The 115,343-nt window shown below is 64.4% G+C and carries 97 protein-coding genes, 6 tRNA genes and 2 pseudogenes (2 of these 105 cut by a window edge); 35 read left to right on the top strand and 70 right to left on the bottom strand.

Annotated elements, in window-relative coordinates; translation table 11 throughout:
• Positions 1 to 599, bottom strand: partial view of a DMT family transporter gene (locus tag QFZ91_RS22000; protein WP_429568409.1) — the 5' portion only. The gene continues 451 nt to the left of window position 1, outside the view; 599 of the gene's 1,050 nt are visible here — the first part of the coding sequence; it begins with the start codon at positions 597 to 599; its stop codon lies off the left edge, out of view.
• 374 nt (positions 600 to 973) lie between these two features.
• On the opposite strand from QFZ91_RS22000, the pseudogene dapC reads away from it, so the two are divergent.
• The 6 genes and pseudogenes from dapC to cls all read left to right on the top strand — a co-directional run bounded on the left by dapC (position 974) and on the right by cls (position 7,386).
• A pseudogene (gene dapC / locus QFZ91_RS21995) lies at positions 974 to 2,195 on the top strand (succinyldiaminopimelate transaminase).
• 62 nt (positions 2,196 to 2,257) lie between these two features.
• The gene (gene dapD / locus QFZ91_RS21990) at positions 2,258 to 3,085 is read left to right on the top strand and encodes a 2,3,4,5-tetrahydropyridine-2,6-dicarboxylate N-succinyltransferase (protein WP_008923562.1); all 828 of its coding nucleotides are present in this window, start codon (positions 2,258 to 2,260) and stop codon (positions 3,083 to 3,085) included.
• Positions 3,085 to 3,450, top strand: coding sequence for an ArsC family reductase (locus QFZ91_RS21985; protein ID WP_176124961.1), 366 nt, complete (start codon positions 3,085 to 3,087; stop codon positions 3,448 to 3,450). The genes dapD and QFZ91_RS21985 overlap by 1 nt, the downstream gene beginning before the upstream one ends.
• A 128-nt stretch (positions 3,451 to 3,578) precedes the next feature.
• A complete protein-coding gene (dapE, locus tag QFZ91_RS21980) occupies positions 3,579 to 4,718 on the top strand; it encodes a succinyl-diaminopimelate desuccinylase (RefSeq protein ID WP_176379207.1) in 1,140 nt (379 codons plus the stop codon).
• A gap of 14 nt (positions 4,719 to 4,732) precedes the next feature.
• Positions 4,733 to 5,617 (top strand): 50S ribosomal protein L3 N(5)-glutamine methyltransferase, encoded by an 885-nt coding sequence (prmB, locus tag QFZ91_RS21975; RefSeq protein WP_368592676.1) that lies wholly within the window; start codon positions 4,733 to 4,735, stop codon positions 5,615 to 5,617.
• A 281-nt stretch (positions 5,618 to 5,898) separates the two neighbouring features.
• Positions 5,899 to 7,386: a cardiolipin synthase gene (cls, locus tag QFZ91_RS21970; RefSeq protein ID WP_429568408.1), complete on the top strand. Its 1,488-nt coding sequence runs from the start codon at positions 5,899 to 5,901 to the stop codon at positions 7,384 to 7,386.
• 11 nt (positions 7,387 to 7,397) lie between these two features.
• Here cls and QFZ91_RS21965 read toward each other — a convergent pair whose 3' ends face one another.
• Positions 7,398 to 7,877, bottom strand: coding sequence for a glutathione peroxidase (locus QFZ91_RS21965; protein ID WP_013089718.1), 480 nt, complete (start codon positions 7,875 to 7,877; stop codon positions 7,398 to 7,400).
• A gap of 166 nt (positions 7,878 to 8,043) precedes the next feature.
• On the opposite strand from QFZ91_RS21965, the gene QFZ91_RS21960 reads away from it, so the two are divergent.
• The gene (locus tag QFZ91_RS21960) at positions 8,044 to 9,999 is read left to right on the top strand and encodes an ATP-binding cassette domain-containing protein (protein WP_429568407.1); all 1,956 of its coding nucleotides are present in this window, start codon (positions 8,044 to 8,046) and stop codon (positions 9,997 to 9,999) included.
• 124 nt (positions 10,000 to 10,123) lie between these two features.
• The gene (locus tag QFZ91_RS21955) at positions 10,124 to 11,179 is read left to right on the top strand and encodes a CaiB/BaiF CoA transferase family protein (RefSeq protein WP_429568406.1); all 1,056 of its coding nucleotides are present in this window, start codon (positions 10,124 to 10,126) and stop codon (positions 11,177 to 11,179) included.
• 10 nt (positions 11,180 to 11,189) lie between these two features.
• On the opposite strand, the gene QFZ91_RS21950 is transcribed toward QFZ91_RS21955, so the two are convergent.
• The 3 genes from QFZ91_RS21950 to alr form a co-directional block, all read right to left on the bottom strand.
• The gene (locus QFZ91_RS21950; protein WP_176108271.1) at positions 11,190 to 11,468 is read right to left on the bottom strand and encodes a DUF2866 domain-containing protein; all 279 of its coding nucleotides are present in this window, start codon (positions 11,466 to 11,468) and stop codon (positions 11,190 to 11,192) included.
• A gap of 152 nt (positions 11,469 to 11,620) precedes the next feature.
• Positions 11,621 to 12,997 (bottom strand): DNA repair protein RadA, encoded by a 1,377-nt coding sequence (gene radA, locus QFZ91_RS21945; protein WP_429568405.1) that lies wholly within the window; start codon positions 12,995 to 12,997, stop codon positions 11,621 to 11,623.
• Positions 12,998 to 13,000: 3 nt separating this feature from the next.
• The gene (gene alr / locus QFZ91_RS21940) at positions 13,001 to 14,071 is read right to left on the bottom strand and encodes an alanine racemase (protein ID WP_429568404.1); all 1,071 of its coding nucleotides are present in this window, start codon (positions 14,069 to 14,071) and stop codon (positions 13,001 to 13,003) included.
• A 218-nt stretch (positions 14,072 to 14,289) separates the two neighbouring features.
• Between alr and lplT (QFZ91_RS21935) the strand changes: the two genes are divergently transcribed.
• Both lplT (QFZ91_RS21935) and thiD read left to right on the top strand, forming a co-directional pair.
• Positions 14,290 to 15,597: a lysophospholipid transporter LplT gene (lplT, locus tag QFZ91_RS21935; RefSeq protein ID WP_176108269.1), complete on the top strand. Its 1,308-nt coding sequence runs from the start codon at positions 14,290 to 14,292 to the stop codon at positions 15,595 to 15,597.
• Positions 15,598 to 15,658: 61 nt separating this feature from the next.
• Positions 15,659 to 16,465, top strand: a complete 807-nt coding sequence (gene thiD, locus QFZ91_RS21930) for a bifunctional hydroxymethylpyrimidine kinase/phosphomethylpyrimidine kinase (protein WP_429568403.1) — start codon at positions 15,659 to 15,661, stop codon at positions 16,463 to 16,465.
• Positions 16,466 to 16,471: 6 nt separating this feature from the next.
• Here the strand turns inward: thiD and QFZ91_RS21925 are convergent, their stop codons facing one another.
• The 4 genes from QFZ91_RS21925 to tsaB are packed head-to-tail and all read right to left on the bottom strand — an operon-like array spanning position 16,472 to position 19,800.
• Positions 16,472 to 17,503: a DUF1853 family protein gene (locus QFZ91_RS21925; protein WP_429568402.1), complete on the bottom strand. Its 1,032-nt coding sequence runs from the start codon at positions 17,501 to 17,503 to the stop codon at positions 16,472 to 16,474.
• Entirely contained in the window at positions 17,500 to 18,486 is a 987-nt protein-coding gene (locus tag QFZ91_RS21920; RefSeq protein WP_429568401.1) for a uracil-DNA glycosylase family protein, read from the bottom strand. Before QFZ91_RS21920 ends, QFZ91_RS21925 begins: the two co-directional genes overlap by 4 nt.
• Positions 18,473 to 18,967 (bottom strand): ribosomal protein S18-alanine N-acetyltransferase, encoded by a 495-nt coding sequence (gene rimI, locus QFZ91_RS21915; protein WP_176368941.1) that lies wholly within the window; start codon positions 18,965 to 18,967, stop codon positions 18,473 to 18,475. Before rimI ends, QFZ91_RS21920 begins: the two co-directional genes overlap by 14 nt.
• On the bottom strand, positions 18,964 to 19,800 hold the full coding sequence (gene tsaB / locus QFZ91_RS21910; protein ID WP_429568400.1) for a tRNA (adenosine(37)-N6)-threonylcarbamoyltransferase complex dimerization subunit type 1 TsaB: 837 nt from the start codon (positions 19,798 to 19,800) through the stop codon (positions 18,964 to 18,966). Before tsaB ends, rimI begins: the two co-directional genes overlap by 4 nt.
• A 166-nt stretch (positions 19,801 to 19,966) precedes the next feature.
• Between tsaB and QFZ91_RS21905 the strand changes: the two genes are divergently transcribed.
• The 3 genes from QFZ91_RS21905 (at position 19,967) to aceA (ending at position 23,984) form a co-directional block, all read left to right on the top strand.
• Positions 19,967 to 20,236, top strand: a complete 270-nt coding sequence (locus tag QFZ91_RS21905; RefSeq protein WP_152851132.1) for an acyl-CoA-binding protein — start codon at positions 19,967 to 19,969, stop codon at positions 20,234 to 20,236.
• A gap of 426 nt (positions 20,237 to 20,662) precedes the next feature.
• The gene (locus tag QFZ91_RS21900) at positions 20,663 to 22,279 is read left to right on the top strand and encodes a DEAD/DEAH box helicase (RefSeq protein WP_429568399.1); all 1,617 of its coding nucleotides are present in this window, start codon (positions 20,663 to 20,665) and stop codon (positions 22,277 to 22,279) included.
• Between the two features lie 400 nt (positions 22,280 to 22,679).
• Positions 22,680 to 23,984, top strand: a complete 1,305-nt coding sequence (aceA, locus tag QFZ91_RS21895; RefSeq protein ID WP_026228698.1) for an isocitrate lyase — start codon at positions 22,680 to 22,682, stop codon at positions 23,982 to 23,984.
• Positions 23,985 to 24,254: 270 nt separating this feature from the next.
• On the opposite strand, the gene QFZ91_RS21890 is transcribed toward aceA, so the two are convergent.
• Entirely contained in the window at positions 24,255 to 24,689 is a 435-nt protein-coding gene (locus QFZ91_RS21890) for a universal stress protein (protein WP_018435495.1), read from the bottom strand.
• Positions 24,690 to 24,816: 127 nt separating this feature from the next.
• Positions 24,817 to 25,719 (bottom strand): LysR family transcriptional regulator, encoded by a 903-nt coding sequence (locus tag QFZ91_RS21885; RefSeq protein WP_429568398.1) that lies wholly within the window; start codon positions 25,717 to 25,719, stop codon positions 24,817 to 24,819.
• A 162-nt stretch (positions 25,720 to 25,881) separates the two neighbouring features.
• Between QFZ91_RS21885 and QFZ91_RS21880 the strand changes: the two genes are divergently transcribed.
• Positions 25,882 to 26,700: a haloacid dehalogenase type II gene (locus tag QFZ91_RS21880; protein ID WP_429568397.1), complete on the top strand. Its 819-nt coding sequence runs from the start codon at positions 25,882 to 25,884 to the stop codon at positions 26,698 to 26,700.
• A 77-nt stretch (positions 26,701 to 26,777) separates the two neighbouring features.
• Positions 26,778 to 28,371 (top strand): annotated as a pseudogene (gene aceB, locus QFZ91_RS21875) (malate synthase A).
• 131 nt (positions 28,372 to 28,502) lie between these two features.
• Here aceB and QFZ91_RS21870 read toward each other — a convergent pair.
• Positions 28,503 to 28,904, bottom strand: coding sequence for a gamma-glutamylcyclotransferase family protein (locus QFZ91_RS21870; RefSeq protein ID WP_429568396.1), 402 nt, complete (start codon positions 28,902 to 28,904; stop codon positions 28,503 to 28,505).
• Between the two features lie 183 nt (positions 28,905 to 29,087).
• Between QFZ91_RS21870 and QFZ91_RS21865 the strand changes: the two genes are divergently transcribed.
• Entirely contained in the window at positions 29,088 to 29,990 is a 903-nt protein-coding gene (locus tag QFZ91_RS21865) for an AraC family transcriptional regulator (RefSeq protein WP_429568395.1), read from the top strand.
• Positions 29,991 to 30,037: 47 nt separating this feature from the next.
• Here the strand turns inward: QFZ91_RS21865 and QFZ91_RS21860 are convergent, their stop codons facing one another.
• The 7 genes from QFZ91_RS21860 to gltX all read right to left on the bottom strand — a co-directional run bounded on the left by QFZ91_RS21860 (position 30,038) and on the right by gltX (position 32,983).
• Positions 30,038 to 30,502 (bottom strand): GNAT family N-acetyltransferase, encoded by a 465-nt coding sequence (locus tag QFZ91_RS21860; protein ID WP_176108257.1) that lies wholly within the window; start codon positions 30,500 to 30,502, stop codon positions 30,038 to 30,040.
• A 150-nt stretch (positions 30,503 to 30,652) separates the two neighbouring features.
• Positions 30,653 to 30,729, bottom strand: a tRNA-Asp gene (locus QFZ91_RS21855).
• Positions 30,730 to 30,809: 80 nt separating this feature from the next.
• Positions 30,810 to 30,885, bottom strand: a tRNA-Glu gene (locus tag QFZ91_RS21850).
• Between the two features lie 61 nt (positions 30,886 to 30,946).
• Positions 30,947 to 31,023, bottom strand: a tRNA-Asp gene (locus QFZ91_RS21845).
• A gap of 90 nt (positions 31,024 to 31,113) precedes the next feature.
• Positions 31,114 to 31,189 (bottom strand) — tRNA-Glu (locus QFZ91_RS21840).
• A 189-nt stretch (positions 31,190 to 31,378) separates the two neighbouring features.
• Positions 31,379 to 31,454: transfer RNA gene (locus QFZ91_RS21835), tRNA-Ala, on the bottom strand.
• 119 nt (positions 31,455 to 31,573) lie between these two features.
• Positions 31,574 to 32,983: a glutamate--tRNA ligase gene (gene gltX, locus QFZ91_RS21830; RefSeq protein WP_429568394.1), complete on the bottom strand. Its 1,410-nt coding sequence runs from the start codon at positions 32,981 to 32,983 to the stop codon at positions 31,574 to 31,576.
• Positions 32,984 to 33,472: 489 nt separating this feature from the next.
• Between gltX and QFZ91_RS21825 the strand changes: the two genes are divergently transcribed.
• The gene (locus QFZ91_RS21825; RefSeq protein WP_429568393.1) at positions 33,473 to 34,417 is read left to right on the top strand and encodes a patatin-like phospholipase family protein; all 945 of its coding nucleotides are present in this window, start codon (positions 33,473 to 33,475) and stop codon (positions 34,415 to 34,417) included.
• A 112-nt stretch (positions 34,418 to 34,529) separates the two neighbouring features.
• Here QFZ91_RS21825 and QFZ91_RS21820 read toward each other — a convergent pair whose 3' ends face one another.
• The 6 genes from QFZ91_RS21820 to QFZ91_RS21795 all read right to left on the bottom strand — a co-directional run bounded on the left by QFZ91_RS21820 (position 34,530) and on the right by QFZ91_RS21795 (position 41,598).
• The gene (locus QFZ91_RS21820; RefSeq protein ID WP_429568392.1) at positions 34,530 to 35,195 is read right to left on the bottom strand and encodes a C40 family peptidase; all 666 of its coding nucleotides are present in this window, start codon (positions 35,193 to 35,195) and stop codon (positions 34,530 to 34,532) included.
• A 135-nt stretch (positions 35,196 to 35,330) separates the two neighbouring features.
• Positions 35,331 to 36,962, bottom strand: coding sequence for an ABC transporter ATP-binding protein (locus QFZ91_RS21815; protein ID WP_429568391.1), 1,632 nt, complete (start codon positions 36,960 to 36,962; stop codon positions 35,331 to 35,333).
• Positions 36,959 to 38,065, bottom strand: a complete 1,107-nt coding sequence (locus QFZ91_RS21810; RefSeq protein ID WP_368592691.1) for an ABC transporter permease — start codon at positions 38,063 to 38,065, stop codon at positions 36,959 to 36,961. Before QFZ91_RS21810 ends, QFZ91_RS21815 begins: the two co-directional genes overlap by 4 nt.
• A complete protein-coding gene (locus QFZ91_RS21805; RefSeq protein WP_176126412.1) occupies positions 38,065 to 39,102 on the bottom strand; it encodes a microcin C ABC transporter permease YejB in 1,038 nt (345 codons plus the stop codon). Before QFZ91_RS21805 ends, QFZ91_RS21810 begins: the two co-directional genes overlap by 1 nt.
• A gap of 49 nt (positions 39,103 to 39,151) precedes the next feature.
• Positions 39,152 to 41,068 (bottom strand): extracellular solute-binding protein, encoded by a 1,917-nt coding sequence (locus tag QFZ91_RS21800; protein ID WP_429568390.1) that lies wholly within the window; start codon positions 41,066 to 41,068, stop codon positions 39,152 to 39,154.
• Positions 41,069 to 41,250: 182 nt separating this feature from the next.
• Positions 41,251 to 41,598 (bottom strand): hypothetical protein, encoded by a 348-nt coding sequence (locus QFZ91_RS21795; RefSeq protein ID WP_176379925.1) that lies wholly within the window; start codon positions 41,596 to 41,598, stop codon positions 41,251 to 41,253.
• 460 nt (positions 41,599 to 42,058) lie between these two features.
• Between QFZ91_RS21795 and QFZ91_RS21790 the strand changes: the two genes are divergently transcribed.
• The 3 genes from QFZ91_RS21790 to QFZ91_RS21780 all read left to right on the top strand — a co-directional run bounded on the left by QFZ91_RS21790 (position 42,059) and on the right by QFZ91_RS21780 (position 47,081).
• A complete protein-coding gene (locus QFZ91_RS21790; protein ID WP_429568389.1) occupies positions 42,059 to 43,345 on the top strand; it encodes an MFS transporter in 1,287 nt (428 codons plus the stop codon).
• 18 nt (positions 43,346 to 43,363) lie between these two features.
• The gene (locus QFZ91_RS21785; RefSeq protein ID WP_429568388.1) at positions 43,364 to 45,799 is read left to right on the top strand and encodes a TIM-barrel domain-containing protein; all 2,436 of its coding nucleotides are present in this window, start codon (positions 43,364 to 43,366) and stop codon (positions 45,797 to 45,799) included.
• A 97-nt stretch (positions 45,800 to 45,896) separates the two neighbouring features.
• Entirely contained in the window at positions 45,897 to 47,081 is a 1,185-nt protein-coding gene (locus tag QFZ91_RS21780; protein WP_429568387.1) for a porin, read from the top strand.
• A gap of 133 nt (positions 47,082 to 47,214) precedes the next feature.
• On the opposite strand, the gene QFZ91_RS21775 is transcribed toward QFZ91_RS21780, so the two are convergent.
• From QFZ91_RS21775 to cysS, 6 genes are all read right to left on the bottom strand, one after another.
• A tRNA-Ser gene (locus QFZ91_RS21775) sits at positions 47,215 to 47,308 on the bottom strand.
• A gap of 180 nt (positions 47,309 to 47,488) precedes the next feature.
• Complete coding sequence (locus QFZ91_RS21770) at positions 47,489 to 48,739, bottom strand: aspartate kinase (RefSeq protein ID WP_429568386.1); 1,251 nt, start codon at positions 48,737 to 48,739, stop codon at positions 47,489 to 47,491.
• Positions 48,740 to 49,154: 415 nt separating this feature from the next.
• Entirely contained in the window at positions 49,155 to 50,627 is a 1,473-nt protein-coding gene (tilS, locus tag QFZ91_RS21765) for a tRNA lysidine(34) synthetase TilS (protein ID WP_429568385.1), read from the bottom strand.
• Between the two features lie 53 nt (positions 50,628 to 50,680).
• Entirely contained in the window at positions 50,681 to 51,652 is a 972-nt protein-coding gene (locus QFZ91_RS21760; protein WP_090800690.1) for an acetyl-CoA carboxylase carboxyltransferase subunit alpha, read from the bottom strand.
• 128 nt (positions 51,653 to 51,780) lie between these two features.
• A complete protein-coding gene (locus QFZ91_RS21755) occupies positions 51,781 to 52,884 on the bottom strand; it encodes a DNA-3-methyladenine glycosylase family protein (RefSeq protein WP_429568384.1) in 1,104 nt (367 codons plus the stop codon).
• Positions 52,885 to 52,931: 47 nt separating this feature from the next.
• Positions 52,932 to 54,329, bottom strand: coding sequence for a cysteine--tRNA ligase (gene cysS / locus QFZ91_RS21750; protein WP_429568383.1), 1,398 nt, complete (start codon positions 54,327 to 54,329; stop codon positions 52,932 to 52,934).
• 250 nt (positions 54,330 to 54,579) lie between these two features.
• On the opposite strand from cysS, the gene QFZ91_RS21745 reads away from it, so the two are divergent.
• From QFZ91_RS21745 to QFZ91_RS21730, 4 genes are all read left to right on the top strand, one after another.
• Complete coding sequence (locus tag QFZ91_RS21745) at positions 54,580 to 55,371, top strand: tetratricopeptide repeat protein (protein WP_176125686.1); 792 nt, start codon at positions 54,580 to 54,582, stop codon at positions 55,369 to 55,371.
• A gap of 50 nt (positions 55,372 to 55,421) precedes the next feature.
• Positions 55,422 to 56,003: a peptidylprolyl isomerase gene (locus tag QFZ91_RS21740; protein WP_176379932.1), complete on the top strand. Its 582-nt coding sequence runs from the start codon at positions 55,422 to 55,424 to the stop codon at positions 56,001 to 56,003.
• Positions 56,004 to 56,141: 138 nt separating this feature from the next.
• On the top strand, positions 56,142 to 56,636 hold the full coding sequence (locus tag QFZ91_RS21735; protein ID WP_013089755.1) for a peptidylprolyl isomerase: 495 nt from the start codon (positions 56,142 to 56,144) through the stop codon (positions 56,634 to 56,636).
• Between the two features lie 63 nt (positions 56,637 to 56,699).
• Positions 56,700 to 57,497 carry a UDP-2,3-diacylglucosamine diphosphatase gene (locus QFZ91_RS21730; RefSeq protein ID WP_429568382.1) on the top strand — a complete coding sequence of 266 codons (798 nt, stop codon included), beginning with the start codon at positions 56,700 to 56,702 and terminating at the stop codon, positions 57,495 to 57,497.
• 45 nt (positions 57,498 to 57,542) lie between these two features.
• On the opposite strand, the gene cysE is transcribed toward QFZ91_RS21730, so the two are convergent.
• Together cysE and QFZ91_RS21720 are read right to left on the bottom strand one after the other, a co-directional pair.
• On the bottom strand, positions 57,543 to 58,385 hold the full coding sequence (gene cysE, locus QFZ91_RS21725) for a serine O-acetyltransferase (protein WP_429568381.1): 843 nt from the start codon (positions 58,383 to 58,385) through the stop codon (positions 57,543 to 57,545).
• 261 nt (positions 58,386 to 58,646) lie between these two features.
• On the bottom strand, positions 58,647 to 59,477 hold the full coding sequence (locus tag QFZ91_RS21720; protein WP_176379935.1) for an RNA methyltransferase: 831 nt from the start codon (positions 59,475 to 59,477) through the stop codon (positions 58,647 to 58,649).
• 335 nt (positions 59,478 to 59,812) lie between these two features.
• Here QFZ91_RS21720 and QFZ91_RS21715 point away from each other — a divergent pair, with 335 nt between their 5' ends.
• From QFZ91_RS21715 to QFZ91_RS21700, 4 genes are all read left to right on the top strand, one after another.
• On the top strand, positions 59,813 to 60,616 hold the full coding sequence (locus tag QFZ91_RS21715; RefSeq protein WP_429568380.1) for an inositol monophosphatase family protein: 804 nt from the start codon (positions 59,813 to 59,815) through the stop codon (positions 60,614 to 60,616).
• A gap of 212 nt (positions 60,617 to 60,828) precedes the next feature.
• The gene (gene lplT, locus QFZ91_RS21710; RefSeq protein ID WP_368716091.1) at positions 60,829 to 62,127 is read left to right on the top strand and encodes a lysophospholipid transporter LplT; all 1,299 of its coding nucleotides are present in this window, start codon (positions 60,829 to 60,831) and stop codon (positions 62,125 to 62,127) included.
• A gap of 107 nt (positions 62,128 to 62,234) precedes the next feature.
• Positions 62,235 to 64,922 carry a DNA mismatch repair protein MutS gene (gene mutS / locus QFZ91_RS21705; protein WP_429568379.1) on the top strand — a complete coding sequence of 896 codons (2,688 nt, stop codon included), beginning with the start codon at positions 62,235 to 62,237 and terminating at the stop codon, positions 64,920 to 64,922.
• Entirely contained in the window at positions 64,888 to 66,324 is a 1,437-nt protein-coding gene (locus QFZ91_RS21700) for a hypothetical protein (RefSeq protein ID WP_429568378.1), read from the top strand. Before mutS ends, QFZ91_RS21700 begins: the two co-directional genes overlap by 35 nt.
• Here the strand turns inward: QFZ91_RS21700 and QFZ91_RS21695 are convergent.
• Positions 66,304 to 66,846, bottom strand: coding sequence for an FKBP-type peptidyl-prolyl cis-trans isomerase (locus QFZ91_RS21695; protein ID WP_129959440.1), 543 nt, complete (start codon positions 66,844 to 66,846; stop codon positions 66,304 to 66,306). The genes QFZ91_RS21700 and QFZ91_RS21695 overlap by 21 nt on opposite strands.
• 32 nt (positions 66,847 to 66,878) lie before the next feature.
• Between QFZ91_RS21695 and QFZ91_RS21690 the strand changes: the two genes are divergently transcribed.
• Both QFZ91_RS21690 and QFZ91_RS21685 read left to right on the top strand, forming a co-directional pair.
• Complete coding sequence (locus tag QFZ91_RS21690; RefSeq protein ID WP_429568377.1) at positions 66,879 to 68,132, top strand: JmjC domain-containing protein; 1,254 nt, start codon at positions 66,879 to 66,881, stop codon at positions 68,130 to 68,132.
• Between the two features lie 231 nt (positions 68,133 to 68,363).
• Positions 68,364 to 68,612, top strand: coding sequence for a hypothetical protein (locus tag QFZ91_RS21685; RefSeq protein ID WP_035491217.1), 249 nt, complete (start codon positions 68,364 to 68,366; stop codon positions 68,610 to 68,612).
• A 201-nt stretch (positions 68,613 to 68,813) separates the two neighbouring features.
• Here the strand turns inward: QFZ91_RS21685 and QFZ91_RS21680 are convergent, their stop codons facing one another.
• The 3 genes from QFZ91_RS21680 to QFZ91_RS21670 all read right to left on the bottom strand — a co-directional run bounded on the left by QFZ91_RS21680 (position 68,814) and on the right by QFZ91_RS21670 (position 72,511).
• Complete coding sequence (locus tag QFZ91_RS21680; protein WP_176108234.1) at positions 68,814 to 71,066, bottom strand: ATP-dependent DNA helicase; 2,253 nt, start codon at positions 71,064 to 71,066, stop codon at positions 68,814 to 68,816.
• Positions 71,067 to 71,130: 64 nt separating this feature from the next.
• Complete coding sequence (locus QFZ91_RS21675) at positions 71,131 to 71,349, bottom strand: DUF465 domain-containing protein (RefSeq protein WP_013089766.1); 219 nt, start codon at positions 71,347 to 71,349, stop codon at positions 71,131 to 71,133.
• Positions 71,350 to 71,497: 148 nt separating this feature from the next.
• Positions 71,498 to 72,511 carry a hypothetical protein gene (locus tag QFZ91_RS21670; protein WP_429568670.1) on the bottom strand — a complete coding sequence of 338 codons (1,014 nt, stop codon included), beginning with the start codon at positions 72,509 to 72,511 and terminating at the stop codon, positions 71,498 to 71,500.
• A gap of 265 nt (positions 72,512 to 72,776) precedes the next feature.
• Here QFZ91_RS21670 and QFZ91_RS21665 point away from each other — a divergent pair, with 265 nt between their 5' ends.
• A complete protein-coding gene (locus QFZ91_RS21665; RefSeq protein ID WP_176379941.1) occupies positions 72,777 to 75,128 on the top strand; it encodes a Tex family protein in 2,352 nt (783 codons plus the stop codon).
• Between the two features lie 153 nt (positions 75,129 to 75,281).
• Here the strand turns inward: QFZ91_RS21665 and QFZ91_RS21660 are convergent, their stop codons facing one another.
• The 17 genes from QFZ91_RS21660 to ndk all read right to left on the bottom strand — a co-directional run bounded on the left by QFZ91_RS21660 (position 75,282) and on the right by ndk (position 94,828).
• Positions 75,282 to 77,168: a potassium transporter Kup gene (locus QFZ91_RS21660; protein ID WP_176379942.1), complete on the bottom strand. Its 1,887-nt coding sequence runs from the start codon at positions 77,166 to 77,168 to the stop codon at positions 75,282 to 75,284.
• Between the two features lie 234 nt (positions 77,169 to 77,402).
• Positions 77,403 to 77,975, bottom strand: coding sequence for a phosphoribosyltransferase (locus QFZ91_RS21655; RefSeq protein ID WP_013089770.1), 573 nt, complete (start codon positions 77,973 to 77,975; stop codon positions 77,403 to 77,405).
• An 18-nt stretch (positions 77,976 to 77,993) separates the two neighbouring features.
• Complete coding sequence (locus QFZ91_RS21650; protein ID WP_429568376.1) at positions 77,994 to 79,340, bottom strand: adenylosuccinate synthase; 1,347 nt, start codon at positions 79,338 to 79,340, stop codon at positions 77,994 to 77,996.
• A gap of 220 nt (positions 79,341 to 79,560) precedes the next feature.
• Positions 79,561 to 80,712 carry an ATP phosphoribosyltransferase regulatory subunit gene (locus QFZ91_RS21645; RefSeq protein ID WP_429568375.1) on the bottom strand — a complete coding sequence of 384 codons (1,152 nt, stop codon included), beginning with the start codon at positions 80,710 to 80,712 and terminating at the stop codon, positions 79,561 to 79,563.
• A 218-nt stretch (positions 80,713 to 80,930) separates the two neighbouring features.
• Positions 80,931 to 81,122 (bottom strand): DUF2065 domain-containing protein, encoded by a 192-nt coding sequence (locus QFZ91_RS21640; RefSeq protein ID WP_176108229.1) that lies wholly within the window; start codon positions 81,120 to 81,122, stop codon positions 80,931 to 80,933.
• A 43-nt stretch (positions 81,123 to 81,165) separates the two neighbouring features.
• The gene (gene hflC, locus QFZ91_RS21635) at positions 81,166 to 82,071 is read right to left on the bottom strand and encodes a protease modulator HflC (protein ID WP_176108228.1); all 906 of its coding nucleotides are present in this window, start codon (positions 82,069 to 82,071) and stop codon (positions 81,166 to 81,168) included.
• 15 nt (positions 82,072 to 82,086) lie between these two features.
• Entirely contained in the window at positions 82,087 to 83,496 is a 1,410-nt protein-coding gene (gene hflK / locus QFZ91_RS21630; RefSeq protein ID WP_429568374.1) for an FtsH protease activity modulator HflK, read from the bottom strand.
• A gap of 49 nt (positions 83,497 to 83,545) precedes the next feature.
• The gene (gene hflX, locus QFZ91_RS21625; RefSeq protein ID WP_429568373.1) at positions 83,546 to 84,718 is read right to left on the bottom strand and encodes a GTPase HflX; all 1,173 of its coding nucleotides are present in this window, start codon (positions 84,716 to 84,718) and stop codon (positions 83,546 to 83,548) included.
• A gap of 75 nt (positions 84,719 to 84,793) precedes the next feature.
• A complete protein-coding gene (hfq, locus tag QFZ91_RS21620) occupies positions 84,794 to 85,030 on the bottom strand; it encodes an RNA chaperone Hfq (protein WP_006051315.1) in 237 nt (78 codons plus the stop codon).
• Positions 85,031 to 85,205: 175 nt separating this feature from the next.
• Positions 85,206 to 86,543, bottom strand: coding sequence for a ribosome biogenesis GTPase Der (gene der / locus QFZ91_RS21615; protein WP_429568372.1), 1,338 nt, complete (start codon positions 86,541 to 86,543; stop codon positions 85,206 to 85,208).
• A gap of 467 nt (positions 86,544 to 87,010) precedes the next feature.
• Positions 87,011 to 88,156 (bottom strand): outer membrane protein assembly factor BamB, encoded by a 1,146-nt coding sequence (gene bamB / locus QFZ91_RS21610; RefSeq protein ID WP_429568371.1) that lies wholly within the window; start codon positions 88,154 to 88,156, stop codon positions 87,011 to 87,013.
• A 78-nt stretch (positions 88,157 to 88,234) separates the two neighbouring features.
• Entirely contained in the window at positions 88,235 to 88,864 is a 630-nt protein-coding gene (locus tag QFZ91_RS21605; protein ID WP_429568370.1) for a YfgM family protein, read from the bottom strand.
• A gap of 66 nt (positions 88,865 to 88,930) precedes the next feature.
• Positions 88,931 to 90,271, bottom strand: coding sequence for a histidine--tRNA ligase (hisS, locus tag QFZ91_RS21600; RefSeq protein WP_429568369.1), 1,341 nt, complete (start codon positions 90,269 to 90,271; stop codon positions 88,931 to 88,933).
• 21 nt (positions 90,272 to 90,292) lie between these two features.
• Positions 90,293 to 91,609, bottom strand: a complete 1,317-nt coding sequence (ispG, locus tag QFZ91_RS21595; RefSeq protein WP_176108222.1) for a flavodoxin-dependent (E)-4-hydroxy-3-methylbut-2-enyl-diphosphate synthase — start codon at positions 91,607 to 91,609, stop codon at positions 90,293 to 90,295.
• A gap of 85 nt (positions 91,610 to 91,694) precedes the next feature.
• On the bottom strand, positions 91,695 to 92,819 hold the full coding sequence (locus tag QFZ91_RS21590) for a helix-turn-helix domain-containing protein (protein ID WP_429568368.1): 1,125 nt from the start codon (positions 92,817 to 92,819) through the stop codon (positions 91,695 to 91,697).
• Between the two features lie 213 nt (positions 92,820 to 93,032).
• The gene (gene rlmN, locus QFZ91_RS21585; RefSeq protein ID WP_429568367.1) at positions 93,033 to 94,184 is read right to left on the bottom strand and encodes a 23S rRNA (adenine(2503)-C(2))-methyltransferase RlmN; all 1,152 of its coding nucleotides are present in this window, start codon (positions 94,182 to 94,184) and stop codon (positions 93,033 to 93,035) included.
• A gap of 218 nt (positions 94,185 to 94,402) precedes the next feature.
• The gene (gene ndk, locus QFZ91_RS21580; RefSeq protein WP_008923116.1) at positions 94,403 to 94,828 is read right to left on the bottom strand and encodes a nucleoside-diphosphate kinase; all 426 of its coding nucleotides are present in this window, start codon (positions 94,826 to 94,828) and stop codon (positions 94,403 to 94,405) included.
• A 269-nt stretch (positions 94,829 to 95,097) separates the two neighbouring features.
• Between ndk and QFZ91_RS21575 the strand changes: the two genes are divergently transcribed.
• A complete protein-coding gene (locus QFZ91_RS21575) occupies positions 95,098 to 95,796 on the top strand; it encodes a Bax inhibitor-1/YccA family protein (protein ID WP_018417558.1) in 699 nt (232 codons plus the stop codon).
• A gap of 145 nt (positions 95,797 to 95,941) precedes the next feature.
• Here QFZ91_RS21575 and QFZ91_RS21570 read toward each other — a convergent pair whose 3' ends face one another.
• The 10 genes from QFZ91_RS21570 to QFZ91_RS21525 form a co-directional block, all read right to left on the bottom strand.
• The gene (locus tag QFZ91_RS21570; protein WP_429568366.1) at positions 95,942 to 96,715 is read right to left on the bottom strand and encodes an MBL fold metallo-hydrolase; all 774 of its coding nucleotides are present in this window, start codon (positions 96,713 to 96,715) and stop codon (positions 95,942 to 95,944) included.
• 7 nt (positions 96,716 to 96,722) lie between these two features.
• Complete coding sequence (gene bamC, locus QFZ91_RS21565) at positions 96,723 to 97,862, bottom strand: outer membrane protein assembly factor BamC (RefSeq protein ID WP_176125664.1); 1,140 nt, start codon at positions 97,860 to 97,862, stop codon at positions 96,723 to 96,725.
• 123 nt (positions 97,863 to 97,985) lie between these two features.
• Positions 97,986 to 98,903, bottom strand: a complete 918-nt coding sequence (dapA, locus tag QFZ91_RS21560; protein WP_176379951.1) for a 4-hydroxy-tetrahydrodipicolinate synthase — start codon at positions 98,901 to 98,903, stop codon at positions 97,986 to 97,988.
• A gap of 43 nt (positions 98,904 to 98,946) precedes the next feature.
• Positions 98,947 to 99,522 carry a class I SAM-dependent methyltransferase gene (locus QFZ91_RS21555; protein WP_429568365.1) on the bottom strand — a complete coding sequence of 192 codons (576 nt, stop codon included), beginning with the start codon at positions 99,520 to 99,522 and terminating at the stop codon, positions 98,947 to 98,949.
• A 56-nt stretch (positions 99,523 to 99,578) separates the two neighbouring features.
• Positions 99,579 to 100,781, bottom strand: coding sequence for a tryptophan--tRNA ligase (locus tag QFZ91_RS21550; protein WP_176108215.1), 1,203 nt, complete (start codon positions 100,779 to 100,781; stop codon positions 99,579 to 99,581).
• Between the two features lie 6 nt (positions 100,782 to 100,787).
• Positions 100,788 to 101,450, bottom strand: coding sequence for a site-2 protease family protein (locus tag QFZ91_RS21545; protein WP_429568364.1), 663 nt, complete (start codon positions 101,448 to 101,450; stop codon positions 100,788 to 100,790).
• A gap of 56 nt (positions 101,451 to 101,506) precedes the next feature.
• Positions 101,507 to 102,142: an L-threonylcarbamoyladenylate synthase gene (locus tag QFZ91_RS21540; protein ID WP_429568363.1), complete on the bottom strand. Its 636-nt coding sequence runs from the start codon at positions 102,140 to 102,142 to the stop codon at positions 101,507 to 101,509.
• 113 nt (positions 102,143 to 102,255) lie between these two features.
• On the bottom strand, positions 102,256 to 103,086 hold the full coding sequence (locus tag QFZ91_RS21535) for a 3',5'-nucleoside bisphosphate phosphatase (RefSeq protein ID WP_368610673.1): 831 nt from the start codon (positions 103,084 to 103,086) through the stop codon (positions 102,256 to 102,258).
• A gap of 175 nt (positions 103,087 to 103,261) precedes the next feature.
• Complete coding sequence (locus QFZ91_RS21530) at positions 103,262 to 104,146, bottom strand: alpha/beta fold hydrolase (RefSeq protein ID WP_429568362.1); 885 nt, start codon at positions 104,144 to 104,146, stop codon at positions 103,262 to 103,264.
• 72 nt (positions 104,147 to 104,218) lie between these two features.
• Positions 104,219 to 105,121 (bottom strand): ferritin-like domain-containing protein, encoded by a 903-nt coding sequence (locus tag QFZ91_RS21525; protein WP_429568361.1) that lies wholly within the window; start codon positions 105,119 to 105,121, stop codon positions 104,219 to 104,221.
• A gap of 273 nt (positions 105,122 to 105,394) precedes the next feature.
• On the opposite strand from QFZ91_RS21525, the gene QFZ91_RS21520 reads away from it, so the two are divergent.
• The 3 genes from QFZ91_RS21520 (at position 105,395) to QFZ91_RS21510 (ending at position 107,501) form a co-directional block, all read left to right on the top strand.
• On the top strand, positions 105,395 to 105,919 hold the full coding sequence (locus QFZ91_RS21520) for a gamma carbonic anhydrase family protein (RefSeq protein WP_176379956.1): 525 nt from the start codon (positions 105,395 to 105,397) through the stop codon (positions 105,917 to 105,919).
• A gap of 63 nt (positions 105,920 to 105,982) precedes the next feature.
• Positions 105,983 to 106,933: an Hsp33 family molecular chaperone HslO gene (hslO, locus tag QFZ91_RS21515; protein ID WP_176108210.1), complete on the top strand. Its 951-nt coding sequence runs from the start codon at positions 105,983 to 105,985 to the stop codon at positions 106,931 to 106,933.
• 205 nt (positions 106,934 to 107,138) lie between these two features.
• Positions 107,139 to 107,501, top strand: coding sequence for a hypothetical protein (locus QFZ91_RS21510; protein WP_429568360.1), 363 nt, complete (start codon positions 107,139 to 107,141; stop codon positions 107,499 to 107,501).
• A 95-nt stretch (positions 107,502 to 107,596) separates the two neighbouring features.
• Here QFZ91_RS21510 and ftsB read toward each other — a convergent pair whose 3' ends face one another.
• The 6 genes from ftsB to QFZ91_RS21480 form a co-directional block, all read right to left on the bottom strand.
• Entirely contained in the window at positions 107,597 to 108,034 is a 438-nt protein-coding gene (ftsB, locus tag QFZ91_RS21505) for a cell division protein FtsB (protein ID WP_429568359.1), read from the bottom strand.
• A gap of 113 nt (positions 108,035 to 108,147) precedes the next feature.
• Entirely contained in the window at positions 108,148 to 109,431 is a 1,284-nt protein-coding gene (eno, locus tag QFZ91_RS21500) for a phosphopyruvate hydratase (protein ID WP_176379959.1), read from the bottom strand.
• Positions 109,432 to 109,646: 215 nt separating this feature from the next.
• Complete coding sequence (gene kdsA, locus QFZ91_RS21495) at positions 109,647 to 110,501, bottom strand: 3-deoxy-8-phosphooctulonate synthase (protein WP_368591762.1); 855 nt, start codon at positions 110,499 to 110,501, stop codon at positions 109,647 to 109,649.
• Positions 110,498 to 112,159: a CTP synthase gene (locus tag QFZ91_RS21490; protein WP_176108205.1), complete on the bottom strand. Its 1,662-nt coding sequence runs from the start codon at positions 112,157 to 112,159 to the stop codon at positions 110,498 to 110,500. Before QFZ91_RS21490 ends, kdsA begins: the two co-directional genes overlap by 4 nt.
• Positions 112,160 to 112,302: 143 nt before the next feature.
• Positions 112,303 to 113,106 carry an alpha/beta fold hydrolase gene (locus QFZ91_RS21485; RefSeq protein ID WP_176108204.1) on the bottom strand — a complete coding sequence of 268 codons (804 nt, stop codon included), beginning with the start codon at positions 113,104 to 113,106 and terminating at the stop codon, positions 112,303 to 112,305.
• A 117-nt stretch (positions 113,107 to 113,223) separates the two neighbouring features.
• Positions 113,224 to 115,343: the 3' portion of a DNA internalization-related competence protein ComEC/Rec2 gene (locus QFZ91_RS21480; RefSeq protein ID WP_429568358.1), read on the bottom strand. The gene runs 511 nt beyond the window's last position; 2,120 of the gene's 2,631 nt are visible here — the last part of the coding sequence; its start codon lies off the right edge, out of view; it ends in the stop codon at positions 113,224 to 113,226.

Raw genomic sequence — 115,343 nt, 5'->3', positions numbered from 1 at the left:
GCGAGCGCGCCGAACAGCGCCGCGCCGCCGAAGACCACCGCGGTGCGCATTTCGGGCTTCATGTCCGGCAGCACGCGGCTCGTCTTCAGGATCAGCACATTGCTCATCGCGAAGCCCATGCCGCCGGCGAGCCCGGCGCATTCGGCGGGACTGCCGGGCACCGGAATGCCGAGCCGCGGCGACCACAGCATCGTCATCGCGCCCGCGAGCGACAGCGTGGCCAGCGCCGCGCCCGACCACGTGAGCCTCTCATGCAGGATGAAATGTGCGAACAGCGCGGTCCACGCGGGCGTCAGATAGAACAGCAGCAGCACGCGCATCACCTGACCGTGGATCGCGCCCCACACGAAGCCGAGATTCGTGACGCCCGCGGCCAGCGCAAGCGCCGGCAGCAGCCAGTGCCATCGCACGGTCTTCAGCGCGCGATGCCGCACGAGCAGCACGAACAGGCAGCCGGTGCCGCTCGTCAGCGCGCTCGCTGCGGTGCCGGTCACGCCGAGCGCGGCGAGCATGCGCAGCGGGTACCAGACCATCCCCCAGACCGACGCGCCCAGCATGATCGCGAGCGTCGGCCAGCCGTTGCGAAGCCAGTTGGTCATGGGGCCGGACTCCGACGGGCGCCGTGGGCGGGTCGGATGAGGGTCCAGCCGGGTGTCTGCTGTTCTGCTGCGTACATTGCTGCTCCTGCAAAATTCTTTTACGCGAACCGTAGGGGATTCGCGCCGTTCCCGCCGCGGCGCGCCGGTGCGCCGCCTCGCGGATTGCTGCCGCGCCGCGCGGCAACCTCCCGCTTGGCCCGCGGCGCGCCACGCTATAATCGTCAGTTCGCCGCCGCTGGTGGCCGGCTCGCCGCCGGCCAGTCCATCGCGCGCAGGGACGCCGATTCATGTTTGATGCACCGACGCCCGCCGGCGCGCGTGCCCGGTCGTCCCGACTTTCATCCGCGTCCATTCCGATCAGGCCAACTCGTTCCGTGAATCCGCTACTCGACTCCCTTCAGCCCTATCCGTTCGAAAAGCCTGCGCCTGCTTTTCAAGGACATCACGCCGCCGGCCGGCCTCGCGCATATCAGCTTCGGCATCGGCGAGCCGAAACATCCGACGCCGCCGCTGATCCGCGACGCCGTCATCGCTTCGCTCGGCGGCCTCGCCGCCTATCCGGCCACGCTCGGCTCGGCGCCGCTGCGTCAGTCGATCGCGAAGTGGGTCACGCAACGCTACAACCTGCCGCCGCTCGATCCGCTGACCGATGTGCTGCCGGTGTCCGGTTCGCGCGAGGCGCTGTTCGCGCTCGCGCAGACGGTGCTGAACCCGCGCCGCAATGCCGACGGAGAGCCTGCGATCGTACTCTGTCCGAACCCGTTCTACCAAATCTACGAAGGCGCGGCGCTGCTCGGCGGCGCCCAGCCGTACTTCGTCAACAGCGACCCGGCGCGCAACTTCGCGTGCGACTACTCGGCGGTGCCCGCCGACGTCTGGGCGCGCACGCAACTGCTGTACGTCTGCTCGCCGGGCAACCCGACCGGCGCCGTGCTCACGCTCGACGACTGGCGCGAACTGTTCGCGCTGTCGGACCGCTACGGCTTCGTGATCGCGTCGGACGAGTGCTACTCGGAAATCTATTTCGACGAGTCGAAGCCGCCGCTCGGCGGTCTCGAAGCGGCCCACCAGCTCGGCCGCGGCTTCGAGCGCCTCGTGATGCTATCGAGCCTGTCGAAGCGCTCGAACGTGCCGGGCATGCGCTCGGGCTTCGTCGCCGGCGACGCGTCGATCCTGAAGTCGTTCCTGCTGTACCGCACGTACCACGGCGCGGCGCTCTCCACCGTGTACCAGAGCGCGAGCGTGGTCGCGTGGAGCGACGAGACCCACGTGCGCGAGAACCGCGCGAAGTACCTGCAGAAGTTCACCACCGTCACGCCGATGCTCGCCGACGTGCTCGACGTGCGCCTGCCCGACGCCGCGTTCTACCTGTGGGCCAATGTCGAGCGCACCGGCCTCACGGACACCGAGTTCGCCCAGCGCCTCTACGCCGACTATAATGTGACGGTTCTGCCGGGCTCGTTCCTCGCGCGCACCGCGCACGGCGTGAACCCCGGCCGCAATTTCGTGCGCCTCGCGCTCGTCGCCGATGTCGACGAATGCACGGCAGGCGCGCAGCGGATCGTCGAATTCTGCCGATCTCTCGCTGCGGCTTGAGCCGCATCCGAGCCGCACCGCATCCCCGTCTCCAGACTTCAACCCTTCATAAAATCACGCATATGTCGCAACAACTTCAGAGCATCATCGATACCGCCTGGGACAACCGCGCCGAGCTGTCGCCGAAAGCCGCGCCGGCCGAAGTGCGCGAAGCCGTCGCCCACGCGATCGAGCAACTCGATAAGGGCGCGCTGCGCGTCGCCGAAAAGAAGGACGGCGACTGGGTCGTCAACCAGTGGCTGAAGAAGGCCGTGCTGCTGTCGTTCCGTCTGGAAGACAACGCGCCGATGCCGGCCGGCGGCTACAGCCAGTTCTACGACAAGGTGCCGTCGAAGTTCGCCAACTACACCGCTGAAGACTTCGCCGCCGGCGGCTTCCGCGTGGTGCCGCCCGCGATCGCGCGCCGCGGCTCGTTCATCGCGAAGAATGTCGTGCTGATGCCGTCGTACACCAACATCGGCGCATACGTCGACGAAGGCACGATGGTCGACACGTGGGCCACCGTCGGCTCGTGCGCGCAGATCGGCAAGAACGTGCACCTGTCGGGCGGCGTCGGCATCGGCGGCGTGCTGGAGCCGCTGCAGGCGAACCCCGTCATCATCGAAGACAACTGCTTCATCGGCGCGCGCTCGGAAGTCGTCGAAGGCGTGATCGTCGAGGAAAACTCGGTGATCTCGATGGGCGTCTACCTCGGGCAGAGCACCAAGATTTACGACCGCGAAACCGGCGAAGTCACGTACGGCCGCATTCCGGCGGGCTCGGTCGTGGTGGCGGGCAACCTGCCGTCGAAGGACGGCACGCACAGCCTGTACTGCGCGGTCATCGTCAAGAAGGTCGACGCGAAAACGCGCGCAAAGGTCGGCCTGAACGAGTTGCTGCGAGGCGACTGATGGCGCGCGGCACCAAAACCGTCGTCTATGGCATTCCGAACTGCGACACCGTGAAGAAGGCACGTGTGTGGCTCGAAGAGCACGGCGTCGAGTTCGAGTTTCACGACTTCAAGAAGGCCGGCGTGACCGAGCCGCTCGTGCAGGACTGGCTCAAGGACGTCAAGCTCGACGCGCTGCTGAACCGCCGCGGCACGACGTGGCGCGCGCTGTCCGACGACATGAAGGCGGCCGCTGAAACGCAGCCGGGCGCGATCGCACTGATGATCCACAAGCCGTCGGTGATCAAGCGGCCGGTGCTGGTCGTGAACGGGCGCGTGAAGTCGCTCGGTTTTTCCGCCGACGACTACGCGGCGCTGTTTGCCTGAGCGCCAGACTCAGGCACAAGGCAGTGAGACGCGCGGCCTCGCGCCGCGTCGTTCAAAGGCTGTTGCCGGCTGCGGTGGCTCACCGCGAGCCGGCATTTTTTCATTTCAAAGTGGCTTGTACTGAATCCATGTCCGGCACCCTCGCCCTTACCGAACAACTGATCGCGCGCGCGTCCGTGACGCCCGACGACCAGCATTGCCAGCGTCTGTTGATCGAGCGCTTGGCCGCGCTCGGCTTCGAACACGAGACGATCGAATCCAACGGTGTGACCAACCTGTGGGCCGTAAAACGCGGCGTCGACGGCACCGCGGGCAAGCTGCTCGCGTTCGCCGGTCACACCGACGTGGTGCCGACCGGCCCGCTCGAACAATGGCGCTCGGCGCCGTTCGAGCCGACCCAGCGCGACGGCAAGCTGTACGGCCGCGGCGCGGCGGACATGAAGGCGTCGATCGCCGGCTTCGTCGTCGCGAGCGAGGAGTTCGTCGCGGCCAACCCTCGGCACCGCGGCTCGATCGCGTTCCTGATCACGAGCGACGAGGAAGGTCCCGCCACCGACGGCACCGTCAAGGTCGTCGAAGCATTGCAGGAGCGCGGTGAGCGCATGGACTACTGCATCGTGGGCGAGCCGACGTCGAGCGAGCGGTTCGGCGACATGGTCAAGAACGGCCGGCGCGGGTCGATGTCGGGCAAGCTGGTCGTCAAGGGCGTGCAAGGCCATATCGCTTATCCGCATCTGGCGAAGAATCCGGTGCACCTGCTCGCGCCAGCGCTCGCCGAGCTCGTTGCCGAGCGCTGGGACGATGGCAACGAATATTTCCCGCCGACCACCTGGCAGGTGTCGAACATCCACAGCGGCGCCGGCGCGACCAACGTGATCCCCGGCCATGCGGACGTGATGTTCAACTTCCGCTTCTCGACCGCGAGCACCGTCGAAGGACTGCAAAAGCGCGTGCATGCGATTCTCGACAAACACGGCCTCGAATACGAACTGCATTGGACCGTGAGCGGCCTGCCGTTTCTCACCCCGCGCGGCGAGCTGTCGAGCGCGCTCGCACAAGCGATCAAGGACGAGACCGGCGTCGACACCGAGCTGTCGACCACCGGCGGCACGTCGGACGGCCGCTTCATCGCGCGCATCTGCAAGCAGGTGATCGAGTTCGGTCCGCTTAACGCGAGCATCCACAAGATCGACGAACATATCGAAGTCGCCCATATCGAGCCGCTGAAGAACGTGTATCGCCGCGTGCTCGAACAACTGATCGCATAACCAGGAACCTTGCGATGACGCTTCCTTTTTGCACCGTCCGCGACCTGCTGCGTTATGCAGTGTCGCGTTTTAGCGAGGCCAAGCTGTCTTTCGGCCACGGCTCGGCCAATGCCTACGACGAAGCCGCCTATCTGATTCTGCACACGCTGCACCTGCCGCTCGACCTGCTCGAGCCGTTTCTCGATGCGCGCCTGACCACGGCCGAAATCGAGGCGGTGCTGAACGTGATCGAGCGACGCGCGGCCGAACGCGTGCCGGCCGCGTACATCACGCAGGAAGCGTGGATGCACGGCTATCACTTTTACGTCGACGAGCGCGTGATCGTGCCTCGCTCGTTCATCGGCGAGCTGCTGCAGGACGGCCTGCAGCCGTACGTCGAGGACCCCGAGCAGGTCGGCGCGGTGCTCGAGCTGTGCACCGGCTCTGGTTGTCTCGCGATCCTCGCCGCCCACGCGTTCCCGAACGCCGACGTCGACGCGGTCGATCTGTCCGCGCCCGCACTCGAAGTCGCGACGCGCAACGTGCTCGACTACCACCTCGACGACCGCATCGCGCTGTTCGAAGGCGATCTGTACGCGCCGCTCGCCGAGCGCCGCTACGACGTGATCATCAGCAACCCGCCGTACGTGAACGCGAAGTCGATGCAGGAGTTGCCGGCCGAATACAAGCACGAGCCGGAGATGGCACTCGCGGGTGGCGCGGACGGCATGGACATCGTGCGCCGGATCATTGCCGACGCGCGCAACTGGCTGACCGAAGACGGCGTACTCGTCATCGAGATCGGCAACGAACGCGAGCACGTCGAAGCGGCGTTCGGCGGTCTGGACCTCGTGTGGCTGTCCACCAGCGCCGGCGACGACAACGTGTTCCTGATTCAGGCCAGCGACTTGCCGGTCTGAGTGCGGCGTGCTGTCCGTTTGATTGCGCGACGTGCGCGGCGCCGCTTGCAGCGGATTTCGCAAGTGACGCGCGCGCCGCGCGCCGCAGCACACACGGTTTCTTCGTACGAGTTTTTGCGCTATTTTTTAGCGCGGGTTTTTAGCCCGTTTTTGGCGCTTTCCCAGGCGCCGCAGCCGCAGTCTGAATTCGTTGCCCGACGCGTTCGCCGCAGACCACGAAGCGAGCCTGTGCCCGCCTCCGTTTCCTGAATCACGGCGCTTCGCCAACTGTTCGCGAGCTTATGACATTCGACCTGCTTCACGTCGGCCCGCTGGTTCTCCTTGCCCACATTCTCGGCATCATCGCGGCTGCTCACGCGATCCTCCATACCCGCACCTCGCAAGGGGCGATCGCGTGGGCCGTGTCGCTCGTCGCGATGCCTTATCTGACGCTCGTGCCCTACCTGTTCCTTGGCCGCAGCAAGTTCGCCGGCTACGCGGACGCGCGCCGCGTCGAGAACGAGCTGCTGCGCACACGCGCGCATCCGCAGGTGTGGGACACGCACGCGTCGTCGGCCGGGCTGCCGACGCAGCAGCTCGGCTCGCGGCTCGTGCAGTCGCTGACGCGCCTCGGCGGCATGCCGTTCCTGCCCGGCAATACCGTGCGCACACTGATCAACGGCACGGCGACTTTCGAGGCGATCTTCGACGCGATCCAGAACGCGCGCCGCTATGTAATCGTGCAGTTCTTCATCGTGCGCGCCGACGCGCTCGGCGACATGCTGAAAGACGCGCTGATCGCGAAAGCGCAACAAGGCGTGCGCGTGTACTTTCTGTATGACAGCATCGGCAGCTTCGATCTGCCGCACCGCTACGTCGCGGCACTGCGCGCGGCCGGCATCGAGATGCAGCCGTTCGCGACGAACCGCCGCTTCGTCAACCGTCTGCAACTGAACTTCCGCAATCACCGCAAGATCGTGGCGGTCGACGGCGAGCGCGCGTTTATTGGCGGTCACAACGTAGGCGTCGAATATCTGGGCGCGAAGCCGCCGCTGTCGCCGTGGCGCGATACGCACATCGAGGTGCGCGGCCCGGCGGTCGCCAGCATCCAGTTCGTTTTTATCGAGGACTGGTACTGGGCCACGCAGCAGTTGCCCGAGTTCGACCTGCCGGCCGCTGAATCAGCCGTCCCATCCGTCGAACAGCACGACGCCCGCGACACCATCGAACGCCCCGCGAACAACATGCACTGCATCGTGCTGCCGAGCGGCCCGGCCGACAAACAGGAGACCTGCTCGCTGTTTTTCGTCGAAGCGATCAACGCGGCGCGCGAACGGATCTGGATCACGACGCCCTACCTCGTGCCCGACGAGGCGGTGTTCGCCGCGCTGCGGCTCGCGGCGCTGCGCGGCGTCGACGTGCGCATCCTGATTCCGAGCCGGCGCGATCACCGCGTGGTGTTCGAGGCGTCGAAGCTATACGCATACGACTCGCTGCGCGCAGGCATTCGCATCTTCCGCTATCAGCCGGGTTTCCTGCACCAGAAGGTCGTGCTGATCGACAGCAGCGCGGCCGCGATCGGCAGCGCCAATCTCGACAACCGTTCGTTCCGTCTGAACTTCGAGATCATGGTGCTGACCGTCGACCGCGGCTTCGCGCTCGAAGTCGAAACGATGCTGCTCGACGACTTCGCCGAGTCGCGTGAAATCGATCGCGACGAGTACCGCAAGGCGAACGCGCTGCGACGCATGCTGATGCACGTCGCGCGGCTCTTTTCGCCGATCCTGTAAAAGCGCTCCTGTTACAGCAGCGCTTCGATATCCTCGGTGATCGCCTCGGGCTTCGTCAGCGGCGCATAGCGCTTGACCACGTTGCCGTCGCGGCCAATCAGAAACTTCGTGAAATTCCACTTGATCGCCTCGAGGCCGAGCAGCCCCGGCGCTTCGATCGTCAGGTAACGGAACAGCGGGTGCGCGTTCGGGCCGTTCACGTCGATCTTGTCGAACATCGGGAACGTCACGCCGTAGTTCTTCTCGCAGAAGCTGCCGATCTGCGCGGCGTCGCCCGGCTCCTGCTTGCCGAACTGATTGCACGGAAAGCCGAGCACCGCGAGCCCGCGCGCCGCATAGGCGTCGTACAGCTTCTGCAAGCCCGCGTACTGCGGCGTGAACCCGCATTCGCTCGCGGTATTGACAATCAGCATCACCTTGCCTTGGTACTTCGCGAGACTCGCTTCCTCGCCGCCGAGCGTGCGTGCCGAAAACGAATAGATCGATGTCATGTGCCCTCCCGTGAAAGCCGTCAGTCTATGCCAAAAGCGCTGCCGATACAGTCAACCGAATGGCCGATGGCGGCTGCGCTCGATGTGACAGCCGGGCGATCGGCGCCGTGCGCCCGGCAACCCGCCGGGCAGTCTAAAATAGCGGTTTTCTTCAGCCGGCCACGTCGTGATCCGCTTCAATCAGTTCAGCCTCGCGCGCGGCACCAAGCCGCTTTTCGACAACACCACGTTCACGTTGAACCCCGGTGAAAAAGCCGGCCTCGTCGGGGCGAACGGCGCGGGCAAGTCAACGCTGTTCGCCGTGCTGCGCGGCGAGCTGCATGCGGACGGCGGCGATTTCTCGATCCCGCCGACCTGGCGCATCGCCCACGTCGCGCAGGAAACCCCCGCCGTCGACAAAACCGCCCTCGCCTACACGCTCGACGGCGACGCCGCGCTGCGCGACATCGAGGCGCGCATCGCTTCGGCCTCCGCGGCGCACGACGGCGCGGCCGAAGCCGAAGCCCACGCCGCGTTCGCCGACGCCGACGGCTACACCGCGCCGGCTCGCGCCGAAGCGTTGCTGCTCGGCCTCGGCTTCACGCTCGACCAGACCCGTGAGCCGGTCACGAGCTTCTCGGGCGGCTGGCGCATGCGGCTGAATCTCGCGCAGGCGCTGATGTGCCGCTCCGACCTGCTGCTGCTCGACGAACCGACCAACCACCTCGACCTCGACGCGATCGTGTGGCTCGAAGACTGGCTCAATCGCTATGCCGGCACGCTGATCGTGATCTCGCACGACCGCGAGTTTCTCGATTCCGTCTGCAATGTCACGCTGCATCTCGAGAACCAGCAGATCAAGCGCTACGGCGGCAACTACTCGGAATTCGAAGTGCTGCGCGCGCAGCAGATCGCGCTGCAACAGAGCGCGTACGAAAAGCAGCAGCGCACGGTCGCGCATCTGCAGAGCTACATCAACCGCTTCAAGGCACAGGCCACCAAGGCGCGTCAGGCGCAAAGCCGGGTGAAGGCGCTCGAGAAGATGGAGCTGATCGCGCCCGCGCACGTCGCATCGCCGTTCACGTTCGAGTTCCGTACGCCCGACTCCGCGCCGAATCCGATGATGGTGATGGAAGACGTGCGCTGTGGCTATCACGCCGAAGACGGCAGCGAGATTCCGATCGTCGAGCGCGTGATGCTGTCGATCCAGAACGGTCAGCGCATCGGCCTGCTCGGTGCGAACGGCCAGGGCAAGTCGACGCTGATCAAGACGCTCGCGGGCACGCTCGAACCGCTCTCCGGCCACGTGCGCGAAGGCAAGGGTTTGCGCATCGGCTACTTCGCGCAGCATCAGCTCGAAACGCTGCGCCCGGACGACACGCCGTTGCAGCACCTCGCGCGTCTCGCGCCCGATACGCGCGAGCAGGAACTGCGCGACTTCCTCGGCAGCTTCAACTTTTCCGGCGACATGGCGACCGCGAAGATCGCGCCGTTCTCGGGCGGCGAGAAGGCACGCCTCGCGCTCGCGCTGATCATCTGGCAGAAGCCGAACCTGCTGCTGCTCGACGAGCCGACCAACCACCTCGATCTCGAAACGCGCCACGCGCTGACGATGGCGCTCGCGCAATTCGAAGGCACGCTGATTCTGGTGTCGCACGACCGCCATCTGCTGCGCGCGACGACCGATCAGTTCATGCTGGTCGCGAAGCATCGTCTGCAGGAATTCGACGGCGATCTCGACGACTATCGCGACTGGCTGCTGCAGCATGCGGCCGAGCAGCGCGCGGCGTTGAAGGCGAATGCTTCCGGTGCGTCGGACGCAGCGTCCAGCGGCGCGGCAAATGGCGACAGCAACGTCAATCGCAAGGAGCAGCGTCGCCTCGAAGCGGAAACGCGGCAGAAGCTCGCGCATCTGAAAAAGCCGCTGCAAAGCCGTATCGCGAAGATCGAAAAGGAAATGGACGCGCTCAACGCGGAGAAGACGACGCTAGATACATTCGTCGCCGATCCCGCGAGTTACGAGCCGGAGCAGAAGAGCAAACTGACGGAGGCGATCCGCCGTCAGGCAGACGTGAACGCGCGCCTCGATACGCTCGAAGCCGAATGGCTCGAGACGCACGAGGAACTCGAACAGATCGGCTAGCGGCACGCAACGGCCGGGCCGCGCCGGCATCCACGGGAGCTTGGTTTTGTCACTTGCGAACTCGTCGTCCGCGTCATCGGTGTCTGGACCCGCAGCTGCAACGGCAACCGAGGTGCCGCCACCGTTGCAAGGACTCCGCGTGCTCGACCTCACGCGCCTCTTGCCGGGGCCGGCGGCCGCGCTGCGTCTCGCCGAACTCGGCGCCGATGTGCTGAAGATCGAGGCGCCCGGCGCGGGCGACCCGACGCGCACGATGATGCAATCGTCGAGCGATCGTGTCGCGGGCCGGCCCGGTGCGTTCTACCGGATGGTCAATCGCGGCAAGCGCGAGACGCGCCTCGACCTCAAATCGGAAGCGGGACGCAACGTGCTGCGCGCGCTCGCGGCCGAAGCCGACGTTCTGATCGAGAGCTCCCGGCCCGGCGTGATGGAGCGACTCGGCCTGGGTTACGCGACGCTCAGCGCAGCCAATCCGCGGCTCGTCTATTGCGCGATCAGCGGATATGGCGCAAGCGGTCCATTCGCGGACCATGCCGGTCACGACCTGAACTACATCGGCTATGCGGGCGTGCTCGATCAACTGGCAAGCCGCGACGGTGCGCCGATCCTGCCGAACTTCCAGATCGCCGATCTGCTCGGTGGCGCCTTGAGCGCGGTCACGCAGATTCTCGCCGCGCTCTGGCATGTCGCGCGAGGCGGCGCGGGCCGCTTCGTCGATGTATCGATGACACACACGAGCTATGCGCACAACTTCGTCGCGCAGGTCTCGCTGCTCAACGAAGGGGCGGCGCCCGCCGCGGGCAGTGGTCTGTTGAATGGCGGCGTGCCCTGCTACAACCTGTACCGCACGAGCGATGAGCGCTGGCTCGCGGTCGGCGCGCTCGAATTGAAGTTCTGGGAAACGCTGTGCATGGCGCTCGACCGGCCCGAATGGGCGACGCGTCACTGGAGCCTGGGGCAGGCGATCGGCGGTCCCGATGCCTTGGCGCTCATCCGGGAACTCGCTGAGGTGATCGCGACGCGCACGCTCGGCGAATGGGTGGAATCGTTGGAATCGCTCGATTGCTGCGTGTCGCCGGTGCTCACGCCCGCTGAAGCGGCGCAGCATCCGCTGTTCAATCCGCACGCGTATGCGGCGGTGGCCGCGAGCGCCGCCGACTCAGACGACGACGGGGCCTGAACCGCCACCGTCAACGCCGCGTCGCCGTCTGTCGCGGCAACGTTTGACGCGGCGATTTCTCGTCGTCGTACAGCAAGTGCTTGCGACCTTCCACATGGCGGCTGATCGTGGCGCGCACTTCGGCGGCTGTCACGTCTTCGGCCACCACCCGCCGCGAGATCTGCCCGGCGGTGTCGATCCACTCGACGATTCGGCAAGCGCCGCCCCAAGGCTGATGAATCGGTGCGGAGACCCGGCAGCCGCGCACCTGGATGTGCTGGTCGGCAGCGGTTTCATGTGACTGTTTCAAAGCGCGATCCTTTTTCGAGCATCAGAAGGGATGCATATCATTGCAGCTTAGGAAAAAGGTATGGCGGCCAGGTTACAGCCAATATGGCGATATTTACAGGGCATTACGGGACCGCAAGCGCACAAAGTACCGGCGAGCCGTCCCGGCTCCGTCTATTCGAGCGAGCGGACGCGGTCGATGGCCTGTTCGATCCGTTCGACCGCAACGACCTGTAAGCCTTCGATCGGCTGCTTCGGTGCATTGGCCTTCGGAATCACCGCCACCGAGAAGCCGAGCTTGGCCGCTTCCTTCAGGCGTTCCTGACCGCGCGGCGATGGCCGGATTTCGCCGGCGAGGCCGACTTCGCCGAACACGACGAGCCCTTTCGGCAGCGGCTTGTTGCGCATCGACGAATGAATCGCGAGCAGTACCGAGAGGTCGGCGGCGGGCTCGGAGATCTTCACGCCGCCCACCGCGTTCAGGAACACGTCCTGATCGAAACAGGCGATGCCCGCGTGCCGATGCAGCACCGCGAGCAGCATCGCGAGCCGGTTCTGTTCGAGGCCGACCGCGAGGCGGCGCGGATTCGGCGCGTTGGCCGAATCGACGAGCGCCTGCACTTCGACAAGCAACGGCCGGGTGCCCTCCTGCGTGACGAGCACGCACGAACCCGGCACCGACTGCTCGTGCTGCGACAAAAACAATGCCGACGGATTCGCGACGCCGCGCAAACCACGCTCGGTCATCGCGAACACGCCGAGCTCGTTGACCGCGCCGAAGCGGTTCTTGATCGCGCGCACGAGACGGTACGACGAGTGCGTATCCCCCTCGAAATACAGCACCGTATCGACGATATGTTCGAGCACGCGCGGCCCCGCAAGCGCGCCCTCTTTCGTCACGTGCCCGACCATGATGATCGTGGTGCCCGACTGCTTGGCGATGCGCGTGAGTTGCGCGGCGCACTCGCGCACTTGCGCAACCGAGCCCGGTGCCGATGTCAAAGCATCCGAATAGACGGTCTGGATCGAATCGATCACGGCGACTTCGGGCCGTTGCTCGGTGATCGTCGCCTGAATCTTCTCGAGCTGGATTTCCGCGAGCAATTGCAGTTCGCTCGCCTTCGAGCCGGGTTCGAGCAGTGCGAGCCGTTGCGCGCGCAACGCGATCTGCGCGCCCGATTCTTCGCCGCTGATATAGAGCGCGCGCTTGTCCGCGGCGATTTCCGCGAGCGACTGCAACAGCAGCGTCGATTTACCGATGCCCGGATCGCCGCCGATCAACACCACGCCGCCCGGCACGAGGCCGCCGCCGAGCACGCGGTCGAATTCGCTGACGCCGGTGGAAAAGCGTGGCACGTCCGACGCGTCGATGTCGGCGAGGCGCCGCACTGGTGTGCTCTTCGCAAGCGACTGGAAACGGTGACCGGACGGCGCCTCGGCGACCGATTCGACGAGCGTGTTCCACGCCTGGCAGGACGGGCATTGACCGGACCACTTCGACGACTGTCCGCCGCATTCGCCGCAGATGTACAACGTCTTCGCTTTCGCCACGCGTTACTCCGCCCGAACCGGCACACGCGGCGCGACCGCGCACATCAGCTCGTAGCCGATCGTGCCGCAGGCCTGCGCGACGTCGTCGATCGGCAGCGCGGTACCCCACAGTTCCACGCGCGAGCCGACGTTGGCGGTCGGCACCGGGGTCAGGTCGACGGTCAGCATGTCCATCGACACACGTCCAACGATTCGCGTGCGCACGCCATCGACGATCACCGGCGTGCCTTCGGGCGCGACGCGCGGATAGCCATCCGCGTAACCGCAGGCGACCACGCCGATGCGCATCGGCCCGCGCGCGGTGAACGTCGACCCATAGCCGACCGAACTGCCTTCGCGGAGCGTTTGCACGGCGATCAGTTCCGACGCGAGCGTCATCGCGGGCTGCAGGCCGGTGCCGTCGATCGCGGCCGTCACGCCGGACGGCGACGCGCCGTACAGGATGATGCCGGGACGCACCCAGTCGAAATGCGCTTCCGGATGCCACAGCGTCGCGGCCGAATTCGACAGGCTGCGCGCACCGGCGATGCCCTGCGCGCCGCGCTCGAACGCATCCATCTGATGAGCAATGCCGCGCTCGCCATCGGCATCGGAAAAATGCGTCATCAACGTGATCTGGCCGACCCCTGGGCAGGCGCGCGCGCGCTCCCATGCGGCACGGAATTTTTCGACCGTATAGCCGAGCCGGTTCATGCCGGTGTTCATCTTCAACTGGATATTGACCGGTTTCGACAGGCGCGCCATTTCGAGCATGCGCAGCTGCTCGTCGGAATGCAGCGCCGTGGTCAAGCTGTAGCGGTCGATTACGTCGATGTCGGTCGGCCGAAAAAAGCCTTCCAGCAGAAGAATTGGGCCTGCCCAGCCCAATTCACGCAACTTCACCGCTTCTTCGAGGTCCAGCAACCCAAAGCCGTCCGTCGCGCGCAATCCGGGAAACACGCGCGCGAGGCCATGCCCGTAGGCATTAGCCTTGACGACGGCCCAGATTTTCGATTTCGGCGCATAGCGCCGCGCGACAGCGAGGTTATTGGCGAGAGCAGCGGTATGAATCGTGGCGGAAAGGGGGCGCGGCATGGGATTTTTTCGAAAAGACACTTGCGAATCAGCGGCTTACAAGGCGTTTTCAGCGCTCTGCGGCCCGCTGGGCGGTGCGATCAAGGATTCTGCTAGTCTGAATCCATCTATTTTCATGATATAAAGCCGTGCGCACAACCCATTTCGATCGGCATAAGCCCGGACGCATAACAAACGGCCGGGGCGGACGGACCGCAGCGAGGACAGCATCGCATCAGATGAAAAAAGGCTTTTACACCATCATGGCCGCGCAGTTTTTTTCGTCGCTGGCCGACAATGCGCTTCTGATCGCCGCTATCGCACTGCTGAAAGACCTTCATGCTCCGAACTGGATGACGCCGCTGCTCAAGCTGTTTTTTGTGCTGTCGTACGTCGTCCTTGCCGCCTTCGTCGGCGCATTCGCCGACTCCCGTCCGAAAGGACGCGTGATGTTCATCACCAATACGATCAAGGTGGTCGGCTGCATCACGATGCTGGTCGGCGCGCATCCGCTGATTGCGTACGGCATCGTCGGCTTCGGCGCGGCGGCCTACTCGCCTGCCAAATACGGCATTCTCACCGAACTGTTGCCGCCTGACCGGCTGGTCGCCGCGAACGGCTGGATCGAAGGCACCACGGTCGGCTCGATCATTCTCGGCACGGTCCTCGGCGGCGCGCTGATCAGCCCGCACATCGCCGCGCCGATTCTCAAATGGCACGTCCCCACCGTGAACACGCCTGCGGAAGCCGCGATGCTGGTGATCATGGGCATTTACGTGGTCGCCGCGCTATTCAATCTGCGCATTCCCGACACCGGCGCGCGCTATCCGCGCCAGGAACACGGTCCGATCCGTCTGATCACCGATTTCGCCGACTGCTTTCTCGTGCTGTGGCGTGACAAGCTCGGACAGATTTCGCTCGCCGTGACGACGCTGTTCTGGGGCGCGGGCGCGACGCTGCAATTCATCGTGCTGAAATGGGCCGAGGTGTCGTTGGGCATGTCGCTGTCAGAGGCGGCGATCCTGCAGGCGGTGGTCGCGGTGGGCGTCGCGGGCGGCGCGATTTTTGCGGCTTCGCGTGTGCCGTTGAAGAAGTCGCTGTCGGTCTTGCCGGTCGGCATCATGATGGGTATCTCCGTGATGCTGATGGCGTTCTACACGCGCGATCTGTTTCCCCCGCACTGGGGCATTTATTTCGGCCGCATGCACGTGTCGGGCTATCTGATCTTCGCGTATATCTTCCTGATGTTCGTGGGCGGCCTGTCGGGCTTTTTCGTCGTGCCGATGAATGCGCTGCTGCAGCATCGGGGGCACGTGCTGCTGTCGGCGGGCCATTCGATCGCCGTGCAGAACTTCAACGAGAATCTGTCCGTGCTCGTGATGCTGTGCCTGTACGCGGTGCTCGTGTGGCTCGACGTGCCGGTTACCGTCGTGATCGTGCTGTTCGGCACCTTCGTGTGCGTGATGATGTGGCTCGTGATGCGACGCCACCAGGCGAACCAGCGCGCGTTCGATTCGGTCGCGCTGATCGGCGAAGCCAAGCACTGATCAACCGCGCCGGGCCGGCCGCGACACGCACGAGCGCGCCCTTCTTCTTCCTCGCTCGACCATGACTCAAACGATTCCCAATGTGCTGACGATCGCCGGTTCCGATTCCGGCGGCGGCGCCGGCATCCAGGCCGATCTGAAGGCCTTCTCCGCGCTCGGCGCCTATGGCGCGAGCGTGATCACCGCGCTGACCGCGCAGAACACGCGCGGCGTGACCGCGATCCACGCGCCGGACCCAGGGTTCATCACCGCGCAGCTCGACGCGGTGTTCGACGACATCCGCATCGACGCGGTGAAGATCGGCATGCTCGCGAACGCGCCGATCGCGCGCGCGGTCGCCGACGCGCTGCGCCGTCACCGGCCCAAACACATCGTGCTCGACACGGTGATGATCTCGAAGAGCAATCACGCGCTATTGCTGCCCGATGCGGTCGCGGTGGTACGCGACGAACTGCTGCCGCTCGCCGATCTGCTGACGCCGAATTTGCCGGAAGCGGCCGCGTTGCTCGGCACGCAGCCCGCCACCGGCGAAGCCGGCATGGTCGAGCAAGGCGAAGCGCTGCGTGGGCTCGGCGCGCGCGCGGTGCTGATGAAGGGCGGCCATCTGAGCGCGACCGATAGCCCCGACTGGCTCGTGCAGGAAAGCGGCACGTTGCGTCTCGGCGGTCCGCGCGTGCCGGTGAAGAACACGCATGGAACTGGCTGCACGTTGTCGTCAGCGATCACGGCGTTGATTCCGCAGCGCGACGATCTCGCTAGCGCCGTGGCCGATGCGAAGGTTTATCTAACCGGTGCGCTGCAGGCGAGCGAGCGGCTCGCCGTCGGCCACGGCGTGGGGCCGGTGCATCACTTTCATCGCTGGTGGTGAGCGACGCTATTGCTTCGCGTAACGCCGCGCGTGTTCGGGCCAGTCGTCGGGCACGATAAAGCCGCGCGAGCGCTCGAGCAGACGTCCCGTGTTGTCTTCGATGAATCCGGCAACCATCGTCGGGCCGTATTGCGGTGAGATTCGAGCGGCGAGCGCGGTTGCGTCGACATAGCTCGAGTCGTCCGCGCCGGCTTGCATTCGATACTGCGGCGCGAGCCATTCGAGCCGCGGCAACAGCCGCCACTTGTGCGTGTGCGCGCACTCGAAAGCCGGCCAGTCGCGATGCGTAACCCACCAGCCGCGGCCATGCGCGGGATCGAGTTCGGCAGGATCGGCGGGCGTGGTGCCATGCCGGTAAAACAGCCAGCCTTTGACGAACATCTGCGGCGTCCACGCGCCCGTATAGCCCGTCGATGCAAATTCGTCGCGTGCGCTGAGCGGCAACTGATGATCGAGAAGATGCGCGAGCTTCAGATCGAAGCGGTCCTTCAGATTGGGGCCGACATAATCGGCGAGACTCGCCGCCTCTGCCCCATTCGGATCGCCCGCATGCAGATAGCACTTCACTGCGAGTTCCCAATGCAGTCGCGCGCCCTCGCGTGTGCGCACGAGGAAATCGCATTCACCGAGCGTGCGGCCCGCGTGCCGTAGCGGCACACCCGCTGCGATAAGTTGCGTGCCCGGCCCATGACGAAGGAAAAAGCCCAGCAGGCGTTCGGCGTAGCGGCCAAGACGAGTGATGCGCGTTGCCGCGAGATCCTGATGCAGAGGTTCTGGAGTGGCATCGAGCGCGTGCAGCCAGTCGAGCGTGGCCTGTAATTCCTGCGGTGTGTCGAATGGATCGGCGAGCGCGCCCGCGGGAGGCTGAGGGCGCAACAGATCGGGACTCAGCAGCAGCCAGGCGAGATCGCGGACGGCGGGATCGCGCAGCGCATCGACTGAAGCATCGTCACGCAAACCCAGCAACGTATCGAGAAGCGCCGCGCGGCTGACAGACGCGGCGGGCACGCGCGCCGCCGGTCCCTCGGGGATCGTCACTTTGATTCGTTCGACGGCGCGCCGCCGTTCGCGAGCCACGTGGCGCGCGCAAGGCACAGGTCCGTCCATGCCTTGGCCTTGTCGGGCAGGCTACGCAGCAGATAGGCCGGATGATAGGTGACGATCACCGGTACACCCTCGTACGCATGCACGCGGCCGCGCAGCGACGAAATGCTCGCCTCGGTCTTCAGCAGACTTTGCGCGGCGAACCGGCCGAGCGCGACGATCAGCTTCGGCTTCACGAGCGACACCTGGCGCTGCAGATAAGGTTCGCAACGCGCGACCTCATCTGGCTGCGGATTGCGGTTGCCAGGCGGCCGGCACTTGATCACGTTCGCGATATAGACGTTGGTGCCGCGCGCGAGCGCGAGCGAATGCAGCATGTTGTCGAGGAGCTTGCCGGCCTGGCCGACGAACGGTTCGCCTTGACGGTCTTCGTTCTCGCCGGGCGCTTCACCGATCAGCATCCAGTCGGCCTCGCGATCGCCGACGCCGAACACCGTGTTCGTGCGCTTTTCGCACAGCCGGCAGGCCTCGCATCCGGCGACGCGCTCGGCGAGCGCCTCCCAATCGAGCGTGTGGATAGCCGGCAGAGCGGGCGCGTCGCGGCGTGCTTCGGCGGGTGCGGGGGCCGATGCGGTTGGATCGTCGAACCACGCGAAGTCGTCGTCGGGTGGGGCGTCGAAAGTCGGCGGGACTGAAAAGTCGGGTTGCGGTTGCAATGGCTCGCGGCGTGCGGCGGTTTCGTCGAAGCGCGGTGCGGATTCACGCGTCGCTTGCTGCGGCTGCGCGTCGGCGGATGCGCGCAGCGGTTCGCGCGCGATCTGCGGCGCCGGTTCCGCGCGACGCTCGTCGTTTGCGTGTTCCCGCAGCGACTGCGACGCATCACCCTGCCCGGCCTCCGCCTCCCGCGCGGTGAGTCCGCGACGCACCCACAACGGCGCGAGTCCAAATTCTTCGAGCACCGATTCATGCAGCGCCATCCTCGCCCTCCGTGCCGAACGACAGACGCATCACGATCGCGTCCTCCCGGGCGCGATGCCGCGCCGGATAATAATTTTTGCGCCGGCCGATCGATGCGAAGCCAAAGCGCTCGTATAAACGGATCGCCCGATGATTCGACGGCCGCACTTCGAGCAGCAGCCCCTCGAGCTTCTCCGCGTGCGTGATGCGCACCGCCTCGCGCAGGAGCGCGAGGCCCGCGCCGGCGCCTTGCGCTTGCGGTGCGACGCAAAGATTCAGCAGATGCATTTCATCGACGACCGGCATCAGCACGCAATAGCCGATCAAAGTGCCCGTCACGTGACGCAGACAGACGCCGAAATAGCCGTTGCGCAGCGAGTCGCCGAAGTTGCCGCGACTCCACGGAAACTCATACGCTAGCTTCTCGATCGCGGCGACTTCGTCCAGGTCGCTTTCGGTCATCGGCGACATGTAGCGGTCCGTGAGCAACACGCCGCTCATGGGCGCGCCTCGTCGTGGGACGGCTGGCCAGCCGCGCCGTTGGGCGCACTCTGTGCGGACTGCCCGGCGCTATGAGCCGCTTTGGCTGATTTCGCCGCTTTGTCGGCCATGCGCTCGGCGGTCGTCTGCGCGACCTTGTCGCGGACGTACTCGGGCGCGGCCTGATCGGCTGGTACCGTGCGACCCGCATGAAACGCGCGCAGCGCCGCGTACGCGAGCGGCAACGCATGCGGCAACGCCTCGCCATCGACGCTTCGCGCGGCCGCGACCGCCGGCAACCGCTCGCCGAACGCGGCGGCCGCGTTGCCGGCGAGTGTGAAGGGTACGTCGGGCAACACGATCCGCTCGGGCGCATCGAGCGACGCCGTCTGAACGGCGCGCCATTCGTGTTGCGCGTCGTCCCACGCATAGTCGGCCCAGTAGATTTCGTCCATGCGCGCGTCGAGCGCGGCGAGCACGCGCGTCGTCGACGGATCGCGCAGGCGGGCGCTCTCCGCGCACGCGAGCAGCGTGCCGATCGGTACGACCGGCAGGTTCAGGCCGAACGCGAGGCCTTGGGCGACACCGGTCGCCGTACGCAGTCCGGTGAACGAACCCGGACCCGAGCCGAACGCGATCGCGTCGCAGTCCGCCAACGTGAGGCCGGCTTCGTCGAACAGTTCGCGGATCGCCGGCAGCAGGCGGGTACTGGACACCGCGCCGGTTTGTTCGTGACGAACCCAGACGCGCGGTTCGGCGTTGGGCTGACCGGCGGCATCGACGGACGCGGACATGAGCGCCGCCGAACAGAATTCGGTCGAAGTATCGATTGCAAGGAGCACTGTTTGAGTCATGGACCGTATTGTAATCGGCGCGGTGCGCGTGAATGGTGGTTTGCGCGACCACGCTGCCCCCTTCGCGGCCGCCCGGTTTGGAATAAGGCCTCGGCCCCGCGGCGGCGGTCAATTGTTATGATTTTCAGCGGATCTCATCTACCCCCGCCACGCGGGCCAAACCGCCATGACCGATATCAACTCCCAGTTCGAACAAGCCCAGCAGGACGTGAAGCAGTTGCCCGAGCGTCCGGGCAATCTGACGCTGCTGCGTCTGTATGCGCTCTTCAAGCAGGCGAGCGAAGGCGACGTGCACGGCGACAAGCCGGGCTTCACCGACATCGTCGGCAAATACAAGTACGAAGCTTGGGCGGCGCTCAAGGGCACCGCGCAGGACGCTGCTAAGCAGCAATACGTCGAACTCGTCGAATCACTGAAGAGCGGCGCCGCGGCCTGAGCCTCCGGCGCGCCAATCTCACTTCCCTACTGCATTCCGCCGCTTTTTTCTGTCGGAATTGCCTGAATGGTGGCGCAGTGCAGCAAAGGTCGCTATAATGCCGCCTGCGCTTCACTGCTTCGCCCGTTTTTTCCAACGGTCCTCGCGGCGCAGCGTCCCATAGCGTTTGCTCCAATCCAGTTTAGAACCTGTCCCCTTCTGCCTAGCCCACTACGGGCTCAAGTCCCAGGCTGGCGACTCGCCATGTTGGCATGTCGCATCCGATACAGCTTCTAACGAAAAACTCGCCTTCATTGTCGCGAGTTGCCCCCGTTTTTCGATTTGCTCGCTGCTTTTTTGCTCGCTGAATCCGACGACTTGGGTATGCCGATTGGCGTTGACGTTTTTCATCCGATGAACCACCCAGGATCGTTTTCAAGGATTCACATGACTTTGAGCAACACCCCCAGCAGCCCGTTGAACGCCATCGCCGACGAAGCACTTGGTCTCGCGCCCGCCGCTCCCGCAGCGGCCGCGCAGGCTGACGCCAAGCCGAGCTTCGCGTCGCTCGGCCTGTCCGCGGAAGTCGTCTCCGCGCTGACCGCCGCTGGCTACGAGCACCCCACCCCGGTGCAGCAGCGCGCTGTGCCGGCTGGTATCGCCGGCCGCGATCTGCTGGTTTCGAGCCCGACCGGTTCGGGCAAGACCGCTGCCTTCATGCTGCCCGCCATCGAGCGTTTCGCGCAGCTGCAAAAGGCCCAGGCGAGCCAGCCGCGCGAACCGCGCCCGGCCGACGGTGGCCGCGGCCGCCGTCCGCAGCCTGTCGCACGTCCGACCATGCTGGTGCTGACGCCGACCCGCGAACTCGCGATGCAGGTCACGACCGCCGCCGCGACCTACGGCAAGCACCTCAAGCGCCTGCGCACCGTCAGCATTCTCGGCGGCGTCGCTTACGGCCAGCAGCTGATGCTGCTCGCGAAGAACCCTGAAATCCTCGTTGCGACGCCGGGCCGTCTGATCGACCACCTCGAGCGCGGCCGCATCGATCTGTCGCAACTGCAGATCCTCGTGCTCGACGAAGCCGACCGCATGCTCGACATGGGCTTCATCGACGACATCGACACGATCGTCGCCGAGACGCCGGCTACGCGTCAGACCATGCTGTTCTCGGCCACGCTCGACGGCAAGATCGGCTCGCTGACCGGCCGTCTGTTGAAGGACCCGGAGCGTATTGAGATCGTCCAGCGCATGGAGCAGCGCACCAACATCGCGCAAACCGTCCACTATGTCGACGACCGCGATCACAAGGACCGTCTGCTCGACCATCTGCTGCGCGACTCCGGCCTCGACCAGGCCATCGTCTTCACGGCAACCAAGATGGACGCCGACCAGCTGGCAGGCCGTCTGGCCGACGCCGGTTTCGAATCGGCCGCCCTGCACGGCGACCTGCCGCAAGGCGCGCGTAACCGCACGATCCGCGCGCTGCGCGAGCGCCGCGTGCGCGTGCTGGTTGCAACCGACGTCGCCGCTCGCGGTATCGACATCCCGGGCATCACGCACGTGTTCAACTACGACCTGCCGAAGTTCGCCGAAGACTACGTGCACCGTATCGGCCGTACCGGCCGCGCGGGCCGCTCGGGTATCGCGGTGAGCCTCGTGCATCACGCCGAACAGGGCGCGTTGAAGCGCATCGAGCGCTTCGTGCGCACGCCGCTGCCGGTCAACGTCGTCGAAGGCTTCGAGCCGCGAAAGGCGCCGCCTTCGGGCAACGGCCGTCCTGGATTCGGTGGCCGCGGTCGTCCGGGCGGTAACGGCCGCCGCTTCGGCAGCGGCTCGGGCAAGCCGGGCGGCTACGGTGGCTCGCGCAACGGCAACGGCAATGGCAACGGCGGCGGCAACAGCTGGGGCAACAAGTCGGCCGGCGGTTCGCGTGACGGCTACGGCTCGCGCGAAAGCCACGGCGGTTCGCGCGACGGCTATGGCTCGCGCGACGGTTACGGTTCGCGTGACGGTTACGGCGCGCGCCGCAACGACGGTCCCCGTTCGGCACGTCGCGGCAGCTAATCGCTAGCCATCAGACCCACGGGCGGCTTCGCGCCGTCCGTGGCAACAGCAGAAACCGGCGCTCAGGCGCCGGTTTTTTTTCGCCTATCGACTGCCCGCCCCAAATTTCACGATATAAAAAAATTTTTTGCGTCGTAAAAAATGATGCTGCAAAGCACAAGAACAGCGATTGCAGCAGGGAAAATATCGTTTCTCATCGCGAAACGTAGGATTTAACCTATTGATTTCATGAAAAAATAAATATTGCAAAAACGCTTCGCTGCGTCTATTGTGCGTCCATCGATTTGCCTAGACTCTTATATAAGACTTCACGAAACAGAACGCCTCTGCTGGCCCTACGCTTCGAGAAGACAGAGTCACCCATCCTCCATAACTGGCATCGAAGGAGCACACCATGACAATGACCCGCGAACAGCAAGTGCAGCAACTCAAGCAACAATGGGAAACGGACCCGCGTTGGAAGGGTGTCAAGCGCACCTACTCGGCCGAGGACGTGGTGCGTCTGCGCGGCTCGGTGCAACCCGAGCACACGCTCGCAAAGCGCGGCGCCGAAAAGCTGTGGGCCGCAGTGAACAGCGAGCCGTTCGTCAACTCGCTCGGCGCGCTTACCGGCAACCAGGCGATGCAGCAAGTGAAGGCCGGTCTGAAGGCAATCTATCTGTCGGGCTGGCAGGTCGCGGGCGATGCCAACGTCGCCGGTGAAATGTACCCGGACCAATCGCTGTATCCGGCCAACTCGGTGCCGCTCGTCGTCAAGCGCATCAACAACACGCTGACGCGCGCCGACCAGATCCAGTGGTCGGAAGGCAAGAACCCGGGCGATGAAGGCTACGTCGATTACTTCGCCCCGATCGTGGCCGACGCGGAAGCCGGTTTCGGCGGCGTGCTGAACGCGTTCGAACTGATGAAGGCGATGATCGAAGCGGGCGCGTCGGGCGTGCACTTCGAAGACCAGCTCGCCTCGGTCAAGAAGTGCGGCCACATGGGCGGCAAGGTGCTCGTGCCGACCCGCGAAGCCGTCGCGAAGCTGACCGCCGCGCGTCTGGCCGCCGACGTGTCGGGCGTGCCGACCGTGCTGCTCGCCCGCACCGACGCGGAAGCCGCCGACCTCGTGACCTCGGACATCGACGACAACGACCGCCCCTTCCTGACCGGTGAGCGCACCGTCGAGGGCTTCTATCGCACGAAGCCGGGCCTCGAACAGGCGATCTCACGTGGCCTCGCGTACGCGCCTTACGCCGACATGATCTGGTGCGAAACCGGCAAGCCGGACCTCGAGTTCGCGAAGAAATTCGCCGACGCGATCCACAAGGAGTACCCGGACCAGCTGCTGTCGTACAACTGCTCGCCGTCGTTCAACTGGAAGAAGAACCTCGACGACGCGACGATCGCGAAGTTCCAGCGCGAGCTCGGCGCAATGGGCTACAAGTTCCAGTTCATCACGCTGGCCGGCTTCCATGCGCTGAACTACTCGATGTTCAACCTCGCGTACGGCTATGCGCGCAACCAGATGACCGCATTCGTCGAAATGCAGCAGGCGGAATTCGCGGCGGCCGAAAAGGGCTTCACCGCGGTCAAGCACCAGCGCGAAGTTGGCACCGGCTACTTCGACGCCGTCACGCAGACGGTCGAGCGCGAAGCATCGACGACCGCGCTGCATGGTTCGACGGAAAACGAGCAGTTCTTCGACAAGAAGGTCGCCTGAGACCAGCCGGTCGGGTCACGCAATCCCGTGGCCTGAACGCAGCAACGATTGGCAAATGTCGAGCGGCACCGTCAGAGAGCCGCCGACACAGGGGGGACCGCGCCGTACCGGATTGGCAGGAGCATTAGCGCGCATGCCAGCGGCCGGGGTCTGAGAGAAGCCAGCACGCGGCAAGCGGGCGGCGAACCTGAACGCGCCGGCTTCGCCGCCGGTGCGTTTTTTTTGAAGGCCGCGGATGCCGGCACGCCGCCGGCGGCGGCGCAAAGCGATTCAGCGATAGACGATCACAGGAATTTTCGTATGCGTGAGCACGCGCTGCGTTTCACTGCCGATCAACAGGCTGCCGAGCCCACGCCGCCCATGCGACGCCATGAAGATCACGTCGCAGCCGCCCTGCTCGGCCGCTTCGATGATGCCGAGATACGGCGCCGGATGCACGCTCGTGCGGCTCTCGACGTGGACGCCGACGCGGTGGGCCGCATGCTCGACTTCGCGCAGATGCACGCGCGCTTCGCGCTCGCTGCGTTGCAGGAACTCGCCGGGTGGTTCGACCGCGACATCGGAGAACGGCGAGTACGGATATTGCGGCAGACATGCGTACGCGGTCACGCGGGCGCCCACGGCCTGCGCGAGATCGATCGCGCCCGCTATCGCCTTGCGTGAAAGATCTGAACCATCGGTCGGAACCAGGATGTGCCGGAACATGATGCCCTCCGTCGCCGGCTGCGCGCAGCACGGCGTCAGCGTCCAACAAAGCCCAGGGTGCAGGCTGCCCGGAACGATTGTAATGCGTATGAATGCGGGTAATTGCGTCCGTCTGGAGATTGGCGCGTCAGTCCCAGTAACCGGGTTCGCCGTACGTATGCTTGAGAAAGTCCAGAAACAGCCGCACCCGCAGCGGCAGATGACGGCGCTGCGGGAACACCGCGTGGATGCCGATCGGCGGCGCGGCGAATTCGTCGAGCACCGTGACGAGGCGTCCCGCCGCGAGGTCCGCGCCGACTTCCCACCAGGAGCGCCACGCCAGTCCGTGTCCAGCGAGACACCATTCGTGCAGCACCGCGCCGTCCGAGCATTCCATCGTGCCGGACACCTTGATCGACACGACCTTGCCGTCGTGCTGGAACATCCAGCCGCGCTGCTGGTTCGCGCTCGCGCCGAGCGCGAGGCAGTTGTGGCGCGCGAGCTCGGCGAGGCTGTGCGGCGCGCCGCGCCGGTTCAGATACGCGGGCGACGCGACGCACACGCGGCGGTTTTCGGCGAGCTTCAGCGACACCAGCGACGAATCGGGCAACTCGCCGAGCCGCACAGCGCAATCGAAGCCCTCGTTGACGAGATCGACGAGACGATCGGACAGATCGAGCGTGATCGACACGTCCGGATGCGCGACAGTGAATGCGGGCACCAGTGGCGCCACGTGCCGGCGCCCGAAGCCGGCCGGCGCCGACAGCCGCAGATGGCCGCTCGCCTTGACGCCGCCCGCCGACACGCTCGCCTCGGCGTTCTGCATGTCGTGAAGGATGCGCTGGCAGTCTTCGAGAAAGGCCGAGCCTTCGAAGGTCAGCGTGATCTTGCGCGTCGTGCGCACCAAGAGCTTGACGCCGAGGCGCTCCTCGAGCGCGTCGATGCGCCGGCCGATGATCGCGGGAGCGACGCCCTCGGCGAGCGCCGCCGCGGACAGGCTGCCTTTGGCCGCGACGATGGCGAAGGTCTCGATCTGCTTGAAACGGTCCATGAACGATGCGCGCCGTGCGAACCAATGAAATCGGCGCAAGAGTGAGGATTGTGTGCGAGATTAGGTATAGGAAAGTAAAAGATCAAGTGATCTTTAGCATATTTTTTACCACCTAAGGTCACCAATACAATCGATCCCGACCTCTGACAGGAGCGCACGGCAATGTCGGCCACAACGACATCCTCACCGCGAGCAGTGATTTTCGACGCCTACGGCACGTTGTTCGACGTGCATTCGGTGATCGCCGCAGCGGAGCAACTATTCCCCGGACACGGCGACGCGCTGTCGCAGCTTTGGCGCCAGAAGCAGATCGAATACACGCAGCTGCGCACGCTCGCCGCGCGCAGCGACGCCCCCGGCGAACACTACCGCCCGTTCTGGGACATCACGCTCGACGCACTGCGCTTCGCCGCGAAAAGACTGCAGCTCACGCTCGGCCGCTCGGCCGAAAAGCGTCTGATGGACGAATACGCGTGCCTGTCGGCGTTTCCCGACGCGGTGCCGGTGCTGCGCGCGTTGCGCGAGCCCGCCGCCGCGCCGCGCGTCGGGCTCAGACTCGGGCTCGCGATTCTGTCCAACGGCAATCCGCAAATGCTCGACATCGCGGTCAAGAGCGCCGGCATGAGCGCCCTCTTCGATCATGTGCTGTCGGTCGATGCGGTGCGCGCGTACAAACCCGCGCCCGCCGCGTATGCGCTCGGCCCCGATGCGTTCGGCGTGGCCGCGCGCGAGATCGTGTTCGTGTCGTCGAACGGCTGGGACGTCGCGGGCGCGACGTGGTTCGGCTTCACGGCGTTCTGGCTGAACCGGCAGAACCTGCCCGTCGAAGAGCTTGGAGTGAGCCCGCATGGCACCGGCGGCGGCATGAACGATCTGCTGGGCTTTCTGCAAACGCTCTCGACGTCGTCGCGCTCGAGCAGCGGCCGTCAAACCAAAACTCATGGCAGTGGCGGCCGCAAGCGCGCCAGCCCGCGCGTATGACGGCCCGCTCGCTGTCGGGAACTGTCTCCCATCTTCAACCTTCGCAGTTTTGCAATCTGACCGACCAAGGAGAAAACATGGCTAATCCGCTGTCGTTGCCGCAGGGCATGGAAATCACCGGCGACATCAAGCCCGGCTTTGAAGCGATCCTCACCCGCGAAGCGCTGGAACTCGTCGCGGCCTTGCACCGTACGTTCGAGCCGCGTCGTCAGCAGTTGCTGCAGACGCGCGTCGAACGTACGAAGCGGCTCGACGCGGGCGAGCGGCCCGACTTCCTCGCCGCCACGAAGAGCGCGCGCGAAGGCGACTGGAAAATCGCTGCCGCTGCCGCAGGATCTGCAGTGCCGGCGCGTCGAGATCACCGGACCTGTCGAGCGCAAGATGATCATCAACGCGCTCAATTCGGGCGCGGACTCCTACATGACCGACTTCGAGGATTCGAATGCGCCGAGCTGGGACAACCAGATCACCGGTCATATCAATCTGAAGGACGCAGTGCGCCGCACGATCTCGCTCGAACAGAACGGCAAGTCGTACCGGCTCAACGACAAGACCGCGACGCTGATCGTGCGTCCGCGCGGCTGGCATCTCGACGAGAAGCACGTGAAGGTCGATGGCAAGCGCGTGTCGGGTGGCATCTTCGATTTCGCGCTGTACATGGTGCACAACGCGAAGGAACTGATCGCGCGCGGCTCGGGCCCGTACTTCTATCTGCCGAAGATGGAGAGCCATCTCGAAGCGCGCCTGTGGAACGACATCTTCGTCGCCGCGCAGGAAGCCGTTGGCGTGCCGCGTGGCACGATTCGCGCGACGGTGCTGATCGAGACGATCGTCGCCGCGTTCGAAATGGACGAAATCCTGTACGAGCTGCGCGAACATAGCTCGGGCCTGAACGCGGGCCGCTGGGACTACATCTTCTCGGCGATCAAGAAGTTCAAGAGCGACCGCGAATTCTGCCTCGCCGATCGCTCGCAAATCACGATGACGTCACCGTTCATGCGCGCGTACGCGCTGCTGTTGCTGAAGACCTGCCATCGTCGCAACGCGCCGGCGATCGGCGGCATGAGCGCGCTGATTCCGATCAAGAACGATGCGGCCGCGAACGACAAGGCGATGGCCGGCGTGCGCTCGGACAAGGCGCGCGACGCCGGCGATGGCTACGACGGCGGCTGGGTCGCGCATCCGGGTCTCGTGCCGGTCGCGATGGAAGAGTTCGTCAAGGTGCTCGGCGACCGGCCGAACCAGATCGACAAGCAGCGCGTCGACGTGCTCGTGACCGCGACCGATCTGCTCGACTTCCGCCCGGAAACGCCGATCACCGAAGCGGGCTTGCGCAACAACATCAACGTCGGCATCCACTACCTCGGTTCGTGGCTCGCGGGCAATGGCTGCGTGCCGATTCACAACCTGATGGAAGACGCGGCCACCGCCGAGATTTCGCGCTCGCAGGTGTGGCAGTGGATCCGCTCGCCGAAGGGCAAGCTCGATGACGGCCGCAAGGTGACGGTCGAACTGGTGCGCGAGCTCGCGAGGCAGGAACTCGACAAGGTCGAACAGACGGTGGGCGGAGATACGAAGCCGTATGAGCGCGCCGCGCAGATCTTCGAGCAGATGTCGACCGCGGAGCAGTTCACCGATTTTCTGACGCTGCCGCTTTACGAAGAGATTTGATGGTGTCGATGAGGCGGGCTCGGCTCGGGCGCCTCGTGCCTGCTCGAGCCAGGCGATCGCATCAGCTTGAATGATGGCGCGCCGCGGACATACGTGGCGCGCTGCTCTATTGGCCGCTTGCGCGCACCGGCTCAGCGCGTGCGCCGATGTTTGACCCAATCTCCCGAACGGATTTCGGGCAGCCCTTTTACCGCGTTCGGCACAACCGGATAGAAACGGCAATTCACGACGTTGCCGTCTACTTTGACCATCACCTCGCGGGCCAGAAAACGCTCGTCGACACCCGGATATACGGCTTCGATTTCGTCGAGCACCGCGACGAGCGCATCGTCGATTTCATAGACGTCGCCGACCACGTCGACGCCCCCTTCGTCGACGACGAGACCCGGATAGTCGCCAAAATCGAACAGATGGCCGCGCACCGTGGTGCTGCCGAGCAGGTTTGGCGCGGGGAGGTCGTTGCGCGCGGCGGCTTCGCTGATGTCGTTGGTTTCACCGGCACGCAGCGTGCCATAGACAAAGACGGTCTGCATCGTCGTTGAGTCTCCGTGGTCAGAGGTGAGGTTGGTGGCTCGGGGGCCATCGGGACATTATGCAACGGTGGCCCGACGGCATCCGCAGCCAGGCACGATCTACAATGCTTGGAACCCCGCGCCGGTGAATGGCCTCAACCGCGCCTCGCCCTTGCCGGCTCCGTTATCCGAACCGACCTTGCCATGCCCTCGTCCGCCGAGTCCAACCCGTTGAGCCGCGTGCGTTTCGCCGACATACCGCCCGAGTTCGCGCCGAACGACACGCATCCGATCCGTGTGCGCTCGCGGCCGATGCCGGCGGGCTGGCATATCGCGCGTCATACGCACGCATGGGCGCAGGTCGCGTATGCGTCGCGCGGCGTGCTGCGCGTCGCGACAACGGGCACGACGTGGATGGTGCCGCCATCGCGCGCGATCTGGTTGCCGCCGCATGTCACGCACGAAGTGGTCGCCGTCGAGGATGCGTTCCTGCGCACGCTGTATATCACCGAGGGTACGGTGCCGGCCGGGCTCGATACGCCGCGCGTCGTCGAAGTATCGAACCTGTTGCGCGAGGTGATTGCCGCGCTCGATACGCCTGGCCTGTCCGCCGCACGCGAGCAACTGCTCGGCGCGCTCGCTCTCGATGAACTGACGCGCTCGGAGCCGTTGCCGCTGTCCGTGCCAATGCCCAGCGAAAAGCGCCTGCGCGCGCTGTGCGAGGCCGTGATCGCCGACCCGATGCACGGCGAGCCGCTCGAACAGTGGGCGTCGACGGTCGGCGCGAGCACGCGGACGATCGCGCGGCTGTTTCGTCAGGAGTTGGGGGTGAGTTTTTCGCAGTGGCGTCAGCAGGCGATCCTCGCGCGCGCCATTCCCTTGTTGAGCCAGGGGCGGCCGCTGTCGCATGTCGCGCAGGAACTGGGCTATCAGAGCCAAAGCGCCTTCTCCGCGATGTTCCGGCGCGCGTTCGGCGCGAGTCCACGCGCGTTTATCGACCGAGGCGCCGAGCATCGCGCAAGCAACGGCGAGCATGATGATGATGCGCAAGCGGATGATGAAACGGCACAGGATCAAGCCGGTTCGGCCGATGTTGCCGAGCGGTGAATGTCGATGCCTGGCGGTGCGCGTCGGCGATCCACGCAGACCCGGCCTCAAACCCGCCGCGCCAGATGACGGATTGCGCCTAGCTGCGCGAGCCGCGGCCCGGCGAGCTTATAGCCCTTGCGCTGATAGAGCCGCGCAGCCGGATTATCGACGAACACGCGCAACTGCAACTCGCGCAGCCCCCGCTCGCGCGCCCATTGATGCGAGATGTCGAGAAGAAACGTACCGGCGCCAAGCCGCCGATATCCTTCGGCAATCTGCACGTCGCGGATATGCAGCGAATCACCCTCCTCGGTGATACGCAGCACGCCCATCGGCACGCTATCCACTTCGAGAATGAAATTCTCCGATTCCCGCCAACTGCCGAGAAACAGATCGCTGCGCCAGACCAGATGATGCCGGCGATAGTAGCCGCCCATGTTGTTGCGGGTCAGCGCCTCGGCAAACTCGAAATCGTCCATGCTTGCCGTGCGCAGATGAAACGGTGACGGGGCTTCGGTTGGATCGAACATGGCAGGACCGCGAGGATGAGTCGGATCAACGGTAAAACAGGCCGCGCGCGCTGGCAATGGCTGTTTGTCCCGAGCTTTCCGCGATGCGGCAGGCAACGGGCAGCCGAAATAAAAAAAGCCCACTTCTTGTGAAGTGGGCTTTCTCAAATCTGGCGGAGCGGACGGGGCTCGAACCCGCGACCCCCGGCGTGACAGGCCGGTATTCTAACCAACTGAACTACCGCTCCAGATTTTGCATCGCAGTCTGCGAGCCATGCTCCCAGCCTGCTGCACCGTTCAAACTTCCAACCGAACGACGCCGATGTTCTGGCGTCCCCTAGGGGATTCGAACCCCTGTACTCACCGTGAAAGGGTGATGTCCTAGGCCTCTAGACGAAGGGGACCACATACTGCTTACACCTTTAATGAAAAAGCCCGTTCAGGTATGTGTGAACGGGCTTTGTCTGGCGGAGTGGACGGGACTCGAACCCGCGACCCCCGGCGTGACAGGCCGGTATTCTAACCGACTGAACTACCACTCCAGTCTTTACACCCTGCTTGCGAGCGTCGGTTAATTCTCTGCAAGCTGCGCTGCTTTACTACTACTCGAATACTAAAGCGACGCTGATGTTTGGCGTCCCCTAGGGGATTCGAACCCCTGTACTCACCGTGAAAGGGTGATGTCCTAGGCCTCTAGACGAAGGGGACAAAATCTTTTCAGATCCGTCTTAATTCGCTTTCGACTTATTCAGCTCGCCCTAACTTTTCAGTTAATTCGCTGAGCTTTTTAACGTCAACTGCGAAGACCGCTATTTTAACTACGTTTCAGCGATTTGTGAAGTCTTTTTTTCTACAACTTCCAGACTTCTTAACCACTTTAACTTCTCTCTGCTGTGTTGGTGGAGGTAAGCGGGATCGAACCGCTGACCTCTTGCATGCCATGCAAGCGCTCTCCCAGCTGAGCTATACCCCCGCGCACATCAGAGAAACGAGATTCTAGAGGGCGATCTGCGGTTTGTAAATACCCTTTGAGCAATTACATGCGATTTTTCCGAAGGCGTGCGAAACCCTGTCACGCACGCCCGCAGCTGATCAGCCAAGCGCTGTTTCGATACGGCCAACGACGACGTCGCGGCCGAACAGCATCAGCACGCTATCAATCGACGGAGTATGCGTCGTACCCGCCACCAGCAAACGCACCGGCATCGCGAGCTGCGGCATCTTCAGCTTGTGCGCGCCGAGCGTAGCCTTCAGCGCGGCGGCGATCGCCTCCTTGGTCCATTCGACCGTCTTCAATGCAGCGGCCAGATCAGCGAGCGCCGGACGAACCGCGTCGGTCACGTGCTGGGCAAGCGACTCGGCATCGGGTGCCGGCGTGCGATAGAACATCGCGGAGTTCTGCGCGATTTCCTTCACGGTCGACGCACGATCCTTCATCAGGCCCACCACGCCCGTCAAATCCGGACCTTGCGCGAGTGTGGCTTCGTCGATGCCGAGCTCCGCGAAGAACGGTATCGCCAGTTCGGCGAGGCGTGCGTTGTCGGCTTCCTTGATGTAGTGCGCGTTGAGCCAGTTCAGCTTGTCATGGTCGTACTGCGCCGGCGACTTGCCGAGGTGCTCGAGATCGAACCACTCGACGAACTGCTCGCGTGTAAAAATCTCCGCGTCGCCATGCGACCAGCCGAGGCGCGCCAGATAGTTGACGACCGCTTCCGGCAGATACCCTGCATCGCGATAACCCATCACGCTCATCGCGCCGTGGCGCTTGCTCATCTTCTCGCCCTGCTCGTTCAGAACGGTCGGCAGATGTGCATACACCGGCGGCTCGCCGCCGAGCGCGCGCAGAATGTTGATCTGCCGCGGCGTGTTGTTGACGTGGTCGTCGCCGCGGATCACGTGAGTGATGCGCATGTCGAGATCGTCGACGACGACGCAGAAGTTATACGTCGGCGTACCATCCGGACGGGCGATCACGAGGTCGTCGAGTTCTTCGTTCGAGATTTCGATGTGGCCTTTCACCGCGTCGTCCCACGCGACCACGCCGGTGAGCGGATTACGAAAGCGCAGCACCGGCGTCACGCCCGCGGGCGGCTCCGGCAGGACCTTGCCCGGCTCCGGGCGCCACGTGCCATCGTAGCGCGGCTTTTCGCCCGCTTCGCGCTGACGCTCGCGCAGCGCGTCGAGCTCTTCGGTCGACATGTAGCACGGGTAGACGAGCCCCGCGTCCTGCATCTGCTTCAGCACTTCGCGGTAACGGTCCATGCGCTGCATCTGGTAGAACGGGCCTTCGTCGAAATCGAGACCAAGCCATGCCATGCCCTCGAGAATCGCGTCGACGGATTCGGTGGTGGAGCGCTCGACGTCGGTGTCCTCGACCCGCAGCACGAAGGTCCCTTTCATCTTGCGCGCGAACGCCCACGGATACAGCGCGGAGCGGATGTTGCCCAGGTGGATGAAGCCGGTGGGACTCGGTGCGAAACGGGTACGAACGGAGGTGGTCATTAGCGGTTACTCGGAAAACAGGCGCCGGCGCTCGAGCGAACATGGCTGCGAAGCGCGGCAGCGAAGCGTGCCCATGCTGCGCGCGATGTCGCGCACGGCCACGAGGGAAATAGATGCAAGAGGCGAATTATACCTTCCGCCCGCGGGTTGCCGCCCTCGTCCGAACGGCCTAAGGCGCATGGGCAAACCGCGTCCGGACACCTGCGCAGGCACCTTCCCTCCGCTCACCGAACACATCTTGAAAAGACGCGGCCCCAGTTCCGAATACTTCCTCTGCAACGTTTCATTACAGCGGACCGCGCGCGCCGATCGTTTGCATTAAGATGTGCGCGCGCTGATATAAGGGCTTGCCCCGCACATCGATCCGATAGGAACGGGACACTCTCCAGCGCGCGGAATCCCCGCCGGCGATACGCCTGGCCTGACCTCAGCCTGATCGCGGTACGCGCGACGCCGCCTGCGTCGCCCGCGCCGTTGCTGGAGAACTCGTTGAAACCCTCATCCCCAAGTTTGAGCCGCCGCAGCTTTTCGCTGGCGGCCGCATCCGCGGTGCTTGCCGCCTGCACCACGACCAACGGCAAACTCAATGGCACGCCCATCACCGCGACGCCCACCGTTGCGCCGCCTGAAAAAGCGCAACAGAAACCGGTTCGCGTCGCGCTCGCGCTCGGCGGCGGCGCCGCGCGCGGCTTTGCGCACATCGGCGTGATCAAGGCGCTCGAGGCGCGCAATATCCAGATCGACCTGATCGCCGGCACGAGCGCCGGCTCCGTGGTCGGCGCGCTGTACGCGTCGGGCATGAACGGTTTCGCGCTGAACAAGCTCGCGCTGTCGATGGACGAAGCGTCGATCAGCGACTGGGCGATGCCGTTTCGTACGCGCGGCTTCCTGCAGGGCGTCGCGCTGCAGAACTACCTGAACACGACGCTGAACAACCGCCCGATCGAAAAGATGGCGAGGCCCCTCGGCGTAGTCGCGACCGATCTGCAAACCGGCCAGCCGATCCTGTTCCAGCGCGGCAACACCGGCACCGCGGTGCGCGCGTCGTGCAGCGTGCCGTCGATTTTCGAGCCGGTGAAGATCGGCGGCCACGAGTATGTGGATGGGGGTCTCGTGAGCCCTGTACCGGCGTCGTTCGCGCGCAAGATGGGCGGGGATTTCGTCATCGCCGTCGATATCTCGCAGCGGCCGGAGACCGCCCTCACCACGAGCTCGTTCGACGTGCTGATGCAGACCTTCACGATCATGGGCCAGACGATCAAGGCCTACGAGCTCGACAAGTACGCCGACGTGGTGATCCGGCCGAATCTCGCGGCGATGAGCGGCAGTGATTTCTCACAGCGCAACGCGGCGATCCTCGCCGGCGAGGAAGCGGTCGCGAAGATGATGCCGGAATTGCAGAGCAAGCTCGCCGCGCGGCGCATGGGCGCCTGAAAACCTGGTGGCGCACAGTCGCCGTGCGCCACCAGGGCAAAATTCGCGCATCAAATGCAAAAAGCCTGCTTCCAACGAAGCAGGCTTTTTTATCGCCGGACTCAGCGCAGAATCAGTTATTTCCGCTGATCGTCGCGGTCACGCGCTTGCGCAGATCGTCGGCCTGATACGAGGTCTCGATCCGACGCGCACCCGTGAAGCGCTTTTCCCAGTAGCCGTCATCCATGTCGTCGACGCGGATCGTGCTGCCGGTGGACGGCGAGTGCACGAACTTGTTGTCGCCGATATAGATGCCGACGTGCGAGAACGTGCGGCGCATCGTATTGAAGAACACCAGATCGCCAGGCTTGAGGTCGCTGACGCGCACCTTCTCGCCCATCCGGCTCATTTCCTCGGCACGACGCGGCAGCGCGAGGCCGAGCGTGTCCTGGAACACGTAGCGCACGAAACCGCTGCAATCAAGCCCTGAATCTGGCGTATTGCCGCCCCAACGGTAGCGAACGCCGATCATGTTCAGCGCGCCGACCACCACGTCACCCGCTTTGCCGGCCATACCGGAAAGGAATGATTTGGCGCCGCTGCTCTCGGTGCTAGCAGCCTTGGGTTGGGGAGTGAGGAGGGGGAGAGGATCCGAGCCGTTGGTGGTCGGATACGAGGCATTCTGATTAAAACCGCTTACTTCATCGGCGAATGCGCCGGGAGCTGCTGCCATCAAGACGCCAATGAACATCCCGGCGACGACGCGCGTGCAAGCCTGGGTGAAGTTTCTGTGCTGCATTGGTCGGTAGTTTTTGCCAAAAAATCAGACGTCTACGAAAAAGTTTGGTCGATACTAGCCAGTAAGTATTTGCGTGTCAAAAGGAATAGAAAAAATCAATCGAGACGCGCACTCAATTGGTGAAACGGTGAAAAATCAACGATCAAGCGCCGCTTTCAGCAGCTTTCTAGTGTAAGGATGCGCGGGTGCCGCAAAAATTTTCTCGACTTCGCCGGTCTCGACGATCGATCCGTTTTGCATCACCACCACGCGGTGCGCCATCGCCCCGATCACCTCCAGATCGTGACTGATGAACACGAAGCCGAGGTTGTACTTGTGCTGCAAACCGGTGAGCAGCTTGAGCACCTGCTGCTGAATCGAGACGTCGAGCGCGCTGGTCGGTTCGTCGAGGATCAGCACGCGCGGCTCGAGTACCAGCGCGCGCGCGATCGCGATGCGCTGCCGCTGCCCGCCCGAAAACTCATGCGGATAGCGATACAGCGCGGTGCGGTCGATGCCGACTTCACGCAGCACCGCGAGCACCTTGTCGCGCCGCGCCTGCGCCGTCATCTGCGGCCGATGCAGCGCGAGCCCCTCGCCGACGATCCGCTCGATCGTCTGCCGCGGCGAAAGCGAACTAAAAGGGTCTTGAAAGACAACCTGCATATTCGAGCGCAGCGCGGTCTTTTCGGCGCCGCGATAGCTCGCGAGCGCCCTGCCCTGAAACTGGATCTCGCCGTGCGCGGTGCGCTGCAGACCGAGCAGCGCCATCGCCAGTGTCGACTTGCCCGACCCTGATTCGCCGACGATCCCGAGCGTCTCGCCTTGGCGTACCGACACGTTCGCCGAGTCGACCGCACGAAACCGCCCCGCGCCGAACCAGCCGCGCAGGCCCGGCAGCTTCGTTTTGAAGTCGACTGACACGTCGCGAGCTTCGAGCAGCACCGGCGAGATCGGCAGCACCGGCGCGACCTCGCGTTGCGGCCGGCTGGCGAGCAGCCGCTGGGTATACGGATGGCGCGGCGCCTCGAAGACCTGCTCGACCGTGCCGGTTTCGACCAGCACGCCCCGCTCCATCACCGCGACGCGCTGCGCGAAGTGACGCACCAGGTTCAGGTCGTGCGTGATCAGCAGCACGGCCATGCCGCGCTTTTGTGCTTCGTCGCGCTGCAATTCCAGCAGCAGTTCGACGATCTGCGCGCGAATCGTCACGTCGAGCGCAGTGGTCGGCTCGTCGGCGAGCAACAGGCGCGGGCGGCAGGCGAGCGCCATCGCGATCATCGCGCGCTGCCGCTGGCCGCCCGACAGCTGATGCGGATAGCTGTTGACGCGCTTCTCCGGTTCGGTGATGCCGGTGCGCGCAAGCAACGCGACCGCACGCCGGCACGCCTCGGCCACGCTGACGCCGTCATGCACGACGATCGTCTCGGCAATCTGGTCGCCGATCGTATACAGCGGATTGAGCGCGGTCATCGGCTCCTGGAAGATCATCGCGATGTCCGAGCCGCGCAGGCCGCGCATCGAGCGCTCGCTCTTCGCGAGCAGATCTTCACCATCGAAGCGGATCGCGCCGCTCACCTGCGCGTCGTTCAGCAGGCGCAGCACCGACAGCGCGGTCACGCTCTTGCCCGAACCTGACTCGCCGACGAGTGCGACGCGCTCGCCGCGCGCGATCGCGAGCGTGACGTCGTCGACGGCCACCGTGTCGCCGAACGCAACGCGCAGATGGTCGAGTTCGAGCAGCGGCCTATCCGGCGATGGCGGATCGATCTGCGGCAGCGCGCTCATTGGCCACCTCCGGCGTGTATCGCATCGGAGATACGCGTGTCGAGCGCGTTGCGCAGCGCGTCGCCCATGAAGGTCAATAGCAACAGCATTGCCACCAGCACGCCGAAGGTCGACATGGAGATCCACCATGCGTCGAGATTCGCCTTGCCCTGAGCAAGCAATTCGCCCAAGCTCGGCGTCGGCGGCGGCACGCCGAGGCCGAGGAAGTCGAGGCTCGTCAGCGCGAGAATCGCGCTGCTCATGCTGAACGGCAGGAACGTGATGACCGGTGTCAGACTGTTGGGCAACACGTGACGCCACATGATCTGCCAATGCGACAGGCCCATCGCGCGCGCGGCGCGCACATAATCCTGCTGGCGATTGCGCAGGAATTCGGCGCGCACGTAATCGGACAGTCCTATCCAGTTGAACAGCGACAGCAGCACGATCAGCAGCGCGAAGCTGCGCTCGAAGATCGACGAAAAGATGATCAGCAGATAAAGCTGAGGCATCGCGTTCCAGACTTCGATCAACCGCTGCCCGACGATATCCGTTCGCCCCCCGAAGTAACCTTGCACCGCCCCCGCGACGATGCCGACTATCGTGCTGATCACGGTGAGCACGAGGCCGAACACGACCGACACGCCAAAGCCGTACAGCAGACGCGCGAACAGATCGCGGCCGCGGTCGTCGGTACCGAGCCAGTTTTCGCGCGACGGCGGCGCCGGGTTGGGCGCCTTCGAGAAGTAGTTGAGCGTGTCGTAGTAGTAATGATTCGGCGGATACAGCGCGAAGTTGCCCGGCGCGTCGAAGCGGTGACGAATGTACGGATCGAGGTAATCGGTCGGCGTCGGGAAGTCGCCACCGAAGGTGGTCTCGGCATAGGTCTTCACGAGCGGAAAATACAGATGACCGTCATAGCGCACGACGACCGGCTTGTCGTTCGACCACAGCGGCCCCACGAGGCTCGCCGCGAACGCGACGACGAAGATGATCAGGCTCCAGTAGCCGAGACGCTGCTGGCGAAACCGCTGCCACACGCGACGCGCCGGCGACGGCGACATCAGTGCGCGCGCGGGTTCGGTGCGTGCCGCCGCATCCGCGGAAAGGCGGGCTCGATTCATCAGCGCTCCAGTTGTTCGAATTGGATGCGGGGATCGACCCACACGTAACACAGGTCGGAGATCAGTCGCGTGACGAGGCCGATCAGCGTGAACAGATACAGCGTGCCGAGCACGACCGGATAGTCGCGCCGCATCACCGATTCATACGACAGCAAGCCGAGCCCGTCGAGAGAGAACAGCGTTTCGATCAGCAGGCTGCCGGTGAAGAACGCGCCGATGAAAGCACCCGGGAAATTGACGATCAGCGGCAGTAGCGCATTGCGAAACACGTGCTTCCACAACACGCGCCGCTCGGACAAACCTTTCGCGCGCGCGGTCAGCACGTACTGCTTGCGGATTTCGTCGAGGAACGCGTTTTTCGTCAGCATCGTGACGACCGCGAAGCTCCCCACTACCGACGCCGTGATCGGCAACGTGATATGCCACAGATAGTCGAGGATTTTGCCGATGAGGCTCAGCTGGTCCCAGTTGTCGGACGTGAGGTTGCGCAGCGGAAACAGCTGCAGGAACGTGCCGCCGCCGAACAGCACGAGCAGCAGCACGCCCAGCACGAAGCCCGGAATCGCGTAGCCGACCAGCACGACGAGGCTCGTCGCGATATCGAAGTGCGAGCCGTTGCGCACCGCCTTCGCGATGCCGAGCGGCACCGATATCAGATAGGTCAGAAAGAACGTCCACAGGCCGATGCTGATCGACACCGGCAGCTTCGACACGATCAGCGACCACACGCTCTGGTGCCGGAAATAGCTCTGGCCGAGATCGAAGGTCGCGAAGCGCTTGAGCATCAGCCCGTAGCGTTCGAGCGGCGGCTTGTCGAAGCCGTATAGCTGCTTCAGTTGCGCGATCTGCTGCGCATCGACGCCGCTATGCGAACGCAAACCGAACGGCGAGGCGCCCTCCGCGCCCTTGCGCAGCTCGTGCTGCATCTGCTCGACGGGACCGCCCGGCACGAACTGGATCACGACGAAGGTCAGCGTCAGCACGCCGAGCAGCGTCGGGATCATCAGCAGCAGGCGTTTGAGGATGTAGCTCCACATAGGCGGTGTTCCAGTGCGAACGCGTTGGTGGGGGCGATGGGTCTGCGGATCAGTCGGCGCTGGCCGTGTGCGCATGCGCCTGCGGATCTTCGTACCACCACATCGTCGTGATCCAGCCCTCCGCGCCATAGTACAGCGGCAAAGTCTTCGGCCATGCGAGTCCGCGCTTGTACGCGACGCGATGCGTGCCGCTGTACCAGTGCGGCACCACATAGTAGCCATGCATCAGCAGACGGTCGAGCGCGTGCGCAGCGTCGGTCAGCTGCTCGCGTGATTGCGCGTGTACGAGCGCGTTCAACACCGCGTCGACGGCCGGCGACTTCAGGCCGATCGCGTTGTCCGAGCCGGGGGTATCGGCGGCCTTACTGCCGAAGCGGGTGATCTGCTCGGAGCCCGGCACCTGCACGTCGGGCATCCGAATCGTCGTCACGTCGAAATCGAATGCGTCGAGCCGCTTCTGATAGACCGCGAAGTCGGTAGTGCGGAAGTTCACGGTAATGCCGAGCTTCTGCAGATTGCGCGTGAAAGTCGCGATGATCGGCTCCATCGACGAGGCCGAACCCGCGTCGTCGAGTATCTCGAACTGGAACGGCTCACCAGCGGCGTTGCGCAGCGCGCCGTCGCGATAGGTCCAGCCGGCCTGCTGCAGCAGATCGCGTGCCTCTAGCAGATTCGCGCGCAGCGTGCCGGGCGGATCGGTATCGGGCTGCTTCGGCAGCGGCCCGAATACCGCCGGGTCGAGCTGGGCGCGAAACGGCTCGAGCAGCGCGAGCTCGCCGGGCGACGGCAGCCCCTTCGCCTGCCATCCGGTATTGGCGAAATAGCTATCGATGCGCGTGTACTGACTGAAAAACAGCTGGCGGTTCAGCCATTGAAAGTCGAGCGCGAGATCGAGCGCCTTGCGCACCCGCACGTCCTGGAACAGCGGCCGGCGCGTGTTCAGGAAAAAGCCCTGCATGCCGGTGCCGTTGTGCTGCGCAAACTCGCGCTTGATCAACTCGCCGCTGTCGAACCTCTTGCCGACGTCACGCCGCACCCAGTTGCGCGCGATGTATTCGACCAGCGCGTCGTACTCGCCCGCCTTGAACGCCTCCAGCCGCGCGGTGCTATCCGCATACAGCTTGTAGACGATGCGATCGAAGTTGTACATGCCGACGCGCACCGGCAGATCGGCGCCCCAGTAATTCGGGTCGCGCTTAAACGTGATCGTGCGGCCGTTGTCGAAGCTGTCGATCAGATACGGCCCGCTGCCGATCGGCTTTTCGAACGCGAGCTGATCGAACGGAATGCGGCTGCCGTCGGGCTTCAACCCCCACTTGCGCGAGAACACCGGCATGCTGCCCGCGAGCAGCGGCAACTCGCGATTGCGCTCGCGAAACTCGAAGCGCACCGTGGCCGGATCGACGACGACCGCGCCCTTGATCTCGCTGAAAAGCGATGCGAACTGCGGCGCGGCCTGCGGGCTCTTCAGCGTATCGAGCGAGAACTTGACGTCGTCGGCGGTCACGGGCTCGCCGTTCGAAAAGCGCGCGCGCGAATTGATGTGGAACGTGACCGACAGGCCGTCGGGCGCGACGACGATGTCGTCGGCGAGCAGCCCATAAGCCGACGCGACTTCGTCGCTGCTGCCGATCGTCAGGCTCTCGAACATCAATTCGAGGCCCGGCGCCGCATTGCCGCGCAGCGTGAACGGATTGAACTTGTCGAAGCTCGTCAGACGGCTCGGGTTCGCGAGCACGAGCGTGCCGCCTTTCGGCGCACCGGGATTGACGTAGTCGAAGTGTCTGAAGCCGGCCGGATATTTCGGCTCGCCGTATTGCGCGATCGCATGGGCGGCATGCGCATGCGGCGCGGCGAGCAGACTCGCGCACAGCAGCGCGACGGCGAACGCGGCGCGCAAGGGTCCGTGGAGCACGCTGTGTCGAAGTCCCTCAGGCGTTTGAACCCGTCGCGAGCCGTTTGTCATGGAGTCGTGCTGGTAAGTGGGCAGTGGCGATGTGGGGGATTCTACCCAATTAGCTTGCGCGATCCGGCGGGCGACTGCGACGAAACGCATCAGTTATCGATGTTTCAGCGCAGAAAACAAAAACCGCCCTCGAAGGGCGGTTCTGATGTCGCAGCAGCCAGCTAGCGCGCCGCGGTGCCGGCTCAGTGCCAGCCGCGATGCTGGTCGTAGTGACCGCGCCAATAGTCGCCGTGGCCTGGCGGATGATGGCGATACCAGTCGTCGCGCGCCCAGTAGCGACTGCCATCCCAGTAACGGTCGCCATGCCAGCCGATCACGATCTGCGGACCGCCGTAGTACACGGGAGCCGGCTGATAGACGACGGGAGGCGGCGGAGGCGGCGGCGGTGCGTAGACCGGAGCCGGTGCGACGTAGATCGGCGCGGGAATGCCGATATTGACTCCGACGTTGAGCCCCGCGGCCATCGCGGCACCCGATGCAGCCAACGTCAACACCCCGAGCATCAGCGGAACAAGACGAACGGACTTCATTGATCACCTTTGTACGAACATGTTTTGTTGGCGGAAATATAACGCAAGGCAGCAACACGCGTATTTCAACTTTGTAATAACTGATGCTGAAAATCGCCGGACCGGCTGCTGCGTAATGTCTGGTTACATCCGCCATACGGCGGTGAAAAAAACGCTTCCCGCGGGGCCGGCGGCCGAGGTCTGGCAGGCTTACCGCAAACGAACATTCCATGTTCGAAAGAACATTCACGCTCGCATTTCGGATCGCAGTCATCCGATCACCTCTCAAAAATTCTGACCAAGATTACCAAATTATCTCGGAAAATCAATGAAAAATGCCGCCTGCGCTATGGTTTTCCCGAATATCTAGCCGGGTTCCAAGTGGTAGGATGACCCCCTTGAAGACCAATAAATGTTCGAATTCGCGCATTTCCGAGCGCCGCCTCGGAAGCAACCGCTCAATGCGCCACGGAGACCGATTTTGAAAACGATCAAGGGATTGCGCTGGTGGATCATCGCCCTCGTCTGCGTTGGGACGATCGTCAACTATCTGTCGCGCAACGCGCTCGGCGTGATGGCGCCCGAGCTGATGAAGCTGCTGCACATGAACACGCGGCAGTACTCGTACGTGGTCGGCGCGTTCCAGGTCGGCTATACGGTGATGCAGCCCGTCTGCGGCCTGATCATCGATCTGATCGGCCTGCGCCTCGGTTTCGCATTGTTCGCGTGCCTGTGGTCGCTGACCGGCGTGTTCCATAGCTTCGCGGGCAGCTGGTTTTCGCTCGCCGCGTTGCGCGGCTTCATGGGCCTGTCCGAAGCGGTCGCGATTCCGGCCGGCATGAAGGTCGTCGCCGAATGGTTTCCCGATCGCGAGAAATCCGTCGCGGTCGGCTATTTCAACGCGGGCACCTCGTTCGGCTCGCTGCTCGCGCCGCCGCTCGTCGTGTTCCTGTCGCTGCGCTACGGCTGGCAGAGCGCGTTTGCAGTGACCGGCGCGCTCGGCTTCTTCTGGGCCGCCGCATGGTTTGTGCTGTACCGCTCGCCCACCGAGCACAAGCGCGTGAGTGACGCCGAGCGCACGGCGATCGTCGAAGGCCAGGCACCGCCCGCGGCACGCCGCGCGAGCGTGCGTGAAGTACTGCGCACGCGCCGTTTCTGGGCGATCGCGCAGGCACGCTTTTTTGCCGAACCCGCGTGGCAAACGTTTAGCTTCTGGATTCCGCTCTATCTCGCCACGCAGCGTCATATGGATCTGAAGGAAATCGCTCTGTTCGCGTGGCTGCCGTTTCTCGCCGCGGACCTCGGCGGCCTGTTCGGCGGCTATCTGTCGCCGTTCCTGATGAAGCATTTTCGCGTGCCGCTGATCTGGTCGCGCATCTCGGGCGTGGTGCTCGGCGCGCTGATGATGCTCGGCCCGGCGTCGATCGGTCTCGTCGCGTCGCCCTACCAGGCGATCGCCCTCTTCTGCGTCGGCGGCTTCGCGCACCAGATGATCTCGGCGCTCGTCAACACGCTCGCCGCCGACGTGTTCGATCCCAGCGAGGTCGGCACCGTCGCCGGCTTCGCGGGCATGGCCGCGTGGATCGGCGGCCTCGGCTTCTCGCTGATGGTCGGCGCGCTCGCCGATTCGATCGGCTACACGCCGCTGTTCGGCGCGCTCGGCGCGTTCGACATCATCGGCGCGGCGCTGCTGATCATCCTGATGCGCGGTGTGCCGCGCCACGGCCGCGCGCGCCGCGCCGACCTGAGCGTCAACACCGCTGCCTGACCTCCCTCGAGACTCGTCATGCGTTCACAGATCAATCTCAAACATCCGCCGCGCTTCGCACTCGCCTCCAACGCTCGCAACCCCGCGGCCAACCCGGTCGTGCTGAGCGCGCAGCCGAATTGCCGCATCGAGCTATTCGTGCTCGCCGAGGACATCATCCGCGTGCTCGTGCTGCCGGACGGCGAAACGCACGGTCCGCGTACGTGGGCGATCGCGCCCGGCGCGGACGACGTGCCGCTCGAAGGCCGCGAGCGCCGCGACCTGAGCGGCTTTACGCCGCCGCCGTTCACGGTGAACGAAGCAGCCGGCCGCGTGGCGATCGAAACGGCGCGCGTACGCGTGAGCGTCGCGCTCGAAGGCGGCGCCTGCGCATGGGACATCCTGCACGAAGGCACGTGGCATCGCGTAATGAGCGATCGCAAGACCCAGGCGTACAACTTCGGCTGGTGGGACTCGCGCGTCTATCACTACGTCGAGCGGCGCCGCGACGAAATGTACGTGGGCCTCGGCGAGCGTGCCGGCTCGCTCGATCGCGCGCAGCAAAGCTACGAGATGCGCAACATCGACGCGATGGGCTACAGCGCACGCACCACGGACCCGCTATACAAACACATCCCGTTCTACGTGACGTGGCAGCCGCAGACGTCGACCGGCTTTGGCCTGTTCTACGACACGCTCGCCGATTGCCGCTTCGACATGGGCCGTGAGCTCGACAACTATCACGGTCACTATCGGCACTTCGTCGCCGAGCATGGCGATCTCGACTACTACTTCATCGCGTCGCCCGGCTCGCCGCTCGACGCGGTGCGCCGCTTCACGTGGCTCACCGGACGTCCCGCGTGGATGCCGAAGTGGGGCCTCGGCTACTCGGGCTCGACGATGAGCTACACCGACGCATCGGACGCGCAACAGCAGATGGGCGAATTCATCGAGCGCTGCCGCGAGCACGACGTGCTGTGCGACTCGTTCCATCTGTCCTCGGGCTATACGTCGATCGGGCCGAAGCGTTATGTGTTCAACTGGAACCACGAGAAGTTTCCTGACATCGAAGGCTTCGTACAGAGCTATCTCGATCACGGCGTGCGTCTATGCGCGAACATCAAGCCGTGTCTGCTGCAGGATCACCCCGCGTTCGACGACGTCGCGCAGGCCGGCCTGTTGATCGAAGCGCCCGATGGCGGGCCCGCATGGGTGCAGTTCTGGGACGAAGTCGGCGCGTATCTTGACTTCACGAATCCCGCGACGATCGACTGGTGGAAGGCGCGCGTGAAGGACGCGCTGCTCGAATACGGCATCGCGGCCACCTGGAACGACAACAACGAGTTCGAGATCTGGTCGCCGCATGCAATTGCGCGCGGCTTCGGCAAGCCGTATCCGGCACATCAGGCTAAGGTGCTGCAAACGCAGCTGATGATGCGCGCGTCGTACGACGCGCAGCGCGAGCATGCGCCCGATAAGCGTCCGTTCCTCGTATCGCGCTCGGGCGGCGTGGGCATGCATCGCTATGTACAGACGTGGTCGGGCGACAACTACACGTCGTGGGAAACGCTGCGCTTCAATCTGAAGATGGGCCTCGGGCTCGCGATGTCGGGCGTGTCGAATAGCGGCCATGACATCGGCGGCTTCTCGGGTCCGGCGCCGCAGCCGGAGCTGTTCGCGCGCTGGGTCGCGTTCGGCATTTTCCTGCCGCGCTTTTCGATTCACTCGTGGAACGACGACGGCACCGTCAACGAGCCGTGGATGCATCCGGAAGTCACGCGGCACGTGGCGGACCTGATCAAGCTGCGCTATCGGCTGATCCCTTACCTGTACGAGCTGCTGTGGCAATCGCATAGCGCGTACGAACCGGTGCTGCGGCCGCTGTTCGCGGAGTTTCCGCGCGATCCGCGCTGCCTCGTCGACGGCGACGACATGATGCTCGGCTCGTCGATGCTGGTCGCGCCGGTGGTAGATCCGGGCCGGAGCACGCGCGACGTGTATCTGCCGGCCGGTTCGCGCTGGGTGTCGTACTGGAGCGGCGAAGCATTCGACGGCGGCCAGACCGTCACGCTGCCCGCGCCTATCGAGCGGCCGGTGTTCCTGCTGCGCGAAGGCAGCGTGATTCCGCTCAACATCGCCGAGCAGCATTTCGGCCGCCCCGCCGACGAGCGCGCATTCCTCGCGGTGCCACATGCCGGCGCGGGCACCGCGCAAGGCGGCTCGATCGAGGACGACGGCGAGACCGAAGCCTGGCGCAATGGCGAGCAAGGCCGCTGGAACGTCACGCTGACGGGTGACGCAAACACGTTGCGCGTGACGCTCGAGCGTCCGCAATGGAAGCATCGCACGCAGCTCCGAGTGCGTGTGTTCGTGCCGATGCATGAGACACGCGCGATCGTCTGCACGAACGGCACGCTCGACGCCGACCACACCGCAAACGGCTGGCGCTGCCTGACGATTTCGCTGCCCCACTGACACACAAAAGCACCGACTCGCGCTACTAGGCACTGAACGACACACCGCACCGGCCTGAGGGATCAGGCCGTCCCTTCAGTCTGGAGACATCCCAATCATGAAAATCAGACAGCGCGCGCGCACCCGCGCGTTCGTCCTCTGCTGCCTGCCGTTCGCAGGCGCCGCGTTATCGACCAGCGCGTCTGCGCAAAGCAGCGTCGCGTTGTACGGCGTCGTCGACAATGCGTTCGCCTATGCCAGCAACCAGAAGGGGCATTCGAACTTCTACATGAGCCAGGGCAATCTGCAGGCGAGCAAGTTCGGCTTCCTCGGCTCGGAAGATCTCGGCAGTGGCACGAAGGCGATCTTCCGGCTCGAGAGCGGCTTCAATTCGCTGACCGGCGCGCAAAGCACCGCGGGTTACCTGTTCAACCGCCAGGCCTACGTCGGCCTCGCCAACGACCGCTACGGCACCGTGACGCTCGGTCGCCAGTACACGCCGTACTTCCAGATGGTCGGCGCGCTCGGACCGACCGGCGTGCTGACCGGCGCGACCGGCGCGCACCCGGGCGATCTCGACGCCCTCGACACGACGCTGCGCTTCAACAATTCGGTTACCTATCTATCACCGACGATCGCGGGCCTGCAGGCAAGTGCGCAGTACGGTCTGGGAGGCGTGCCCGGCAGCGTCGGGAACGGCAGCCTGTTCAGCGCGGCACTGCGCTATGACTTCCAGCCGGTATCGCTCGCAGCCGGCTACGTGAAGCTGAAGGACATCGCGACGAGCGCGGCGCTCGGCAGCTTCGCGATCAACTCGCCGGTCAACAACGGTTATGCGAGCGCGCGCAGCGCGCAGCTGTTCGCCGCGGCGGGCCGCTACACGTGGCACGATCTGATGGTGGGCGTCAACTACTCGAATGTGCAGTACACGCCGGGCCACGGCTCGCTGTTCTTCGACAAGGCCGTGTTCAACACGTACGGCGCGATCGCGACGTACCGGATCACACCGAGCGTGACCGTCGGCGGCGGCTATAGCTTCACGCAGGCAAGCCAGGCGAATGGCATCACCGACCCGGCGCACTATCATCAGATCTCGCTCGAACAGACCTATAGCCTGTCGACGCGCACCACGCTGTACGCGCTCGAGGCCTATCAGCATGCGGGCGGCAAGTCGCTGATCGCGTCGGGCAGCGGCGTGACCATCGCCGATGCGGTCGCGGTGGTCGGCGACTCGCAGAACACGACGCCGTCGTCGGGCCCGTCTCAGTTCGTCGGCATGGTGGGGTTGCGGCACGCGTTCTAAGCGACGCGGGTTCAGAGCGCCATGCAGTGATCAGGATGCCTGCATAACTGGCAGTGAGAGGAAACGAAACAGCGGTCGCCGAAAAACAAAAACCCCGCAGAGCCTAGACTCTGCGGGGTTTCGCCACCATTGCTGGCGGAGACGGAGGGATTCGAACCCTCGATCCAGGTTTTGGCCCAGATGCTCCCTTAGCAGGGGAGTGCCTTCGACCTCTCGGCCACGTCTCCCAAACTTTCTGTCGCACAGGGAGTCAGTGCGACGAAGCCAAGATAATAGCGGGCCGGGCCGATAAGGTCAATGTCTCGCGAACATTTTTTGTGCCAACGAGGCGTCTCGCAACGCAAATCGTTCACATGAACGCCATAAAACCAACGGGGCGCTCTAGAGCGCCCCGTTTTTCCCGCCATTTATGCCTGATCGAGTTCAAAGGCCTTATGCAGCGCGCGCACTGCGAGCTCCATGTACTTTTCGTCGATCAATACCGAAATCTTGATTTCGGAAGTCGAGATCATCTGAATGTTGATGCCCTCTTCTGACAGCGTGCGGAACATCTTGCTCGCGATGCCGACGTGCGAGCGCATCCCAACGCCGACCACCGACACCTTCGACACCTTCGGGTCGCCCAGCACCTGCTCGGCCTGCACGTGCGCCTTCACCGTGCCGGTGAGGATCTCCATTGCGCGCGCATAGTCGCCGCGGCCAACCGTGAACGTGAACGCTGTCTTGCCCTCGACGCTCTGGTTCTGAATGATCATGTCGACGTCGATATTCGCGTCCGCCACCGGGCCGAGAATCTGATACGCGATGCCCGGCTTGTCGGGCACGCCCATCACGGCGATACGAGCTTCGTCGCGCTGGAACGCGATGCCCGAGATGACTGCTTTTTCCATGGTCTCGTCTTCTTCAAAAGTAATCAGGGTGCCCGACTTCATTTCGTCGTCGAGCGGCATCAGCGGATCGGTCAGGCTCGACAGCACGCGCGTCTTCACCTGATATTTGCCGGCGAATTCCACCGAGCGGATCTGCAGCACCTTCGAACCCAGGCTGGCCATTTCCAGCATTTCTTCGAACGTCACGCGGTCGAGCCGGCGCGCTTCTTCAACGACGCGCGGGTCCGTCGTGTACACACCGTCGACGTCCGTGTAGATCAGGCACTCGTCGGCCTTCAGCGCGGCCGCGACCGCGACCGCCGAGGTGTCCGAGCCGCCGCGGCCGAGCGTCGTGATGTGGCCGTCGGGGTCGATACCTTGGAAGCCCGTGATCACGACCACCCTACCGGCCGCGAGGTCTTGCTTGACGCGCTCGCCGTCGATGTCGCTGATGCGCGCTTTCGTGAACGCGCTATCGGTTTTGACCGGCACCTGCCAGCCTGCGTAGCTGACCGCTTCGACGCCGGCTTCCTGCAGCGCGATCGCGAGCAGACCCGAGCTGACCTGCTCGCCGGTGGCGGCGATCATGTCGAGTTCACGCGGGCTCGGTTGAGTCGTGATTTCCTTCGCGAGGCCAAGCAGGCGATTGGTTTCGCCGGACATTGCCGAGGGCACGACGACCATGTGGTGGCCGGCCTTGTGCCATTTCGCGACGCGCTTGGCGACGTTCTTGATGCGCTCGACCGAGCCCATCGAGGTGCCGCCGTATTTGTGTACGATGAGTGCCATTGTCGTTCTGAACTGGAAGATAAGCCGCGCTGGCGCGCTGGAGACGACCGCACAGAAAGCACAGGGGCGCAACGTCTCGTGAACGGCGGCAAAGTGTGTGGCGGCGTAGATGCAGCACGCGTGCAGCACGCGCGGATTTGCCCGGGATGAAATCGCAAATGGCTGATCGGATTTGAACGGCGACGACGGATCACGCACGCCTGCCGGCACTAACGACCGATGGCGACAAAAGCGACGGCGAAATCGGGTCGGGCAAACAAGCTAAAGTACCTGATTAGGCACAAAAAGACAAGACGCACAGAGCGTTCAAATGCGTCAAATCAGGCCCGCAATGGCCTGTTTTATCGTTGATTTGCACCCTATTTCACTATTACGACATGCGCCCGCGCGCCATGCGCGACTGCCCGACCGGCACTCAGGCGATCAGCAGATCTTCTCGCCAGGCGATTTTCACGCGCGTTTCGCGCTCGGATGCGTCGCGCACCGTCCGACGATTCACGCCGATCAGCGGCACGAACAGCAGTTCATCGCCGACGTAAAGCAATGGCACGTCGCGCTTCCATGCGGGAATGCCGCGCTCCTGAAACAGGTTCTTCAGCGTGCGGCTCGACGTGTTCGACGCACCGACGCGCATGCGCTCGCCGCCGCGGCGCGCCCGCACGCTTAGAGAAGCACGTTGCAGGACGCTGACGGGAACGGTATCCAATGCTTCGCCGCGTGGCGCTTCGTGCAATGCGTCGGCGACGTCGGAGGCAGCGGCTGCATCCACCACCGCGAACACGAACGTGCCGCGCCATTGCGGCAGATGCCAGACCTCTTGCCCCTGCCACGCGAGTTCGCTGATCTCACGCTCGACGAGCGCGGTTTCGTCGGCGGGCTCGCTGCTGTCGCCGGCCTCCCAGTAGACGAGGCCGCGATAACTGCGCAACGCATGCCCCGCATGATCGATACGCAGACGATTTCCGTCGTGTCCCGCACCGACTTCGCGCAACTGCCGCAGCGCATCCGCGACACGTGCGCTCGATGCCGCGACGAAGCCGAGCGTGCGCATCCAGTAGCGCAGCAGATTCAGCGCGCGATCGTCGTCGAGAGCGAGCAGCGCGTCGTGCGCGAGCGCGCGTCCTTCATCGCGCGCCGCGCTCTTCATGTCCGCGCGCGCGAGCGTATCGAGCAAGCGCTGCGCGGATGCCGCATGCGCGGCCGTGCGCGCGAGCGCATCGCGAAAGCCCGGAAAGTGCACCGCGAGCACCGGCATCACCTGATGACGCAATGCGTTGCGCGCGTAACGCGTGTCCGTGTTCGATTCGTCGTCGATCCAGCGCAGCTTGCGCGCGCTCGCATAATGTTCGAGTTGCGCGCGCAGCAAATGCAAAAGCGGCCGCACACGTGTCGTCGACGCACCCGTCGGCAGCGAGCCGGGCGCCATCGCCGCGAGCCCCGCGAGACCCGCGCCGCGCAGCAGTTGCAGCAGCACGGTCTCGGCCTGATCGTCCGCATGCTGCGCGAGCCATAGCGTGCTGATTCCGTGCGTTGCGCACATCGCGTCGAGCGCGCGATAACGCGCGTCGCGTGCCGCAGCCTCGATGCTCACGCCCGGCGCGCGCGAAACGTCCACGCGTCGCGCGTCGAATTCCACGCCACGTTCGCGCGCGAATGCCTCGCAATGCGCGAGCCACGCATCGGCATTTGGACTCAAACCGTGATGCACATGCAGCGCGACACAACGCGATGCGCCGGCGACGCGCACCGCCGCATCGAGCAGCACGCTCGAATCGACGCCGCCGCTGAATGCGAGCGCAATCCGCGCGTTCGGATCGAGCCCGGACAGCGCCGCGCCGAGCGCCTCGATCACGAGGCGCTCGGCGGATGAGTCGGCGGTGGTGGTCACGTCGTTAGCGCGGCAAGCGCCGGTGGACGATGAAGACAGGTCAACGCGCGGGCTTATGCGCCCGGCGTCGTTTCCTTGAATTTGCCGTACGCCATCAGCCGTTCGAAACGGCGTTCGCGCAGGTCGTTGGTGCTCATACCCTGGAACTGGCGCAGCGAATCGGCGAGCGCGCGGCGCAGCATCGCGGCCATGCCCTTCGGATCGCGGTGCGCACCACCGAGCGGCTCGTTGACGATCTTGTCGATCAGACCGAGAGCCTTCAGACGATGCGCGGTCAAGCCGAGCGCTTCCGCGGCTTCCGGCGCCTTCGCGGCGCTCTTCCACAGAATCGACGCGCAACCCTCCGGTGAAATCACCGAGTAGGTCGAGAACTGCAGCATCAGCACGCTATCGCCCACTGCGATCGCGAGCGCGCCGCCCGAGCCGCCCTCGCCGATGATCGTCGCGATCAGCGGCGTCTTCAGCTCGGCCATCACGTACAGATTGCGGCCGATCGCTTCGGACTGGCCGCGCTCTTCCGCGCCGATGCCGGGGTACGCGCCCGGCGTGTCGATGAACGTGAAGATCGGCAGGCCAAACTTCTCGGCGAGGCGCATCAGACGCTCCGCCTTACGATAGCCTTCCGGACGCGGCATGCCGAAGTTGCGCAGCGCGCGCTCCTTGGTGTCGCGGCCCTTCTGATGACCGATCACCATGCACGCCTGGCCGTTGAACCGCGCGAGACCGCCGACGATCGACAGGTCGTCCGCGAAATTGCGGTCGCCATGCAGTTCATGGAAGTCGGTGAACAGTTCGCTCACGTAGTCGAACGTGTACGGACGCTGCGGATGACGGGCGATTTGCGAAACCTGCCAAGGTGTGAGGTTCGCATACAGATCTTTGGTGAGCTGCTGGCTCTTCTTGGACAGCCGCTCGATCTCTTCCGAAATATCGACGGCCGAGTCGTCCTGCACGAAGCGCAATTCTTCGATCTTCGCTTCGAGTTCAGCGATCGGCTGTTCGAAATCCAGAAACGTGGTCTTCATTGGTTGTAATCCTTGGACTTACCGGGCAGCGCGTATTCTAACCGCGCGAGCCGATGTCAAAACCATTTCTCAACTATCGACATGATATACACGATAGTCTTTGAAACGGCTTCGCCTCCTGTTCTTCTTCAGTAGTCGACCGGCAACGGATCGAGACTACGCCACATGTACCAGGTCGCCACGGTGCGCCACGGCTCCCAGTTCGCGGCAACTTCGCGCGCTTCACTGCGCGTGACGGGTTCGCCGCTGAAATAGTTGACGCTGATCGCGCGAATCAGGCCGAGGTCGTCGAGCGGCAGCACGTCGGGACGCGACAGGTTGAAGATCAGGAACATCTCCGCGGTCCAGCGGCCGATGCCTCGAATCTGCGTGAGTTCGGCGATCACCGACTCGTCGTCCATCGACGTCCATTTGCCGACGTGCAATGCGCCCGACACGAAATGCCGCGCGAGATCGAGCACGTACTCGGCCTTGCGTTTCGACAGACCGCACGCGGTCAGCTTCTCGAGACCGAGCTTGATGAACTGCTGCGGCACGAGCTTAGGACACGCGGCTTCGACCTTCGCCCACACCGCCTGCGCCGACGCGACCGAAATCTGCTGGCCGACCACCGAGCGCGCAAGCGTGACGAACGGATCGCCACGACTCAGAAGATGCACGGGGCCGAACTTCGGAATCAGCTTTTTCAGAATGCGATCGCGCTTGACGAGGTCCGCACACGCCTTATCCCAATACGCGGGACGCGTGACTTCAGGCGCGAGGCCACCGATCTGCACCGGCACCGCGACTTCGTTCGCGAGCGATGCGACACCGGCCGCTTCGCCGCCGGCGCTGACCGTGCTCGCCGAGGTGGCCGACACACGTGTCTTGCGCACGACTTCGCCTGCGTTCGTATCGCGTGCGAGTTCCTGCACGTCGCCGGCGAGCTCGGCCGGCACCGCGCCATTGCCCTTCGCCCGCGACGCCGTTTTCGCGCGCTTCGCAACCGGCGCGTGCGCGGCTTCAGTGCCCGCGCCGCCCGCGCCATTGAGCGAGCGTTTGGCCGCGCTCTTCTTTGCCGCGGCCGAGCCGGCTTTCGCCGCCCCGCCCGCTATCGATGACGCTTTGTCTACCGCGCCATCGCCCGCGCGAGTCGACGCACGCGTCGACTTGGCCGCGGCAGCCGATGCTGCGGCAGCCGCACTGGTTTGAGACGCCGCGCGTTTAGCCGGCGTCTTCGTGGCCGTTGCCATCCTGCCTCCTGCCTGGCGAGTCGTTCAGAGGGAAGTACGAGGTGCGCTCACACGCGCCGCCACTCGGTCAACCCGCCGGGTTTGTCTTCGAGGGCAACGCCGGCCTCGAGCAATTCAGCCCGGATCCGGTCTGCTGCCGCATAGTCTTTTGCCTGCTTGGCGGCGACGCGCGCGGCGATCTTCGCTTCGATCGCGGCGGGCTCGAGCGCGCCTTCGGCTGCAGCACCCGCTGCCTGCTGCAGGTATGCACGCGGTTCGCGTCCGAGCAAACCGAGCACCGCGCCAAGCGCGCGCAATTGACGGGCCAGCGCGGGCTCGCGCGTGCGATTCACTTCAGTGGCCAGTTCGAACAGCACCGACACGGCCACCGGCGTGTTGAAGTCGTCGTTCATCGCTGCCTGGAAACGCTGCGCGTACGCTTCGTTCCAGTCGAGCGCGGCACTATCGGGTGACACGTCTTTCAAAGCCGTGTACAAACGCGCGAGTGCATTGCGCGCGTCGTCGATATGCACGTCGCTGTAGTTCAGCGGCGAGCGGTAATGCGCGCGCGCGATGAAGAAACGCACCACCTCTGCATCGTACTGCGCGAGCACTTCGCGAATCGTAAAAAAATTGTTCAACGACTTCGACATCTTCTCATTGTCGATCTGTACGTAGCCGTTGTGCATCCAATAATTGACGAATGTTTGTCCGGTCGCGGCCTCGCTTTGCGCGATCTCGTTTTCGTGGTGCGGAAACTGCAGATCCTGGCCGCCACCGTGAATGTCGAACTGTTCGCCGAGCAGCGTGCAGCCCATTGCCGAGCACTCGATGTGCCAGCCGGGACGACCGCGCCCGTACTTCGAATCCCAGCCGGTGTCGGCCGGTTCATCGGGCTTCGCCTGCTTCCACAGCACGAAGTCGAGCGGGTCCTGTTTCGCGTCGTTGGCCGCGACGCGTTCGCCCGCGCGCAGGTCTTCGAGCGACTTGCCCGACAGCTTGCCGTAGCCTGCGAATTTGCGTACCGCGTAGTTGACGTCTCCGTCGCTCGCCTGGTAGGCGTAGCCGTTCTTCTCGAGCGCCTCGATCATGCCGAGCATCTGCGGAATGAAGTCGGTCGCGCGCGGCTCGATGTCCGGACGCTCGATGCCGAGCGCGTCCGCGTCTTCATGCAGCGCGGCGATGAAGCGATCAGTGAGCGATTTGATAGGTTCACCGTTCTCGACTGCACGCTTGATGATCTTGTCGTCGATATCGGTAATGTTGCGCACGTAGGTCACCTTGTACCCAAGCGCGCGCAACCAGCGCTGCACGATGTCGAACACGACCATCACCCGCGCATGACCGACGTGACAATAGTCGTACACGGTCATCCCGCAGACGTACATCCGCACGACACCTTCGCGCAGCGGCACGAAAGTCTGTTTGTCACGCGCGAGCGTGTTGTAGATGCGCAGAGATTCCATAGAGAGCGGTGCGTGGGCCGAAAGAAGTCCGCATTGTGCTTCATGCGCGCCGCGACCCGCGAAACCAACAGGACAACGGGTGCGTCGCATACAGCTTAAACCGGCGCACCTCGTGCGGCGATCAGGCTGCAGACGATACTGCGAACCGGGCGGAGACGGCCACGAGTGGCGAAAAGACAGTCGGCGGTTCGACGGAACGCGCAGACCTTTTGTTAGAATGGCTCGGAGTATAACATCCTGACCTGAGCCTATGAAACACTCCAGCGGCCGCGCGCGCAGCGCTGCGACCCTCGCCGCGACTGCGTTTGGCGACGTTGTTGGTGGCGTTACTTTCGAAGCGGCGCGCGCCCTCGCGTGGCGTATCACCGTCGTTGCCGCGCTAGCCGCGGTGCCGGCTGCGAGCGCTTTTGCGCAGAAGGCGGCGGTGATGCCGCAAGGTCCCGCCGTGCGCGACAACACGCCGGAAATCGACGCGTCGATCGCGCAGAAAAACTGGCAAGCCGCGCTGACCCAACTCGATGCACGCGTCGCCGCAAACCCGCGCGACGCACAAGCTAAATTCAAACGCGCAAACGTGCTCGTGCATCTGAATCGCGACGACGAAGCGATCACCGCGTTCACCGAACTCACGCAGTTGTATCCCGAGTTGCCCGAGCCGTACAACAACCTCGCCACGCTCTTCGCAAGACAAGGCCGCCTGACCGAAGCGCGCGCCGCGCTCGAAATGGCCACCCAGGTCAATCCGAACTACGGGCTCGCGTTCGAGAACCTCGGCGACCTCTATCTGCGCCTCGCCGATGCCGCGTACCGTCGCGCGGAAAGCCTCGGCAAGGCTAGCCCGAGGACCGCGCAGCGTCTCGCGGACATCCAGAAGGTCGTGTCGCCGGCTGCGCCCGCTGCCGCGGCGTCGCAGCCCGCCGCCGAACAGACCACCGGGCCCGCCGCGCACCCCACGTCGAACATCACTGAGAGCCCGAGCTTCCAGTTCGGCGGCCCGAACGGCTCGCTCGCCATGCCGCCGTACATGGCGCCGTCGCGCTGAGCGCCGGGCTCGTTGCTTGCCGCACGTTTTCTCCAACCCCGAGGATTTTCATGAAATGGTTGATGTTGGCGCTCGGCAGCGCCGCCCTGATCGCAAACGCACCCGCCTTTGCACAGTCCGGTTCGCAGGCCGCTCATCCTTCCGTGCTGTTGAAGACGTCGGAGGGTGACATCCGCGTCGAGCTGTATCCCGAGAAGGCGCCAAAGACGGTCGCGAATTTTCTCGACTACGTGAAGGCCGGCCAATATAGCGGCACGATCTTTCATCGCGTGATTCCGGGCTTCATGATTCAGGGCGGCGGCTATACGCAGAGCTTTGCCGAGAAGCCGACGCGCGCGCCGATCCCGCTCGAGAGCCGCAACGGTCTGAAGAACACCGCGGGCACGATCGCGATGGCACGCACCGGCGACCCGAATTCCGCCACCGCGCAGTTCTTCATCAACACGGTGGACAATGCCAATCTCGACTACCCGAATCCGGACGGCAACGGCTACGCGGTGTTCGGCAAGGTCACGAGCGGCATGGACGTCGTGAAGCGCATCGAAGCCACGCCCACCACCACGCGCGGCCCGATGAGCGATGTACCGCAGAAACCGGTCGTGATCCAGTCGGCGACGGTGGTGAGCAAGTAACGACGAACCAGCGGGCGCACGAGCAAGCGAATCCGCGCGGCCGAAGCCCGGCCCCAACCAACGCCCCGGCGCGGCCTGTCGTCAGCGCATGACGACGCGACGCGCCTTTTATCCACCTGTTCATCAAAGGATTCCATCATGGTTGAACTGCATACGAACCACGGCGTCATCAAACTCGAGCTGAACGCCGAAAAGGCGCCGAAGTCGGTCGAGAACTTCCTGAACTACGTGAAGGCCGGCCACTACGACAACACGGTGTTTCACCGCGTGATCGACGGCTTCATGATCCAGGGCGGCGGCTTCGAACCCGGCATGAAGCAGAAGCCGACGGCCGAGCCGATCACCAACGAGGCAAACAACGGTCTGAAGAACGAGAACGGCTCGATCGCGATGGCGCGCACCAACGACCCGCATTCGGCGACCGCGCAATTCTTCATCAACGTGAACGACAACGACTTCCTGAACCACTCGTCGCCGACGCCGCAAGGCTGGGGCTACGCGGTGTTCGGCAAGGTCGTCGAAGGCATGGACGTGGTCGAGAAGATCAAGAAGGTCAAGACCGGCTCGAAGGGCTTCCATCAGGACGTGCCGGTCGACGACGTCGTGATCGAAAAGGCTGTCGTCGTCGGCTAAGCCGTGAGTGAGTCGCGCCCCATGCGGGCGTCGACTCGTTTGAACTGAAATCAGGCACCTTCAATGCTGCAAGAGACGCCGCTGCGAAGCATCGCCGCGGGCGTGCCAGGCGAGGGCCTACGCCCGCACGCCGCGCGCCCTTTTTTCTTCCTCTCCGATCTACATCTGAGCGAGGCGATTCCGCGCACGGTCGCCGCGTTCGAGCACTTCATCCGCGTGAACGCGGAAGCGGCCGACTCGGTTTTCATCCTCGGCGACCTGTTCGAATACTGGGTCGGCGACGACATGCTGAGCGAGCCGTTCGTCGCCCGTATTGCCGCATTGCTGCACACGCTGTCCGAGCGCGGCATCGCGCTCTACATCATGCACGGCAATCGCGACTTTCTGCTTGGCAAGCGCTTCATGAAAGCGGCCGGCGCGATCTGGCTGCCCGATCCATTCGTGATCACCGCGTTCGGCACGCGCATTGCGCTCGCCCACGGCGATGGTCTGTGCACCGCGGATCGCGGCTATCAGTTGTTCAGGTGTTTCGCGCGCAATCGACTCGCGCAGACACTGTTTCTCGCGTGGCCGTTTCGCTGGCGTCGCAAGCTCGCCGAGAATATGCGCTCGAAGAGCGAGCACGGCCGCACGCGGCCGATGTCGGTCAAGTATGACGTGACCCCGCGAGGCGTCGCCGCGCTGTTCAGGAAATCGAAGAGCGCGACGATCATTCACGGGCATACACATCTGCCCGCGCGGCATCGCGAACCGGGCGGCACGCGTTGGGTTCTGCCGGACTGGGATCTCGATCACGGCGAGCACCGTGGCGGCTATCTGAAGATCGATGCCGACGGGATTCGGGCGTTGCCGCTGGATTGACCTGGTAAGTACCGCGTGCGCTTCGCGCTGTCGAAGCGCCGATACCTAGCGCTCCACCGCCACCCCTTCCACCTTCCCCGCGATCGCCGCCGATAGGCGCCGCAGATCGAGCAACGCCGCATCCGCGCCTTGCAGCCCTTCGAGGCTCGTGCCGAGCCGCTCGAGCGCATCGACGATTTCATCGATGCGCCGCGCCTGGGTAGCCGCATGATCGATCAGACCGTGAATCGCGAGCGACACCGGATCGTCAGCATTGGGCGTGATGCCGTAGGCGCAGAACGCGCTGATTTCGCTGCCACGCTTCGCGTCGCGCGAGGCGTTGTCCGCATTCGTGTTCGCACCCTTGGCGCCGTTCGCGTCCGCGGCGACCGACGCCGGCACGATGATCCGCGCCGGATTGCCGACCGCCGTGCCACGCGCCGGTACCGGCTTCGTCACCACCGCGTTCGAGCCGATCTTCGCGTCCGCGCCGACCGTGAATCCGCCGAGCACCTTCGCGCCCGCACCGACGATCACACCACGCTCGAGCGTCGGATGCCGCTTCGCGCCGCGCGTGAGCGACGTGCCACCGAGCGTCACACCCTGGTAGATCGTGCAGTCGTCGCCGATCTGCGCGGTCTCGCCGATCACGACGCCCATGCCGTGATCGATGAACACGCGCCGCCCGACGGTCGCGCCCGGATGGATCTCGACCCCGGTCATGAAGCGCGCCATCTGCGACACGAAACGCGCGAGCCAACGGCGCTTCGCGCGCCAGCACGCGTGCGCGATCCGATGCAGCACGAGCGCGTGCAGCCCCGGATAACACGTGAGCACTTCCCATGCGCTGCGGGCGGCGGGATCGCGCTCGCGGATCGTGGCGATGTCTTCGCGAAGTCTCGTAAACATGGCTGGGACTGTGATGTTTTGGGGAAAAGAAAAACCGTCTGCGTGAGCGGGTCCGCGCGCTTAGCGCTCGCGCGGGCCTGTGCATTTCGCGCCACGCGTGACGGCATGCCTGCCGCTTAGCACGGCGGCAGCTTTGCTTCTAACGTTTCGTGGATTGTAGGGCGATTGCGCGAAACCTGCCGGAAGTCCCCGTCACCTGCAAGGTTGTCGTCAGATGAACGCGGCGCAACAGGTGCGCCGCGACGGGCTCGTCAACGAGCGTCAGCCGGTCCGCCCGGTCTTGAGCAGAATGTGCTTGGCGATGCCGCGCACGATGTTGACCTCTTCGCGCTCGAGGCCCGAGCGCGCGAAGAGCCGCCGCAGCCGTGACATCAGCTTCTTCGGATTGGCCGGATCGAGAAACTCGAGCGCGATCAGCGCGCTTTCCAGATGCGCGAACATGCTCTCGATCTCGTCGCTCGCTGCCATCTGCGCGCGCGTACCGGCGGATTCGGCCGGCGCTACGCGTGCCCCTGCGGCGGGCGCACCGTCGGTCACTTCATCGGCGCCGAGATACGCGGTGCGCAGCTCGTAGGCGAGCACCTGCACCGCCTGCGCGAGATTGAGCGAGCTGTAGGCCGGATTGGCCGGAATATGCGCGATGGCGCTGCATCGCTCGACGTCCTCGTTCGACAAGCCCGTGCGCTCGTTGCCGAACACCAGCGCGATCTCGCCGTGCATCGCCTCTGCGTGGGCGGCGGCGGCAGCCGCACGCGGCGTCCATTGCGGCGGTCCATATTCGCGCAGCCGCGCGGTCAGCGCGATCGACCAGTGCACGCCGGTCAGCGCATCGGCAAGCGACGGCACCACGTGCACGGAGGCGAGCACGTCGTCCGCGCCGCTCGCCATCGCGATCGCTTCGGGATCGTTCTGCACGTTCGGCACGCGCGGCGACACGAGCACGAGCCGCGAAAAGCCCATGGTTTTCAGCGCGCGCGCCGCGGCGCCGACATTGCCGGGATGGCTGGGCTCGACCAGCACGAAACGCGTCGACGTGAAGCCGCCGCGCAAATCGGCCACGGCGGGGTCGGAGGAATGGTGGGTGTGATCCACGATGAAACTCGGCTGGCTAGAACTCAAGACGCGTATGGTAGCGCCAACGGGCGCCCGTGCGGCACATCCGCTCCACGTTAGCGAGCACCTGCGCGAGGGCGGCCGGACTCAGGTAAAATACCGCTTTTCGCGTCCGGCGCCGACGTTTGCTGAAGTCTTTCGTCGAACCGGCCGCACCGTTCTTATTCAATTCGTCTCCGTCGACGGAATGCGCTCCGGCTGGATAGCCGGCTGCCGTTCCGTGCTGTTTTTGCGTCGTTGCGGCGCCCGTCAGCGCAGGTTTCGCGCTTATTTACCGGCCGGCAGCCGTGCTGCCCCGGCACAAGGATCAGTTTATGCATCCCATGCTCAATATCGCTGTGAAGGCCGCGCGCCGCGCAGCTCAGATCATCAACCGCGCATCGCTCGATCTCGACCTGATTCAGGTCAGCAAAAAGCAGCACAACGATTTCGTCACGGAGGTCGACAAAGCGTCCGAAGCGGCGATCATCGAAACGCTGAAGACCGCCTATCCCGATCACGCCATTCTCGCCGAAGAATCGGGCAAGTCGAACGACGATTCCGAATACCAGTGGATCATCGATCCGCTCGACGGCACCACCAACTTCATCCACGGCTTCCCGTACTACTGCGTGTCGATCGCGCTCGCGCACAAGGGCATGGTCACGCAAGCCGTCGTGTACGACCCGACCCGCAACGATCTGTTCACCGCATCGCGTGGCCGTGGCGCGTTCCTCAACGATCGCCGCATCCGCGTCGCCAAGCGTGACCGCCTCGCCGACTGCCTGATCGGCACCGGCTTCCCGTTCCGCCAGTCGGACAACCTCGAATCGTACGGCCGCCAGTTCGCCGAGATGACGCAAGCTTGCGCGGGCCTGCGCCGCCCGGGCGCCGCCGCGCTCGATCTGGCCAACGTCGCGGCCGGACGCATGGACGGCTTCTTCGAGCAGGGCCTGAACGCATGGGACGTCGCGGCGGGCAGCCTGCTAATCACCGAAGCCGGCGGTCTGGTCGGCAACTACACCGGTGATTCGGATTTCCTCCACGTCGGCGAAGTCGTCGCGGGCAACCCGAAGGTCTACGCGCAGATGATCCCGATCCTGTCGCGCTACAGCCGCACGCGTCAGCAGTCGGCGTAAGGTGCACCGCCGTGGCCGGTCCGCGGCCACGCATAACGGTTGTGCAGAAAAGCGGCTTCGGCCGCTTTTTTGTTGGCGGCGCTGCGGCGTGCCGGGGCGTCGCGCCAAAAAGCCGCGGCGACTCGGGACGGAACTCGGCCGGGACCGTTCTGTGCTCCCTACCGCTTTGACCTGTCCGACTTTCACCCCGGGCGCAGCCTCCAACCGGCCCCATGAAAAAAGGCTTCCATACGATCATCGCGGCGCAGTTCATTTCGTCGCTGGCCGACAATGCGCTGCTGATCGCAGCCATCGCGCTGCTTTCCGTGATGCGCTCTGCCGCGTGGGTTACGCCGCTCTTGCAGATCTTCTTCACGATCTCGTACGTGCTGCTCGCGCCCTTTGTCGGCGCGTTCGCCGATTCGATGCAAAAGCGCCACGTGATGTTCATCTCCAACGCGCTGAAGGCGAGCGGTTGCCTGATGATGATCCTCGGCGTTCATCCGATGATCGCCTACGGAGTGGTCGGCTTCGGCGCGGCCGCGTATTCGCCCGCCAAGTACGGCATCCTCACCGAGCTGCTGCCCGCCGAAAAGCTCGTGCGCGCGAACGCGTGGCTGGAATCGGCGACGGTGCTGTCGACGATCGTCGGCACGATGCTCGGTGGTGCGCTAATCAGCACCGTCGTCGAGCATTTCGTCACGCGCATGCATCTGCCGCTGATGCACTCCGCCGCCGATCTCGCGATGGCCGCAGTCATGCTTACCTACGCGATCGCCGCCGCGATCAATATCTTCATTCCGGATACCGGCGCGCGCTATCCGAACCGGCTGACCGAGCCGAGCAAGCTGCTCGGCGATTTCCATCACTGCTTCCGCGTGCTGTGGGCCGACAAGCTCGCGCAGATCGCGCTGTGGGTGACCACGCTGATGTGGGGCGCCGCGGTGACGATGCAGCTGCTGGTGCTCAAATGGGCGAACGTGAACCTCGGGCTGTCGTTGTCGAAAGCCGCGGTGATGCAGGGCGTGACCGGCGTCGGCATCGCGATCGGCGCGGCGGGTGCGGCCGCGCTGATTCCGTTGCGACACTCGCTGAAGGTTTTGCCGGTCGGCGTGCTCACAGGTGCCGTGGCGATCGCGATGGCCTTCTACAACAAGAACCTGTTCCCGCCGGGCGCGGGCCTGCGCTTCGGCACGCACGTCGCGCCCTACTACATTCTGCTGGCCTATCCGCTGATGATCGTGCTCGGCGGACTGTCGGGCTTTTTCATCGTGCCGATGAACGCCGTCCTGCAGCATCGCGGCGCGACGCTGCTTTCGGCCGGTCACTCGATCGCCGTGCAGAATTTCAACCAGAACCTCGCGGTGCTGCTGATGCTCGGCGTGTACGCGCTGCTGCTCACGGCAAAAATGCCCGCGCAGTGGATCATCGTCGTGTTCGGCAGCTTCATCACGCTGCTGATGTGGCTCGCGAAACGCCGCAGCGCCACGAACGAACGCAGAGTGGACATGCGGGCGATGATCGAGGAATGAACGCATCCGGCTCCCGGGTTGGGCATCGTCCGTTCGGCCAGGGTCCGCTCGTCGCGCCGGCGGGTTAAACTCACGCCCTGAGCATCTACCGCAAGAAGACACGAAGGATGGGCATTCAAACCGCAGCGGCCAACGACGTCGCACAACACACGCCCATGATGCAGCAGTACCTGCGCATCAAGGCGGAGCATCCGGGCACGCTGGTGTTCTACCGGATGGGCGACTTCTACGAACTCTTTTTCGACGACGCGGAAAAAGCCGCGCGTCTGCTCGACCTGACGCTCACGCAGCGCGGCGCATCGGCAGGCAATCCGATCAAGATGGCCGGCGTGCCGCATCACTCGGTCGAACAATATCTGGCCAAGCTCGTGAAGCTCGGCGAATCGGTCGCGATCTGCGAACAGATCGGCGACCCGGCCACCTCGAAAGGCCCGGTCGAACGCAAGGTCATGCGCGTGGTTACGCCCGGCACGCTGACCGACGCCGCGCTGCTGTCCGACAAGAGCGACGTCTATCTGCTCGCGCTGTGCGTCGCGCACAATCGCCGCGGCGTCGCGACGAGCGTCGGTCTCGCGTGGCTCAATCTCGCGAGCGGTGCGCTGCGCCTCGCCGAAGTCGCGCCCGATCAGGTCGCCGCCGCGCTGGAGCGCATCCGTCCCGCGGAAATTCTGGTCGCCGATGCCGCCGCCGATTCGACCAGCTGGACACCGCCTGTCAACGCCAGCGCGCTCAAGCGCGTGCCGCCCTGGCACTTCGATATCACGTCGGGCACGAAGCGCCTATGCGATCAGCTCGAAGTCGCGAGCCTCGACGGCTTCGGCGCGCATTCGCTCGGCTGCGCGTGCGGCGCGGCCGGCGCGCTGCTGCTGTATGCGGCGTCTACGCAAGGCCAGCAACTGCGTCATGTGCGCAGCCTGAAGGTCGAATCCGAATCCGAATACATCGGCCTCGATCCGGCCACGCGCCGCAACCTCGAACTCACGGAGACACTGCGCGGCACCGAATCGCCAACGCTGTGCTCGCTGCTCGACACCTGCTGCACGACAATGGGCAGCCGCCTGCTGCGTCACTGGCTGCATCATCCGCCGCGCGATTCGGCGGTGGCGCAAACACGCCAGCAGGCGATCGGCGCGTTGCTCGACGCACCGCCAAGCGCCGATCTCGATACGTTGCGCAGCGCATTGCGGCAGATTTCCGACATCGAACGGATCACCGGACGTCTCGCGTTGCTGTCGGCGCGACCGCGCGATCTGTCGAGCCTGCGCGATACCTTCACCGCGCTGCCTGCTTTGCGCGCGCAGCTCGCGGCGGTGGCAGCGAACGCGGACTCACTCGCGCGCATCGACGCGGCGCTCGAACCGCCGCACGCGTGCGTCGATTTGCTGAAGCTCGCGGTCGCGCAGGAGCCGGCCGCGATGGTGCGCGATGGCGGCGTCATCGCGCGTGGCTATGACGCCGAGCTCGACGAACTGCGCGATATTTCGGAGAACTGCGGACAGTTCCTGATCGATCTCGAAACACGCGAACGCGCACGCACCGGCATCAACAATCTGCGCGTCGAGTACAACAAGGTGCATGGCTTCTATATCGAAGTCACGCGCGGCCAGACCGACAAGGTGCCCGACGACTATCGCCGTCGGCAGACGCTGAAGAACGCCGAGCGCTACATCACGCCCGAGCTGAAGACCTTCGAGGACAAAGCGCTGTCCGCTCAGGAACGCGCGCTCGCGCGCGAACGCGCGCTATACGACGCGTTGCTGCAAGCGTTGCTGCCGTTCATTCCCGACTGTCAGCGCGTCGCGCTCGCGCTTGCCGAACTCGATCTGCTGGCCGCGTTCGGCGAACGCGCTCGCGCGCTCGAGTGGGTTGCACCGACGTTCTCAGCGAACGCCGGCATCGACATCGAGCAGGGGCGGCATCCGGTGGTCGAGGCGCAGGTCGAGCAGTTCATCGCCAACGATTGCACGCTCGCGACCGAGCGCAAGCTGCTGTTGATCACCGGCCCGAACATGGGCGGTAAGTCGACTTTCATGCGCCAGACCGCGTTGATCGCGCTGCTCGCCTATGTTGGCAGCTACGTGCCGGCGCGGCGCGCGGCCTTCGGACCGATCGACCGTATCTTCACGCGCATCGGCGCGGCCGACGACCTCGCCGGCGGCCGCTCGACCTTCATGGTCGAGATGACCGAAGCCGCCGCGATCCTCAACGACGCGACGCCGCAAAGCCTCGTGCTGATGGACGAGATCGGCCGCGGCACATCGACGTTCGACGGCCTCGCGCTCGCGTGGGCGATCGCGCGTCACCTGCTATCCCACAACGGCTGCTACACGCTGTTTGCGACGCACTATTTCGAGCTGACGCAACTGCCCGCGGAGTTTCCGCACGCAGCCAACGTGCATCTGTCGGCGGTCGAGCATGGGCACGGCATCGTGTTCCTGCATGCTGTCAACGAAGGACCGGCCAATCAGAGTTACGGTCTGCAGGTCGCGCAACTCGCCGGCGTCCCCAACGCGGTGATTCGCGCGGCGCGCAAGCATCTCGCGCATCTGGAACAGCAATCGGCCGCGCAGCCCGCGCCGCAACTCGATCTGTTTGCGACGCAGCCTGCCATGCTCGCCGAAGATGCGGACGACGACCTCGAGGCGGCGAGCGACGCAACGCCTGCGTCGCCCGCGATGCAGACGCTCGTCGAGCGTCTGCGCGGCATCGATCCGAACGATCTGCGGCCGCGCGAAGCGCTCGATCTGCTGTACGAACTGCATGAACTGGCCGTCGCGCCGGACGCGGGCCACTGACATGCGCAGACGCCCGCCGCGCCCGCGCGGGATTCGCGCGGCGCTGCGTCACGTGCTCGCACCGGCAGGCGGCATCGTCGTGCTCGCAATGGTGTGCGCATGGGGCGCGCCGGCGCACGCCGAGGCCTCGCGCTTCGGGTTCGCGGTGATTTCCGGCACGATGCACAGCCCCGCCGACGAAGCCGCCACGCAACGGTTGCTCGATGCGATCGGCCGCGAGCGCGACGTGCGCTTCATCGTCTACGACGGCAATCTGAAGGGCCCGAAGGAAGTTTGTCGCGACGCGTTGTTCGAGCGCCGTCAGGCCTTGCTCGACAGCTCGCGCACTGCCCTCTTCTTTATCCCCGGCCAGCATGACTGGGCCGATTGCGGCACGGCGGAAGCCGGTGGCTTCGATCCAGTCGAACGGCTCGACCAGTTGCGGCAAACGCTGTTCGCCGATCCGACCTCGATGGGACAGAACCCGATCGCGTTGACACGCGAGAGCGAGGTATCGCGCTTCCGTCCATTTCGCGAAAACGTGCGCTGGGTGGTCAACGAAAAAGCGAATACCAAAGGCGGCGACGTCGTCTTCATCGGTTTGAACGCGCCGGGTCCGAACAATCACTACCTGAGCGCGGGCGGCCGCAACGGCGAGTTCGAAGATCGCGTGATCGCCAATGCATTCTGGCTCGAGCACGCGGCCGAATACGCGAAGCGCCGCGACGCGCGCGCGATGGTCGTATTCATTCAGGGCGATTTCGATCCGGAGCGCTATGAGCGACCCGAACGGTTCGCCTGGCTGCACTTTGCGCACAGTCCGCGCCGCGACGGCTTTCTCGAATTCAAGCGCAGTCTGGTCAAGCTCGCGCAGATTTTCCCCGGACCCGTGGTCGTCGTGCATGCAGACGACGAACGGCAGGCCGGTGCTTTCGTCATCGATCAGCCGCTACGCAACGACAAGGGGATGGTCGTGACGAACCTCACGCGCATTGCGCTCGCGCCGCGTGATCGTCTCAATCAATGGATTCAGATAGAAGCGGACTTCGCCGGGAAGCCGCCGTTCAAAGTCAGCGTGCGCGACGTGCCGAAGCAGATGCCGCTGCCCACCACGCCGCCGGTCTTGCCACCCGTATCGCCGCGTGACGAATCCGGCGCGTCGATGCCGGCTGCGCCGGAGATGCCGAATGTGGAAGGGTTCGGGCCGGGGTCGGAATTGCCGCCCGTATTGCAGACACCTGGAAAGTCGCAGGACCAGCAGCCGCACATCCCGTCCGACCAGGGCGGCGGCGACTACGGGCCCGCGATCTCGATGCCGCCGGGGTCGATACTGCCAGCCTCACCGGCGTTGCCGGCATCGGTGCCGCCTGCCCCCGCGACGACACCGCGCACGCCCGCAAGCTCAGTGCAGGGTCGGTTTTGAGTTGTCTTCTTCGTCCTCGTCTTCGTCGTCGTCGAGGACTTCGAGGCCGTCCGCGCCATGCGCGTGTTCATGCTGGATTTCGTCTTCGGTTGCCGGACGCACGTCCTTGACGGTCAACGCGAAACGCAGCGCCATGCCGGCGAGCGGATGGTTGCCGTCGAGCACGACCTTGTCTTCCGCGACGTCGGTCACCACGTAGACCAGCGCATCGATTTCCTCGTCGCCATCTTCCGGGGTGCCTTCGAACTGCATGCCGACTTCGAGAGGTTCCGGGAAGCGATCGCGCGGCTCGATCTTCACCAGCTCGGGATCGTATTCGCCGAACGCGTCTTGCGGTTCGAGCTGGATCTGGGTTTCGAAGCCAGCCTCGTGGCCGTCGAGCTCTTCCTCGATCTTGGGGAACGTGCCATCATAGCCGCCGTGAAGATAGACCATCGGCTCTTCGCTTTCCTCGATCAGATTGCCTTGCGCATCCGACAGCTTGTACGCGACCGACACGACGGTGTTCTTTGCGATTTTCATTCGATTCTCCAGAATACAACTCACATTATACGATGCCCAGGCGGCCCACTCACCTCCCGGCCGATGCACATTCGGCAAGCAATTCGCCGTCTGCTGCAAAGCCGGCCACGCAGCCCATTCTTCCGCCCTCGCCCGACATTCCGACCGCACTGCTCGGCCATCTGAGCCCCTCGCAATTCATGCGCCGCTATTGGCAGAAAAAGCCATTGCTGATCCGTCAGGCGATTCCGGACATCGAAGCGCCTCTGTCGCGCGACGAGTTGTTCGAGCTGGCCGATCAGGACGACGTCGAAGCGCGCCTGATCACGCACTTCCGCAACAAATGGCAGCTGGAGCAAGGCCCGTTTGCGCCCGACGAACTGCCGTCCGTCAAACAGCGCGCGTGGACACTGCTCGTGCAGGGCGTGGACCTGCATGACGATCGCGCCCGCGCGCTGCTCGACCGTTTCCGCTTCGTGCCGGACGCGCGTCTCGACGACCTGATGATTTCGTATGCGACCGATGGCGGCGGCGTCGGTCCGCACTTCGATTCCTACGATGTGTTTCTTTTGCAAGTAAAAGGCAAGCGCCGCTGGCGTATTAGCGCGCAAAAAGACCTGACACTGCAGCCTGGCTTGCCGTTGAAAGTTTTACAGCATTTCGAGCACGATGAAGAGTGGGTGCTCGAGCCCGGCGACATGTTGTATCTGCCGCCGCACATCGCGCACGACGGCATCGCCGAGGGCGAATGCATGACCTGTTCGATCGGTTTTCGCGCCCCGTCCGAGACCGAGCTGACCGCGCAGTTCCTGTACCACCTGGCCGAGCGTGGAGAGGCCACCCGCAAGGCCGGCGCTCTGTACCGTGATCCACGGCAGGCCGCCGTCGAGCGGCCGGCCGAACTGCCCGCGGCGCTCGTCGAACGGGTGGGCGCGATGCTTGCTAAAGTGCGATGGAATGAGCAGGACATTGCGTTGTTCCTCGGTACGTATCTCAGCGAACCGAAGCCGAGTGTCGTCTTTGATCCGCCGCAACGGCCGCTCAACGAAGCCCGTTTCATCGGCGTCGCATCGAAATCCGGTCTACGGCTCGATCGCAAGACCAATCTGTTGTATGAACGTCGTTTTTTCTTCGTAAATGGAGAAGAAATGACGTGGAACGGTGCGAAAAGATGGCTGTTTGATCTCGCGAATCACAGGTCCATGAGTGCGAAACGCTTTGTAACACTATCGCACGATTCATCTGTGACATCACTGCTACACGAGTGGTATCGTGCGGGCTGGATACAGGTGGGCGAGCTTGCGTAACTCTGCCCACGTGCTATACCGTACATTGAAATTTTGTATGAGAAAGACAACGTATTGACCCCGGATTTATCGACTGTCAGTACGAAAGTGCATATAATTTCCGCCCAAGCCGTAGGGAAGATTCCAGCTCTCGAAAGAGCATCTCCACCAGCGGCCCAGGTCGGTGTTGGAGCACATTACCGGTTTTATTTTGCGCTGTTGCTTACCTTTAAACCATAAAAGGACGTGATCATGAAGAAATCCCTCCTCGTAGCATCCCTGTTGGCAGCTGTGGCACTCGCTGCATGCAATAAGAGCGAACAAGCCGCTGCTCCGTCAGATGCTGCGTCCGCGCCTGCTGCCGCGTCCCCGGCAGAAGCAGCATCGCCGGCAGTCGCAGCATCGCCGGCAGAAGCAGCATCGCCCGCAGAAGCAGCATCCCCGGCTGAAGCAGCATCGCCGGCAGTCGCAGCATCGCCGGCTGCAGGCGCAAGCCAGTAAGCTGCGTTTGCTCGACGTTGCGACGGCTCCCGTCGCAGCTAACGTCGATGCGGGAGGCTGCTCAAACCAGCAGCCCCTGGCAAACAGCATTAAAAAAGCCACGAATGCAAATTCGTGGCTTTTTTGTTTGCGATGCACCGCGCACGCGGCACACGTCGTTGGGTCGCTGCGTCACCTGAACGCAGCAACCGATCAAGACATTCAACCGCGTTCGACCGGTTCCTCGAAGAACTCCCGGACCACCTCTATCTCGCGGGTGCGTTTGAAGGGCGGCAGACTCTGCCAGATACGGCGGCCATACGGTTTATCGACGAGACGCGTATCGCAGATCATCAGCACGCCACGATCCGTCTCCGCGCGAATCAGCCGGCCCGCGCCCTGCTTCAGCGTGATCACGGCTTGCGGCAGCTGATGCACGGCGAACGGACTCAAGCCCTTCTTCGTCAGTGCGTCGAGCCGCGCGGCCAGCACGGGATCGTCTGGCGGCGCAAACGGCAGCTTGTCGATCACGACCAGCGACAGCGCGTCGCCGCGCACGTCCACGCCTTCCCAGAAGCTCTGACTGCCGACCAGAATCGCATTGCCGTACGCGCGAAAGCGATCGAGCAATTCGGTGCGGCTCGCATCGCCCTGCACCAGCAGCGGATAGTCCCAGCCGCGCGACTCGATCGCGTCGCGCAGCTTCGCCGAGATACGGTCCACCGCGCGTAGCGTCGTGCACAGCATGAAGACGCCGCCACCCGATGCTTCGATCGCGGGCAATGCTGCATCGAACACGGCATCGGTGAACATCGGCGACGACGGCTGCGGCAGATTGCGCGGCACGTACAGAAGCCCTTGCGACGGATAGTCGAACGGGCTCGGCAAGGTCATCGAGCGCTTCGAGTTCAAGCCCATCTGCGCCGCGTAATGCGTGAAGTCGCCCCGCACCGACAGCGTCGCCGATGTGAAGATCCACGCGCGCGGCACGCCTGCGCGCTGCTTCGCGAAAATCGGCGCGACCGACAACGGCGTTTCGTGCAACTGCACTGTGTGCGAGAACACCTCGATCCAGCGGACCTTTTCGTTCGGATCGGTGCGCTCGGCACCTGCGTCGCCTTCGCGTGTCGCAACCGCGTCGCGTTCCGCGCTCGTGGGCGGCGTGGTCCAGCCACTCAGCACGTCCTGCAGCTCGCGCGCGCGACGCAGACACGCGCCCAGCGATTCGGCTCGCTCGGCCTGCCCCGCCAGCGCCGAGGCCAATGCGTCGAGCTCGGCTTCGAGCGTGTCGAGCGCGGGGAATAGCGGATGATCGTCGGGCAACTGGCCGATCGACAGACGCACCGTGTCTTCCTTGAATGCGAGCCGCACGTCGCGCGCGGCGCGCTCGAGCGTCGCGCCGAGCTTGACCCAGTCAACCGCATCGCGTGCGTGACCGAGCCCTTCGGCCACCGAATCGCGCGCGAGCTCGAGGAACTGCGCGGTCGATAGCGTTTCGCCGAAAAACAGCGTGGCGGTTTCGGGCAGTTGGTGCGCTTCGTCGAAGATGACCGTGTTCGCAGTCGGCAGCAACTCCGCCATGCCAGTATCGCGCAGCATGATGTCGGCGAAAAACAGATGGTGGTTGACCACCACGATATCGGCCTGCTGCGCTTCGCGGCGCGCCTGCATCACGAAGCAGTCCTTGTAGTGCGGACACTCCTGGCCGAGACAGTTGTCGCGCGTCGAGGTGACCATCGACCACACTTGCGCGGTCTCCGGCACGCTCGCCAGTTCGGCCTTGTCGCCGGTGCGCGTGATCTTCGCGAAGCGCACGATGTCCTGCAGATACGAGGTTTCCTGGCGCGACGGCAGACGGCCGTTGTCCGCGGTGCGTTGCAGATAGTAATGGCACAGATAGTTCGCGCGGCCCTTCAGCATCGCGACCGACACCGGCACCGCGAGCGCGTCGCGCACGGTCGGAATGTCGCGCTGGAACAGCTGATCCTGCAGATGCTTGGTGCCGGTCGAGACGATCACCTTGCCGCCCCACAGCATGGCCGGCACGAGGTACGCATAGGTCTTGCCGGTGCCGGTTCCCGCTTCGACGATCAGCGTGTTCTCACCCGCATCGACACCGTCGGCTTCGGCGTTGCTGTCGGTCGACTCAGAGGCGGCCTCAGCGCCCGTCTGCTGCAGGCGCCGTGCCGGGCGCTTCTGCGCCTCGAACATCACGGGCTCGGGCATCGCGCGACCCGACGCCTCCATCGCCGCGGCAACCGCGCGCGCCATTTCGATCTGCGACGCGCGGGGCCGATAACCGTCGATCTGCCGCGCGAGCAGACCGTTGTCGGCGAAGATGTCGTCGAGCTCGCTCGCGCGGCGCCGACTCAGCGACACGCCTGGCACCGGTGCTGCCGCACGCGGCGAGGGCGTGCCCGAAGCAGATGCGTTGTCCGGCGCGGCCCGGGACGAAGTGTCATGCGATGAATTCAAGGCAAGCGTTCCTGCTAAGTCCGGCTCGCGCGCTGCGCGCCCCAGCACCTGCCAGGCCGCGAACTCAGGCGCGCGCGTCCGGTTCGAGCTGCAATTGCAGCAAGATGATGGTGTCCTTGACTTTGAGTTTGCGCTTTTTCAGGCGCTGCAACTCGAAGTCGTCGATGCCGGGTTCATCCGACATCCGGTCGATCAACCGGTCGAGTCCACTATGCTCCGATTCCAGTTGCAGAATGCGGTCGCGAAGTGTGTTTGCGTCGATGACGTGATGACGATCGCGCATGCTCGCCTCCTCTGGTCGGCGGCACCAACCGCGTGCGCGCGGTCCGATGCCTGAGGTTGCTGTCCGGCTCAAAACGCATTACGGCGACTACGGCGGCCGTGGCCACGACCGCCACGGCTCACTCTACGGCACTGCCACTACAGCACGCTTACTGTTGCTGTTGCTGTTGCTGTTGCTGCTGCTTTTGCTGCTCTTCGAGCTGTTGCTGCTTCAACTCGTCCTGACGCTTCTGCTCGGCCTTTTCGGCAGCCTGCTTTTGACGCGCTTCGACATCGAGCTTGTGCTGCGCGGCCTCGGCCTGCTTCCGCTCGAAATTCTCCTGTTTCTGCTGGCGCTCCACGGCCTGTTGCGCGCCCTGCCGACGCGCTTCCTCGAGCTTGCGCTGGTAGTCGCTCTGCTTCTGGTCGTAGGACTTCTGATTGGCCGCCGACTGCGCCGGCGCGACACCACGCTGCGCCTGGTCGAGCGCGTGCTGACGCTGCTTCTCTTCGTAGGCCTGCGCATTGGCCTGGTGCTGCGGTGCCGCGGCGTTGCGCTGCGCCTGCTCGAGCGCGTGCTGACGCTGCTTCTCTTCGTAGGCCTGCGCGTTCGCTTCCCGCTGCGGCGCCTCGGCGTTGCGCTGCGCCTGATCGAGCGCGTGCTGACGCTGCTTTTCCTGGTACGCCTGCTCGTTACGCGCGTCTTCGGCGGCGCGTTGCGGCGCTTCCGCCTCGTTTTGCGCGCGCCGTAACGCTGTGCGTTCGTCGCGCTCGCGGGCGCGCTGCGCACGCTGCTCGGCGTCGAGCGCGAGCTGCTCCTTGCGGATGTCCGCCTGCACGCTGCGCATCGCGTCGCGCGCACGATTCAGACAGTGATTGACGAAGAAGCGGCTGTAGCAGTTGTGTTGCGCGACAGCGAATTGATAGTTGTTGTCATCGGTGCGCTGATTGAGCACCTGTTGCCGTTCGTCGAACGACTTGTCCAGCGCGGCTGCATCACTCGCGCTTTGAGGGCTGCCGGCCGTTGCGGCGACTCGCGGGCCCGAGGCCGCGACCGGCGCCGCACCTTGCGCGGGTGTCGCGCTCTGCGCCGCGGCCGGCACCGGCACGGCAAGCGCTGCGGCGATCGCGCACGACGCGGCCGCCGTTACGACCGACGGACTGAGCCAGTGCAACGAAACCAGCGGCAATTGAGACGAACCCCGAGACGAACCCGGCAGCGAACCTGACGCCAGCGAAGAGACCAGGCGGTTGAGGGACAAGGAGATTGGCAACGTCGTAGAGGGTCAACGGAACATGCCCGAAATTCTAACACCCCGCGGTTGAGCCCTTTGGCATTTATGGCAAAATGCCCCGCTCTAGCAACCTGGTCGCGGCGCACGCCCGGCCTGTCCCGAATTGCCGCCCGCGCGCGGCCCATCACTGAGTCCGCAGGAATACCAAGACCTTATGACGGAAACCGTAGCACTCAAGATCGTCCAGCGCATCGCCACCGAACTGTCCGTCCAGCCGCGCCAGGTCGCGGCCGCGGTGGAACTACTCGACGAAGGCGCGACCGTTCCGTTCATTGCCCGTTACCGCAAGGAAGTGACCGGCAATCTCGACGATACGCAACTGCGCAATCTCGAGGAACGCCTGCTCTATCTGCGCGAGCTGGAAGACCGGCGCGCGGCGATCATCGCGAGCATCGACGAACAGGGCAAGCTCACCGACGAGCTGCGCAGCGCGATCGAAGGCGCCGACAGCAAACAGGTGCTGGAAGACCTCTATCTGCCGTACAAGCCGAAGCGCCGCACGCGCGCGCAAATCGCGCGTGAAGCCGGTTTGCAGCCGCTCGCGGACGCGCTGCTCGGCAATCCGCTGCTCGATCCGCAAACCGAAGCCGCGGCGTACGTGGACGCCGAGAAAGGCGTCGCCGATGTGAAGGCCGCGCTCGACGGCGCGCGCGACATCCTCTCCGAGCAGTTTGGCGAAACCGCCGAACTGCTCGGCAAGCTGCGCGACTATCTGTTCAACCAGGGCGTGGTGTCGTCGAAGGTCGTGGAAGGCAAGGAAACGGCGGAGGAAGAGAAGTTCCGCGACTACTACGACTACGCCGAAACGATCCGCACGGTGCCGTCGCATCGCGCGCTCGCGCTGTTCCGCGGCCGCAATGCCGGCGTGCTGATGATCAAGCTGGGTCTCGGCGAAGAGCTCGACGCGCAGGTGCCGCACCCGGGTGAAGCGCTGATCGCGCGGCACTTCGGCATCGCCAATCAGAACCGCCCCGCCGACAAGTGGCTCTCCGATGTGTGCCGCTGGTGCTGGCGCGTGAAGGTGCAGCCGCACCTGGAAAACGAGCTGCTGACCAATCTGCGCGACGAAGCCGAACACGAAGCGATCCGCGTGTTCGCACGCAATCTGAAAGACCTGCTGCTCGCGGCGCCCGCTGGGCCGAAGGCCGTGATCGGTCTCGATCCGGGCTTGCGCACCGGCGTGAAAGTGGCGGTGGTCGACCGCACCGGCAAGGTGCTCGCGACCGACACGATCTACCCGCACGAGCCGCGCCGCGACTGGGACGGCTCGCTCGCGAAGCTCGCGCGCCTTGCCGCGCAAACGCAAGCCGAGCTGATCAGCATCGGCAACGGCACCGCGTCGCGTGAGACGGACAAGCTCGCGAGCGAGCTGATCGCGCGTCACCCGGAGCTGAAGCTGCAGAAGATCGTCGTGTCGGAAGCGGGCGCGTCGGTGTACTCGGCGTCCGAACTCGCGGCGAAGGAATTCCCCGACATGGACGTGTCGCTGCGCGGCGCGGTGTCGATCGCGCGACGTCTGCAGGACCCGCTCGCCGAGCTCGTGAAGATCGAGCCGAAGGCGATCGGCGTCGGCCAGTATCAGCACGACGTGAACCAGCGCGAACTCGCGCGCTCGCTCGACGCGGTCGTCGAAGACTGCGTGAACGCGGTCGGCGTCGATGCGAATACCGCGTCGGTCGCGCTGCTCGCGCGGGTCTCGGGCTTGAACGCGACGCTCGCGCGCAACATCGTCGACTATCGCGATGCGAACGGGCCGTTCCCGTCGCGCGAGCATCTGCGTAAGGTGCCGCGTCTCGGCGACAAGACCTTCGAGCAGGCCGCTGGCTTCCTGCGCATCAACAACGGCGAGAATCCGCTCGACCGTTCGTCGGTGCACCCGGAAGCTTATCCGGTCGTCCAGCGCATTCTCGCGAAGATCAGCAAACAGGTTGGTGAAGTGCTCGGTAATCGCGACGCGTTGCGCGGACTGTCACCCACTGAATTCGTCGATGAACGCTTCGGTCTGCCAACCGTGCGCGACATCCTGGTCGAACTCGAAAAGCCGGGCCGCGATCCGCGTCCCGAGTTCAAGACCGCGACGTTCCGCGAAGGTGTCGAGAAGGTCAGCGACCTGATCCCGGGCATGGTGCTCGAAGGCGTCGTGACGAACGTCGCGGCGTTCGGCGCATTCATCGACGTCGGCGTGCATCAGGACGGTCTCGTGCACGTGTCGGCAATGTCGACGAAGTTCGTGAAGGACCCGCACGAGGTCGTGAAGGCCGGTCAGATCGTCAAGGTCAAGGTGCTGGAGGTCGACGTGAAACGCCAGCGCATCGCGCTGACGATGCGTCTCGATGACGAACCCGGCGCGGCGGCCGCGCGCAGCGGCGGCGGTGCGCAGCAGGATCGCAGCGGCTCGGGCGGCCTCAACCGCGGCGGAGCGGGACGCGGCGCGCCGCAGCGCTCGCGCGAACCGGAGCCGGGCGGCGCGATGGCGGCCGCGTTTGCCAAGCTCAAGCAGAAGTAAGCGTATCGGACCGGTGCACGTCGTTGGACGTGCTCCGGTCCGTTACATGACTGCGTCGCGCGCTCAACCGCTTACACGCACGCGCGCACGAATCAAAAGCCCACGCATTGCGTGGGCTTTTTGCTGACGCTCCCGCACGTCACGCGCGGGCCGTCAAATCTCGATCTTCGTCCCCAGTTCCACGACCCGGTTAGCCGGGATGCTGAAGAAGTCGGTCGGCTTGGCGGCGTTCTGATGCATCCACGCGAACACCCGCTCGCGCCACACCGACATGCCCGGCAATTGCGTCGGCACCACCGTTTCGCGCGCGAGGAAGAACGACGTGTCCATCAATTCGAACGTCATGTCGTGCGAGCGGCCGACGTCGAGCAGCACCGCCTTTACGTCGGGCGTTTCGTTAAAACCGTAGGCTGCCTTCACCAGCCACAGGCCGCCGTTCATGTCCTTCACGGTCACGCGATCGGAGTCTTTCACATACGGAATGTCGCGCGTGACGAAGGTCAGGAAGATCGTGCGCTCGTGCAGCACTTTGTTATGCTTCAGGTTATGCAGCAGGCTCACCGGCACCAGCGAGTCGCTGCCGGTCAGATAGATCGCGGTGCCCGACACGCGATGCGGCGGATGCGCGAGCAGGCCTTGCAGGAACGGCATCAGCGGAATACCGTCGGCGGCCGTGCGTTCCTTCACGATCATCCTGCCCTTGAACCACGTCATCAGCAGGAAGAACAGCAAGCCGCCGATGCACAGCGGCAACCAGCCGCCCTCTTCGACCTTCAGCAGATTCGCGCCGAAAAAGCCGAGGTCGACCACCAGGAACACGCCGATGATGAGTCCGACGAGCAGTTTGTTCCAGTTCCACACCTTCACCATCACGACGCACGCGAGGATCGTCGTGATCACCATCGTTGCCGTCACCGCGATACCGTACGCGGCCGCCAGATTGTCGGAGCTCTTGAACGCGATCACGATGCAAAGGATGATGAACAGCAGCATCCAGTTCACGACCGGCACATAGATCTGCCCGATCGCGAGTTCGGACGTGTGCAGGACCTTCATGCGCGGCACGTAGCCGAGCTGGATCGCCTGGCTCGTCAGCGAATACGCGCCCGAAATCACCGCCTGCGACGCGATCACCGTCGCAACCGTCGACAGCACGACGAGCGGCAACAGCGCCCAGTCCGGCGCGAGCAGGAAGAACGGATTTTCGATCGCCTTCGAGTCGTGCATCAGCAACGCGCCCTGGCCGAAGTAGTTCAGCACCAGCGACGGCATCACCAGCACGTACCACGCCATGCGAATCGGCTTCGCGCCGAAGTGGCCCATGTCCGCATACAGCGCTTCGGCGCCGGTCAGCACCAGCACGACCGAGCCGAGCACCACGTAGGCCTGCAGCACGTGCGCGGCCATGAAGGTGTACGCGTAGTACGGATTGAGCGCGCGGATCACGTTCGGCGACTGCATGATGTGCCACAGGCCGAGCGCGGCGAGCACGAGGAACCACAGCGTCATGATCGGCCCGAACAGACGGCCGACCGTGGCCGTGCCGTGCCGCTGGATCCAAAACAGCACGATCAGGATCACGATGGTCAGCGGAATCACCAGATGCGACAGATGCGGCGCGGCGATTTCCAGACCTTCGACCGCCGAGATCACCGAGATCGCCGGCGTGATCACCGCGTCGCCGTAAAACATGCAGGCGCCGAAGATGCCGAGCATCATCAGCAGGCCGGCCATTTTCGATTTCTGATCGACCGAGCGCAACGCCAGCGCCATCAGCGCGAGGACGCCGCCCTCGCCGTTGTTGTCGGCGCGCATCACGAACAGCACGTACTTGACGCCGACCACGATCATGATTGCCCAGAACAGCAGCGAGATCACGCCCAGGATCGACTGATCGGTCAACGGGATACCGTGCGACGGGCTGAAGGCTTCCTTCAGCGAGTACAACGGACTCGTACCGATGTCGCCGAACACCACTCCGATCGCGGCAAGCGCAAGGGAAGGAAGCGGCTGTTTGTGTTCGTGGTTGTTATCTGTCATGGACGCGAGGAAATCCGTTCCTGGGCGGAAAAAACGCCCGCTATTTTAAACTGCCCATCCGGTACCGCCCGGCTTGTTGTGGATACGCCACGTGGATGTCCGCGCAGTGTAGCACTGCGATATGGACGCGTCTGCCGCGGGGCGGGCGTCCCAGCGCGGCGTGTGGGGTGCATAAAAAACGGAGCCCGACTGGGCTCCGTTTTGTGACACCGCGATGCCGCGCGCGGCCTTGCGTTAATTGCCCGACGCCTCCTCGGCCTGGGCAATGCCGCGCTTGATCCACGCGCCAAGGTTATGCGGACGCACCGTGTCCCACTCCTCGAACGGCTGATGAATCCACGGGTTGGTCGGCAGATACTGCACGTGATAATCGGGCTTCACCTTCGAGCAGCCCTTGTACCACAGCACCGCTGAGCGCACCGCAGTGATGGCCGGATAGCGTTCCTTCAGATGCTGCTGCACGCGCGCGAGCGTGACACCCGAATCGACGAGGTCGTCGACGAGCAGCACGTTGCCGTGCAGTTCGCCGCGCGTCATCGTGATGTATTGCGCGATGTCGAGTTCGCCCTGCTGCGTGCCGGCCGCCTCGCGATACGAGCTCGTTGCGAGAATCGCTAGCGGCAGATCGTAGATGCGCGATAGCTGGTCGCCGACGCGCAGACCGCCGCGCGCGAGGCACAGGATCTTGTCGAACTTCCAGCCCGATTCGTGCACGGCAAGTGCGAGCACCTCGATCAGCCGGTGATATTCGTCCCAGCCGACCCACAGGTTCTTGTCGTCGTTACGCGGATCTTTCATCGCGATCATCGGTACACCTTGCATCACTTAAACCTTGAACGGATGACGCAGCAGAATCGTTTCGTCGCGATCCGGACCGGTGGACACCATGTCGATCGGAATGCCCGCGACTTCCTGCACGCGCGTCAGGTACGCACGCGCGTTGGCGGGCAGCTTGTCCCATTCCCTGATGCCGACCGTGCTTTCCTTCCAGCCCGCGAAGGTTTCGTAGACCGGTACGCAGCGCGCGACTTCCGTCGCGCCGCGCGGCAGCAGATCGACGTTCTGTCCGTCGACCGTATAACCGACGCACAGCTTCACCTCGTCGAGACCGTCGAGCACGTCGAGCTTGGTCATGCACAGACCCGTCACGCCGTTGATCTGGATCGAGCGGCGCAGCGCCGAGACGTCGAGCCAGCCGGTGCGGCGCGGACGGCCGGTGACCGAGCCGAATTCCTTGCCGACGGTGGCGAGTTCGAGACCGATCGGGTCCTGACGCGAGGTATTGTCCGCATCGTACAGTTCGCTCGGGAACGGGCCCGAACCAACACGCGTGCAGTACGCCTTGGTGATGCCGAGGATGTAGTTGAGCTTCTGCGGACCGACGCCCGCGCCCGCTGTCGCGGCACCCGCGACGCAGTTGCTCGACGTGACGAACGGATAGGTGCCGTGGTCGATGTCGAGCAGCGTGCCCTGCGCGCCTTCGAACAGCAGATTGCCGCCGTTCGCGTTGACGTCGTACAGGCGGCGCGACACGTCGGTGACCATCGGCTTCAGACGGTCGGCGTAGCTCAGCATCGTGTCGAGCGTTTGCTGGAAGTCGACCGCGGCGGCACCGAGGTACTGCGTGAGCACGAAGTTGTGGTAGTCGAGGTTTTCGCGCAGGCGCTCGGCGAAGGCTGACGCGTCGAACAGGTCCTGCACGCGCAGGCCGCGGCGCGCGACTTTGTCTTCATATGCCGGGCCGATGCCGCGGCCGGTCGTGCCGATCTTGCTCGCGCCGCGGCGCGCTTCGCGGCCCTGGTCGATCGCGATGTGATACGGCAGGATCAGCGTGGTGGCTTCGGAAATGAACAGACGCTTCTGGACGTCGATGCCGGCGGCTTCGAGTTCGCCGATTTCCTTGAACAGCGCTTCCGGCGACAACACGACGCCATTGCCGATATAGCACGCGACGCCGGCATGCATGATGCCCGACGGAATCAGACGCAAGATGGTTTTCTTGCCGCCGATGATAAGCGTGTGGCCGGCATTGTGACCGCCCTGGAAGCGAACGACGCCCTGAGCGTGGTCCGTCAGCCAGTCGACGATCTTGCCCTTGCCCTCATCACCCCATTGGGTACCCACGACGACGACGTTGCGCCCGGGGTTCACATTCACTGCGCTGGCAGACATGTTGTTTCGTAAGCTGGTTAAAAACGTATTTTACCTAGGTTCGCGGAAGCTTCCGGAATTTTTCCGTTTCCGCTCAACGGTATGCACGTTATGTTGAGTATTGCGAGGGATGCGCGGCCGCGAAAAGTCCCTCGACCGCACCCGGTTCGGACGATGGTTGCACCGCCCTCTAGCGAGCGCCGGAAACCTGTTCCCGGCGGAGTCGATCGGAACGCGCGGCTCAAGCGCGCGGTTCGACCACCCATGCGCCATTGCGCTCGACCAGCACGCGGTCGAACGCGAATTCATCGAGATCGTGCTTGTGGCCAGGCAGCGCCTGGATCACCACTTCGCCACCATCACGCAATGCCGCGACCGCCACGCGCAACGCCTCGTCGTGCCGCCACGGCGCGAGGATCGCGCTGCTGCGCGCTTCGATCGGCGAGATTCGCGCGACTTCACGCAGATCCAGCGAAAAGCCGGTTGCCGCGCGGGCGCGGCCATAGGCCTGGCCGACGTGGTCGTAACGGCCGCCGCGCGCCACCGCGTTCGGCACGCCGTCCACGTAAGCGGAGAACATTACGCCACTGTGGTACGCGTAGCCGCGCAGATCGGCGAGGTCGATCATCACTTCGGCGCCGTCGACCTGGCTCGCGAGGAACGCGAGGTCGTCGAGCGCGCGGGCGATCGCCGGCGAATTCGGCAGACGCGCGCGGGCCTCTTCGAGCACCGAAGCGTCGCCGTACAAAGTAGGCAGCGCGCGCAGCGCATCGCGAATCACCGGCGAGCATTGCGCGGTCATCTCGACGAGGCGCGGCACGTCCTTGCCGGCCAGTGCGTCGTAGAGCGCCTGGCCGAGTTCCTCGGCGGCCGGCTCGGCTTCGATCAGCGCCGCCAGCACGCCCGCGTGACACAGGTCCAGACGCACCTTCGCGAGGCCGGCGAGACGCAGTGCGTCGAGCATCAGCTGCTGGATTTCGAGGTCCGCTTCGAGGCCCGCGTGGCCGTAGATTTCCGCACCGATCTGGATCTGCTCACGCGTCGCATGCAGGCCGCGCGGCCGCGTATGCGCGACATTGCCCGCGTAGCAAAGACGCGTGACACCCTGGCGGTTCAGCAGATGCGCGTCGATTCGCGCCACCTGTGGCGTGATGTCGGCGCGCAGACCGAGCGTGCGGCCCGACAGTTGATCGACGAGCTTGAAGGTGCGCAGATTCAGGTCCTGCCCACCGCCCGTCAGCAACGACTCGAGGTATTCGAGCAGCGGCGGCATCACCATCTCGTAGCCGTACGAGCGGAAACGGTCCAGCAAATGACGCCGCAATTCTTCGATCTTGCGGGCCTCCGACGGCAGCACGTCGGCGATATTCTCAGGAAGCAACCAGGTCGACATCGATACAGTCCTACGGCGTTGAACACGGCGTCTTGTAGCGCCGATGATGAGTGTGAATGGCGTATAGCGGCTTGATTCTGGCGGCTGACACCGACGCTCGGGTGGCGTTTTGCGGCTCGCGCGCGACGCGCTGCGGCCTGACCGGAACAGTGTGCGTTTCGCTCGGGCGGACGAAACACGCGGCAGCACGCAGCGTTCGTCAGACAAGCAAGCCGGCTTCAGGTCGCGATGAACAGCAGAACCAGCCCGAGCAACATCACGATGAGCCCACCGACCCGAATCTGATGCGCCGGTCGTTCCGCTATTTTACGAAACGTGTCGCGCCAGGCGCTCGGAAAAACGAACGGAAACATCCCCTCGATAATCAGCATCAGCGCGATCGCGAGCAATAACGAGCCAGCTATGTCCATGCGAGTGAAGCGGCCGCGATGCGGATGCCGCGGCCTTCGGTAATCAGCGTTTGTGCGCAGCAGGCGCGGAAGCGTCCGGGGCGACGCCGCCGGTCGGGCTACGCATGAAGCGGAAGAACTCGCTACTGGAGTCGACCACGATCAGATCGCCCGGTTTGAAGGTCTTCCGGTACGCTTGCATGCTTTGATAAAACTGATAGAACTGCGGGTCCTTGCCGAACGCTTCGGCGGCGATCTCCGCGGCCTTCGCATCGCCTTCGCCGCGAATGCCCTGCGCCTGCGCGAGGCCGTCGGCGAGCACCGCCTGCTGCTTCGCGAGCGCGTCAGCGCGGATCTGGTTCGCTTCTGCGGCGCCCTTCGCGCGCTCGTCCGCTGCGACCTGCTGGCGCGCGGCGATCATGCGCTTGAACACCGAGTCGGCCACCGCCGCCGGGAAATCGACGCGCGTGAGCTGCACATCCACGACCGACACGCCGAGCGATGCCGCGCTCTTGTCCATCGCACCGCGCGCCTCTTCGGCGACCGCCTGCTGTTTCGCGAGCGCGTCGGATAGTGTGAACTTGCCGAACGCGTCGCCGAGCGCGCCGCGCGACAGCAGCGCGAGCCGGTCGGGCAGGCTCTGCGGATCGCCTTTCGTTTCGGCGATCAGCTTCAGCGGATCGGTCACACGGAACTTGACGACCGGGTTGACCAGCAGATCGGTTTTGTCGGACGTGACGTAATGATCTTCGTCGGGTGCGTCGAGCGACTGGATGCGATTGTCGACGAAAGTCACCGTTTGCAACGGCGGCGGCAGCTTCACATGCAGCCCTGGGCCGAGCAGCGTGGGCACGGCGTCGCCGCGCGCAGACAGCACGGCCATATGCCGTTGATCGACGACGAACACCATCGACGATGCCGCGAACAGCACGATGACGACGGCGACGACGAGCGCAATGATTCGGTTCATATTCTCGTGCGCTCCTTATTGAACGTCTTCTTCGCGCATGCGATTGCGGAATGCTTCGCGCGAACGCAGCGACGCGGCGCTCGGCCGGCTCGCCGGCGCAGGCGCGGAAGCGGCGGGGCCGGATGCGCCCTCGGCGGCGGAGCCCGCCGCGGCACCGGTCTCAGCGGCCGACGCAGCCGACGGCGCAGCCGCGCTCGCCGCTTGCGGCGCGCCCGCGACGGCCGGACCCGAAGCGGCGGCGCCCGCGGCCGCGGCCTGACGCTCGCGGTTCTGCTCGACGAGCCTGTCGAGCGGCAGATACAGCACGTTGTTGCCGTTCTTTGCGTCGACGAACACCTTGGTCGCGTTCGCGTAAATCTGCTGCATGGTTTCCATGTACAGGCGGAAGCGCACGAGGGCCGGCGCCTTCGCGTATTGCGCGTAGACCTGCTTGAAGCGCTCGGCCTCGGCCTGCGCCTGCGCGACCGTGTTCTGACTGTAGGTCTTGGCTTCCTGGACCTGACGATCGACGTCGGCTTGCGCGCGCGGCACGAGCTCGGCGGCATAAGCCTGCGCATCGCGTTTGGCGCGTTCGTTTTCGTCGTGCACCTTCGCAGCGTCGGCGAACGCGGGTTGCACCTGCTCGGGCACCTGCACGCTCTGAATCGTCACACCCGTGACTCCGAGACCGGACTGATACTGATCGAGCGATTGCTGGATCGACGCGATCAGCTGCTGGCGCAGTGTTTCGTGATCCTGATCGAGAATGTCGCTGGTGCTGTGCGCTCCGACGATGCCGCGCACCGCCGCCTGCGCGGCATGCATCACGCTCTGATCGGGATCGACGCTGCGAAATAGAAAGTCGTTGGGCTTACGCACCTGGTACTGTACGGCGAAGCGCACGTCGACGATGTCGCCGTCGTGCGTGAGCATCGATGAATCCTTCACGTTGGCGAGACGCACCACGTTGCTACGGCCGATCTCGACCTGGCGGATCTGGCCGACGTTGACGAACTCGTGGGACTCGAACGGATACGGCAGACGCCAGTGCACGCCCTGCGCCGCGGTATAGCGATACTTGCCGAACTGCAGCACGACGGCCGCCTGGCCATCCTGTACGACGAACACGCCGCTGCCGAGATAGATTGCGATCAGCACGCCGATCACGATGCCGACGCCGATGCGCGCGCCGCGGCCGTTGTCCGCCGGACGGCCACCGCCGCCGACACCGCCGCCCTTGCGGCCGAAAATCCGGGACAGACGGCGATTGAAATCGCGCCACATTTCGTCGAGATCGGGCGGACCTTCACCGTCGCGCCCCGGTCGCTTCGGATCGTTCGGCCGTTGCCGGTCGCCGTTGCCGTCGCCCCGGCCCCAACGCGGATCGTTCAGTGAAAGCAAGGCGCGCATACGCAGCCAGATACTCCGCTCGTTGTAATCGTTCACCTGTGTTCGTTCACCAGAGTAGACAGCGGGTCAGTGCAATTGGAACGGGTCAGCGCCCGAGTTCTGGAATCTTGTGGTCTTCGCGCAGTTGCGCCGAGCGGTCATCTTGCGACGCATCGAGCGGCATCTCGGCAAGCGGTTCGGCTGTAGCGATTTCGGCGATGGCAGCGCGCAACGCATCCAGCCCCTGCCCGGTGCGCGCGCTCAAAAAGACGCGCGAAATATTACCATACTCGTCCCGCTCGACCGCGTCCCCACGGGCTGCCAGCTCTGGCACCGCATCTATTTTGTTGAACACGAGCACCTGGCGGATCGTGTCCGCGCCGATCGCGTGCAACACCTCGTTCACCTGATCGATCTGATCGAGCCGCACTGCACTCGATGCATCGACGACATGCAGCAACAGGTCCGCGTGAATGGTTTCCTCGAGCGTCGCTCGAAACGCCGCGACGAGCTGATGCGGCAGTTCGCGGATGAAACCGACGGTATCGGACACCACTACCTGCCCCGCTTCGTCGCCGAGATACACGCGCCGCGAGGTGGTATCGAGCGTCGCGAACAACTGGTCGGCGGCATACGCCTGCGCCTTGGTAAGAGCGTTGAAGAGCGTCGATTTCCCAGCGTTCGTATAGCCGACGAGCGACACCGACATCGTCTGGTTGCGATTACGCGCGCGACGCTGCGTGCCGTGCTGGCGGCGCAGCTTGTCGAGGCGGATCTTCAGTGCCTTGATGCGCTCGCCGATCAGCCGGCGGTCGGTTTCGAGCTGCGTTTCACCCGGACCGCGCAAACCGATACCGCCCTTCTGACGTTCGAGGTGGGTCCAGGCGCGAATCAGCCGGGTCGACAGATATTGCAGCTGCGCGAGCTCGACCTGCAGCTTGCCTTCGTGGCTGCGTGCGCGCTGCGCAAAAATGTCGAGGATCAGACTGGTGCGATCGACCACGCGCCGATTAAGCGCCCGCTCCAGATTGCGCTGCTGCGCAGGCGCCAGAGCATGGTTGAAGATCACGAGTTCGATGTCGTTCGCTTCACAGGCAAGGCGCAATTCTTCAACCTTGCCGCTCCCGACGAACATCTTCGCGTCGGGACTGGAACGGCGTCCGGTGAGGGTGACTACGGGGTTCGCGCCCGCGCTTTGCGCGAGCAGGCTGAGTTCTTCGAGACTGGCTTCGAAATCGATCTTGCCGAAGTCGATGCCAACGAGCGCTGCATTGATCAAATTGGAGGGTATCAAAATGACGCGACCGGGAGCGAATCGCCAACGGGGGCGACGCTGTGCCGGCCGCGGCGAGGGTTAGGACTGTTCGGAATCCGGGTGGAAATTCACCGGACGGGCCGGCACGACCGTCGAAATCGCGTGCTTGTAAACCATCTGGGTGACCGTATTCCGGAGCAACACGACGTACTGGTCGAACGATTCGATGTTCCCTTGAAGCTTGATGCCGTTGACCAGGTAGATCGACACCGGCACATGCTCTTTACGCAGGGCGTTCAAAAACGGGTCTTGTAACAATTGCCCTTTGTTGCTCATAGCAAACTCCGTATTTTTTTGCAGGTTGACTGAATTGACGGCGAAGAAAAAGAGATCCGCCGCCAACCGCTACACTATAGCTGATTTTCATTTCGACGCGCGGGCCCGGGACCACCGGCCAAACCCAGCATACATGCGGGTTTCAGCCCAGGTTTAAGACCAGCTTCAGCCTGCTTCAGCCTTTGTCCGCGTAAGGGTTCGTCGACGATCTGAACTCTATTCGCAATGGAGTCCCCGTCAGCTTGAAAGTTTCCCGGAAGCGATTTTCGAGGTACCGCTTATACGTGTCGGTGATCGCGTCGAGCGCATTGCCGTGAATCACGATAATCGGCGGATTCTGCCCGCCCTGGTGTGCATAACGCAGCTTCGGACGCACCGGACCGCGGCGGCGCGGCTGCTGGAACTCGACCGCCTCGATCAGCGCGCGCGTCAGCTTCGGCGTCGGCAGCTTCGACATCGCGGCCGTGTACGCGTCGTCGACCGAACGCATCAGCGGCCCAATCCCGGTTTTTTCCGCGGCGGAAATAAAATGGAATTTGGCGAAGTCCAGGAATTTTAGTTTGCGTTCGAGGTCGGCTTTGGTGCGCTCGCGCACATGCGGATCGAGACCGTCCCATTTGTTCACGCCAACCACCAGAGCGCGGCCCTGCTCGACGACGAAGCCAGCGATGTGCGCATCCTGATCCGAGATGTCCTGACGCGCGTCGAGCAGCAGAATCACGACGTTCGCATCGGAAATCGACTGCAGCGTCTTCACGACCGAGAACTTTTCGATCGCCTCGAACACCTTGCCGCGGCGGCGTAGGCCGGCCGTGTCGATCAGCGTATATGGCTTGCCGTTACGTTCGAAATCGACGTAGATCGAGTCGCGCGTAGTGCCGGGCATATCGAACGCGATCACGCGCTCTTCGCCGACCAGCGCATTGATCAGCGTCGACTTGCCGACGTTCGGCCGCCCGACGATCGCGATCTTCACGCCGCGCGCTTCCTTGTCTTCCTCGCTCTCTTCCGGCTGACCGGCATACGCGACTTCGAGCGCCTCGTTGATCATGTCGGTGACGCCGTCGCCGTGCGCGGCCGAGATCGCGCGCGGGTCGCCGAGGCCGAGTTCGTAGAAGTCGGCTGCGACGTTGGTGTACTTCATCCCCTCGGACTTGTTGACGACGAGGAAGATGGGCCGGCCGACCTTGCGCAGATAGTCGGCGATCGACTTGTCCTGCGGGGCGAGCCCGTTGCGGCCATCGACGATGAACACGACGACGTCCGACTCCTCGACCGCCTGGCGGGTCTGGCGCGCCATCTCGTGCAGGATGCCGTCCTTCGCGACAGGCTCGAAGCCGCCGGTATCGACGACCAGATAAGGCCCCTCGCCGGTGCGTCCTTCGCCGTAGTGGCGATCGCGCGTGAGACCGGGCAGGTCGGCAACCAGCGCATCACGCGAACGCGTAAGGCGGTTGAACAGCGTGGATTTCCCCACATTGGGGCGCCCAACGAGGGCAATAACGGGTTTCATCTGATGTTGTTCACGGTGAAACGCGGGATCGCAATCGATCGCGCGCTTAGCGACGCCAGGCAGCCGCCACGCGGCGGCGTTTTGACGAAATTATCACGAATTCAGCCTGCTCCGGAGGCGCGATCGACACGCGCATCCAGGCGGACGGGAGTGGCTGCGCAGACGCCACCGGGGGTCGCCTGCTTCAGACCGGGCTGCTCGGCGGCCGACGCTCGTGCGCGAGTGCTTCCGGGGTTCGCGAAGCCGCCGACCAAGCGCACGCACCGCCTTCGATGCCGGCGGGCGCAGCTTCGATCCGACTTGCCGGACCAGCCCGTCCGGCGATTTTTCTATTGAGCCTGCCCGATCACGCCACGGACGGAGTGGCAACCCGAGGCAGGAGCCGTGCGCCAAGGCCCACGCAGACTTCAATTAAAAAGCGCGCGGCCGGCAAAGCCGGCCTGCGCGCCTGACACCATCTATAGCGATCAGCGCGGACGATAGCCGAACAGGCCGCCATCGCGCGTCTGGATGACCAGCGTGTCGCCGGCCAGCACCGGTGCGGCGGTAATCGCGCTGCCGTCGGTCTTGACCCGCGCGACGAGCGTGCCGTCGGCGGTCGACAGGAAATGCACGAAGCCCTTGTAGTCACCGAACACGGCCGCGCGGCCGAGCAGCATCGGCACGCTCAGTTCGCGGTTCTTCAGCGCCTCGTTCTTCCACAGCACCGAACCGTTGTTCACGTCGAACGCGGACACGACCGACCAGTCGTCGGCGGCGACCACGCTGCGCTCATCCTGCGCGAGGCCGCTCGTGCTCGAGAACGGCTTGCCCCACAGCGCGCGGCCCGAGTTCGCGTCGAAACAGCCAATCTGGCCCTGGAACGTCACCGCGCAGGTCTCCGAACCCACCAGCGTGGGCGGGCCGGTCACGTCGTTGATACGCTCGACCTCGGTCACGCCCTTCGGATACGACACCGGCGTCTGCCAGTAGGCGTCGCCCGTCTGCAGATTGATAGCGGCGAACGAACCGCCCGGGAAGCCGGCCAGCACGGCCGCGTCGCCCGCGAACGTCATGCCCGATGACACGCGCAGGTTCAACGGCACCGCGCGGTTGCGGAAGTTCCACTTCTGCTCGCCGGTTTGCGCGTTGAACGCGACGATCTGGCCGTCGATCGTGCGCACGACCACGAGGCCGTTGCCGACGAGCGGCGGCGAAATGATCTCGCCCGGCGCCTTCGCGGTCCACAGCTCCTTGCCGTCCGCGCCGAGCACGTATACGTCACCCTTCAGGCCGCCGACCGCGGTGAGCGTGCCATCGCTGCCGACGCCCGCCGACAGATCGTCATGCAGCTTGACGCGCCATACGTCCTTGCCCGTTTGCGCGTCGATCTTGGCGACCGTGCCGTTCGTGCCGGCAGCGTACACGGCATTGCCGACGGCAACCGGCGAGAACATGTAGCGGCCCGCCTTGCCGACGCTCGCCGACCAGGACTGCTGCACGTCGAGAACGGGTTTGAACTCGGTGAGCGGTGTCGGCACACGGCGCTCGTCTTTCGTGGACGAGCAAGCCCCCAGCGTGAGAACGGTCATCGCACAGATAACGGGCACGGCGTAACGTTTCAGCAGATTCATCGGTGGACGAAGCATTCAGGAAATGGATTAAAGGAGACCGTCTTGCGGTCGTGGCTCGCGGCGCGCCGCGCGGGACGCTCAGCCGCCAAGCGCATCCAGCTTGAACTGGATCAGCTGGCGCGCCGAACTGTCGCTCTTCGACAGCGAGTCGAGCGCGAGCTTGTAGGCCGCGCGCGCGTCGTCGCGCTTGCCTTGGGCGGCGAGCAGGTCGCCGCGGCGGTCCGCCACGACGCCCTTGAAGGCATCGGATTGCGGCTCCGCCAGAAGCGCAAGCCCCTGGTCGTACGCCTTGTCGTCGAGCAGCAGCGATGCCATGCGCAGCTTCGCGATCTGCTTGAACTCGTCGTCTTTCGCGTGATCGATCGCCCATTGCAGCTGCGCCTTCGCGCCGGCTTCGTCGCCAGCGATGTAGAGCGCCTTGGCGGCGCCGAGCGCGGTCATCTGAGCGTAGGCGGTGCGGCCGAACTTGTCTTCCATGTCGGCGGCGACGCGCGCGATCTGCGCCTTGTCGCCCGATGCCGTGGCCTGTTGAACCTGGTCATACAGCACCGCGGCTTCCGCGGCCTGGCGACGCTGCCAGAAATTCCAGCCATTCCAGCTCGCGCCTGCCAACAACACCACCAGCGCGATCCACGTGGTCGCATTGCCCCACTGCTGCCACCATGCCTTCAGACTTTCAATCGATTCTTGTTCGTCGTGGTAACTCATTGCCCGGCGATTTCCTCATTCTTGCTATGTGTGCGTGTCGAGCCAGCCGGCTCGACGACATCGCGATCAGTCGTCGCCGTCTTCGGCGGATGCAACCATCGCATTGATTAGATATTCGGTCAAGTCTTCGGCGGGCACGTTCTGTTGCTCGTTCTTACCGCCATGGGCCTGGGTATCGCGCAGCGGTTTCACGCCGACCGTGCCATTGGCGATCTCGTCCTCGCCGAGCACGACCGCAAACGCGGCGCCGCTCGCATCGGCGCGCTTCATCTGCGACTTGAAGCTTGCCGACTGACCGTCCGCGCTGCAATGCAGGATCACGTCGAGACCGGTATCGCGCAGACGCTCGGCGATGATGAAAGCCTGCTCGCGCGCGGCGTCGCCCTGATGGACCACGTACACGTCGCAACCTTCGTCTTCCGGCACGAGCTGCTCTTCCTTCAGCAACTCGAGAATCCGCTCGATGCCCATCGCCCAGCCGCACGCAGCGGTCGGCTTGCCACCGAGCTGCTCGATCAGAGGATCGTAGCGGCCGCCCGCCGCGACCGTGCCTTGCGCGCCGAGCTTGTCGGTCACCCACTCGAACACAGTCAGATTGTAGTAATCGAGACCGCGCACGAGACGCGGATTGATCGTAAACGGAAGATTGTTCGCCTTCAGAAGACGCTGCAGACCGCCGAAGTGCGCGCGCGATTCTTCGCCGAGAAAGTCGATCAGCTTGGGCGCGTTTTGCGCGACTTCCTGCAGCGCGGGATTCTTCGTATCGAGCACGCGCAGCGGGTTCGTATAGAGACGGCGCTTCGCGTCTTCGTCGAGCACGTCCATGTGCTTCTCGAGGTATGCGATCAGTTCGACACGATGCGCTGCTCGCTCTTCAGCGAGGCCCAGCGAGTTGATTTCGAGCTTGATGCCGGTCAAGCCGAGGTCGTCCCACAGACGCTGGCACATCATGATGATTTCCGCGTCCGCATCCGGACCCGCGAAGCCGAGCGCCTCGACACCGACCTGGTGGAACTGGCGATAACGGCCGCGCTGCGGACGCTCGTGACGGAACATCGGCCCGATGTACCACAGGCGCTTCGGGCCGTCGTACAGCATGTTGTGCTCGATCGACGCGCGCACCACCGCCGCCGTGTTTTCCGGGCGCATCGTCAGGTTTTCCCCGTTCAATGCGTCGGTGAAGCTGTACATCTCTTTTTCGACGATGTCGGTCACCTCGCCGATACCGCGCGTGAACAGCTGCGTATGCTCGACGATCGGCGTGCGGATATTCTGATATCCATACGAACGCAGCATCGACTTGACGGTGGTTTCGAAAAATTCCCAGAGCCCGGCTTCCTGCGGAAGGATGTCGTTCATGCCCTTCACGCCGGAAAGCTTCTCGAGCTTTTTCTTCTGTTCAGTCATCTGTGTTTCGATTGCCGGTATTTAGTTGAGTGCTTCGGCGCGGCCATAGCGGCGCTCGACGTAGTCGCTCACGATCTGCTGGAATTCTTGCGCGATGTTTTCGCCGCGCAGCGTCTTCACTTTCTCGCCGTCGATGAACACCGGCGCGGCCGGGTTCTCGCCCGAGCCCGGCAGGCTGATGCCGATATTCGCCTGCTTCGACTCGCCCGGACCATTGACGATGCAGCCCATCACCGCGACGTGCATCTGCTCGACGCCGGGATACTGGTCACGCCACACCGGCATCTGCTGACGCAGATAGGTCTGGATCTGCGACGCCAGTTCCTGGAACAGCGTGCTCGTGGTGCGGCCGCAGCCCGGGCAAGCGATCACCATCGGCGTGAACGAGCGCAGGCCCATTGTCTGCAGGATTTCCTGACCGACGATCACTTCGCCGGTGCGCGACGCGCCCGGTTCCGGAGTCAGCGAGATACGGATCGTGTCGCCGATGCCCTGCTGCAGCAAAACCGACAGCGCCGCGGTCGACGCGACGATGCCCTTCGAGCCCATGCCTGCTTCGGTCAGGCCCAGATGCAGCGCGAAATCGCAACGGCGCGCGAGTTCGCGGTACACCGCGATCAGATCCTGCACGCCGCTGACCTTGCACGACAGGATGATCTGGTCGCGCCCGAGGCCGAGTTCGACCGCGCGTTCCGCCGAGCCGATCGCGGACTGGATCAGCGCTTCGTACATCACGCTTTGCGCTTCCCACGGAGTAGCGCGCGAGCCGTTTTCGTCCATCATCTTGGCGAGCAGGTCCTGGTCGAGGCTGCCCCAGTTCACGCCGATGCGCACCGGTTTGTCGTATTTGACCGCCGCCTCGATCATCTGCGCGAATTGCGTGTCGCGCTTCGCGCCGTGCCCGACGTTGCCCGGATTGATCCGGTATTTCGACAGCGATTCCGCACAGCCCGGATAGTCGCGCAGCAGCAGATGGCCGTTGTAATGGAAGTCGCCGACGAGCGGCACCATCACGCCCATGCGGTCGAGTTGCTCGCGGATAGCCGGCACGGCCGCCGCCGCTTCCGGCGTATTCACGGTGATACGCACCAGTTCCGAACCGGCTTGTGCCAGCTCCTTGATCTGGATAGCGGTGCCGATGGCGTCGGCGGTGTCGGTGTTGGTCATCGACTGCACGCGCACCGGCGCATCGCCGCCGATGGTCACGAGCTGGCCGCCCCAGCGGACGTTGACCGCATGCGATTTGCGCCGCATCGCGGGGCCGCCGAACACCGGCTCGTCTGAAACGATCTTGCTACAGGATTGGGATTGAGCTTCGGTTTGCATCGAAAAACCCATTTACGCCGCACGCGCTATGCAAAAACGCAGCGCCTCAATTGAAAAAGCGCCGCGGACCGGTTGGCCGCGGCGCGTACCGTATCTGTCAAGGCAGCGCAAACCGCGCCACATTGCCCTTGGCTGCCGCATATTTCGACGGATCGACCGGCTGGCCGTCGAGCGTCACCGACTCGAGACCCGCCTTGTTGCCGACCGTCACCTTGAACGGGCCGGCGCCCGTCACTTCCTTCGGATCGCCAGCATGCACGAGGCCGGAGAACAGTTCCTTGCCGTTTTTGTCACGCACGCTGAACCAGCTGTCCTGCGTCACGCGCAGCGCGACGACCGACTCGCCGGGCGCTGGCGCAACCGCCGGTGCCGACGCGTTCGCCACGATCACCGGTGCACTTGGGCTCACCATGGCGGCCTGTGCCTGCGCCTGGGAGCCGGCCTTCGCTGCCGCTGCCGTCGGCGCCGGCGTTGCCGCTGTGTTCGCGGCCGGGGCCGAGCCCGGCGCGGTGCCGGTGGCAAGCGGTGCGGGCATCGGCGTTGCCGACGCAGACGCCGCATTATCCGCGCTCCCCGCGTTGTCCGCCGTGACCGCCGCCTCCGGCGCCGATGCGCCTTCCGCCGTCGCCGGGCCTTGCGCGACCGGGCCCGACGCCGCCGTGTCGCTGCTCGTCGAACTATTTGCGCTGGCCTTCAGCCGCGCGAGCCACGCGGATGAATCGCCGCCGTTGGTGCGCCACATGCCGAGCGCGATGACCGCGACGACGATCGCCGCAATGCCCCAGAGCCACGAACGGCTCTTGTGTCCGCTATCGCCGAGCGACAGCGAAACCTTGCCGCGGGGCAGATCCTTGCCGGATGACGCAGGCATCGACAGATTCGGCGCCGGCACTCCTCTCTCGCGACGAAGCGCCGCCGTGAAAGGCGCCGGATCGGCGCCGAGCATTTTCGCGTAGCTGCGCACGACGCCGAGTGCGAATGTCGTGTCCGGCAGATGGCTAATGTCGCCCGATTCGAGCGCGCTCAGCTTGACGACCGACACCTTCAGCCGCGCCGACACGTCCTCGATCGCCCAGCCTTTCGACTCGCGCAACTGGGTCAAGCGCGCGCCAACCGCTGCCAACGAATCGAGGGCCGGCTGCACCACCGCCCTTGCAACGGGTGCTCGATGGCCATCGTTCGTGTCTGTCTCGTGCGGCTGCGGGTGCTGCGGCTCACTCATCCCAAATCCTTTCGCGTCGATTCTTTTAATCGTGCGACTGGACGGGCTCGAGCCTCACGTCCAAATCGCAGACCGTTTATAACAAAATGTGCGGCTTTGTGTGCCGCTCCCGATCGATTCTGCAAACTTTCTTTTCAACCGCCGGTGGCATCAGAGCATTTTTGCTTTCGCAGTGCTTTCCGCCGAACGCCGACGCCCTGCTGCCCCACGCGATTACACGGCGCGAACCTCGATCACCTTCGCCGCCTTCCCGGTGCGCTCAGCAAGACGCGTGCGGTCTTTCACCGCGCCGGCCAACTGACCGCAGGCAGCATCGATATCGTCGCCGCGGGTTTTGCGCACGGTGGTGACGACGCCTGCGTCGATCAACACCTGCGCAAACCGCTTGATCTGTTCCGGCTTCGAGCGGATGAGGCCCGATTCGGGAAACGGATTGAACGGAATCAGATTGAACTTGCACGGCACGCTGCGCGTGACGGCGAGCAGCTCGCGGGCGTGCGCCTCGCTGTCGTTCACGCCATCGAGCATGCAATATTCGAACGTAATGAAATCGCGCGGCGCCACTTTCAGGTAGCGCTCGCACGCCGCCATCAGTTCGCGCAGCGGATACTTTTTGTTGAGCGGCACCAGCACGTCGCGCAGCGCGTCGTTCGACGCATGCAGCGACACCGCGAGCGCCACGGGCAAGTCCGCGCCAAGCCGGTCCATCATCGGCACGACGCCCGAAGTGGACAACGTGACGCGCCGGCGCGACAGGCCGTACGCATTGTCGTCCAGCATCAGACGCATGGCCGGCACGACCGCGTCGTAATTGAGCAGCGGCTCGCCCATCCCCATCATCACGACGTTTGTGACGACGCGCTCGCCCTTGCCGTCGCCGCCCACCGCGCGGCCGCCGGCATCGCCACGCGACGCGCGCAGCGCAAACTCGGCCATGCGCAACTGGCCGATGATTTCGCCGGTGGTGAGATTGCGGGAGAACCCCTGCTTGCCGGTCGAGCAGAATCGGCAGTTGACCGCACACCCCGCCTGCGACGACACACATAGCGTTCCGCGCGTTTCTTCGGGGATGTACACGGTTTCAACGGCGTTGCCATTACCGACATCGATCAGCCACTTGCGTGTGCCGTCCGACGAAAGATGATCGCTGACGACGCCAGGCATTGTGATCGTGGCGCGCCCTTTGAGCTTTTCGCGCAAGGACTTCGCGAGATCGGTCATGCCGTCGAAGTCGGCAGCGTTGTATTGGTGAATCCAGCGCTGCAATTGCTTGGCGCGAAACGGTTTCTCGCCCAGGCTGTCGCAATAGGCGACGAGCCCTTGGGCGTCGAGGTCGAGAAGGTTGACGGAGGGACTGCTCGTCATATCGAATCCTGCCATTTCAGTGCGAGACTACGTTCATGCAACAAGCTGCATGAACGCCGTGCCGTTCGCGCCCATTCCTGCTGCTTTTACCTTACTACTTTTGCCGTGCACCGCGCGCGATCCATGCGATAAAACAATTCGACTGCACGAAACGCGCCACGCGAAAGACGGCTTGCGATACGCGGCTGAGGTCACTGCCCGACCTCAGCGCGAGGCGCTCAACGCGAGTAGACGTTGACTTGGGGGAAGAAGAAAGCGATTTCGACCGCAGCCGTTTCCGGCCCGTCCGAACCGTGCACCGCGTTGGCGTCGATGCTGTCAGCGAAGTCAGCACGGATCGTGCCCTTTTCTGCCTTCTTCGGGTCCGTCGCACCCATCAGGTCACGGTGCTTCAGGATCGCGTTTTCGCCTTCCAGCGCCTGCACAACCACCGGACCCGAGATCATGAATTCGACGAGGTCCTTGAAGAACGGACGTGCTGCGTGCACAGCGTAGAACTTCTCGGCGTCAGCACGCGACAGATGAACCATGCGCGATGCCACGATCTTCAGGCCAGCGTTTTCGAAACGGGTATAGATCTGGCCGATCACGTTTTTGGCCACTGCGTCCGGCTTGATAATCGACAGGGTGCGCTCGATCGCCATAAAAACTCCAAAAAATTAAGAGGTTACAGATTTAAATGAATCCGCTATTGTAGCATGTTCTCGTGTATCATTGCGATTGAACCCTTACAGCATCGAAAGGATCGAAGCAACGGGTGCAAAATACTGGTAGCGTAGGCCATAGGGGCGACTGGAGGGTATTGAAACTCCGTGCCGCCGCGCTAATCTTACGGATGAACGGTGCGCCCGCCGGCGCTTCGCAAATTTCCGTATCACCATCACGAAACACGCTTCCGAGGTAAGGAGAGACCATGAACGAACATCCATATATGTTTGGCCGCAACGGCGCGGTCAGTACGGTCGAAACACGCAACCGCGTGCTACGGAATACCTACTGGCTGCTCGCGTTGTCGATGATCCCAACGGTGCTCGGCGCCTGGGTCGGTCTTGCCACCGGCTTCTCGCTGTTTGCCGCCACCAGTCCCGCCATGAGCATGCTGGCGTTCTTCGCGATCGCGTTCGGCTTCATGTTCGCGATTCAGCGCACCAAGGACAGCGCCGTCGGCGTATTCGTACTGCTCGGCTTCACGTTCTTCATGGGGCTGATGCTGTCGCGCATTCTCGCGTTCGTGCTCGGCTTCTCGAACGGCCCGTCGCTGATCATGCTCGCGTTTGGTGGCACTGGTGTGATCTTCGCGGCCATGGCGACCATCGCCACGGTCAGCAAACGCGACTTCTCGGGCCTCGGCAAATGGCTCTTCATGGGCGTGATCGTGATCCTTCTGGCTTCGGTCGCGAACGTGTTCCTGCAACTGCCGGCACTGATGCTGACGGTTTCGGTCATGGCAATCGTGATCTTTTCCGCCTACATCATGTTCGACGTGCAGCGCGTCGTGAACGGCGGTGAGACGAACTACATCACTGCGACGCTAGCGATCTACCTGGATCTGTATAACGTGTTCGTGAACCTGCTTGCGCTGCTCGGCATTTTCGGCGGCAACCGCAATTAAGCTTGGCCGGTCGCGAGGCGTGCCCTGCGCCGCCTCGGCGCTCAAAGCAAAAGCCCATAACGATTGTTCGTTATGGGCTTTTTTCATTACCTGATCAGCTGACACATGCTGGGCGGCGCAACCGGAAGCCAGCCCCGCACCGCAGTCACAGAGTCAACCACCCGAAACCTTCGCACTGCGACGCAACCACCACCTCGGTTGGAGCCGCGCCAACCACGCCCGCCAGCGCCGCCTGCGCGAGTTCCGGCAAATTGTTCTGCTGGCTCAGATGCGCGGCGACCAGATGCCGCAAACGCGAGCGGTCGAGCGACGCCAGGATTTCAGCCGCCGCGTCGTTGTTCAGATGCCCGTGATTGCCGCCGATACGCGCCTTCAGCGACGGCGGATAACGACTGCCCGCGAGCATCTGCACGTCGTGATTGCATTCGAGCACGAGTGCGTCACAACCACTCAGCACCGCGCTGATATGCGGGGTGGACGTGCCAACGTCGGTGAGCACGCCGAGCCGGCGCGCGCCGTTCGAGAACACGTATTGCAACGGTTCGCGAGCGTCGTGCGGAACGGTATAAGGGAGAACGCTGAGCTCGCCGATTGCTACCGCCTCGTCGCCCCACAGCACCTGCAGGTCGACATCGGTTTCGTCGGCGCCCACCGCGCGCGCGGTGCCCCAGCTCATGTACAGCGGAATCGACCACTTGCGCGCCAGCGTCAATGCGCTGCCGATGTGATCGCTATGTTCATGCGTAATCAGGATCGCATCGAGCTGCTCGGCGCTCGCGCCGAGCCGCGTGAGACGCCGCTCGACTTCGCGCCCGGAAAACCCGCAGTCGAGCAGCACGCGCGTGGTGCTCGCGCCGCTGTGCGCTTCCACCAGCAGCGCGTTGCCTTCACTTCCGCTGCCGAGACTTGCGAAGCGCACGACCCGCCTAATTCAGTTGCGCGTGCAGCAGCGACACGATGCGCTGCGCGTCCGACGACGTATCGATCTGTCCGTTCGCGTCGACGACCGCGACCTGCGTCACCGCGTCGCCCTTCGCGCGCACGTTGACGAGGAATTCCTGGCCCGGCTTGCGCGTCGAATTGCCGCTGTAGAAGAGTTTGCCGAACAGGCCTTCCTTCTTCAGTTCCTGCATCGAATCCGCGTAGCGGACGTAGTAGATGCCCTTCTCGCGATCGCGGTTGTCGACCGTGAAGTTGGTGCGATCGAGCGCGAGGCCCACACGCAGCCAGGCGCGGTCGAACGACTCCTGCAGATCGAGCGTCGATGCGCCCGCGTTCTGCTCTATGGTGGTCGGCGCGCTGGCCGGGCGCGCGTCGGTCAGCAGCTGCTTCGACTGCGCTTCGGTCAGGCCGAACTTCTGCATCAGCTTGGCGAGGAACAGCGCCTCGAGCGCCGGGTCACGCGGACGCTCTTCCCAGCGCGAAGACGTCTTGTCCTGCCCGGTCATCACCTCTTCCATCGCGCTATGCGTGATCGAGATATCGGTCGCGCTGTCCGAACCGCGCGATACGAGCGTACGGAAACTGTCGCGGGTGCCCGACGAATAGGCGAAGTCGATCACCTTGCCGATCGTGCGGCGGAACCAGTCGTCCGGAATGTTCGCGCGGTTCTCCGCCCAGTCGGTCGTCATGATGCCGGTGGCCGGCGCGTCGGTCTTCAGCACGAAGCCGTTCTCCTGCCAGAACTCCTGCAGTTGCGGCCACAGCTGTTCCGGGGAACGGCCGTCTACCACCAGCCAGCGACGGTCGCCGTCGCGCTCGATATGCATGCCGAGCGGATCCTGTGCGGTCGGCTGACCTTCGGTCGCGTTGCCGGCGGCCGTGACCGCGCGCGTCGGCGTGCCACCGAGCGCCAGATTGGCGGGCGGCGCCACATAGCGCTGGTCGTTCGGCGACGTGCTCAGGTCGCTCGGCACGGCAAGCGGCGGTGCGCTCGAGGTCGCCTTGTAGTTGACGCGGTCGGAAGCGAACCAGTCGTTCAGCGTGTCACAGCCGGCGAGCGTCGACAGGGCAAGCGCCAGCGCCGCCATGCGGGTTGCGTGGAGGGAAAGTGCGGAACGTTTCATGAGGTCCTTCGTGATGCTGGAACGCGATGCCTCGTTCGGTCTGCCGGGAACGTGGGCTGAAGCGACGTCGGTTAATGAAATGCCGGTGGCGGTCTGGCGTGGGCGGCTGGACGGGCGGGCCGTTCAGCCGAGCAGGCCCGCTTCGCGCAGCGCGCCGCGCACCACTTCGTGGTATTGCGCGTCGAGCGGCGTGAGCGGCAGGCGGATGCCGCCCTGCACACGCCCCAGTTGCTGCAGCGCCCACTTCGCCGGAATCGGATTCGCTTCGGCAAACAGGTACTTGTGCAGCGACAGGAGTTTCAGATGAATCTCGCGCGCGGTCTTCGCGTCCGCGGCGAGCGCGGCCTTGCACAGCTCGCTCATTGCGCGCGGCGCGACGTTCGCGGTGACCGAAATATTGCCGTGACCGCCGAGCAGCATCAGCGCGATCGCAGTGGGATCGTCGCCGCTATAGATGCTGAAGTTTGCCGGCGCCGATTTGATCAGATGCGCAGCGCGGTCGATGTTGCCCGTGGCCTCCTTCACGCCGACGATCCCCGGCACCTGCGCGCAGCGCAGGATGGTCTCGTTGCTCATGTCGGCGACGGTACGGCCCGGCACGTTGTACAGGATCACCGGCAGATCGACGCTTTCGGCGATCTTCGCGAAATGGCGGTAGATGCCTTCCTGGGTCGGCTTGTTGTAGTACGGCACGACCTGCAGCGTGGCATTCGCGCCGACGTCTTTCGCGTGCTGCGTGAGTTCGATCGCCTCGGCGGTGGAGTTGGCGCCCGCGCCCGCGATGACAGGAATGCGTCCAGCGGTGTGGTCGACCGCGGTCTTGACCATCAGCACGTGCTCTTCGACCGACAGCGTGGCCGACTCGCCGCTCGTGCCGACCACGACGAGCGCATTCGTGCCTTCCTCGATGTGCCAGTCGATCAGTTTGCGAAACGCCGGCAGATCAAGGCTGCCGTCTTCGAGCATCGGAGTGATGATGGCAGGAATGCTGCCGCGGATCTGAACGCCGTCCTGGTGACCGCTGTGGTTGCCGTTAGTCATGAAACGCCATGAATATGATCAGGTAAACCGCGATTGTAGCGGATTAGCCAGCCAACTCGTAACAAGGTGGAACTGCTGCTCGTGCGGGATCATGCGCACGTGCCGCTTCCCGAACCGCGCAGATGCGCTGAACGTACGCCGGACGCGGCTCGGCGAGAAATCCGTCCTGAAATGCGATCACCCGCAATTGGCCCCGCACGATCTCGAGCAACTCGCCAGGCGCGAGCAAAAACGCCGGATTGGAGGGTTTGCCAACGCATTCGTTTCCTTGCGCAAAGGTCTCGTAAACCATTACGCCGCCGGGCGCGAGCGCGCGCAGCAACTGCGGAAAAAGTGGTCGGTGCAGGTAATTGGTGACCACGACGGCGGCGAACACCGCATCGTCCGGTAATGGCCACGGCGCGCCTTCGAGATCGGCCACGACAGGGGTGACGAGCGGTGCGTCCTGCAGCAGGTCGAGGGCAGCGGCATCGCGATCGATCGCGGTGACCGGATGGCCGAGCGACGCAAAAAAGCGCGCATGCCGCCCGCCCCCCGATGCCACGTCGAGCACCGCCCCGCCCGGCGCGATCAGGTGCGCCCAGTGACGCACCCAGCGCGACGGTTCACCGAGGCCCATGCAAGCCAGGGGTAGCCGGCGTGCTCATCGCTGCGGGGCGGCGCCTCGAGTGCGCATCAGTTGTACGAAAGCCCCATCGCCTCGCGGACGTCGCGCATCGTCTCGGTCGCGAAGCGGCGTGCCTTGTCGCAGCCATCGGCGACGATCGCGCGCAACAGCGACGGGTCGTCCATGTACTTCTGCGCACGCTCCAGCATCGGCTGCTGCTCACGCAGAATCCCTTCGACGACCGGCTGCTTGCAATCGAGGCAACCGATGCCCGCCGAGCGGCAGCCCTTCTGCACCCACTCGTGGGTCGCTTCATCGGTATAGACCTGATGCAGCTGCCACACCGGACACTTGTCCGGATCGCCCGGATCGGTGCGGCGCACGCGAGCGGGATCAGTCGGCATCGTGCGGACCTTCTTCGTGATCGTTTCCGCGTCTTCGCGCAAGCCGATCGTGTTGCCGTACGACTTCGACATCTTCTGGCCGTCGAGACCCGGCATGCGCGACGCCTCGGTCAGCATCGCCTGCGGCTCGACGAGGATGATCTTGCGCGAACCTTCGAGATAGCCGAACAGGCGCTCGCGATCGCTCATCGACAGGCTTTGCGATTCCTGCAGCATGGCCCGCGCGCGTTCGAGCGCTTCGTCGTTGCCTTCCTGCTGATACGCATTGCGCAGCTCGTGATACAGCTTCGAGCGCTTGCCGCCGAGCTTCTTCGCGGCTTCGTTCGCTTTTTCCTCGAAGCCCGGCTCGCGGCCGTACAGGTAGTTGAAACGACGAGCGATTTCGCGCGTCATCTCCACGTGTGGCACCTGGTCTTCACCGACCGGCACGAGCGAGCCGCGATACAGCAGAATGTCCGCCGCCATCAACACCGGGTAGCCGAGGAAGCCGTAGGTGGACAAATCCTTGTCCTTCAGCTTTTCCATCTGCTCCTTGTAGGTCGGCACGCGTTCGAGCCAGCCGAGCGGCGTGCTCATGCCGAGCAGCAGCGCCAGTTCGGCATGCTCGGGCACCCTGCTCTGGATGAACAGCGTCGCCTGCGCCGGATCGATGCCGGAAGCGAGCCAGTCGATCAGCACGTCCCACACGTTCTTTTCGATCACTTCGGGCGTTTCGTAGTGAGTCGTCAGCGCGTGCCAGTCGACCACGCAGAAAAAGCACGGGTACTCGGACTGCAGCCGCACCCAGTTTTTCAGCACGCCGTGATAGTGGCCGAGGTGCAGCGACCCGGTGGGCCGCATGCCGGAGAAGATACGGTCTGGGAACATGGTTATTTAGAAAAGCGAAACAAGAGGAGTCAGAATTGCGGTGATCGCGCTATAGCCGAGCGTAACGAGTGGCCTCAACCAGAAACGCGTGAGCGTACCCGTCATCACGAGCGCCATCACGATGAAAAAGCCGTACGGTTCGAGCCGCGACAACGCGATCGATTGCTTCGGCGGCAACAGGGCCATCACCACGCGTCCGCCATCTAGCGGCGGCAGCGGAAACAGGTTCAGCACGCCGAGCACGAGATTGACGCCGACGCCCGCGCCCGCCATACGCGTAAAAAACGGTTCGTTGACATTGAGCACCGCCAGCACGATGCCAAGCACGCCCCACAGCAGCCCCTGGACAAAATTGCATACCGGCCCGGCCGCCGCGACCCAAAGGCTGCCCCAGCGCGGATTGCGCAGATTGCCGAACGCGACCGGCACCGGCTTCGCATAGCCGAACATGAACGCGCCGCTCGTCGCGAAGTACAGCAGCAACGGAATCGCGATCGTGCCGAGCGGATCGATATGCCGCATCGGGTTAAGCGACACGCGGCCGAGCACGTACGCGGTGTTGTCGCCGAGCCAGCGCGCGACGTAGCCGTGCGCGGCCTCGTGCAGCGTGATCGCGAAGATCACCGGCAGCGCGTACACCGCAATTGTCTGTATCAGGGAAGAATCCATAACTCGCTATTGTAACAATGCGCTCGCGCGTGTCTGTCCGCTTTCGCTCGGGCCGCTCACGCCGTTTCCTCGAGGCCGAACGGCTCGAGCGGGCCGCGCCCTGCCCGCACCAGCACCGGCTCCGAGCCAGTCAGATCGATCACAGTGGACGGCTCGCACACGCACGCGCCGCCGTCGATCACCAGATCGAGCTGCTTTTCGAGCCGCGCGCGGATTTCCTCGGGGTCGTTCAGCGGCTCGGTTTCGCCGGGCATGATCAGCGTCGTGCCGAGCAGCGGCTGGCCAAGCTCCTCGAGAATCGCGAGCGTGATAGCGTGATCCGGCACGCGCAGACCGATCGTCTTGCGCGACGGATGCGATACGCGTCGCGGCACTTCCTTGGTGGCCTGCAGCACGAACACGTACGGACCCGGTGTCACCGATTTCAGCAGCCGATACTGCCAGTTGTCCACCATCGCAAAATTGGCGAGCTCCGACAGATCGCGCACGAGCAGCGACAGCAGCTGCTTTTCGTCGAGTCCGCGAATACGCCGCAGGCGTTCGACCGCATCCTTGTCGTCGAGACGGCAGGCGAGCGCGTAGGTCGAATCGGTCGGCAAGGCGACCACGCCGCGGTCGTTGATGATCTGCGCGGCCTGCTTGACGAGGCGCGGCTGCGGATTGTCGGGATGGAGCCGAAAGTATTGGGACATGGAGACTCACGATGGCGGCAGACGAACTGCGGCGGATGTGCTGCGGCGAGCAGAGCGCGTGCCGCAGCCAGCCGGCCCGCGCGCGAAACGTGCCGTTCCGGCACGGCGCACGGTCACAGCCAGCGTTCCCAGACGGGCTTCAGATCGGCGGGTAGCGGCGGCAGTGTGCCGAGTTCGATGCGGCCTTCGCCTGGCGCATGGAAGTCGGAACCGCGCGAGGCCTCGAAGCCATAGCGACGCGCGACATCCGCATATTCGCGGTATTGGTCGGGCGTGTGGCTGCCGGTGACGACCTCGATCGCCTTGCCGCCGAGGTCGATGAATTCGCCAAAGAATGCGTCGAATTCGAGTTGCGAATAGGCGTAGCGCCCCGGATGCGCGACGATCGCGACGCCGCCGGCGGCCTGGATCCAGCTGAGCGCGTCGGCGAGCTTGGCCCAGCGGTGCGCGACATAACCCGGCTTGCCGTCGCCGAGATAGCGGTCGAACACTTCCTGGGTGTTTGCGCAGTGGCCGTGCTCGACCATGAAGCGCGCGAAATGCGTGCGCGACATCATGTCGGGATTCGATACGTAGTGCAGCGCGCCCTCGTACGCGTGTGGAATGCCGAGCGTGGCCAGTTGCTCGCCGATTGCCTCGGCGCGCGCGGCGCGGCCGTCGCGGGTGCGGGCAAGACCGTCGATCAGGACCTGGTTGGACGGATCGATGCCGAGTCCGACGATGTGCACCGTGCGCCCCGCCCACGTAACCGAAATCTCGACGCCACTCAGGTAGTTCATGCCGAGCGCCTCGGCCGCGGTGCGCGCCTCTTGCTGGCCGCCCACTTCGTCGTGATCGGTGAGCGCCCACAGCGTCACGCCGTTCGCGTGCGCGCGGCGCGCGACGTCGGTCGGCGCGAACTGGCCGTCGGAAACGGTGGAGTGGCAGTGAAGATCGGCGTTCATCGTGGTCCTGGAAGGGTTCTGCGGTCATTTTACTGCAATGCAGTAAGGGGCCGCAGGGGTATCTGGCGACGCCGGTTGCACTTGCCCGCGTGCCGCAAGGTCAGGACGGGCAGTGCCGAGACTAACGTCGGGGCGACCCGCGAGCGCTCTTGCGACCGTAGCTTCAGGCACCGCGTCAGGCGCAGAAACCCTCGATCAACGCGGCGACCTGCTCCGGCTGGTCGTGATGCACCATGTGCCCCGCGCCGTCGATGATCTTCTCGCGCCAATCGGCAAACGCGTGGAAACGCGCCTTGAATTCGTCGAGCGGCACGTCGCCGGCGATTCGCGCGAGCGTCGGCGAGCCGGCGGCTTCGACGTGCAGCACCTTCGCGCTGACCTTGCGCCACACCGCCATCACCTCGTCGAGGCGATACAAGGTGGGGCCGCGGACCTTGTGCGCCGGGTCGGCGAGCAGCATGAAGCGCCCTTCGCCCTCCGGCTTCGACCAGTGCTGCGCGAGGAACTGGGCGCGCCGCGGATCGAGGCGCGGATTGGTTTTGATCAGGCGCGCGGCGACCTCGTCGAGCGACGCGTAGCGCTTCAACTGCGGCGGATCGCGCAATTCGTCGAGCCAGTTCAGCAGACGTTTCGGCGCCTGCGCCGGATACGAAGGCGCGAGCCCGAAGCCCTCCAGATCGACCACCCGCCGCACCCGCTGCGGCCGCACGCCGGCGTACAGGCACACGACGTTCGCACCCAGGCTGTGACCGACCAGATTCACCTCGCCGTCCGGCGCGTAGTGGTCGATCAACGCGTCGAGATCGCCGAGATAGTCTTGCACCCAGTAGCTGCCGCCGCCGCGCTCGGCAACCGGCCAGCCGGACAGACCGAAGCCGCGCAGGTCCGGCGCGATCACCTGCCAGTCGCCGCCGAGCGCATCGACGACAAACTGGAACGACGCGCCGACATCCATCCAGCCGTGCAGCATGAAGAGTATCGGCGCGTCGGGACGGCCCCAGCGCCGCACGTGCAGCCGCACGCCATGTGCGCTAACGAATTCAGAGTGGGAGGTATTCATCAACGGCGCACTCGCAAAAAAGAATGGTCGTTCGATTATATGGTGGGCGCCGCGAGAGGTGGTAACGGATTATCAGGGCGACGCCCGGTCGTCCGCAGCCCGTGTGGCTTGCAGCGTATCCTCGCGGGCGAGCGCGGCGAGTTCGGCGTCGTCGAAACCGGCGTCGCGGCGCGCTTCGAAATTGAACGGGCCACGCAGTTTCGGCGCGTGATACTGGTCGGCCAGACGCAGATACGTGTGGTGCGGATCGAGGCCGTGCGCGTCGCACAGGTGACGAAACCAGCGGTTGCCGATCAGCACGTGGCCGATTTCATCGCGCAGGATCACGTCGAGAATCGCCGCCGACGCGTGATCGCCGGCCTGCTGCAGCCGCGCGCGGATCGGCGGCGACGCGTCGAGGCCGCGCGCTTCGAGCGTCCGCGGCACGAGCGCCATGCGCGCGAGCACGTCGCCGCGAGTGCGCTCGCACATGTCCCACAGGCCGCCGTGCGCCGGGAAATCGCCGTATGCGTGGCCATATTCGGCGAGACGCGCGGCGAGCAGCGAGTAGTGATATGCCTCTTCGGCGGCGACCTTGAGCCAGTCGGCATAGAACTCGGCGGGCATGCCGGAGAAGCGCCAGACGGCGTCGAGCGCCAGATTGATCGCGTTGAACTCGATGTGCGCAAGCGCGTGGAGCAGCACCGCGCGCCCCTGCGGCGACTGCATGCTGCGTCGGCCGAGCTGGCGCGGCTCGACCAGTTCTGGCCGTTCGGGGCGGCCGGGCAGGCCAACGGGCTCGTCGAGATCGAGGCCGGCGTCACAGAGCGCGCGGCCATCGAGTACCGCAGCGTACAGTTCGCGGGTCGCCGCGACCTTCGCGGCCGGTTCCCGCTCGCGCAACGCGGCGAGCGCGGCGCGGCGCGCGCACAGCGGCTCGTCGTGAGAATTCGATGCGGGGGAAGCGACGGAAACGAGCGAAGGGACGGACGTCATGACGAACGGATAGGCGATGGAAGCGATGAAGCCGACGGCGCCCGGCCCGCCCGCGAGCGGTCGAGCGGCTCAAGCACACAACCGTTTACAATACCCGATTCGACCATCCGGCGCGCTTTCGGGCACGCCCGTCAGTTGGCCACGCAGAACCGCCAAACTCGCACCGCGCCGGGGCGCACGCCGCCCAGCCCATGCGAGGCAATCGATCAGACACCCATCGTGCACGGGATCGGAGCAGCCTCAAGACCTGGCTCCGACCGATAAGGAGACATTGTGACGATTTACAAGCTGGGCGAAGCCGCCCCGATCATTCATGAAAGCGTGTTCGTCGCGGATTCCGCGAACATCATCGGCAACGTGACGCTCGAGGAGAACGCGAGCGTGTGGTTCGGCGCGACGCTGCGCGGCGACAACGAGCCGATCAAGATCGGCGCCGGCAGCAACGTGCAGGAAAACGCGGTGCTGCACACCGACCCGGGCTATCCGCTGACGGTCGAGTCGAACGTGACGATCGGCCATCAGGCGATGCTGCATGGCTGCACGATCAAGGAAGGCGCGTTGATCGGAATTCAGGCGGTGGTCTTGAATGGCGCGGTGATCGGCCGCAACTGTCTGGTCGGAGCGGGCGCCATCGTCACCGAGGGCAAGGTGTTTCCCGACAATACGCTGATCCTCGGCGCGCCCGCGAAGGCGGTGCGCGAACTGACGGAAGCGGATATCGCCAACCTGCGGCGCGCCGCGGCAAGTTATGCCGGGCGTCGCGAGTATTTCAAGGCGCAGCTCGTACGCATCGGCTAGACGGCCGGCGCGCGGCGCGCAAAGGCGCGGCATCACGCCGCGTCATTCCAGCGAGGAAAAGTTGTGAGCGACCAGTTGCAAAAATTCATGTTCAGCGCGGCGCCGGTGCGCGGCGAGATCGTTTCCCTGCGCAATACCTGGCAGGACGTGCTGACGCGCCGCGATTATCCGGCGCCCGTGCGAACGATTCTGGGCGAAATGATGGCCGCGTGCGCGCTGCTGTCGGCGAACCTGAAGTTCGACGGCACGCTCGTCATGCAAATTTTCGGCGATGGCCCGATCAAGATGCTGGTCGTGCAGTGCAGCTCGAACCTGACGATGCGCGCCACCGCGAAGCTGTCCGGCGAAGCCGCCCATACGATCGACGACACGACCTCGCTGATCGATCTGGTGAACGCGAGCGGCCACGGCCGCTGCGTGATCACGCTCGACCCGACCGACAAGCAGCCCGGCCAGCAGCCGTATCAGAGTATCGTGCCGCTGTCGGGCGCGAACGGACCGCTGAAGTCGATCGCCGAAGTGCTCGAGCACTACATGCATCACTCCGAGCAGCTCGACACGCGCATGTGGCTCGCGGCGAACACCGAGCGCGCGGTCGGCATGCTGCTGCAGAAGCTGCCGGGCGACGGCGGCATCGTCCCGCATCCAGGCGCGCTCGACGCGGATACGTGGGAGCGCGTCTGCACGCTCGGCGGCACTCTGTCACAGGACGAGTTGCTGAAGGAAGAACCGGAGACGGTGTTCCGCCGCCTGTTCTGGCAGGAAAACGTCCAGCATTTCGAGCCTGTCACCGCGCGCTTCGAATGCACGTGCTCGCGCGAAAAAGTCGGCGCGATGCTGAAGATGCTCGGCCGCGATGAAGTCGACGGCGTGATCGAGGAACGCGGCCACGTCGAGATTCACTGCGAGTTTTGCAACCAGCGCTACGAGTTCGACCCGGTCGACGTCGCGCAACTTTTCGTCGCCGGCGGACTCTCACAAGGCGTGACGCCGGCGGCCGCGCAGCGGCACTAAAGTGCGCTTTCGCTGAAGCGGAGTGCGTGCCCGCGAACTGATCGCGCATTCCGACGGAAGTCCTGACCGCGCCGCCCCATGCCTCGTCACGGCTCGGGCGGCGCGTTGCATTTGAGCGCGGCGTTGATACATTGGAAGGATGCGTCACCGCGTGTTGGAAGACGCCTGCTCGAGCCTCGGACCTCGGACCGATGGAGATTCGACCATGAAGCATACGCTTTCGTTGATCCTGGCCGTCCTCACGGGCTGCGCGGCGCTGGCCGCCTGCTCGATCGATCCGCCGGGCCCCGCGCCGATTCTGAGCCGTCTGCCGCCCGATCAGGCGGAGGCCATCAGCCATACCCGGACGCTGACACCGGAGGAACGCGCGCGCTATGACGCGATCGAGCAACAGGTCATGTTCGAACAGAATCAGGCGATCGCCACGGACGCCGCCGCGCAAGCCTGGTCCCGCTATTACTCGCGCTCGCCGCCCGTGAGGTTTTCCTTGGGCTTCTCGAGCGGCGGCTGGGGACGTGGCTGGGGAACTGGGGTCGGCGTCGGGTTCGGGCCGTATTGGGGTTGGTAGCAGCGAATACGTCAGCCCAAAAACAAAAAGCGCGGTTCAAAGTGAACCGCGCTTTTTTCGCCCTTCGTGGCGAAGCCGATGCGAGATATCGAACCTCAGTGCGCCGGCTTCTTCTCCTTCGCAGCCGCCGGCTTCCCGCCATGCTTGCGATCCGGTTTCGCGCGCGACTCCGGATTCGGCACCACGTGCAGCGGCGCGGCCGACACCTCACCGCGCGTCGAAGTATCCGCCGACGGCGTATTCGCCAGCGGCAACGGCTGGTTCGGCGACACGAACTGCACGAACACTTCGCCGTCCTTGACCATGCCCATTTCGTAGCGCGCGCGCTCTTCGACCGCGGCGGTGCCGTTCTGCAGATCCTGCACTTCGCCCTGGATGCGCTCGTTGCGCAGCTTGGCGTCGGCATTCTTCTGCAGTTGCTGCGCGAGCTGGCCTTGCAACTCATGCACGCGCAGCCAGCCGCCGTGCCCCCACCAGAGCGGGTACTGGATCAATGCCAGCAGAACGATCAGGACAGCAGTGACAAGCCGCATGAAGTAAGCACAATAAATACGCGCCGCCCTGCGCTATACGCAGGGCGGCGAGGTCAATCAGAAACGAAGGATAACCTGCTCATCGATCGGCGTGAACAATCTGGCGAAAACGCTTAGCGCAGATTGTAGAACGCCGACTTGCCAGGGTAGCTCGCGATATCGCCGAGATCTTCCTCGATACGCAGCAGCTGGTTGTACTTCGAGATGCGATCCGAACGCGACAGCGAACCGGTCTTGATCTGGCCGGCGTTCAGACCGACGGCGATGTCCGCGATAGTCGAGTCTTCGGTTTCGCCCGAGCGGTGCGAAATCACGGCCGTGTAGCCCGCGCGCTTGGCCATTTCGATCGCCGCGAAGGTTTCCGTCAGCGTGCCGATCTGATTGATCTTGATCAGGATCGAGTTCGCGATGCCCTTCTCGATGCCTTCCTTCAGGATGCGTGTGTTCGTGACGAACAGGTCGTCGCCGACCAGCTGGACCTTGTCGCCGAGCTTGTCGGTCAGGATCTTCCAGCCTTCCCAGTCGCTTTCGTGCATGCCGTCTTCGATCGACACGATCGGGAACTTGTCCGCCAGGTTCGCGAGGTAATCCGCGAATTCCGTCGACGACAGCTGCAGGCCTTCGCCCGCGAGCTGGTACTTGCCGTCGTGGTAGAACTCGCTGGCCGCGCAGTCGAGCGCGAGCAGCACGTCTTCACCGGCGCGATAGCCCGCTTTCTCGATGGCTTGCAAAATGGTGGACAGGCATTCCTCGTTGCTGCCGAAATTCGGCGCGAAGCCGCCTTCATCGCCGACTGCCGTGCTCATGCCGCGATCCGACAGGATCTTCTTCAGCGCGTGGAACACTTCGGCGCCGCAGCGCAGCGCTTCGCGGAAGCTCGGCTGGCTGACCGGCACGATCATGAATTCCTGGATGTCCAGGCTGTTGTTCGCGTGCGCGCCGCCGTTGACGATGTTCATCATCGGCACCGGCAGTTGCATCGCGCCCGAACCGCCGAAATAGCGGTACAGCGGCAGGCCGGCTTCTTCAGCGGCGGCCTTCGCGACGGCCATCGACACGGCCAACATCGCGTTCGCGCCTAGGCGCGACTTGTTGTCGGTGCCGTCGAGCTCGAGCAGCGTCTTGTCGAGGAATGCCTGCTCGGAAGCGTCGAGACCCATGATCGCTTCGGAGATTTCCGTGTTGATGTGCTCGACGGCCTTCAGCACGCCCTTGCCGCCGTAGCGGCCGGCTTCGCCGTCGCGCAGTTCGATCGCTTCGCGCGAGCCGGTCGACGCGCCCGACGGCACGGCTGCGCGGCCCATCGTGCCCGACTCGAGCAGCACGTCGCATTCGACGGTGGGGTTGCCTCGCGAATCGAGAATCTCTCGACCGATGATGTCTACGATAGCACTCATGGTTTCCTCAAAGGATGACGTTGAATTCTTTACTCTGACACTGTATCGCGCTGTCGATCCGGAGTTGGTGCTTTAGCGCCTACTCCGGTCCCATGCAAAGCACCCGCCGGTCTCCCCGACAGACAACTCGCGCGCCGATACGTTCGACGACCATTATGCGAAAACGCCGCGGGTCGATTATCGAGAGCAATCGTGACACGCGGCGCACACCTGAATCAGTTGAAGTCGCTTTCGAGGAACGGGCCGCGCTTGACGGCCTGGTCGAGCGTGACGAGCGTCTCGAGCAGCTCGGCCATGCGATTGAGCGGCACCGCGTTCGGTCCGTCCGACTTCGCCTGCGCCGGATTCGGGTGCGTTTCCATGAACAGACCCGCGACGCCGACCGCCACCGCGGCGCGCGCGAGCACCGGCACGAATTCGCGCTGGCCGCCCGAGCTCGTGCCCTGACCGCCCGGCAACTGCACCGAGTGCGTCGCGTCGAACACGACCGGCGCGTTGGTCTCGCGCATGATCGCGAGCGAACGCATGTCCGACACGAGGTTGTTATAGCCGAACGACACGCCGCGCTCGCACGCCATGAAGCGGTCTTCCGACAGACCCGCTTCACGCGCGGCGTCGCGCGCCTTGTCGATCACGTTCTTCATGTCGTGCGGCGCGAGAAACTGGCCCTTCTTGATATTGACCGGCTTGCCCGAGCGCGCGCACGCGTGGATGAAGTCCGTCTGACGGCACAAAAACGCGGGCGTTTGCAGCACGTCGACGACCGACGCGACCTGCTCGATCTCGTGCTCGGCGTGCACGTCGGTCAGCACCGGCAGACCGAGCTGGCGCTTCACTTCCGACAGGATACGCAGACCTTCGTCCATGCCCAGACCGCGGAACGACTTGCCGCTGCTGCGATTGGCCTTGTCGTACGACGATTTGTAGATGAACGGAATGTTCAGCTTCGCGCAGATTTCCTTCAGGCGGCCGGCCGTGTCGATCGTCATCTGTTCGGATTCGACGACACAGGTACCGGCGATCAGGAAAAACGGCTTGTCGAGCCCGATTTCGAAATCGCCCAGTTTCATGCTTTCTCCTCGACCCTCGACTGCTGATGCGCGAGCGCCGCTTCGACGAACGACTTGAACAGCGGATGACCGTCACGCGGCGTGGACGTGAATTCCGGATGGAACTGCACGCCGACGAACCACGGGTGCATGCTGCGCGGCAGCTCCATCATTTCCGGCAGATCCTCGCTCGGCGTACGGGCGCTAATGATGAGGCCACCCCCTTCGAGCTGGGGCACGAAACGGTTATTCACCTCATAACGGTGACGATGACGCTCGTTCACGTCCGTGCCGTAGATCTCTTCGGCGAGCGTGCCGGGCTTGATCGGGCAGCGCTGCGAGCCGAGACGCATCGTGCCGCCGAGGTCCGATTCTTCGGTGCGCTTCTCGACGCGGCCTTCGCGGTCGTACCACTCGGTGATCAGCGCGACCACGCGATTCTTCGTTTCCTGGTCGAACTCGGTGCTGTTTGCGTCCTTCAGACCGACCACGTCACGCGCGAATTCGATCACGGCGAGCTGCATGCCGAGGCAGATGCCGAGATACGGCACCTTCGCTTCGCGTGCGTAGCGGATCGCGGCAATCTTGCCTTCGGTGCCGCGACGGCCGAAGCCGCCCGGCACGAGCACCGCGTCGAGATGCTTGAGGCTTTCGACGCCTTGCGTTTCGATCTCTTCGGAGTCGATGTACTCGATGTTCACGCGCGTCGACGTATGCATCGACGCATGACGCAGCGCTTCGATCAGCGACTTGTACGACTCGGTCAGATCGACATACTTGCCGACCATGCCGATCGTCACTTCGTGCTTCGGGTTCTGCAGCTTCTCGACGAGGTCGGACCACATGGAAAGGTCGGCCGCCTTCGGCGTGAGCTTCAGCTCCTCGCAGATGATCGCGTCGAGACCCTGGTCGTGCAGCATCTGCGGAATCTTGTAGATGCTGTCCGCATCCCACACGGAAATGACCGCGTCTTCGGGTACGTTCGAGAACAGCGAGATCTTCGCGCGCTCGTCGTCCGGAATGCGGCGGTCGGCGCGGCACAGCAGCACGTGCGGCGAGATGCCGATTTCGCGCAGCTTCTGCACGCTGTGCTGGGTAGGCTTGGTCTTGAGCTCGCCGGCCGTGGCGACCCAGGGCACCAGCGTCAGGTGCACGAAGCACGCGCTGTTGCGGCCGAGGCGCAGGCTCATCTGACGCGCGGCTTCGAGGAACGGCAGCGATTCGATGTCACCCACCGTGCCACCCACTTCCACGATCGCGACATCGGGCTCGCCGCACGTTGCAGAAGCTGCGCCGCGTTCGACGAATGCCTGGATTTCGTTGGTGATGTGCGGAATGACCTGCACGGTCTTGCCGAGATAATCGCCGCGGCGTTCCTTGCGGATCACCGATTCGTAAATCTGGCCCGTGGTGAAGTTGTTGGCCTTGCGCATCTTCGTGCTGATGAAGCGCTCGTAGTGGCCAAGGTCGAGGTCGGTTTCCGCTCCGTCTTCCGTCACGAACACTTCGCCGTGCTGAAACGGGCTCATCGTGCCGGGGTCGACGTTGATGTAGGGATCGAGCTTGAGGAGGGTGACTTTAAGACCGCGCGATTCGAGGATCGCGGCGAGGGAAGCGGCGGCAATACCCTTGCCGAGGGAAGATACTACGCCGCCGGTGACGAAAACATATTTGGTCATCGCTGGATGCTCGCGGGAAAAACGGATTATACCGTAAAGGATGGTCCCGACCCAGCAAAAAACGACCCGCCCGACGCGCGCCGATGCCGCCTCGCGTGGCAGCCGGCGCAGCAGATTGGGGCCCGCTTCGTGCGCGCAGCGCGTCAGGCGGTTCGCTCCAGCTCGCGCAACATACGTTGCACCGCGCGCGCGGTTTCGATCGGCTTTTCCATCGGATACAGATGGCTGCCCTCGATCCACTCGACGTGCCCGCCGGTCGCGCGCCGCGTCGCGTCGAGACCGACCTGGCGGATTTCCTTCGAGTGCGTGCCGGCGATGAACCCGACCGGCACCGCCGCGCCGCGCGCGAGCCGCGCGCCGAGCGTATGCGGCAAAGTTCGGTAGATCTGGTATTCGGTGCGCCGATCGAAGGCGAGCACGCGGGTGCCGTCGGGCGAACTCTGCGGAATGCCGAAGTCGATGTAGTCGGACAGCATGCGCTCGTCCCAGCGCGCGAACGCGGGTTTCGAATGAAAGTGCCGCCAAGCTTCGTCGCGGCTAGCCCATTGCGTGCGGCGCTTGCGCGTCGCGGCGGCCGGCGACAGCCGCTCGTCGAGCCCGGTCCATTGCGACACGCGCAGCATGCTGCTGCGCCAGCCGGCGATCACCGGCGAGTCGAGCATCACGACGCCCCTCACCCACTGCGGCTTTTTCAGCGCCGCCATCAGCGACAGATAACCGCCGAGCGAATGCCCGACGAGCCACACTGGCTGCTCATACTTGCGTGCGATATCGTCGAGCAGTTGGTCGACCAGATGGGGCCAGTCCTGCGTGACCGGAAAGCGCGAATCATGACCGATCCGCTCGATCGAGCGCACCTCGTAGTCGTCGGAGAGTTCGGCGAAGATGGTCCGGTAAGTCGAGGCCGGAAAGCCGTTCGCGTGCGAGAAATGGATGATGTTTTTCAACTGCGGCAATCTCCGTTGTGTTTTTTACGCGCGGGCGGGTGCTTCGTCTGTGCCGCTGCTTATACCGCTGCTTGCGCCCGTTGTCTGCGCCGTTGCGCTCATTGAGCGGCGGCGCGCTCAGGGCTCCATCCAGTAGCGGCGCTGCGTGTCGCGATAGCGCTCGAGCGTGAGCGCGGCGCCCTCCTCAGCGCGCGCGCCCGGATCGACGTCGACCCTGACGCCGCCATCCCGATCGCTGCGCGCGAGCTCGATATGACGCGCCACATAGCGCGCGAGCACGCCCGCGTTCGGATGATGAAAACGATTCTCGTAGCCTACCTGAAATAACGCGATGGACGGATCGACAGAGTCGAGGAACGGTTCGGTCGACGAGGTCTTGCTGCCATGATGCGGCACTACCAATACTTGCGCGCGTAGCATCTCGCGATCGCGTGCGAGCAGCGCGCGTTCGGTCGGCGCTTCGATGTCGGCGGTCAGCAGAGCCGCGAAACGCGGCGCGTTCGCACTGACCAACGCCGCCTGGCCTGCATTGGTAGCGGGCAACGTGCTGACTCTCAACACGCAGCAATGTTCGTTCGCCTTGCCGGTGAGCGCCCCAGCGTCCGGCCACAAGACGGCGAACTCGACACCGTCCCACTGCCAGCGCTGCCCCGCCACACACGGCAGCGTCCGCGTGCCATGCTGCTTCGCCTTCTGCCACAGCGGATGGTCCGGCTTCAGTCCGGCCACCAACTGACGGACCTCGATCGCGTCGAGCACTGCCGGCGCGCCGCCCGAATGATCCGAATCGTCGTGGCTGATCATCAGCGTATCGAGCATCGTCACACCTTGCGCCTGCAGGAACGGCACCACCACTCGATCGCCAGCATGCGTCGATTCCGGGCCGGGGCCGGCATCGAACAGCAACGCGTGATGCGCGGTCTGCACGAGCACCGACGTGCCCTGCCCGACATCGAGCGCGGTCAGACGGAACGCGCCCGATGGCTCGGCGAGTGCGCCGTTTGCGCTGGGCATCAGCAGCGGCAGCCACGTCAGCGGCGCCGCCCAGCGCAACGGCCAGCCGCGCGGCGCGAGACACCACAGCACACCGACTGCCGCCGCGGCGAGCGCCCACACATGCGGCTGCGGCAACCACCACAGCGTCCAGCGCGGACCCGACACCAGCTCCAGGCCGGCCACGAGACCATCGAGCAGCGTGTGCGCGGCGCGCCACGCGAACGCGTCGAGCGGCGCGGGCAATGCGACGCCCGCGAGCACCGTCGGCGTGACGAGAGCGCTCACCCACGGAATCGCGAACGCATTCGCGAGCGGACCGACGAGCGGAATCTGCGCGAACCAGTAGGCGGTCAGCGGTGCAAGCGCGACCGTCACCGCAAACTGCACGTGCGCGGCGCTGCGCAAGCGTTCGGCGAGTGCGCGCAGGTGCCGGATCAATTCCGGACGCAGCGCCAGCCACCTGCGTTGCGCCGCGCCGCCCTGTACGTCTTCATGCTGGCGGCACGCCTGTGGACCGCGCACGCGCGGCCGCCCCGCCATCGCGAACAGGATCGCGCCGACCGCGCAGAATGACAGCCAGAATCCGGCCGACACGACCGCCCACGGATCGACCAGCAGCACGAGCCCGAGCGCCCACGCGAGCACCGTTGAGCGCGCCAGTTGCCGGCCACCGACGAACGCCAGCGCGACGAGTGCGGCCATCCACAGCGCGCGTTGCGCCGGCACGTTGAAGCCGGCGAGCGCGGCATGCAGCGCGGCGAACAGCGCCCCGGCCGTCACGCCGACGAGTTGCGCGGGCAAGCGCAGCGGCCAGTTGCGGCCGAGCCAGCCCGAGCGTCGCCAGACTGCTGCCGCGAGCCAGCCGGTCAGCCCCGCGACCAGGCCGATATGCAAGCCCGAGATCGCCACCAGATGACTCGTGCCGGTGCCGCGCATCAATTGCCAGTCGGCGGGGCTCAGCTGGTTCTGCGCGCCGACCGCGAGCGCGACGACGATGCCGCGATGCGGCGCATCGGCGAGCACCGTGTCGATACGCGCGCGCAATGCGGCGCGCCAGCGGTCGACCAGCACGGCGAGCCCGCGCGCGCGACCGGCGAGGCGTCGCGCATGCTCTGGCACGCTCACGTAACCAGTCGCGCGGACGTTGCGCGCGAGCAGACTCGCCTCGGCATCGCGCACGCCGAAATTCGCGTTGCCGTGCGGGCGCTTCAGGCGCACGGTCAGACGCCAGCGCTCGCCCG

The organism is Paraburkholderia sp. JPY419 (assembly GCF_050435705.1).
GTDB lineage: Bacteria > Pseudomonadota > Gammaproteobacteria > Burkholderiales > Burkholderiaceae > Paraburkholderia > Paraburkholderia youngii.
Note: the sequence above shows the minus strand (reverse complement) of the source record. Positions and strands in the feature narration are given on the sequence as shown.

Bases quoted from the DNA above. Each gene is read 5' to 3' on its own strand.
- dapD (WP_008923562.1), top strand. From the start codon at position 2,258: ATGTCGCAACAACTTCAGAGCATCATCGATACCGCCTGGGACAACCGC.
- QFZ91_RS21985 (WP_176124961.1), top strand. From the start codon at position 3,085: ATGGCGCGCGGCACCAAAACCGTCGTCTATGGCATTCCGAACTGCGAC.
- dapE (WP_176379207.1), top strand. From the start codon at position 3,579: ATGTCCGGCACCCTCGCCCTTACCGAACAACTGATCGCGCGCGCGTCC.
- prmB (WP_368592676.1), top strand. From the start codon at position 4,733: ATGACGCTTCCTTTTTGCACCGTCCGCGACCTGCTGCGTTATGCAGTG.
- cls (WP_429568408.1), top strand. From the start codon at position 5,899: ATGACATTCGACCTGCTTCACGTCGGCCCGCTGGTTCTCCTTGCCCAC.
- QFZ91_RS21965 (WP_013089718.1), bottom strand. From the start codon at position 7,877: ATGACATCGATCTATTCGTTTTCGGCACGCACGCTCGGCGGCGAGGAA.
- alr (WP_429568404.1), bottom strand. From the start codon at position 14,071: ATGCCGCGCCCCCTTTCCGCCACGATTCATACCGCTGCTCTCGCCAAT.
- lplT (WP_176108269.1), top strand. From the start codon at position 14,290: ATGAAAAAAGGCTTTTACACCATCATGGCCGCGCAGTTTTTTTCGTCG.
- thiD (WP_429568403.1), top strand. From the start codon at position 15,659: ATGACTCAAACGATTCCCAATGTGCTGACGATCGCCGGTTCCGATTCC.
- QFZ91_RS21920 (WP_429568401.1), bottom strand. From the start codon at position 18,486: ATGGCGCTGCATGAATCGGTGCTCGAAGAATTTGGACTCGCGCCGTTG.
- rimI (WP_176368941.1), bottom strand. From the start codon at position 18,967: ATGAGCGGCGTGTTGCTCACGGACCGCTACATGTCGCCGATGACCGAA.
- tsaB (WP_429568400.1), bottom strand. From the start codon at position 19,800: ATGACTCAAACAGTGCTCCTTGCAATCGATACTTCGACCGAATTCTGT.
- QFZ91_RS21905 (WP_152851132.1), top strand. From the start codon at position 19,967: ATGACCGATATCAACTCCCAGTTCGAACAAGCCCAGCAGGACGTGAAG.
- QFZ91_RS21900 (WP_429568399.1), top strand. From the start codon at position 20,663: ATGACTTTGAGCAACACCCCCAGCAGCCCGTTGAACGCCATCGCCGAC.
- aceA (WP_026228698.1), top strand. From the start codon at position 22,680: ATGACCCGCGAACAGCAAGTGCAGCAACTCAAGCAACAATGGGAAACG.
- QFZ91_RS21890 (WP_018435495.1), bottom strand. From the start codon at position 24,689: ATGTTCCGGCACATCCTGGTTCCGACCGATGGTTCAGATCTTTCACGC.
- QFZ91_RS21885 (WP_429568398.1), bottom strand. From the start codon at position 25,719: ATGGACCGTTTCAAGCAGATCGAGACCTTCGCCATCGTCGCGGCCAAA.
- QFZ91_RS21880 (WP_429568397.1), top strand. From the start codon at position 25,882: ATGTCGGCCACAACGACATCCTCACCGCGAGCAGTGATTTTCGACGCC.
- QFZ91_RS21870 (WP_429568396.1), bottom strand. From the start codon at position 28,904: ATGCAGACCGTCTTTGTCTATGGCACGCTGCGTGCCGGTGAAACCAAC.
- QFZ91_RS21865 (WP_429568395.1), top strand. From the start codon at position 29,088: ATGCCCTCGTCCGCCGAGTCCAACCCGTTGAGCCGCGTGCGTTTCGCC.
- QFZ91_RS21860 (WP_176108257.1), bottom strand. From the start codon at position 30,502: ATGTTCGATCCAACCGAAGCCCCGTCACCGTTTCATCTGCGCACGGCA.
- gltX (WP_429568394.1), bottom strand. From the start codon at position 32,983: ATGACCACCTCCGTTCGTACCCGTTTCGCACCGAGTCCCACCGGCTTC.
- QFZ91_RS21820 (WP_429568392.1), bottom strand. From the start codon at position 35,195: ATGCAGCACAGAAACTTCACCCAGGCTTGCACGCGCGTCGTCGCCGGG.
- QFZ91_RS21815 (WP_429568391.1), bottom strand. From the start codon at position 36,962: ATGAGCGCGCTGCCGCAGATCGATCCGCCATCGCCGGATAGGCCGCTG.
- QFZ91_RS21810 (WP_368592691.1), bottom strand. From the start codon at position 38,065: ATGAATCGAGCCCGCCTTTCCGCGGATGCGGCGGCACGCACCGAACCC.
- QFZ91_RS21805 (WP_176126412.1), bottom strand. From the start codon at position 39,102: ATGTGGAGCTACATCCTCAAACGCCTGCTGCTGATGATCCCGACGCTG.
- QFZ91_RS21800 (WP_429568390.1), bottom strand. From the start codon at position 41,068: ATGACAAACGGCTCGCGACGGGTTCAAACGCCTGAGGGACTTCGACAC.
- QFZ91_RS21795 (WP_176379925.1), bottom strand. From the start codon at position 41,598: ATGAAGTCCGTTCGTCTTGTTCCGCTGATGCTCGGGGTGTTGACGTTG.
- QFZ91_RS21785 (WP_429568388.1), top strand. From the start codon at position 43,364: ATGCGTTCACAGATCAATCTCAAACATCCGCCGCGCTTCGCACTCGCC.
- QFZ91_RS21780 (WP_429568387.1), top strand. From the start codon at position 45,897: ATGAAAATCAGACAGCGCGCGCGCACCCGCGCGTTCGTCCTCTGCTGC.
- QFZ91_RS21770 (WP_429568386.1), bottom strand. From the start codon at position 48,739: ATGGCACTCATCGTACACAAATACGGCGGCACCTCGATGGGCTCGGTC.
- QFZ91_RS21760 (WP_090800690.1), bottom strand. From the start codon at position 51,652: ATGAAGACCACGTTTCTGGATTTCGAACAGCCGATCGCTGAACTCGAA.
- QFZ91_RS21755 (WP_429568384.1), bottom strand. From the start codon at position 52,884: ATGGCAACGGCCACGAAGACGCCGGCTAAACGCGCGGCGTCTCAAACC.
- cysS (WP_429568383.1), bottom strand. From the start codon at position 54,329: ATGGAATCTCTGCGCATCTACAACACGCTCGCGCGTGACAAACAGACT.
- QFZ91_RS21745 (WP_176125686.1), top strand. From the start codon at position 54,580: ATGAAACACTCCAGCGGCCGCGCGCGCAGCGCTGCGACCCTCGCCGCG.
- QFZ91_RS21740 (WP_176379932.1), top strand. From the start codon at position 55,422: ATGAAATGGTTGATGTTGGCGCTCGGCAGCGCCGCCCTGATCGCAAAC.
- QFZ91_RS21735 (WP_013089755.1), top strand. From the start codon at position 56,142: ATGGTTGAACTGCATACGAACCACGGCGTCATCAAACTCGAGCTGAAC.
- QFZ91_RS21730 (WP_429568382.1), top strand. From the start codon at position 56,700: ATGCTGCAAGAGACGCCGCTGCGAAGCATCGCCGCGGGCGTGCCAGGC.
- cysE (WP_429568381.1), bottom strand. From the start codon at position 58,385: ATGTTTACGAGACTTCGCGAAGACATCGCCACGATCCGCGAGCGCGAT.
- QFZ91_RS21715 (WP_429568380.1), top strand. From the start codon at position 59,813: ATGCATCCCATGCTCAATATCGCTGTGAAGGCCGCGCGCCGCGCAGCT.
- lplT (WP_368716091.1), top strand. From the start codon at position 60,829: ATGAAAAAAGGCTTCCATACGATCATCGCGGCGCAGTTCATTTCGTCG.
- mutS (WP_429568379.1), top strand. From the start codon at position 62,235: ATGGGCATTCAAACCGCAGCGGCCAACGACGTCGCACAACACACGCCC.
- QFZ91_RS21700 (WP_429568378.1), top strand. From the start codon at position 64,888: ATGAACTGGCCGTCGCGCCGGACGCGGGCCACTGACATGCGCAGACGC.
- QFZ91_RS21695 (WP_129959440.1), bottom strand. From the start codon at position 66,846: ATGAAAATCGCAAAGAACACCGTCGTGTCGGTCGCGTACAAGCTGTCG.
- QFZ91_RS21690 (WP_429568377.1), top strand. From the start codon at position 66,879: ATGCCCAGGCGGCCCACTCACCTCCCGGCCGATGCACATTCGGCAAGC.
- QFZ91_RS21685 (WP_035491217.1), top strand. From the start codon at position 68,364: ATGAAGAAATCCCTCCTCGTAGCATCCCTGTTGGCAGCTGTGGCACTC.
- QFZ91_RS21675 (WP_013089766.1), bottom strand. From the start codon at position 71,349: ATGCGCGATCGTCATCACGTCATCGACGCAAACACACTTCGCGACCGC.
- QFZ91_RS21665 (WP_176379941.1), top strand. From the start codon at position 72,777: ATGACGGAAACCGTAGCACTCAAGATCGTCCAGCGCATCGCCACCGAA.
- QFZ91_RS21660 (WP_176379942.1), bottom strand. From the start codon at position 77,168: ATGACAGATAACAACCACGAACACAAACAGCCGCTTCCTTCCCTTGCG.
- QFZ91_RS21655 (WP_013089770.1), bottom strand. From the start codon at position 77,975: ATGATCGCGATGAAAGATCCGCGTAACGACGACAAGAACCTGTGGGTC.
- QFZ91_RS21650 (WP_429568376.1), bottom strand. From the start codon at position 79,340: ATGTCTGCCAGCGCAGTGAATGTGAACCCCGGGCGCAACGTCGTCGTC.
- QFZ91_RS21645 (WP_429568375.1), bottom strand. From the start codon at position 80,712: ATGTCGACCTGGTTGCTTCCTGAGAATATCGCCGACGTGCTGCCGTCG.
- QFZ91_RS21640 (WP_176108229.1), bottom strand. From the start codon at position 81,122: ATGGACATAGCTGGCTCGTTATTGCTCGCGATCGCGCTGATGCTGATT.
- hflC (WP_176108228.1), bottom strand. From the start codon at position 82,071: ATGAACCGAATCATTGCGCTCGTCGTCGCCGTCGTCATCGTGCTGTTC.
- hfq (WP_006051315.1), bottom strand. From the start codon at position 85,030: ATGAGCAACAAAGGGCAATTGTTACAAGACCCGTTTTTGAACGCCCTG.
- der (WP_429568372.1), bottom strand. From the start codon at position 86,543: ATGAAACCCGTTATTGCCCTCGTTGGGCGCCCCAATGTGGGGAAATCC.
- bamB (WP_429568371.1), bottom strand. From the start codon at position 88,156: ATGAATCTGCTGAAACGTTACGCCGTGCCCGTTATCTGTGCGATGACC.
- QFZ91_RS21605 (WP_429568370.1), bottom strand. From the start codon at position 88,864: ATGAGTTACCACGACGAACAAGAATCGATTGAAAGTCTGAAGGCATGG.
- hisS (WP_429568369.1), bottom strand. From the start codon at position 90,271: ATGACTGAACAGAAGAAAAAGCTCGAGAAGCTTTCCGGCGTGAAGGGC.
- ispG (WP_176108222.1), bottom strand. From the start codon at position 91,609: ATGGGTTTTTCGATGCAAACCGAAGCTCAATCCCAATCCTGTAGCAAG.
- QFZ91_RS21590 (WP_429568368.1), bottom strand. From the start codon at position 92,819: ATGAGTGAGCCGCAGCACCCGCAGCCGCACGAGACAGACACGAACGAT.
- rlmN (WP_429568367.1), bottom strand. From the start codon at position 94,184: ATGACGAGCAGTCCCTCCGTCAACCTTCTCGACCTCGACGCCCAAGGG.
- ndk (WP_008923116.1), bottom strand. From the start codon at position 94,828: ATGGCGATCGAGCGCACCCTGTCGATTATCAAGCCGGACGCAGTGGCC.
- QFZ91_RS21575 (WP_018417558.1), top strand. From the start codon at position 95,098: ATGAACGAACATCCATATATGTTTGGCCGCAACGGCGCGGTCAGTACG.
- bamC (WP_176125664.1), bottom strand. From the start codon at position 97,862: ATGAAACGTTCCGCACTTTCCCTCCACGCAACCCGCATGGCGGCGCTG.
- dapA (WP_176379951.1), bottom strand. From the start codon at position 98,903: ATGACTAACGGCAACCACAGCGGTCACCAGGACGGCGTTCAGATCCGC.
- QFZ91_RS21555 (WP_429568365.1), bottom strand. From the start codon at position 99,522: ATGGGCCTCGGTGAACCGTCGCGCTGGGTGCGTCACTGGGCGCACCTG.
- QFZ91_RS21550 (WP_176108215.1), bottom strand. From the start codon at position 100,781: ATGTTCCCAGACCGTATCTTCTCCGGCATGCGGCCCACCGGGTCGCTG.
- QFZ91_RS21545 (WP_429568364.1), bottom strand. From the start codon at position 101,450: ATGGATTCTTCCCTGATACAGACAATTGCGGTGTACGCGCTGCCGGTG.
- QFZ91_RS21540 (WP_429568363.1), bottom strand. From the start codon at position 102,142: ATGTCCCAATACTTTCGGCTCCATCCCGACAATCCGCAGCCGCGCCTC.
- QFZ91_RS21535 (WP_368610673.1), bottom strand. From the start codon at position 103,086: ATGAACGCCGATCTTCACTGCCACTCCACCGTTTCCGACGGCCAGTTC.
- QFZ91_RS21530 (WP_429568362.1), bottom strand. From the start codon at position 104,146: ATGAATACCTCCCACTCTGAATTCGTTAGCGCACATGGCGTGCGGCTG.
- QFZ91_RS21525 (WP_429568361.1), bottom strand. From the start codon at position 105,121: ATGACGTCCGTCCCTTCGCTCGTTTCCGTCGCTTCCCCCGCATCGAAT.
- QFZ91_RS21510 (WP_429568360.1), top strand. From the start codon at position 107,139: ATGAAGCATACGCTTTCGTTGATCCTGGCCGTCCTCACGGGCTGCGCG.
- ftsB (WP_429568359.1), bottom strand. From the start codon at position 108,034: ATGCGGCTTGTCACTGCTGTCCTGATCGTTCTGCTGGCATTGATCCAG.
- eno (WP_176379959.1), bottom strand. From the start codon at position 109,431: ATGAGTGCTATCGTAGACATCATCGGTCGAGAGATTCTCGATTCGCGA.
- kdsA (WP_368591762.1), bottom strand. From the start codon at position 110,501: ATGAAACTGGGCGATTTCGAAATCGGGCTCGACAAGCCGTTTTTCCTG.
- QFZ91_RS21490 (WP_176108205.1), bottom strand. From the start codon at position 112,159: ATGACCAAATATGTTTTCGTCACCGGCGGCGTAGTATCTTCCCTCGGC.